This window comes from Streptomyces sp. SX-6 (assembly GCF_059089585.1).
The window spans coordinates 39203-151802 of record NZ_JBTHHU010000001.1 but is presented as its reverse complement, the minus strand read 5'-3'; the positions used below and the strand labels follow the sequence as shown (position 1 = coordinate 151802).

At 71.3% G+C, this 112600-nt stretch carries 110 protein-coding genes and 1 riboswitch (1 of these 111 only partly in view); of the genes, 72 read left to right on the top strand and 38 right to left on the bottom strand.

Going from position 1 to position 112600, the window contains the following annotated elements; translation table 11 throughout:
- The 6 genes from aroB to nusB all read left to right on the top strand — a co-directional run.
- Positions 1 to 358, top strand: partial view of a 3-dehydroquinate synthase gene (aroB, locus tag ACV530_RS00710; RefSeq protein ID WP_494330188.1) — the 3' end only. The gene continues 734 nt to the left of window position 1, outside the view; the window shows 358 of its 1092 coding nt (coding positions 735–1092); its start codon lies off the left edge, out of view; it ends in the stop codon at positions 356 to 358.
- Entirely contained in the window at positions 355 to 819 is a 465-nt protein-coding gene (aroQ, locus tag ACV530_RS00705) for a type II 3-dehydroquinate dehydratase (protein ID WP_494330187.1), read from the top strand. The genes aroB and aroQ overlap by 4 nt, the downstream gene beginning before the upstream one ends.
- 108 nt (positions 820 to 927) lie before the next feature.
- Positions 928 to 1677, top strand: coding sequence for an AAA family ATPase (locus ACV530_RS00700; RefSeq protein WP_494330186.1), 750 nt, complete (start codon positions 928 to 930; stop codon positions 1675 to 1677).
- Positions 1678 to 1750: 73 nt separating this feature from the next.
- The gene (locus tag ACV530_RS00695) at positions 1751 to 2863 is read left to right on the top strand and encodes a M24 family metallopeptidase (RefSeq protein ID WP_494330185.1); all 1113 of its coding nucleotides are present in this window, start codon (positions 1751 to 1753) and stop codon (positions 2861 to 2863) included.
- Between the two features lie 46 nt (positions 2864 to 2909).
- Positions 2910 to 3476, top strand: coding sequence for an elongation factor P (efp, locus tag ACV530_RS00690; protein WP_494330184.1), 567 nt, complete (start codon positions 2910 to 2912; stop codon positions 3474 to 3476).
- Between the two features lie 2 nt (positions 3477 to 3478).
- Positions 3479 to 3904, top strand: coding sequence for a transcription antitermination factor NusB (nusB, locus tag ACV530_RS00685; protein ID WP_494330183.1), 426 nt, complete (start codon positions 3479 to 3481; stop codon positions 3902 to 3904).
- A 91-nt stretch (positions 3905 to 3995) separates the two neighbouring features.
- Here the strand turns inward: nusB and bldD are convergent, their stop codons facing one another.
- Positions 3996 to 4496, bottom strand: a complete 501-nt coding sequence (gene bldD / locus ACV530_RS00680) for a transcriptional regulator BldD (protein ID WP_004948690.1) — start codon at positions 4494 to 4496, stop codon at positions 3996 to 3998.
- Between the two features lie 219 nt (positions 4497 to 4715).
- On the opposite strand from bldD, the gene pyrR reads away from it, so the two are divergent.
- The 14 genes from pyrR to ACV530_RS00610 all read left to right on the top strand — a co-directional run bounded on the left by pyrR (position 4716) and on the right by ACV530_RS00610 (position 21204).
- The gene (pyrR, locus tag ACV530_RS00675) at positions 4716 to 5279 is read left to right on the top strand and encodes a bifunctional pyr operon transcriptional regulator/uracil phosphoribosyltransferase PyrR (RefSeq protein ID WP_494330182.1); all 564 of its coding nucleotides are present in this window, start codon (positions 4716 to 4718) and stop codon (positions 5277 to 5279) included.
- A gap of 90 nt (positions 5280 to 5369) precedes the next feature.
- A complete protein-coding gene (locus ACV530_RS00670) occupies positions 5370 to 6356 on the top strand; it encodes an aspartate carbamoyltransferase catalytic subunit (protein WP_494330181.1) in 987 nt (328 codons plus the stop codon).
- Between the two features lie 2 nt (positions 6357 to 6358).
- Positions 6359 to 7645, top strand: a complete 1287-nt coding sequence (locus ACV530_RS00665) for a dihydroorotase (protein WP_494330180.1) — start codon at positions 6359 to 6361, stop codon at positions 7643 to 7645.
- Entirely contained in the window at positions 7642 to 8205 is a 564-nt protein-coding gene (locus ACV530_RS00660) for a PH-like domain-containing protein (RefSeq protein WP_494330179.1), read from the top strand. The genes ACV530_RS00665 and ACV530_RS00660 overlap by 4 nt, the downstream gene beginning before the upstream one ends.
- Complete coding sequence (gene carA / locus ACV530_RS00655; protein WP_494330178.1) at positions 8202 to 9347, top strand: glutamine-hydrolyzing carbamoyl-phosphate synthase small subunit; 1146 nt, start codon at positions 8202 to 8204, stop codon at positions 9345 to 9347. Before ACV530_RS00660 ends, carA begins: the two co-directional genes overlap by 4 nt.
- Positions 9340 to 12651 carry a carbamoyl-phosphate synthase large subunit gene (carB, locus tag ACV530_RS00650; RefSeq protein WP_494330177.1) on the top strand — a complete coding sequence of 1104 codons (3312 nt, stop codon included), beginning with the start codon at positions 9340 to 9342 and terminating at the stop codon, positions 12649 to 12651. The genes carA and carB overlap by 8 nt, the downstream gene beginning before the upstream one ends.
- An 88-nt stretch (positions 12652 to 12739) precedes the next feature.
- Positions 12740 to 13855 carry a quinone-dependent dihydroorotate dehydrogenase gene (locus ACV530_RS00645; RefSeq protein ID WP_494330176.1) on the top strand — a complete coding sequence of 372 codons (1116 nt, stop codon included), beginning with the start codon at positions 12740 to 12742 and terminating at the stop codon, positions 13853 to 13855.
- On the top strand, positions 13852 to 14709 hold the full coding sequence (pyrF, locus tag ACV530_RS00640) for an orotidine-5'-phosphate decarboxylase (RefSeq protein WP_494330175.1): 858 nt from the start codon (positions 13852 to 13854) through the stop codon (positions 14707 to 14709). Before ACV530_RS00645 ends, pyrF begins: the two co-directional genes overlap by 4 nt.
- Positions 14710 to 14957: 248 nt before the next feature.
- On the top strand, positions 14958 to 15281 hold the full coding sequence (locus ACV530_RS00635; RefSeq protein ID WP_494330174.1) for an integration host factor: 324 nt from the start codon (positions 14958 to 14960) through the stop codon (positions 15279 to 15281).
- A gap of 37 nt (positions 15282 to 15318) precedes the next feature.
- A complete protein-coding gene (gene gmk, locus ACV530_RS00630) occupies positions 15319 to 15909 on the top strand; it encodes a guanylate kinase (RefSeq protein ID WP_494330173.1) in 591 nt (196 codons plus the stop codon).
- A 93-nt stretch (positions 15910 to 16002) separates the two neighbouring features.
- Positions 16003 to 16284, top strand: coding sequence for a DNA-directed RNA polymerase subunit omega (rpoZ, locus tag ACV530_RS00625; RefSeq protein WP_494330172.1), 282 nt, complete (start codon positions 16003 to 16005; stop codon positions 16282 to 16284).
- 98 nt (positions 16285 to 16382) lie between these two features.
- The gene (coaBC, locus tag ACV530_RS00620; RefSeq protein WP_494330171.1) at positions 16383 to 17585 is read left to right on the top strand and encodes a bifunctional phosphopantothenoylcysteine decarboxylase/phosphopantothenate--cysteine ligase CoaBC; all 1203 of its coding nucleotides are present in this window, start codon (positions 16383 to 16385) and stop codon (positions 17583 to 17585) included.
- A gap of 161 nt (positions 17586 to 17746) precedes the next feature.
- Positions 17747 to 18955: a methionine adenosyltransferase gene (gene metK, locus ACV530_RS00615; RefSeq protein ID WP_494330170.1), complete on the top strand. Its 1209-nt coding sequence runs from the start codon at positions 17747 to 17749 to the stop codon at positions 18953 to 18955.
- Positions 18956 to 19047: 92 nt separating this feature from the next.
- The gene (locus tag ACV530_RS00610) at positions 19048 to 21204 is read left to right on the top strand and encodes a primosomal protein N' (RefSeq protein WP_494330169.1); all 2157 of its coding nucleotides are present in this window, start codon (positions 19048 to 19050) and stop codon (positions 21202 to 21204) included.
- A gap of 100 nt (positions 21205 to 21304) precedes the next feature.
- On the opposite strand, the gene ACV530_RS00605 is transcribed toward ACV530_RS00610, so the two are convergent.
- On the bottom strand, positions 21305 to 21817 hold the full coding sequence (locus tag ACV530_RS00605) for a hypothetical protein (protein WP_494330168.1): 513 nt from the start codon (positions 21815 to 21817) through the stop codon (positions 21305 to 21307).
- 255 nt (positions 21818 to 22072) lie between these two features.
- Here ACV530_RS00605 and fmt point away from each other — a divergent pair, with 255 nt between their 5' ends.
- From fmt to ACV530_RS00560, 9 genes are all read left to right on the top strand, one after another.
- Complete coding sequence (gene fmt, locus ACV530_RS00600) at positions 22073 to 23008, top strand: methionyl-tRNA formyltransferase (protein ID WP_494330167.1); 936 nt, start codon at positions 22073 to 22075, stop codon at positions 23006 to 23008.
- 39 nt (positions 23009 to 23047) lie between these two features.
- Positions 23048 to 24460 carry an RsmB/NOP family class I SAM-dependent RNA methyltransferase gene (locus ACV530_RS00595; protein WP_494330166.1) on the top strand — a complete coding sequence of 471 codons (1413 nt, stop codon included), beginning with the start codon at positions 23048 to 23050 and terminating at the stop codon, positions 24458 to 24460.
- A 50-nt stretch (positions 24461 to 24510) separates the two neighbouring features.
- The gene (rpe, locus tag ACV530_RS00590; RefSeq protein ID WP_494330165.1) at positions 24511 to 25197 is read left to right on the top strand and encodes a ribulose-phosphate 3-epimerase; all 687 of its coding nucleotides are present in this window, start codon (positions 24511 to 24513) and stop codon (positions 25195 to 25197) included.
- 146 nt (positions 25198 to 25343) lie between these two features.
- Positions 25344 to 26330: a sugar-binding transcriptional regulator gene (locus tag ACV530_RS00585; protein WP_494330525.1), complete on the top strand. Its 987-nt coding sequence runs from the start codon at positions 25344 to 25346 to the stop codon at positions 26328 to 26330.
- A 159-nt stretch (positions 26331 to 26489) separates the two neighbouring features.
- The gene (gene efeU / locus ACV530_RS00580; RefSeq protein ID WP_494330164.1) at positions 26490 to 28523 is read left to right on the top strand and encodes an iron uptake transporter permease EfeU; all 2034 of its coding nucleotides are present in this window, start codon (positions 26490 to 26492) and stop codon (positions 28521 to 28523) included.
- 43 nt (positions 28524 to 28566) lie between these two features.
- A complete protein-coding gene (gene efeB, locus ACV530_RS00575) occupies positions 28567 to 29841 on the top strand; it encodes an iron uptake transporter deferrochelatase/peroxidase subunit (protein ID WP_494330163.1) in 1275 nt (424 codons plus the stop codon).
- 189 nt (positions 29842 to 30030) lie between these two features.
- Positions 30031 to 31473 (top strand): GuaB1 family IMP dehydrogenase-related protein, encoded by a 1443-nt coding sequence (locus ACV530_RS00570; protein WP_494330162.1) that lies wholly within the window; start codon positions 30031 to 30033, stop codon positions 31471 to 31473.
- A 325-nt stretch (positions 31474 to 31798) separates the two neighbouring features.
- On the top strand, positions 31799 to 33313 hold the full coding sequence (locus ACV530_RS00565; RefSeq protein ID WP_494330161.1) for an amino acid permease: 1515 nt from the start codon (positions 31799 to 31801) through the stop codon (positions 33311 to 33313).
- 66 nt (positions 33314 to 33379) lie between these two features.
- Positions 33380 to 33835 (top strand): Lrp/AsnC family transcriptional regulator, encoded by a 456-nt coding sequence (locus ACV530_RS00560; protein WP_494330160.1) that lies wholly within the window; start codon positions 33380 to 33382, stop codon positions 33833 to 33835.
- A 4-nt stretch (positions 33836 to 33839) separates the two neighbouring features.
- Here ACV530_RS00560 and ACV530_RS00555 read toward each other — a convergent pair whose 3' ends face one another.
- Positions 33840 to 34673 (bottom strand): alpha/beta fold hydrolase, encoded by an 834-nt coding sequence (locus ACV530_RS00555; protein WP_494330159.1) that lies wholly within the window; start codon positions 34671 to 34673, stop codon positions 33840 to 33842.
- A gap of 17 nt (positions 34674 to 34690) precedes the next feature.
- The gene (locus ACV530_RS00550) at positions 34691 to 35170 is read right to left on the bottom strand and encodes a DUF2269 family protein (RefSeq protein WP_494330158.1); all 480 of its coding nucleotides are present in this window, start codon (positions 35168 to 35170) and stop codon (positions 34691 to 34693) included.
- Between the two features lie 126 nt (positions 35171 to 35296).
- Between ACV530_RS00550 and ACV530_RS00545 the strand changes: the two genes are divergently transcribed.
- Positions 35297 to 35752, top strand: coding sequence for a MarR family winged helix-turn-helix transcriptional regulator (locus tag ACV530_RS00545; protein WP_494330157.1), 456 nt, complete (start codon positions 35297 to 35299; stop codon positions 35750 to 35752).
- Here ACV530_RS00545 and ACV530_RS00540 read toward each other — a convergent pair.
- Entirely contained in the window at positions 35712 to 36263 is a 552-nt protein-coding gene (locus tag ACV530_RS00540; RefSeq protein ID WP_494330156.1) for a hypothetical protein, read from the bottom strand. The genes ACV530_RS00545 and ACV530_RS00540 overlap by 41 nt on opposite strands.
- Positions 36264 to 36555: 292 nt before the next feature.
- Here ACV530_RS00540 and ACV530_RS00535 point away from each other — a divergent pair, with 292 nt between their 5' ends.
- Both ACV530_RS00535 and ACV530_RS00530 read left to right on the top strand, forming a co-directional pair.
- Positions 36556 to 37356 carry a carbon-nitrogen hydrolase family protein gene (locus tag ACV530_RS00535; protein ID WP_494330155.1) on the top strand — a complete coding sequence of 267 codons (801 nt, stop codon included), beginning with the start codon at positions 36556 to 36558 and terminating at the stop codon, positions 37354 to 37356.
- 57 nt (positions 37357 to 37413) lie between these two features.
- Positions 37414 to 39114, top strand: a complete 1701-nt coding sequence (locus tag ACV530_RS00530) for a flavin monoamine oxidase family protein (protein WP_494330154.1) — start codon at positions 37414 to 37416, stop codon at positions 39112 to 39114.
- A 16-nt stretch (positions 39115 to 39130) separates the two neighbouring features.
- On the opposite strand, the gene ACV530_RS00525 is transcribed toward ACV530_RS00530, so the two are convergent.
- Positions 39131 to 39823, bottom strand: a complete 693-nt coding sequence (locus ACV530_RS00525) for a DUF5995 family protein (protein ID WP_494330153.1) — start codon at positions 39821 to 39823, stop codon at positions 39131 to 39133.
- A 99-nt stretch (positions 39824 to 39922) separates the two neighbouring features.
- Positions 39923 to 41326: a uracil-xanthine permease family protein gene (locus ACV530_RS00520; RefSeq protein WP_494330152.1), complete on the bottom strand. Its 1404-nt coding sequence runs from the start codon at positions 41324 to 41326 to the stop codon at positions 39923 to 39925.
- A gap of 218 nt (positions 41327 to 41544) precedes the next feature.
- Here ACV530_RS00520 and ACV530_RS00515 point away from each other — a divergent pair, with 218 nt between their 5' ends.
- Positions 41545 to 42297 carry a hypothetical protein gene (locus tag ACV530_RS00515; RefSeq protein ID WP_494330151.1) on the top strand — a complete coding sequence of 251 codons (753 nt, stop codon included), beginning with the start codon at positions 41545 to 41547 and terminating at the stop codon, positions 42295 to 42297.
- A gap of 60 nt (positions 42298 to 42357) precedes the next feature.
- Here the strand turns inward: ACV530_RS00515 and ACV530_RS00510 are convergent, their stop codons facing one another.
- A complete protein-coding gene (locus ACV530_RS00510; protein ID WP_494330150.1) occupies positions 42358 to 43530 on the bottom strand; it encodes an MFS transporter in 1173 nt (390 codons plus the stop codon).
- Positions 43531 to 43630: 100 nt separating this feature from the next.
- Positions 43631 to 43761: riboswitch (FMN riboswitch) on the top strand.
- Positions 43762 to 43918: 157 nt separating this feature from the next.
- Here ACV530_RS00510 and ribD point away from each other — a divergent pair.
- The 10 genes from ribD to ACV530_RS00460 all read left to right on the top strand — a co-directional run bounded on the left by ribD (position 43919) and on the right by ACV530_RS00460 (position 52457).
- Positions 43919 to 45019: a bifunctional diaminohydroxyphosphoribosylaminopyrimidine deaminase/5-amino-6-(5-phosphoribosylamino)uracil reductase RibD gene (ribD, locus tag ACV530_RS00505; RefSeq protein WP_494330149.1), complete on the top strand. Its 1101-nt coding sequence runs from the start codon at positions 43919 to 43921 to the stop codon at positions 45017 to 45019.
- 3 nt (positions 45020 to 45022) lie between these two features.
- A complete protein-coding gene (locus ACV530_RS00500; RefSeq protein WP_494330148.1) occupies positions 45023 to 45619 on the top strand; it encodes a riboflavin synthase in 597 nt (198 codons plus the stop codon).
- Complete coding sequence (locus tag ACV530_RS00495; RefSeq protein ID WP_494330147.1) at positions 45616 to 46275, top strand: nicotinamide mononucleotide transporter family protein; 660 nt, start codon at positions 45616 to 45618, stop codon at positions 46273 to 46275. Before ACV530_RS00500 ends, ACV530_RS00495 begins: the two co-directional genes overlap by 4 nt.
- 41 nt (positions 46276 to 46316) lie before the next feature.
- Entirely contained in the window at positions 46317 to 47597 is a 1281-nt protein-coding gene (locus ACV530_RS00490; protein ID WP_494330146.1) for a bifunctional 3,4-dihydroxy-2-butanone-4-phosphate synthase/GTP cyclohydrolase II, read from the top strand.
- 46 nt (positions 47598 to 47643) lie between these two features.
- Positions 47644 to 48129, top strand: coding sequence for a 6,7-dimethyl-8-ribityllumazine synthase (gene ribH / locus ACV530_RS00485; protein ID WP_494330145.1), 486 nt, complete (start codon positions 47644 to 47646; stop codon positions 48127 to 48129).
- A 33-nt stretch (positions 48130 to 48162) separates the two neighbouring features.
- The gene (locus ACV530_RS00480) at positions 48163 to 48432 is read left to right on the top strand and encodes a phosphoribosyl-ATP diphosphatase (protein WP_494330144.1); all 270 of its coding nucleotides are present in this window, start codon (positions 48163 to 48165) and stop codon (positions 48430 to 48432) included.
- A gap of 67 nt (positions 48433 to 48499) precedes the next feature.
- Positions 48500 to 49348 (top strand): ATP phosphoribosyltransferase, encoded by an 849-nt coding sequence (hisG, locus tag ACV530_RS00475; RefSeq protein WP_494330143.1) that lies wholly within the window; start codon positions 48500 to 48502, stop codon positions 49346 to 49348.
- Between the two features lie 34 nt (positions 49349 to 49382).
- On the top strand, positions 49383 to 49820 hold the full coding sequence (locus tag ACV530_RS00470) for a PH domain-containing protein (protein ID WP_494330142.1): 438 nt from the start codon (positions 49383 to 49385) through the stop codon (positions 49818 to 49820).
- Between the two features lie 199 nt (positions 49821 to 50019).
- Positions 50020 to 51369, top strand: a complete 1350-nt coding sequence (locus ACV530_RS00465; protein ID WP_494330524.1) for a hemolysin family protein — start codon at positions 50020 to 50022, stop codon at positions 51367 to 51369.
- On the top strand, positions 51366 to 52457 hold the full coding sequence (locus tag ACV530_RS00460; RefSeq protein ID WP_494330141.1) for a hemolysin family protein: 1092 nt from the start codon (positions 51366 to 51368) through the stop codon (positions 52455 to 52457). The genes ACV530_RS00465 and ACV530_RS00460 overlap by 4 nt, the downstream gene beginning before the upstream one ends.
- A gap of 244 nt (positions 52458 to 52701) precedes the next feature.
- Here ACV530_RS00460 and ACV530_RS00455 read toward each other — a convergent pair whose 3' ends face one another.
- Positions 52702 to 54567 (bottom strand): AAA family ATPase, encoded by a 1866-nt coding sequence (locus tag ACV530_RS00455; protein WP_494330140.1) that lies wholly within the window; start codon positions 54565 to 54567, stop codon positions 52702 to 52704.
- Positions 54568 to 55026: 459 nt separating this feature from the next.
- The gene (locus ACV530_RS00450) at positions 55027 to 55626 is read right to left on the bottom strand and encodes a uridine kinase family protein (protein ID WP_494330139.1); all 600 of its coding nucleotides are present in this window, start codon (positions 55624 to 55626) and stop codon (positions 55027 to 55029) included.
- Positions 55627 to 55767: 141 nt separating this feature from the next.
- On the opposite strand from ACV530_RS00450, the gene ACV530_RS00445 reads away from it, so the two are divergent.
- On the top strand, positions 55768 to 57135 hold the full coding sequence (locus ACV530_RS00445) for a C39 family peptidase (protein ID WP_494330138.1): 1368 nt from the start codon (positions 55768 to 55770) through the stop codon (positions 57133 to 57135).
- A gap of 68 nt (positions 57136 to 57203) precedes the next feature.
- Here the strand turns inward: ACV530_RS00445 and ACV530_RS00440 are convergent, their stop codons facing one another.
- Positions 57204 to 57602: a hypothetical protein gene (locus tag ACV530_RS00440; protein WP_494330137.1), complete on the bottom strand. Its 399-nt coding sequence runs from the start codon at positions 57600 to 57602 to the stop codon at positions 57204 to 57206.
- A 381-nt stretch (positions 57603 to 57983) separates the two neighbouring features.
- Between ACV530_RS00440 and ACV530_RS00435 the strand changes: the two genes are divergently transcribed.
- From ACV530_RS00435 to ACV530_RS00420, 4 genes are all read left to right on the top strand, one after another.
- A complete protein-coding gene (locus ACV530_RS00435; protein ID WP_494330136.1) occupies positions 57984 to 58958 on the top strand; it encodes a hypothetical protein in 975 nt (324 codons plus the stop codon).
- Positions 58959 to 59062: 104 nt separating this feature from the next.
- Positions 59063 to 60592 (top strand): amino acid permease, encoded by a 1530-nt coding sequence (locus tag ACV530_RS00430; protein ID WP_494330135.1) that lies wholly within the window; start codon positions 59063 to 59065, stop codon positions 60590 to 60592.
- 357 nt (positions 60593 to 60949) lie between these two features.
- The gene (locus ACV530_RS00425) at positions 60950 to 61762 is read left to right on the top strand and encodes an SAM-dependent methyltransferase (RefSeq protein ID WP_494330134.1); all 813 of its coding nucleotides are present in this window, start codon (positions 60950 to 60952) and stop codon (positions 61760 to 61762) included.
- Between the two features lie 116 nt (positions 61763 to 61878).
- On the top strand, positions 61879 to 63990 hold the full coding sequence (locus ACV530_RS00420) for a putative bifunctional diguanylate cyclase/phosphodiesterase (protein ID WP_494330523.1): 2112 nt from the start codon (positions 61879 to 61881) through the stop codon (positions 63988 to 63990).
- A gap of 8 nt (positions 63991 to 63998) precedes the next feature.
- Here ACV530_RS00420 and ACV530_RS00415 read toward each other — a convergent pair whose 3' ends face one another.
- The 7 genes from ACV530_RS00415 to ACV530_RS00385 form a co-directional block, all read right to left on the bottom strand.
- Positions 63999 to 64382 (bottom strand): DUF779 domain-containing protein, encoded by a 384-nt coding sequence (locus tag ACV530_RS00415; protein ID WP_494330133.1) that lies wholly within the window; start codon positions 64380 to 64382, stop codon positions 63999 to 64001.
- A gap of 113 nt (positions 64383 to 64495) precedes the next feature.
- Positions 64496 to 64924 (bottom strand): hypothetical protein, encoded by a 429-nt coding sequence (locus tag ACV530_RS00410; protein WP_494330132.1) that lies wholly within the window; start codon positions 64922 to 64924, stop codon positions 64496 to 64498.
- A 102-nt stretch (positions 64925 to 65026) separates the two neighbouring features.
- On the bottom strand, positions 65027 to 65716 hold the full coding sequence (locus ACV530_RS00405) for a class F sortase (RefSeq protein WP_494330131.1): 690 nt from the start codon (positions 65714 to 65716) through the stop codon (positions 65027 to 65029).
- 19 nt (positions 65717 to 65735) lie between these two features.
- The gene (locus ACV530_RS00400; RefSeq protein ID WP_494330130.1) at positions 65736 to 66359 is read right to left on the bottom strand and encodes a hypothetical protein; all 624 of its coding nucleotides are present in this window, start codon (positions 66357 to 66359) and stop codon (positions 65736 to 65738) included.
- A gap of 201 nt (positions 66360 to 66560) precedes the next feature.
- Entirely contained in the window at positions 66561 to 67244 is a 684-nt protein-coding gene (locus ACV530_RS00395; RefSeq protein WP_494330129.1) for a hypothetical protein, read from the bottom strand.
- A complete protein-coding gene (locus ACV530_RS00390) occupies positions 67241 to 67813 on the bottom strand; it encodes an RNA polymerase sigma factor (protein WP_494330128.1) in 573 nt (190 codons plus the stop codon). Before ACV530_RS00390 ends, ACV530_RS00395 begins: the two co-directional genes overlap by 4 nt.
- A gap of 530 nt (positions 67814 to 68343) precedes the next feature.
- Complete coding sequence (locus ACV530_RS00385) at positions 68344 to 69087, bottom strand: hypothetical protein (RefSeq protein WP_494330127.1); 744 nt, start codon at positions 69085 to 69087, stop codon at positions 68344 to 68346.
- Between the two features lie 271 nt (positions 69088 to 69358).
- Between ACV530_RS00385 and ACV530_RS00380 the strand changes: the two genes are divergently transcribed.
- A complete protein-coding gene (locus tag ACV530_RS00380; protein ID WP_494330126.1) occupies positions 69359 to 70474 on the top strand; it encodes a polyprenyl synthetase family protein in 1116 nt (371 codons plus the stop codon).
- A 554-nt stretch (positions 70475 to 71028) separates the two neighbouring features.
- Here the strand turns inward: ACV530_RS00380 and ACV530_RS00375 are convergent.
- Complete coding sequence (locus ACV530_RS00375; protein ID WP_494330125.1) at positions 71029 to 72117, bottom strand: terpene synthase family protein; 1089 nt, start codon at positions 72115 to 72117, stop codon at positions 71029 to 71031.
- An 837-nt stretch (positions 72118 to 72954) separates the two neighbouring features.
- Here ACV530_RS00375 and ACV530_RS00370 point away from each other — a divergent pair.
- Together ACV530_RS00370 and ACV530_RS00365 are read left to right on the top strand one after the other, a co-directional pair.
- Entirely contained in the window at positions 72955 to 73305 is a 351-nt protein-coding gene (locus ACV530_RS00370; protein ID WP_494330124.1) for a hypothetical protein, read from the top strand.
- Entirely contained in the window at positions 73265 to 74053 is a 789-nt protein-coding gene (locus ACV530_RS00365) for a 3-hydroxybutyrate dehydrogenase (protein ID WP_494330123.1), read from the top strand. The genes ACV530_RS00370 and ACV530_RS00365 overlap by 41 nt, the downstream gene beginning before the upstream one ends.
- Before the next feature lie 7 nt (positions 74054 to 74060).
- Here the strand turns inward: ACV530_RS00365 and ACV530_RS00360 are convergent, their stop codons facing one another.
- Together ACV530_RS00360 and ACV530_RS00355 are read right to left on the bottom strand one after the other, a co-directional pair.
- Complete coding sequence (locus ACV530_RS00360; RefSeq protein WP_494330122.1) at positions 74061 to 74603, bottom strand: RNA 2'-phosphotransferase; 543 nt, start codon at positions 74601 to 74603, stop codon at positions 74061 to 74063.
- 100 nt (positions 74604 to 74703) lie between these two features.
- Positions 74704 to 74859: a Scr1 family TA system antitoxin-like transcriptional regulator gene (locus tag ACV530_RS00355; RefSeq protein ID WP_494330121.1), complete on the bottom strand. Its 156-nt coding sequence runs from the start codon at positions 74857 to 74859 to the stop codon at positions 74704 to 74706.
- Between the two features lie 430 nt (positions 74860 to 75289).
- On the opposite strand from ACV530_RS00355, the gene ACV530_RS00350 reads away from it, so the two are divergent.
- Entirely contained in the window at positions 75290 to 76471 is a 1182-nt protein-coding gene (locus tag ACV530_RS00350) for a serine hydrolase domain-containing protein (RefSeq protein WP_494330120.1), read from the top strand.
- 96 nt (positions 76472 to 76567) lie between these two features.
- Positions 76568 to 77143: an NUDIX hydrolase gene (locus ACV530_RS00345; RefSeq protein WP_494330119.1), complete on the top strand. Its 576-nt coding sequence runs from the start codon at positions 76568 to 76570 to the stop codon at positions 77141 to 77143.
- 115 nt (positions 77144 to 77258) lie between these two features.
- Here the strand turns inward: ACV530_RS00345 and ACV530_RS00340 are convergent, their stop codons facing one another.
- Entirely contained in the window at positions 77259 to 77456 is a 198-nt protein-coding gene (locus ACV530_RS00340; RefSeq protein WP_494330118.1) for a hypothetical protein, read from the bottom strand.
- A gap of 650 nt (positions 77457 to 78106) precedes the next feature.
- Between ACV530_RS00340 and ACV530_RS00335 the strand changes: the two genes are divergently transcribed.
- Complete coding sequence (locus tag ACV530_RS00335) at positions 78107 to 78415, top strand: putative quinol monooxygenase (protein WP_494330117.1); 309 nt, start codon at positions 78107 to 78109, stop codon at positions 78413 to 78415.
- An 8-nt stretch (positions 78416 to 78423) separates the two neighbouring features.
- On the top strand, positions 78424 to 79659 hold the full coding sequence (locus ACV530_RS00330) for a helix-turn-helix domain-containing protein (protein ID WP_494330116.1): 1236 nt from the start codon (positions 78424 to 78426) through the stop codon (positions 79657 to 79659).
- A gap of 58 nt (positions 79660 to 79717) precedes the next feature.
- Here the strand turns inward: ACV530_RS00330 and adh are convergent, their stop codons facing one another.
- Complete coding sequence (gene adh, locus ACV530_RS00325; protein WP_494330115.1) at positions 79718 to 81241, bottom strand: aldehyde dehydrogenase; 1524 nt, start codon at positions 81239 to 81241, stop codon at positions 79718 to 79720.
- Positions 81242 to 81392: 151 nt separating this feature from the next.
- Here adh and ACV530_RS00320 point away from each other — a divergent pair, with 151 nt between their 5' ends.
- A complete protein-coding gene (locus ACV530_RS00320) occupies positions 81393 to 81647 on the top strand; it encodes a holin (RefSeq protein ID WP_494330114.1) in 255 nt (84 codons plus the stop codon).
- Here the strand turns inward: ACV530_RS00320 and aceE are convergent.
- Positions 81629 to 84343 (bottom strand): pyruvate dehydrogenase (acetyl-transferring), homodimeric type, encoded by a 2715-nt coding sequence (gene aceE, locus ACV530_RS00315; protein WP_494330113.1) that lies wholly within the window; start codon positions 84341 to 84343, stop codon positions 81629 to 81631. The genes ACV530_RS00320 and aceE overlap by 19 nt on opposite strands.
- A 305-nt stretch (positions 84344 to 84648) precedes the next feature.
- On the opposite strand from aceE, the gene ACV530_RS00310 reads away from it, so the two are divergent.
- Entirely contained in the window at positions 84649 to 85389 is a 741-nt protein-coding gene (locus tag ACV530_RS00310; RefSeq protein ID WP_494330112.1) for a hypothetical protein, read from the top strand.
- 207 nt (positions 85390 to 85596) lie between these two features.
- Here the strand turns inward: ACV530_RS00310 and ACV530_RS00305 are convergent, their stop codons facing one another.
- The gene (locus ACV530_RS00305) at positions 85597 to 85773 is read right to left on the bottom strand and encodes a zf-HC2 domain-containing protein (RefSeq protein WP_494330111.1); all 177 of its coding nucleotides are present in this window, start codon (positions 85771 to 85773) and stop codon (positions 85597 to 85599) included.
- A 49-nt stretch (positions 85774 to 85822) separates the two neighbouring features.
- Between ACV530_RS00305 and ACV530_RS00300 the strand changes: the two genes are divergently transcribed.
- Positions 85823 to 86413, top strand: a complete 591-nt coding sequence (locus ACV530_RS00300) for a sigma-70 family RNA polymerase sigma factor (RefSeq protein ID WP_494330110.1) — start codon at positions 85823 to 85825, stop codon at positions 86411 to 86413.
- An 81-nt stretch (positions 86414 to 86494) separates the two neighbouring features.
- Here the strand turns inward: ACV530_RS00300 and ACV530_RS00295 are convergent, their stop codons facing one another.
- The gene (locus ACV530_RS00295; RefSeq protein ID WP_494330109.1) at positions 86495 to 86809 is read right to left on the bottom strand and encodes a hypothetical protein; all 315 of its coding nucleotides are present in this window, start codon (positions 86807 to 86809) and stop codon (positions 86495 to 86497) included.
- A 120-nt stretch (positions 86810 to 86929) separates the two neighbouring features.
- Between ACV530_RS00295 and ACV530_RS00290 the strand changes: the two genes are divergently transcribed.
- Entirely contained in the window at positions 86930 to 88006 is a 1077-nt protein-coding gene (locus ACV530_RS00290) for a methyltransferase (protein ID WP_494330108.1), read from the top strand.
- 15 nt (positions 88007 to 88021) lie between these two features.
- Here the strand turns inward: ACV530_RS00290 and ACV530_RS00285 are convergent, their stop codons facing one another.
- Genes ACV530_RS00285 through ACV530_RS00275 form a run of 3 tightly spaced genes read right to left on the bottom strand, consistent with a single transcriptional unit; the run spans position 88022 to position 90992 of the window.
- On the bottom strand, positions 88022 to 88504 hold the full coding sequence (locus tag ACV530_RS00285) for a copper chaperone PCu(A)C (RefSeq protein WP_494330107.1): 483 nt from the start codon (positions 88502 to 88504) through the stop codon (positions 88022 to 88024).
- Positions 88501 to 90789, bottom strand: coding sequence for a heavy metal translocating P-type ATPase (locus ACV530_RS00280; RefSeq protein ID WP_494330106.1), 2289 nt, complete (start codon positions 90787 to 90789; stop codon positions 88501 to 88503). Before ACV530_RS00280 ends, ACV530_RS00285 begins: the two co-directional genes overlap by 4 nt.
- A complete protein-coding gene (locus tag ACV530_RS00275) occupies positions 90789 to 90992 on the bottom strand; it encodes a hypothetical protein (protein ID WP_494330105.1) in 204 nt (67 codons plus the stop codon). The genes ACV530_RS00280 and ACV530_RS00275 overlap by 1 nt, the downstream gene beginning before the upstream one ends.
- A 221-nt stretch (positions 90993 to 91213) precedes the next feature.
- On the opposite strand from ACV530_RS00275, the gene ACV530_RS00270 reads away from it, so the two are divergent.
- The 3 genes from ACV530_RS00270 (at position 91214) to ACV530_RS00260 (ending at position 93881) form a co-directional block, all read left to right on the top strand.
- Positions 91214 to 92449: a cytochrome P450 family protein gene (locus ACV530_RS00270; RefSeq protein ID WP_494330104.1), complete on the top strand. Its 1236-nt coding sequence runs from the start codon at positions 91214 to 91216 to the stop codon at positions 92447 to 92449.
- A gap of 7 nt (positions 92450 to 92456) precedes the next feature.
- On the top strand, positions 92457 to 93380 hold the full coding sequence (locus tag ACV530_RS00265) for an L-tyrosine/L-tryptophan isonitrile synthase family protein (protein ID WP_494330103.1): 924 nt from the start codon (positions 92457 to 92459) through the stop codon (positions 93378 to 93380).
- A gap of 201 nt (positions 93381 to 93581) precedes the next feature.
- Positions 93582 to 93881: a hypothetical protein gene (locus ACV530_RS00260; RefSeq protein ID WP_494330102.1), complete on the top strand. Its 300-nt coding sequence runs from the start codon at positions 93582 to 93584 to the stop codon at positions 93879 to 93881.
- A 10-nt stretch (positions 93882 to 93891) separates the two neighbouring features.
- On the opposite strand, the gene ACV530_RS00255 is transcribed toward ACV530_RS00260, so the two are convergent.
- A complete protein-coding gene (locus tag ACV530_RS00255) occupies positions 93892 to 94404 on the bottom strand; it encodes an SRPBCC family protein (RefSeq protein ID WP_494330101.1) in 513 nt (170 codons plus the stop codon).
- Between the two features lie 223 nt (positions 94405 to 94627).
- Here ACV530_RS00255 and ACV530_RS00250 point away from each other — a divergent pair, with 223 nt between their 5' ends.
- Complete coding sequence (locus ACV530_RS00250) at positions 94628 to 95482, top strand: hypothetical protein (RefSeq protein ID WP_494330100.1); 855 nt, start codon at positions 94628 to 94630, stop codon at positions 95480 to 95482.
- Here ACV530_RS00250 and ACV530_RS00245 read toward each other — a convergent pair.
- The 3 genes from ACV530_RS00245 to ACV530_RS00235 are packed head-to-tail and all read right to left on the bottom strand — an operon-like array spanning position 95440 to position 98375.
- A complete protein-coding gene (locus ACV530_RS00245; protein ID WP_494330099.1) occupies positions 95440 to 96267 on the bottom strand; it encodes an ABC transporter ATP-binding protein in 828 nt (275 codons plus the stop codon). The genes ACV530_RS00250 and ACV530_RS00245 overlap by 43 nt on opposite strands.
- Positions 96264 to 97313: a FecCD family ABC transporter permease gene (locus ACV530_RS00240; RefSeq protein WP_494330098.1), complete on the bottom strand. Its 1050-nt coding sequence runs from the start codon at positions 97311 to 97313 to the stop codon at positions 96264 to 96266. The genes ACV530_RS00245 and ACV530_RS00240 overlap by 4 nt, the downstream gene beginning before the upstream one ends.
- The gene (locus ACV530_RS00235; protein WP_494330097.1) at positions 97314 to 98375 is read right to left on the bottom strand and encodes an ABC transporter substrate-binding protein; all 1062 of its coding nucleotides are present in this window, start codon (positions 98373 to 98375) and stop codon (positions 97314 to 97316) included.
- A 107-nt stretch (positions 98376 to 98482) separates the two neighbouring features.
- Between ACV530_RS00235 and ACV530_RS00230 the strand changes: the two genes are divergently transcribed.
- Positions 98483 to 99214, top strand: a complete 732-nt coding sequence (locus ACV530_RS00230; protein ID WP_494330096.1) for a PIG-L deacetylase family protein — start codon at positions 98483 to 98485, stop codon at positions 99212 to 99214.
- A gap of 15 nt (positions 99215 to 99229) precedes the next feature.
- On the opposite strand, the gene dhaL is transcribed toward ACV530_RS00230, so the two are convergent.
- The 3 genes from dhaL to ACV530_RS00215 are packed head-to-tail and all read right to left on the bottom strand — an operon-like array spanning position 99230 to position 101893.
- Entirely contained in the window at positions 99230 to 100327 is a 1098-nt protein-coding gene (gene dhaL / locus ACV530_RS00225) for a dihydroxyacetone kinase subunit DhaL (RefSeq protein WP_494330095.1), read from the bottom strand.
- 37 nt (positions 100328 to 100364) lie between these two features.
- Positions 100365 to 101258, bottom strand: coding sequence for a DUF6114 domain-containing protein (locus ACV530_RS00220; protein WP_494330094.1), 894 nt, complete (start codon positions 101256 to 101258; stop codon positions 100365 to 100367).
- Between the two features lie 14 nt (positions 101259 to 101272).
- Complete coding sequence (locus ACV530_RS00215) at positions 101273 to 101893, bottom strand: DUF6230 family protein (RefSeq protein ID WP_494330093.1); 621 nt, start codon at positions 101891 to 101893, stop codon at positions 101273 to 101275.
- Between the two features lie 86 nt (positions 101894 to 101979).
- Between ACV530_RS00215 and ACV530_RS00210 the strand changes: the two genes are divergently transcribed.
- The 3 genes from ACV530_RS00210 to ACV530_RS00200 all read left to right on the top strand — a co-directional run bounded on the left by ACV530_RS00210 (position 101980) and on the right by ACV530_RS00200 (position 105045).
- The gene (locus ACV530_RS00210; RefSeq protein ID WP_494330092.1) at positions 101980 to 102609 is read left to right on the top strand and encodes a TetR/AcrR family transcriptional regulator; all 630 of its coding nucleotides are present in this window, start codon (positions 101980 to 101982) and stop codon (positions 102607 to 102609) included.
- A gap of 299 nt (positions 102610 to 102908) precedes the next feature.
- Complete coding sequence (locus ACV530_RS00205) at positions 102909 to 103595, top strand: transglycosylase SLT domain-containing protein (protein WP_494330091.1); 687 nt, start codon at positions 102909 to 102911, stop codon at positions 103593 to 103595.
- 277 nt (positions 103596 to 103872) lie between these two features.
- Positions 103873 to 105045: an acyl-CoA dehydrogenase family protein gene (locus tag ACV530_RS00200; protein ID WP_494330090.1), complete on the top strand. Its 1173-nt coding sequence runs from the start codon at positions 103873 to 103875 to the stop codon at positions 105043 to 105045.
- 5 nt (positions 105046 to 105050) lie between these two features.
- Here the strand turns inward: ACV530_RS00200 and ACV530_RS00195 are convergent, their stop codons facing one another.
- Positions 105051 to 106238 carry a threonine synthase gene (locus ACV530_RS00195; protein WP_494330089.1) on the bottom strand — a complete coding sequence of 396 codons (1188 nt, stop codon included), beginning with the start codon at positions 106236 to 106238 and terminating at the stop codon, positions 105051 to 105053.
- A gap of 103 nt (positions 106239 to 106341) precedes the next feature.
- On the bottom strand, positions 106342 to 106707 hold the full coding sequence (locus tag ACV530_RS00190) for a hypothetical protein (protein ID WP_494330088.1): 366 nt from the start codon (positions 106705 to 106707) through the stop codon (positions 106342 to 106344).
- Between the two features lie 199 nt (positions 106708 to 106906).
- On the opposite strand from ACV530_RS00190, the gene ACV530_RS00185 reads away from it, so the two are divergent.
- The 5 genes from ACV530_RS00185 to fxsA all read left to right on the top strand — a co-directional run bounded on the left by ACV530_RS00185 (position 106907) and on the right by fxsA (position 112524).
- On the top strand, positions 106907 to 107350 hold the full coding sequence (locus ACV530_RS00185) for an Lrp/AsnC family transcriptional regulator (protein WP_030365423.1): 444 nt from the start codon (positions 106907 to 106909) through the stop codon (positions 107348 to 107350).
- Positions 107351 to 107407: 57 nt separating this feature from the next.
- Positions 107408 to 109030 carry an amidohydrolase gene (locus ACV530_RS00180; protein ID WP_494330087.1) on the top strand — a complete coding sequence of 541 codons (1623 nt, stop codon included), beginning with the start codon at positions 107408 to 107410 and terminating at the stop codon, positions 109028 to 109030.
- 457 nt (positions 109031 to 109487) lie between these two features.
- A complete protein-coding gene (lnt, locus tag ACV530_RS00175) occupies positions 109488 to 111164 on the top strand; it encodes an apolipoprotein N-acyltransferase (RefSeq protein ID WP_494330086.1) in 1677 nt (558 codons plus the stop codon).
- Positions 111161 to 111937, top strand: a complete 777-nt coding sequence (locus ACV530_RS00170) for a polyprenol monophosphomannose synthase (RefSeq protein WP_494330085.1) — start codon at positions 111161 to 111163, stop codon at positions 111935 to 111937. Before lnt ends, ACV530_RS00170 begins: the two co-directional genes overlap by 4 nt.
- A gap of 32 nt (positions 111938 to 111969) precedes the next feature.
- On the top strand, positions 111970 to 112524 hold the full coding sequence (gene fxsA, locus ACV530_RS00165; RefSeq protein WP_494330084.1) for an FxsA family membrane protein: 555 nt from the start codon (positions 111970 to 111972) through the stop codon (positions 112522 to 112524).
- Positions 112525 to 112600 lie beyond the last annotated feature (76 nt).

The window sequence follows — 112600 nt, the reverse complement described above, 5'->3', positions numbered from 1 at the left end:
GATCCTCAACTACGGCCACACGCTCGCCCACGCCATCGAGAAGAACGAGCGCTACAACTGGCGCCACGGCGCGGCCGTCTCCGTCGGCATGGTCTTCGCGGCCGAACTCGGCCGGATCGCCGGGCGGTTGGACGACGCCACCGCCGACCGCCACCGCGCGGTGCTGACCTCGGTGGGCCTGCCGGTGACCTACCGCGGGGACCAGTGGCCCAAGCTGCTGGAGACCATGAAGGTCGACAAGAAGACCCGCGGCGACCGGCTGCGCTTCATCGTCCTGGACGGCCTGGCCAAGCCGGTGGTGCTGGAATCCCCGGACCCGGCCATGCTGCTGGCGGCCCATGCGGAGATCGCGTCATGACGCGGAAGGCGACGCGGCGGGTTCTGGTGCTCAACGGGCCCAACCTCGGGCGCCTCGGCTCGCGCGAGCCCGATGTGTACGGGGCCACCTCGTACGCCGGGCTCGTCGAGGAGTGCACCGCGCTGGGCGCGGAACTCGGCTTCGCCGTCGAGGTCCGTGAGACGAACGACGAGGGCGAACTCGTCCGCTGGCTGCACGAGGCGGCCGACGGCGCCGTGCCCGTCGTCATCAACCCCGGCGCGTTCACGCACTACTCGTACGCGATGCGCGACGCGGCCGCCCAGCGCACCGCGCCGATGATCGAGGTGCACATCTCCAACCCGTACGCGCGCGAGGAGTTCCGGCACACCTCCGTCATCGCGCCCGTCGCGACCGGCACGGTCGCCGGGTTCGGCATCGGCTCGTACCGGCTCGCGCTGCGCGCGCTCGCCGACGAGCTCGGCGGTGAACTCGCGGGCTGACACGGGGCGTCGGGCACTTTCGGGGGCCGCCGGCCGTTCACCGTAGCCGGAGGGCCCTCGGGTACTCTCTACGCGCCAAGCCGCCAGTACGAGACGGAGTGCCACCGGATGCAGCACGCAGTGGGAGGACCGCTGCCCCCGCCCCACGGCGCGGGTCAGGGGGCGGGCGGCGGCCACTGCCCCGTACCGCCCGCTCCGGGGTGGGCGGCGCCCGTCCCGCATCCGGCCGCGCCTCCGCCGATACCGGGCCCGGCCGGGCACCTCGCGCCCGCGCCGGCCCCGCACCGGGCCACGGCGGTGGCCGACGCCGCGCACGCCGCCGTCGCGGTGCTCCTCATCGGCCCGGCGGGCGCCGGTAAGACGACGGTCGCCCGGTACTGGGCCGGGACCCGGCCGGTGCCCACCGCCCACATCAGCCTGGACGACGTCCGCGAATGGGTGCGCTCCGGTTTCGCGGACCCCCAGTCCGGGTGGAACGACCACTCCGAGGCCCAGTACCGCCTCGCCCGCCGCACCTGCGGCTTCGCCGCCCGCAACTTCCTCGCCAACGGCATCTCCTGCATCCTCGACGACGCCGTCTTCCCCGACTGGCCCGCCGTCGGCCTCGGCGGCTGGCAGCGGCACGTGGGCCCGGGCCTGCTGCCCGTCGTCCTGCTGCCCGGCCTGGACGTGGTGCTCGAGCGCAACGCGAAGCGCACCGGCAACCGCCGCCTCGGCGACGAGGAGGTCGCCGGCATCCACGGCCGCATGGCCGGCTGGTACGGCTCGGGCCTGCCGATCATCGACAACTCCCGGCACGACGTCGAGACCACGGCCCGCCTCATCGACGAGGCCGTCGCCCGCTCCCTCTGGGGCTGAGCGGCCTCGGGGACGTGCCCGGTCGGGGGTACTGGAACAGACGGCTGGGGCCGCTGTACGTAGGCTCGGAAGCATGTCCGACGTGTACGCGGCACGGCGCTCGAGGCTCCTCGAACGGTGCGTGACGGGCGGCAGCGAGGCCGCCCTGGTCACCGGCGGTGCCAACGTCCGCTATCTGGCGGGCGGCGCTCCGGCCGGTTCCGCCCTGCTCGTCGGGCCGGGACACGACGTGCTGCTGTGCGCCTCCGACCCCTTCGCCGACGCCGCCGGCTGGTCCGGCCGGCCCGTGGACGGCCTGCGCGTCCAGCTGCTCCCCACCGCCGAGGGCGACCCCGCCGTGGCGGGCGCCGAGCGGGCCGCCGCCGCGGGGGCGGGCTCGCTGGCCGTCGAGGAGCACCACCTCACCGTGATCCGGCACCGCGCCCTGCGCTCGGTCGCGCCGCGCATGCGCCTGGACGACCTGGGCCCGGCCGTGGAGCAGCAGCGGGTCGTCAAGGACAACGACGAGATCTCCGCCCTGCGCATCGCCGCCGAGATCGCCGACCAGGCCCTCGGCGAGCTGCTCGAGTCGATCCTCGTCGGACGCACCGAGCGCCATCTGGCGCTGGAGCTCGAGCGGCGCCTGATCGACCACGGCGCCTACGGCCCCGCCTTCGCCACCTCGGTGGGCACCGGCCCGAACTCCGGGCTCGCCGGCCATGTGCCGACCGACCGCCGGGTCGAGGAGGGCGATTTCCTGAGCGTCTGCCTGGGCGCCGACTACCGCGGCTACCGCAGCGAGATCGCCCGGACGTTCGTCATCGGCACCTCGCCCGCGGAGTGGCAGATCGAGCTGTACGACCAGGTCTTCGCGGCCCAGCGGGCCGGGCGGGAGGCACTCGCGCCGGGGACGCCGTACCGTGAAGTGGACAGGGCGGCGCGCCGCGTGCTCGAGGCCGCGGGCCATGGTGAGAGGGTCGGGCCGGGGATCGGCCACGGTGTGGGACTCGAAAACGGCGAGGACCCTCGGCTCACGCCTTCGGCCATGGGTAAACTGGACGCTTGCGTGCCGGTCACCGTAGATCCGGGGGTTCACCTCCCGGGGCGGGGCGGCGTCCGGATCGATGACACGCTCGTCGTCCGCCCCGAGGCGGACGGCGGACCCGAGCTACTCACCATTACGACCAAGGAGCTGCTCGCGCTCTAGCGCGCGCCTTCGGGGTCCCAGCTTCAGTCCAGGAGATTCCGCAACCGTGGCTTCCACGAACGACCTCAAGAACGGCATGGTGCTCAAGCTCGACGGAGGCCAGCTCTGGTCCGTCGTCGAGTTCCAGCACGTCAAGCCTGGCAAGGGCCCCGCCTTCGTCCGCACGAAGCTCAAGAACGTGCTCTCCGGCAAGGTCGTCGACAAGACCTTCAACGCCGGTGTGAAGGTCGAGACGGCCACCGTCGACAAGCGCGGTATGCAGTTCTCGTACATGGACGGCGAGTACTTCGTCTTCATGGACATGGACACGTACGACCAGCTGCACATCGACCGCAAGTCCGTCGGTGACGCCGCCAACTTCCTGATCGAGGGCTTCGAGGCCGTCGTCGCGCAGCACGAGGGCAGCGTCCTCTACGTCGAGCTGCCGGCCGCCGTCGAGCTGGTCATCGAGCACACCGACCCGGGCGTCCAGGGCGACCGCTCCACCGGCGGCACCAAGCCCGCCAAGCTGGAGACCGGCTACGAGATCCAGGTCCCGCTCTTCATCACGACCGGCGAGAAGATCAAGGTCGACACCCGCTCCGGCGAGTACCTCGGCCGGGTGAACAGCTAACCGTGGCTGCCCGTAGCAAGGCCCGTCAGCGCGCCTTCCAGATCCTCTTCGAGGCCGACCAGCGCGGCACGTCCGTGCAGAACGTCCTCGCCGACTGGGTCCGGCACTCGCGGTCCGACGACCGGCAGCCGCCGGTCAGTGAGTACACGATGCAGCTGGTCGAGGGGTACGCGCAGCACGTGGCCCGTATCGACGAGCTGATCTCGACCTACGCGGTCGACTGGGACCTGGACCGGATGCCGGTCGCGGACCGGAACATCGTCCGGCTCGGAGCCTATGAGCTGATCTGGGAGGACGAGACCCCGGACGCGGTCGCGATCGACGAGGCCGTGCAGTTGGCCAAGCAGTTCTCGACCGACGATTCGCCCGCCTTCGTCAACGGTCTGCTCGGCCGCTTCAAGGAGCTCAAGCCGAAGATCCGGCGGTAACGACAGAACAAGCGCCGTGGGGCGGGAAACCGGAAAGGTTTCCCGCCCCACGGCGCTTTGTGACAAAGGTTGTTGCAGCTGTCGCTGAGGATCAGGCGTCTTCGTGCTGCACCGCACGGCGCGCGTCGGCGTCGAGCACGCCCCAGCTGATCAGCTGCTCGGTGAGCACCGAGGGCGACTGGTCGTAGATGACGGCGAGGGTGCGCAGATCGTCCTGGCGGATCGAGAGCACCTTGCCGTTGTAGTCGCCGCGCTGGCTCTGGATGGTCGCCGCATAACGCTGGAGCGGGCCCGCCTTCTCGGCCGGGACATGGGCGAGACGCTCCAGGTCCAGCACCAGCTTCGGCGGCGGCTCGGCGGCACCGCCCGGCGTCGTGCCGGGCAGCAGTTCCTGCACGGGCACACCGTAGAAGTCGGCCAGCTCGGCCAGTCGCTGCACGGTCACGGCACGGTCGCCGCGCTCGTACGAGCCCACGACAACGGCCTTCCAACGACCCTGGGACTTCTCCTCGACACCATGGAGTGAGAGTCCCTGCTGGGTGCGGATGGCACGGAGCTTGGCCCCGAGCTGTTTGGCGTATTCGCTGGACATAAAGCTCCCCGGACACGTATAGACCTGCGGCACCGCCGCGTTGGTAACTCACTGTGAGGTTACGCAGCGTAATCTGGCTTCGTCAAGCCGAAAGGTCCCCGGCATCCGCCGTCAGGGGGTGCGGTGGGGAGCCGTACGCAGTGCTGGTACGGTGGACCAGGCAATTCCGACGTCCTTTAATGTCCGTCCCGTGAGGCGGAGAAGGAGGTCCGTTTAAACATGGACACAAACGCATCCGCGCGTCCCGTGCTCGAGGCACCGGACATCGCGCGGGTTCTCACTCGCATCGCCCACGAAATCGTCGAGCGCGCCAAGGGCGCGGACGATGTGGTGCTTCTCGGCATTCCCACCCGCGGCGTCTTCCTCGCCCACCGGCTGGCCGCCAAGCTCGAGGAGATCACCGGCGCGGCAACGCCCGTCGGCTCCCTCGACATCACCATGTACCGCGACGACCTGCGACTGCGCCCGGCCCGTGCGCTCGCCCGCACCGACATTCCCGGTGAGGGCCTCGACGGCCGCCTGGTGGTCCTCGTCGACGACGTGCTCTTCTCCGGCCGGACGATCCGTGCCGCACTCGACGCGCTGAACGACATCGGGCGCCCGCGCGCTGTCCAGCTCGCGGTCCTCGTCGACCGCGGCCACCGCGAACTTCCCATCCGTGCCGACTACGTCGGCAAGAACCTCCCCACGTCGCTGCGGGAGACGGTCAAGGTCCAGCTCACCGAGGAGGACGGGCGCGACAGCGTGCTCCTCGGCGTGCGCCCGGCTCCCCACGGGCAGTAGCCGACCCCTCAGGGCCCCGGTGACCCGGGCCCGCGGGCCGGTGTATCCGCCCGTATCCCCGCACCACTTCTCAACCACGGAGCACTCCGGATGAAGCGTCATCTCATCTCGGCCGCCGACCTCTCCCGCGACGACGCCGTCCTGATCCTCGACACCGCCGAGGAGATGGCCCGCGTCGCCGACCGGCCGATCAAGAAGCTGCCGACCCTGCGCGGCCGCACCGTCGTCAACCTCTTCTTCGAGGACTCGACGCGGACCCGTATCTCCTTCGAGGCCGCCGCCAAGCGGCTCTCCGCCGACGTCATCAACTTCTCCGCCAAGGGCTCGTCGGTCTCCAAGGGCGAGTCGCTCAAGGACACCGCCCTGACGCTGGAGGCGATGGGCGCGGACGCCGTCGTCATCCGCCACCACGCCTCCGGTGCCCCCTACCGGCTCGCCAACTCCGGCTGGATCGAGGGCGCCGTCGTCAACGCCGGTGACGGCACGCACGAGCACCCCACCCAGGCCCTGCTGGACGCCTTCACCATGCGCCGCCGCCTGGTCGGCCCCGACGCCGGGCTCGGCAAGGACCTGGACGGGCGCCGGATCACGATCGTCGGCGACGTGCTGCACAGCCGGGTCGCCCGTTCCAACGTCCACCTGCTCACCACGCTGGGCGCCCAGGTCACCCTGGTCGCACCGCCCACGCTGGTGCCCGTCGGCGTCGAGGCCTGGCCCTGCGAGGTCTCGTACGACCTGGACGCGGTGCTGCCGAAGTCCGACGCCGTGATGATGCTGCGGGTGCAGCGCGAGCGCATGAACGCCGCGTTCTTCCCGACCGAGCGCGAGTACGCGCGGCGCTACGGCCTGGACGCCGACCGCATGGCGAAGATGCCCGAGCACGCCATCGTGATGCACCCCGGCCCGATGAACCGCGGCATGGAGATCACCGCCGAGGTCGCCGACTCCGGCCGCTGCACGGCTGTCGAGCAGGTCGCGAACGGCGTATCGACCCGGATGGCCGTCCTCTACCTGCTGCTCGGCGGCTCCGAGCCCGCCGTCAGCACGAACACCGCCCGCACCGAGGAGAGCAAGTAACCATGTCGAAGACCCTGATCCGCGGTGCGAAGGTCCTGGGCGGCGAGCCGCAGGACGTCCTCATCGACGGCGAGACGATCGCAGAGGTGGGCACCGGTCTGAGCGCCGAGGGCGCCCAGGTCGTCGAGGCCGACGGCAGGATCCTGCTGCCCGGCCTGGTCGACCTGCACACCCACCTGCGCGAGCCCGGCCGCGAGGACTCCGAGACCGTCCTGACCGGCACCCGCGCCGCCGCGAGCGGCGGTTACACCGCCGTCTTCGCCATGGCCAACACCTTCCCCGTCGCCGACACCGCCGGCGTCGTCGAGCAGGTCTGGCGGCTCGGCCGGGAGCACGGCTACTGCGACGTCCAGCCCATCGGCGCCGTCACCATCGGCCTGGAGGGCAAGCAGCTCTCCGAGCTGGGCGCCATGCACGACTCCGCCGCCGGGGTCACCGTCTTCTCCGACGACGGCAAGTGCGTCGACGACGCCGTGATCATGCGCCGCGCGCTGGAGTACGTGAAGGCCTTCGGCGGCGTCATCGCCCAGCACGCCCAGGAGCCGCGGCTCACGGAGGGCGCCCAGATGAACGAGGGCGTCGTCTCCGCCGAGCTGGGCCTGGGCGGCTGGCCGGCCGTCGCCGAGGAGTCGGTCATCGCCCGCGACGTCCTGCTCGCCGAGCACGTCGGCTCCCGGGTGCACATCTGCCACCTCTCCACGGCCGGCTCGGTCGAGATCGTCCGCTGGGCCAAGTCCCGCGGCATCGACGTCACCGCCGAGGTCACCCCGCACCACCTGCTCCTGACCGACGAGCTCGTCCGCTCGTACAACCCGGTCTACAAGGTGAACCCGCCGTTGCGCACCGAGCGCGACGTGATGGCCCTGCGCGAGGCGCTGGCCGACGGCACCATCGACATCGTGGCCACCGACCACGCCCCGCACCCGCACGAGGACAAGGACTGCGAGTGGGCCGCCGCGGCGATGGGCATGGTGGGCCTGGAGACGGCCCTCTCCGTCGTCCAGCACACGATGGTCGACACCGGGATGCTGGACTGGGCCGGGGTCGCCGAGCGCATGTCCTTCAAGCCCGCCCGCATCGGCAGCCTCTCCGGCCACGGCCGCCCCATCGCTCCCGGGGAGCCCGCCAACCTCACGCTGGTCGATTCCGCTTACCGTGGTGTCGTGGACCCCGCGGGCTTCGCCTCCCGCAGCCGCAACACCCCCTACGAGGGCCGTGAGCTGCCGGGTCGCGTCACCCACACCTTCCTGCGGGGCCGGACGACGGTCGTGGACGGGAAGCTCGCGTGACACCTGCACTGATCAATCTGGCGGCCGAGGAGAAGTCTCAGGCCGTGACCGACTGGGCCGCACGGATCGGCTGGGTCGTGGGACTCCTGCTCTTCATCGCGCTCCTGTACTGGCTGATGCGCGAGGGCTGGAAGTGGCGCGGCACGCTCCAGGGCGACCTGCCCGAGCTGCCCGTCGCGCCGGACGAGCCGGGGGAGCCCCTGCTCGGGATGACCGGCCGCTACCACGGCTCGACGACCGCGGGGGAGTGGCTCGACCGCATCGTCGCGCGCGGCCTCGGCACCCGCAGCCGGGCCGAGCTCACCCTGACGGAGCAAGGCGTCCGGGTCGTCCGCCCCGGCGCCCAGGACTTCTTCATCCCCGCCGCCGCCCTGCGCGGTGCCCGGCTCGACAAGGGCATCGCGGGCAAGGTCCTCACCGAGGGCGGCCTGCTCGTGCTCACCTGGCAGCACGGCGACAAGACCATCGACTCCGGATTCCGCTCCGACCACGCGGCCGAGCACCCGGCCTGGGTCGAGGCAGTGAACCACCTCAACACCACGACGGAAGGCGCACGATGACGACCTCCAGCAGGGGAACCTCCTCCAGGGTTCCCGCCGTACTCGTCCTGGAGGACGGCCGTACGTTCCGCGGCCGTGCGTACGGGGCCTCGGGGGTCACCTTCGGCGAGGCGGTCTTCTCCACCGGCATGACCGGTTACCAGGAGACGCTCACCGACCCCTCCTACCACCGCCAGGTGGTGGTGATGACCGCTCCGCACGTCGGCAACACCGGCGTCAACGACGAGGACCCCGAGTCCGCGCGGATCTGGGTGGCGGGCTACGTCGTGCGCGACCCCGCCCGCGTCCCCTCCAACTGGCGCGCCAAGCGCTCGCTGGAGGAGGAGCTGCGCCACCAGGGCATCGTCGGCATCAGCGGCATCGACACCCGCGCCCTGACCCGTCACCTGCGCGAGCGCGGCGCCATGCGCGTCGGCATCTTCTCCGGCAACGTCCTGCCGGACGAGGGCACGATGCTCGCCGAGGTGCGCCAGGCGCCGGAGATGAAGGGCGCCGACCTCTCCGCCGAGGTCGCCACCAAGGAGACGTACGTCGTCCCGGCGATCGGTGAGAAGAAGTTCACCGTCGCCGCGATCGACCTGGGCATCAAGGGCATGACCCCGCACCGGATGGCCGAACGCGGCATCGAGGTGCACGTCCTGCCCGCCACGGCGACCCTCGAGGACATCTGCGCGGTCAGCCCCGACGGCGTGTTCTTCTCCAACGGCCCGGGCGACCCGGCCACCGCCGACCACGCCGTCTCCGTGATGCGCGGCGTGCTGGAGCGCAGGACCCCGCTCTTCGGCATCTGCTTCGGCAACCAGATCCTGGGCCGTGCGCTGGGCTTCGGCACGTACAAGCTGAAGTACGGGCACCGCGGCATCAACCAGCCGGTGCAGGACCGTACGACCGGCAAGGTCGAGGTCACCGCGCACAACCACGGTTTCGCCGTCGACGCCCCGCTCGACAGGGCGACCGACACCCCCTACGGCCGCGTCGAGGTCTCCCACGTGTGCCTCAACGACAACGTCGTCGAGGGCCTGCAGCTGCTCGACCAGCCGGCCTTCAGTGTCCAGTACCACCCCGAGGCAGCAGCGGGTCCGCACGACGCCGCGTACCTGTTCGACCGCTTCGTGTCCCTGATGGAGGGCCAGCGTGCCTAAGCGCACCGACATCCAGTCCGTTCTGGTCATCGGCTCCGGCCCGATCGTCATCGGCCAGGCCGCGGAGTTCGACTACTCCGGAACCCAGGCCTGCCGGGTGCTCAAGGCCGAGGGCCTGCGGGTGATCCTGGTCAACTCCAACCCGGCCACGATCATGACCGACCCCGAGATCGCCGACGCCACCTACGTCGAGCCGATCACCCCGGAATTCGTCGAGAAGATCATCGCCAAGGAGCGCCCCGACGCCCTCCTGCCCACCCTCGGCGGCCAGACCGCGCTCAACACCGCGATCTCCCTGCACGAGGCCGGCACGCTGGAGAAGTACGGCGTCGAGCTGATCGGCGCCAACGTCGAGGCCATCCACAAGGGCGAGGACCGCGACCTGTTCAAGGGCGTCGTCGAGGCCGTCAACGCCAAGATCGGCTACGGCGAGTCCGCCCGCTCGGTCATCTGCCACACCATGGACGAGGTCATCGCCGGCGTCGAGACGCTCGGCGGATACCCGGTCGTGGTCCGCCCGTCCTTCACCATGGGCGGCGCCGGTTCCGGCTTCGCGCACGACGAGGACGAACTGCGCCGCATCGCCGGCCAGGGCCTGACGCTCTCCCCGACCACCGAGGTGCTCCTGGAGGAGTCGATCCTGGGGTGGAAGGAGTACGAGCTGGAGCTGATGCGCGACAAGAACGACAACGTCGTGGTCGTGTGCTCCATCGAGAACTTCGACCCGATGGGTGTGCACACCGGTGACTCGATCACCGTCGCGCCCGCGATGACGCTGACCGACCGCGAGTACCAGATCCTGCGCGACATCGGCATCGCCGTCATCCGCGAGGTCGGGGTGGACACGGGCGGCTGCAACATCCAGTTCGCGGTCAACCCCGATGACGGCCGGGTCATCGTCATCGAGATGAACCCCCGTGTCTCGCGCTCCTCCGCGCTGGCCTCGAAGGCGACGGGCTTCCCGATCGCGAAGATCGCCGCGCGCCTGGCGGTGGGCTACACGCTCGACGAGATCCCCAACGACATCACCGAGCAGACCCCGGCCTCCTTCGAACCCACCCTCGACTATGTCGTGGTCAAGGCACCCCGCTTCGCCTTCGAGAAGTTCCCGGCCGCCGACGCATCGCTCACCACCACGATGAAGTCGGTGGGCGAGGCCATGGCGATCGGCCGCAACTTCACCGAGGCTCTGCAAAAGGCGCTGCGCTCGCTGGAGAAGAAGGGTTCGCAGTTCGACTTCGTCGCCGAACCCGGCGAGAAGAGCGCTCTGTTGGAGAAGTCCGCCGTCCCGACGGACGGCCGGATCAACACCGTCATGGCCGCGATCCGCGCCGGGGCCACCCCGGAGGAGGTCTTCGAGGCGACGAAGATCGACCCGTGGTTCGTCGACCAGCTCTTCCTCCTCAACGAGACCGCCGAAGAGCTGCGCACCGCCGAGAAGCTGGATGCGGACCTGCTGGCCGAGGCCAAGCGCCACGGCTTCTCCGACACCCAGATCGCCGGGATCCGGGGCCTGGGCGAGGACGTCGTCCGCGAGGTCCGCCACGCCCTCGGCATCCGCCCGGTGTACAAGACGGTCGACACGTGTGCGGCTGAGTTCGCGGCGCGGACCCCGTACTTCTACTCCTCGTACGACGAGGAGTCGGAGGTCGCCGCGCGGACCAAGCCCGCGGTGATCATCCTGGGTTCGGGTCCGAACCGTATCGGTCAGGGCATCGAGTTCGACTACTCCTGTGTCCATGCCTCGTTCGCGCTGAGCGATGCGGGCTTCGAGACGGTGATGGTCAACTGCAACCCGGAGACGGTCTCCACGGACTACGACACCTCGGACCGGCTGTACTTCGAGCCGCTCACGCTCGAGGACGTGCTGGAGATCGTGCACGCGGAGCAGCAGGCGGGTCCGGTGGCGGGCGTGGTGGTCCAGCTCGGCGGCCAGACCCCCCTCGGCCTGGCCCAGGCCCTCAAGGACAACGGCGTTCCGGTCGTGGGTACGTCGCCCGAGGCCATCCACGCCGCCGAGGACCGCGGCGCGTTCGGCCGCGTCCTGACCGAGGCCGGACTCCCGGCTCCCAAGCACGGCACCGCCACCACGTTCGCGGGTGCCAAGGCGATCGCCGACGAGATCGGCTACCCCGTCCTGGTCCGCCCGTCCTATGTGCTGGGCGGGCGCGGCATGGAGATCGTCTACGACGAGGCGCGCCTGGAGGCGTACATCGCCGAGTCGACGGAGATCTCCCCGACCCGCCCGGTCCTGGTCGACCGGTTCCTGGACGATGCGATCGAGATCGATGTCGATGCGCTCTACGACGGCCAGGAGCTCTACCTCGGTGGTGTGATGGAGCACATCGAGGAGGCCGGTATCCACTCCGGTGACTCCGCTTGCGCGCTGCCGCCGATCACTCTCGGCGGGTTCGACATCAAGCGGCTGCGGGCCTCGACCGAGGCCATCGCCAAGGGCGTCGGCGTGCGCGGGCTGATCAACATCCAGTTCGCGATGGCCGGGGACATCCTCTACGTCCTGGAGGCCAACCCCCGCGCCTCGCGCACCGTCCCCTTCACCTCCAAGGCCACCGCCGTCCCCCTGGCCAAGGCCGCGGCCCGCATCTCCCTGGGCGCCACCATCGCCGAACTGCGCGCGGAGGGCATGCTGCCGGCGGAGGGCGACGGCGGCACGCTGCCGCTGGACGCGCCGATCTCCGTCAAGGAAGCCGTCCTGCCCTGGTCCCGCTTCCGCGACATCCACGGCCGCGGCGTCGACACCGTCCTGGGCCCGGAGATGCGCTCGACCGGCGAGGTCATGGGCATCGACAGCGTCTTCGGCACCGCCTACGCCAAGTCCCAGGCCGGCGCCTACGGCGCCCTGCCCACCAAGGGGCGCGCGTTCGTGTCGGTGGCCAACCGGGACAAGCGCTCGATGATCTTCCCGGCCCGCGAGCTGGTCGCCCACGGCTTCGAGCTGCTGGCCACCTCCGGCACCGCCGAGGTCCTGCGCCGCAACGGCATCAACGCCACCGTGGTGCGCAAGCAGTCCGAGGGCGAGGGCCCGGACGGCGAGAAGACGATCGTGCAGCTGATCCATGACGGGCAGGTCGACCTGATCGTCAACACCCCCTACGGCACCGGCGGCCGCCTGGACGGCTACGAGATCCGTACCGCCGCCGTGGCGCGGGGCGTGCCGTGCCTGACCACGGTCCAGGCCCTCGCGGCCGCCGTACAGGGCATCGAGGCCCTCACCCGAGGCGACATCAGCGTCCGCTCCCTCCAGGAACACGCGGAACACCTCACCGCCGCCCGCGAGGCATAAGGCGACAGAGGGGGGGACACCCGAGGGTGTCCCCCCCTCTTGCGAGCCCCCTCACCCGCCCCTTGCCCTGCTGCCGGGAAGGCCTGACATGTACCGTCTCTTCTTCGACCTGATCTTCAAGCGCATGGACCCGGAGAAGGCCCACCACCTGGCCTTCGCCTGGATCCGGGCCGTCGCCCGCATCCCCGTCCTGCGCACCTTCGTGGCCGCCGTCCTCGCACCGCGTCACAAGGAGCTGCGCACGGAGGCGTTCGGCCTGCGCATGCACAGCCCCTTCGGCCTCGCCGCCGGCTTCGACAAGAACGCCGCCGCCATCGACGGCATGGCCATGCTCGGCTTCGACCACGTCGAGGTCGGCACCGTCACCGCCCAGCCCCAGCCGGGCAACCCCAGGAAGCGGCTGTTCCGCCTGGTCGCCGACCGTGCGCTGATCAACCGGATGGGCTTCAACAACGACGGGTCCGCCGTCGTCGCGGAGCGGCTCGCGTCGCGCAACCCCGTCTTTCGGACCACCGTCGGCGTCAACATCGGCAAGACGAAGATCGTCCCCGAGGCGGAGGCCGTCGCCGACTACGTGACCTCCACCGAGCGCCTCGCCGAGCACGCCGACTACCTGGTCGTGAACGTCTCCTCCCCGAACACCCCCGGCCTGCGCAACCTCCAGGCCACCGAGCAGCTGCGCCCGCTGCTCACGGCCGTCCGCGAGGCCGCCGACCGCACGGTCACCACCCGGCGGGTCCCGCTGCTGGTGAAGATCGCCCCCGACCTCGCGGACGAGGACGTGGACGCCGTCGCCGACCTCGCCGTCGAACTCGGCCTGGACGGCATCATCGCCACCAACACCACCATCGCCCGCGACGGCCTCGGCCTCGTCACCCCGAAGCGGACCGTCGAGGCCATCGGCGCGGGCGGGCTCTCCGGCGCCCCCCTCAAGACCCGCTCGCTGGAGGTCCTGCGCCGTCTGTACGCCCGCGTGGGGGACCGGATCACCCTCGTCGGCGTCGGCGGCGTGGAGAGCGCCGACGACGTCTGGGACCGCGTCCTCGCGGGCGCCACCCTCGTCCAGGGCTACAGCGCCTTCATCTACGAGGGCCCCTTCTGGTGCCGCGGCATCCACCAGGGCCTGGCCGCGAAGCTGGCCGCCAGCCCGTACGCCACCCTCGCCGAGGCCGTCGGCGCCGAGCACCGGAAGGTGACCGTATGACCCCCGAACCGTTCGGCGCCCGCCTGCGCCGCGCCATGGACGAGCGCGGGCCGCTGTGCGTCGGCATCGACCCGCACGCCTCGCTGCTCGCCGACTGGGGGCTCGGCGACGACATCGCGGGCCTGGAGCGCTTCGCGTTCACCGTCGTGGAGGCGCTGGCCGACCGCGTCGCCGTGCTCAAGCCGCAGTCCGCCTTCTTCGAGCGGTTCGGCTCGCGCGGCGTCGCCGTCCTCGAGCGGGCCGTCGCCGACGCCCGCGCCGCCGGGGCGCTGGTGCTGATGGACGCCAAGCGCGGCGACATCGGCTCGACCATGGCCGCGTACGCCGCGACCTACCTCGACCCCGCCTCGCCGCTGTTCTCGGACGCCGTGACCGTGAGCCCGTACCTCGGCTACGGCTCGCTGCGCCCCGCGCTCGACCTGGCCCGCGAGAGCGGCACCGGCGTCTTCGTCCTCGCGCTCACCTCCAACCCCGAGGGCGCCGAGGTCCAGCACGCCGTACGGGCGGACGGCGCGAGCGTCGCGGCGACCATGCTCGGCCACCTGCGGGCGGAGAACGCCGGCGCGGAGCCCATGGGCTCCTACGGCGCCGTCGTCGGGGCGACGCTCGGCGGCACCCTCGGCGCGGCGCGCGCCGATCTGGCCATCAACGGCCCCCTGCTCGCCCCCGGCATCGGCGCCCAGGGCGCGACCGCCGCCGACCTGCCGAAGGTCTTCGGCGCGGCCGTCCGCGACGTCGTCCCCAACGTCAGCCGGGGCGTCCTCCGCAATGGCCCGGACGTGGCCGCGCTGCGCGAGAGCGCCACCCGGTTCGCCGACGAGGTACGGGCCGCGGTGGACTCCGCGGAGGGGTGATCCGGGCGTGATCCGGGCTCCCGGAGGGGGCCGACGGAAAAATTGATGGTTGGTATGTCCGGAAAAGTCCTGGTCGAGCAAGGCTGACCAGGACTTTTCATCTGTTCTCGCTGACTGGAGCGGGATCGGCCGCTAGTCTCCGACAAGAGCGAACGTGCAAGCGCGTTGCTCGTTGCTCCCCAGGTGTGGGCCGACTAGGTTCCTCACCGGTCCGTATCCGACAGTTCGACATCCGAGGTGACGTAGGCGTGGCTCTTCCGCCCCTTACCCCTGAACAGCGCGCAGCCGCGCTCGAAAAGGCCGCCGCGGCTCGCCGGGAGCGCGCCGAGGTCAAGAATCGGCTCAAGCACTCCGGCGCCTCGCTGCACGAGGTCATCCAGCAAGGCCAGAAGAACGACGTCATCGGCAAGATGAAGGTCAGTGCCCTTCTGGAGAGCCTGCCCGGTGTGGGCAAGGTCCGTGCCAAGCAGATCATGGAACGGCTCGGAATTTCCGAGAGCCGTCGTGTGCGAGGACTGGGCACGAACCAGATCGCTTCTCTGGAGCGGGAGTTCGGCAGCAACGCCGCCTGAGTTCTCAGGCACTCCCGGGAACCGGGATAATCGCTGCATGAGTACTGCTGTCTCCCGGGGGACGTCCCCCGTCCCCCCGGCCAGACGTCCGCGGCTGACCGTGCTCTCCGGCCCCTCCGGGGTCGGCAAGAGCACGGTCGTCGCCCATATGCGCAAGGCCCACCCCGAGGTATGGCTCTCGGTTTCCTGCACCACCCGCAAGCCGCGCCCCGGCGAGCGGGAGGGTGTCCAGTACTTCTTCGTGGACGACGAGCAATTCGACAAGCTCGTCGCCAACGGTGAGCTGCTGGAGTGGGCCGAATTCGCCGGCAACCGCTACGGCACGCCGCGCCGGGCGGTCCTCGACCGCCTGGAGGCGGGCGAGCCCGTGCTGCTGGAGATCGACCTCCAGGGCGCCCGCCTGGTCCGCGAGTCCATGCCGGACGCGCAGCTGGTCTTCCTCGCCCCGCCCAGCTGGGAGGAGCTGGTCCGCCGGCTCACCGGCCGGGGGACCGAGTCGCCCGAGGTCATCGAGCGCAGGCTCGGGGCCGCACGGGTCGAGCTGGCGGCCGAGTCCGAGTTCGACACCACGCTCGTGAACACCTCCGTCGAGGACGTCGCGCGCGAGCTGCTAGCCTTGCTGCGTTGAACTGGGAATTTCCTGAGAATCCCGAATTCAGTTCAGCCGGATCGCAATAATTCAGCCGGATCGCAACAGCTGGATCACAACGGAAGGCAGAGAGTGTCCTCTTCCATCACCGCGCCCGAGGGCATCATCAACCCGCCGATTGATGAGCTGCTCGAGGCCACCGACTCGAAGTACAGCCTCGTGATCTACGCGGCCAAGCGCGCGCGCCAGATCAACGCGTACTACTCGCAGCTCGGCGAGGGTCTGCTGGAGTACGTCGGTCCGCTGGTGGACACCCACGTCCACGAGAAGCCGCTCTCCATCGCGCTGCGCGAGATCAACGCGGGTCTGCTGACCTCCGAGGCCGTCGAGTCGGCCCCGACGCACTCGCACTGAGCAGAAACCGTCTTCACCAAGGGCCCGGCAGCACCGCTGCCGGGCCCTTGGTGTGTCATAGAGGCGTACGCACGCGAAGCGCGGGGAGAAGCGAAACGATGGACAAGCCGAAGGTCGTCCTGGGGGTCAGCGGCGGGATCGCCGCCTACAAGGCGTGCGAGCTGCTGCGCCGCCTCACCGAGTCGGGGCACGACGTACGGGTCGTGCCGACCGCGTCCGCGCTGCACTTCGTCGGCGAGGCGACCTGGTCCGCGCTGTCCGGCCACCCGGCCGCGACCGAGGTGTGGGAGAGCGTCCACGAGGTGCCCCACGTACGGATCGGCCAGGAGGCCGCCCTCGTCGTGGTGGCCCCGGCGACCGCCGACATGCTCGCGAAGGCCGCGCACGGCCTCGCCGACGACCTGCTGACCAACACGCTGCTCACCGCCCGCTGCCCGGTGGTCTTCGCCCCCGCGATGCACACCGAGATGTGGGAGAACCCGGCCACCCAGGAGAACGTCGCGACGCTCCGCCGCCGGGGCGCCGTGGTCATCGAGCCCGCCGTCGGCCGGCTCACCGGCGTCGACACCGGCAAGGGGCGGCTGCCCGACCCCGAGGAGATCTTCGAGGTCTGCCGCCGGGTGCTGGCCCGTGGCCCGCAGGCCCCGGACCTCGCGGGCCGGCACGTGGTGATCAGCGCGGGCGGCACCCGCGAGCCGCTCGACCCGGTGCGCTACCTGGGCAACCGCTCCTCGGGCCGCCAGGGGTACGCCCTGGCCCGTACCGCCGTCGCGCGCGGGGCGCGCGTCACGCTCGTCGCGGCCAACAGCGACCTGCCGGACCCGGCCGGCGCGGACGTGGTGCGGGTCGGCACGGCCGTGCAGCTGCGGGAGGCGGTGCTGAAGGCCGCCGCGGACGCCGATGCCGTGGTGATGGCCGCCGCCGTCGCCGACTTCCGGCCCGCCCACTACGCCACCGGCAAGATCAAGAAGCGGGACGGGCAGGAGCCCGCCCCCGTCGAGCTGGTACGCAACCCCGACGTCCTCGCCGAGCTCTCGGCGGACCGGGCGCGGCCCGGCCAGGTCGTCGTGGGCTTCGCGGCCGAGACGGACGACGTCCTCGTCAACGGCCGCGCCAAGCTCGCCCGTAAGGGCTGTGACCTGCTCGTCGTCAACGAGGTGGGGGAGAGCAGGACCTTCGGGTCCACGGAGAACGAGGCCGTCGTGCTGGCCGCCGACGGGGGCGAGACCCCGGTGCCGCACGGCCCGAAGGAGGCCCTGGCGGACGTCGTGTGGGACCTCGTCGCCCGCCGGCTGGCCTGACGCGCTGGTCCGGCGCGGGGTGGCGAGCGTCACACGGTCACAGCCGGATGTTCGAAGCGCACCGGGGCCGGATAAACTGACCCTGGATCCGAGCCGAGCGCAGCTCTCGGACGGTATCCGTCAATGCTCAGCCAGCAGCCGCTGCAACCCCAGGGAGCGATGTGTCCCGCCGCCTGTTCACCTCGGAATCAGTGACCGAGGGTCACCCCGACAAGATCGCTGACCAGATCAGCGACGCCATTCTCGACGCCCTCCTCAAGGAGGACCCGACGTCCCGGGTCGCCGTCGAGACCCTGATCACCACCGGCCTGGTCCACGTGGCCGGCGAGGTGACGACCAAGGCCTACGCGCCCATCGCCACGCTGGTGCGCAACAAGATCCTCGAGATCGGTTACGACTCGTCCAAGAAGGGCTTCGACGGCGCCTCCTGCGGCGTCTCGGTGTCCATCGGCTCCCAGTCCCCCGACATCGCTCAGGGTGTGGACACGGCCTACGAGACCCGTGTCGAGGGCGATGAGGACGAGCTCGACAAGCAGGGCGCCGGCGACCAGGGCCTGATGTTCGGCTACGCCTGCGACGAGACGCCCGAGCTGATGCCGCTGCCGATCAACCTGGCGCACCGGCTCTCCCGCCGCCTGACCGAGGTCCGCAAGAACGGGACCATCCCGTACCTGCGCCCGGACGGCAAGACCCAGGTCACCATCGAGTACGACGGCAACAAGGCCGTCCGCCTCGACACCGTGGTCGTCTCCTCGCAGCACGCGTCCGACATCGACCTGGACTCGCTGCTCGCGCCCGACGTCCGTGAGTTCGTCGTCGAGCACGTGCTCAAGGAGCTCGTCGAGGACGGCATCAAGCTGGACACCGAGGGCTACCGCCTGCTGGTGAACCCGACCGGCCGCTTCGAGATCGGCGGCCCGATGGGCGACGCCGGCCTGACCGGCCGCAAGATCATCATCGACACCTACGGCGGCATGTCCCGCCACGGCGGCGGTGCCTTCTCCGGCAAGGACCCGTCCAAGGTCGACCGCTCCGCCGCGTACGCGATGCGCTGGGTCGCGAAGAACGTGGTCGCCGCCGGTCTGGCCGCGCGCTGCGAGGTGCAGGTCGCGTACGCGATCGGCAAGGCCGAGCCGGTCGGTCTGTTCGTGGAGACCTTCGGCACCAACACGGTCGACACCGAGAAGATCGAGCACGCCATCGGCGAGGTCTTCGACCTCCGCCCGGCCGCGATCATCCGCGACCTGGACCTGCTGCGCCCGATCTACTCCCAGACCGCCGCCTACGGCCACTTCGGCCGCGAGCTGCCCGACTTCACCTGGGAGCGCACGGACCGGGTGGACGCGCTGCGCAAGGCCGTCGGTCTGTAGACACCACTGGCAGCTTTACAGCTGACAGCGAAGGGCCCCCGCCGACCGGCGGGGGCCCTTCGCTGTCAGTGCCGTCTGGTAGGACTGGGAACGTGAGCAGCGAGAACGGCCGGCCCCGGCCCGAGACGGAGCCCCCCACCGAGCAGGGGGAACAGCTCGCGCTCATCCGCGACATCGTCCGCAAGGCCGACGTGCCGCGTGCCAAGCCGCGCACCTGGCGGGGGGCGCCGCTGGCGGCGGAGCTGCCGGTCGCGCGGGTGCTCGTGGACAAGGGCGCCGTGCACCTCGACCGGCTGTGGGACTACGCGGTGCCCGCCGAGCTCGACGCCGACGCCCGCCCGGGCACCCGGGTGCGGGTGCGCTTCGGGGCGGGCACCCGCCAGGTGCGCGGCGGGCGCCGCGAGGGCGGCGGGCTGCTCGACGGTTTCATCGTCGAGCGGGTGGCCGAGTCCGACTACCAGGGGCCGCTGGCCGCCATCGCCCAGGTGCTGTCCCCGGAGCCCGTGCTCGGCCCGCAGCTGCTGAAACTCTGCCGCGCCGTCGCCGACCGGTACGCGGGCTCGCTCGCGGACGTGCTGCAACTGGCCGTGCCCCCCCGGCACGCCCGCATCGAGGCCGAGCCCTCGCCCGAGCCGCTGCCCCCGCCGGGCGCCCCGGAGCCGGGCAGCTGGTCCCGGTACCCGACGGGCCCCGCCTATCTGGAGGCCATGGCCCGGGGCGGTTCCCCCCGCGCGGTGTGGACGGCCCTGCCCGGGGCGCACTGGGCGCGGGAGCTGGCGCTGGCCGCCGCCGCCGCGCTCGCCTCGCGGCGGGGTGCGCTGATCGTCGTGCCGGACGGCCGGTCCGCCGCGCGCGTCGACGCGGCCCTGACCGCACTGCTCGGCGAGGGGCGGCATGTGCTGCTGACCGCCGACACCGGGCCGGAGGAGCGCTACCGCCGCTGGCTGGCGGTCAGCCGCGGTTCCGTGCGGGCGGTCGTGGGCACGCGCGCCGCGATGTTCGCGCCGGTGCGCGACCTGGGTTTCGCGGCGATCTGGGACGACGGCGACTCCAGCCACAGCGAGCAGCACGCCCCCCAGCCGCATGCGCGCGAGGTGCTGCTGATGCGCGCGGCGCACGAGCAGGCGGCGTTCCTGCTCGGCGGCTTCTCCTGCACGGTCGAGGCGGCGCAGCTGGTGCAGACGGGCTGGGCACGTCCCCTGACGGCCCCCCGCGATGTGCTGCGCGCCCAGGCCCCCCTCATACGCACCGTGGGCGACGGTGACCTCGCGCGGGACGAGGCCGCGCGCGCCGCCCGGCTGCCGACGCTCGCCTGGCGGGCCGTGCGCGACGGCCTCCAGCACGGCCCCGTGCTGGTCCAGGTGCCGCGCCGGGGTTACGTACCCCGCCTCGCCTGCGAGCGCTGCCGCGAAGCGGCGCGCTGCGCCCACTGCGCCGGGCCCCTGGAGGCGCGCGGCGCCGACGGCGAGGTGCACTGCGGCTGGTGCGGGCGGGGAGTGCGCGACTGGCACTGCGAGGAGTGCGGCGGGGCGCGGCTGCGTGCCAGCGTCGTGGGGGCGCGGCGTACGGCCGAGGAGCTGGGCCGGGTCTTCCCGGCCGTACCGGTGCGGACCTCGGGGCGCGACCATGTGCTGGACACGGTGCCGGGCACTCCCGCGCTGGTCGTCTCCACGCCGGGTGCCGAGCCGGTCGCCGAGGGCGGCTATGCGGCGGCGCTGCTGCTGGACGGCTGGGCGCTGCTCGGCCTGCCCGACCTGCGGGCCGGCGAGGAGGCGCTGCGCCGCTGGCTGGGCGCCGCGGCTCTGGTGCGGGGCCAGGAGGAGGGCGGCACGGTGGTCGTGGTGGCCGAGCCGACGCTCCGGCCGGTGCAGGCGCTGGTCCGCTGGGACCCGGCCGGGCATGCGCTGCGCGAGCTGTCCGAGCGTGCCGAGCTGGGCTTCCCGCCGGTGTCCCGGATGGCTTCGGTCAGCGGCCCGCCGGAGGCCGTCGCCGATCTGCTCGCCCTCGCGGAGCTGCCCGAGGACGCGGAGGTGCTCGGGCCCGTGGCGCTGCCGGTGGCGGAACCCGGACGGCCGCGGCGGCCCGGCGACCCCCCGCCGGGGGAGCACTGGGAGCGCGCGCTCGTGCGGGTGCGGCCGGGCAGGGGAGCGGCCCTGGCGGCGTCGCTCAAGACGGCGGTGGCGGTGCGGTTGGCTCGCCGGGAAGGGCAGCCGGTGCGGCTGCGGATGGATCCGCTGGACATCGGCTGAACGCCAGTGGAGGTGTCCTGTCGGGGTCCTCTCGGGGCGTCCTCCCGCACCGCGCGCACCCCTCAACGGACGGACCGCCGACGGCGGTTCACCCGTGGGGTCAGCCGTTGCGCGGGCCCGGGAAGGCCGACGGGCGGGGCTCCTCGCGGAGCACGGCCGAGGGCTGGCCCGGCACCGAACGGGCGGCGGGCACGATCGGCACGGTCTGCGCCGCGAGCGGCGCGGGCGTCTCCGGGGGCTGACTCTCCGTCGTGCTCTGCCCGTTGGCCCTGCGCGCGCCGTAACGCCGGTGCACCGCCTGCTTGGTGACCCCCAGAGCCGAACCGACCGCGTCCCACGAGAAGCCCAGCGAACGGTCGAAGTCCACTGCCGCCGTGACCAGCGTCTCCACGCTGTCCCGCAGTTCCTGCGCCAGCCTCACGGTCGGCGCGGGCGCGCGCCCGTAGACGACGAAGCCCGCGGACGGACCGGTACGGCGCGGGCGGTAGACGTTGCCCAGCTGGGCGGTCAGGGTACGCAGCGCGTCCACCTGCCGGCGGACCCGCTCGATGTCCCGGACCAGAAGATGCAGGCTGGCTCTCGCCTGGGCGTCGTGGGTTGCGTGGTCGGGCATGAACAAGCCTCTCGGACCGACGTGAACGGGGCGTGTACGGAAGAGAGTTGACGCGCAATGCAAGCGGGCCGCGGTTGCGGCCCGATTCGGTCAATCTCTCTTGACCCAACGCGCCACGGCCCGGCGGGTCACGGTATGGGGGCGCACATCCGCCGGAATGAGGCGCACGGTGCCCCGCACGCCCCTTGACCGCAGGGCCGCATCTAGACTGGTGCGCCGTCCCGCTCGGCGCTTGAGAGGTAGTGTCCGCCACCCATGAGGCTCGTCTTCGCCGGTACCCCCGAGGTCGCCGTTCCCGCCCTCGACGCCCTGATCGCCTCCGACCGCCACGAGGTCGTCGCGGTCGTCACCCGGCCCGACGCCCCGGCGGGGCGCGGCCGCCGGCTGGTCGCCAGCCCGGTGGCCCAGCGCGCCGAGGAGGCGGGCATCGAGGTGCTCAAGCCCGCCCGCCCGCGCGACGAGGACTTCCTCGCCCGGCTGCGCGAGATCGCCCCCGACTGCTGCCCGGTCGTGGCCTACGGCGCGCTGCTGCCGAAGGCGGCGCTGGACATCCCCGCGCACGGCTGGGTCAACCTGCACTTCTCGCTGCTGCCCGCCTGGCGCGGTGCCGCCCCGGTGCAGCACGCGGTGCTCGCGGGCGACGAGATCACCGGTGCCGCCACCTTCCGTATCGAGGAGGGGCTCGATTCCGGACCCGTCTACGGCGTGCTCACCGAGCACGTCCGTCCCACCGACACCAGCGGCGACCTGCTGACCAGGCTCGCCTTCGCCGGTTCCGGGCTGCTCGCCGCGACGATGGACGGCATCGAGGACGGCAGCCTCAAGGCCGTGCCCCAGCCCGCCGAGGGCGTCACGCTCGCCCCGAAGATCACGGTCGAGGACGCCCGGCTGGACTGGTCCGCCCCCGCGCTGCGCGTCGACCGCGTCGTCCGCGGCTGCGCCCCCGCGCCCGGCGCCTGGACGGTCTTCCGCGGCGAGCGGCTGAAGGTGATGTCGGTGGCACTGTGCCCCGACCGCACCGATCTCGCGCCCGGCGGGGTCGCCGCGGGCAAGAACAGCGTCCACGTCGGCACCGGCTCGCACGCGGTGGAGCTCCTGTGGGTCCAGCCGCAGGGCAAGAAGCCGATGAAGGCCGCCGACTGGGCCCGCGGCGTGCGCATCGCCGCAGGCGAGGAGCTCGGGGGAGCGTAGGCTGAAGCCCTTCGCACCCCAGCTTCCGGAGCACCTTTCGTGAACGACCAGGCCCGCCGCCGTCCCGCAAAGCCCCACCGCCGGCCGAAGAAGGACCCGGTGCGGATCCTCGCCTTCGAGGCGCTGCGGGCCGTCGACGAGCGGGACGCCTACGCGAACCTCGTCCTGCCGCCCCTGCTGCGCAAGGCCCGCGAGAAGGGCGGCTTCGACGACCGCGACGCCGCCCTCGCCACCGAGCTGGTCTACGGGACCCTGCGCCGCCAGGGCACGTACGACGCGGTCATCGCGTCCTGCGTCGACCGGCCGCTGCGCGAGGTGGACCCGCCCGTGCTGGACGTGCTGAGCCTCGGCGCGCACCAACTGCTCGGCACCCGGATCCCCAGCCACGCGGCGGTCTCCGCCAGCGTCGAGCTGGCCCGGTGCGTGCTCGGGGACGGGCGGGCGAAGTTCGTCAACGCCGTCCTGCGCAAGATCGCCGCGCACGATCTCGACACCTGGCTGGAACGAGTCGCTCCGCCGTACGAGGACGACCCCGAGGAGCACCTCGCCGTCGTGCACTCGCACCCGCGCTGGATCGTCTCCGCCCTGTGGGACGCCCTCGGCGGCCCCCGCGCCGGGATCGAGGACCTGCTGGAGGCGGACAACGAACGCCCCGAGGTCACCCTCGTCGCCCGCCCCGGCCGGGCCACCGTCGACGAGCTGCTGGACGAGCGCGCGCTGCCCGGCCGCTGGTCGCCGTACGCGGTCCGGCTCGCCGAGGGCGGCGAGCCCGGGGCGCTGGACGCCGTGCGCGAGGGCCGGGCGGGCGTCCAGGACGAGGGCAGCCAGCTGGTCGCCCTCGCACTCGCCGCGGCACCCCTCGAGGGGCCCGACCGCCGCTGGCTCGACGGCTGCGCGGGACCGGGCGGCAAGGCCGCCCTGCTCGGCGCCCTCGCCGCCCGCCGCGGCGCCGCGCTGCTGGCCTCCGAGCGGCAGCCGCACCGCGCCCGCCTGGTCGAGCGCGCCCTGGCCGGCAACCCCGGCCCGTACCAGGTCATCGCCGCCGACGGCACCCGCCCGGCATGGCGGGAGGGCACCTTCGACCGCGCCCTGGTCGACGTGCCCTGCTCCGGGCTGGGCGCGCTGCGCCGCCGCCCCGAGGCCCGCTGGCGGCGCAGCCCGGAGGACCTGGCCTCCTTCGCCCCGCTCCAGCGCGGCCTGCTGCGCGAGGCGCTGCGTGCCGTCCGGGTCGGCGGGGTCGTCGGCTACGCGACCTGCTCGCCGCACCCGGCGGAGACCAGGGCCGTCGTGGAGGACGTCCTCAAGGAGCAGGGCGTCGCGGCCGAGTGGATCGACGCCCGGCCTCTGATGCCCGGGGTCCCCGCGCTCGGGGACGGCCCCGATGTCCAGCTCTGGCCGCATATGCACGGCACCGACGCGATGTACCTGGCGCTGCTGCGCCGCACCGGGTGACGGCAAACCCGATGCGTGCGCGGCGTCCGCGGCATGGCAGGCTGGGGGACATGAGTGCCCAGATCAACCCCAGCATCCTCAGCGCGGACTTCGCCCGCCTGGCCGACGAGGCACAGGCCGTGAAGGGCGCCGACTGGCTCCACGTCGACGTGATGGACAACCACTTCGTGCCCAACCTCACGCTCGGCCTGCCGGTCGTCGAGTCGCTGAGCCGGGCCACGGAGACCCCGCTGGACTGCCATCTGATGATCGCGGACCCGGACCGCTGGGCCCCGCAGTACGTCGAGGCGGGCGCCGGGTCGGTGACCTTCCACGCGGAGGCCGCCGCCGCGCCGGTGCGCCTCGCGCGCGAGATCCGGGCCAAGGGCGCGCGGGCGTCGATGGCGCTCAAGCCCGCGACGCCGATCGAGCCCTACGCCGATCTGCTGCCCGAGCTGGACATGCTGCTCATCATGACCGTCGAGCCCGGCTTCGGCGGCCAGGAGTTCCTCGAGATCACGCTGCCCAAGATCCGCCGCACCCGTGAGCTGATCTCGCGGCACGGCCTGCAGCTGTGGCTCCAGGTCGACGGCGGCGTCTCGGCCGCCACGATCGAGCGCTGCGCCGAGGCGGGCGCCGATGTGTTCGTCGCCGGATCCGCCGTTTACGGTACGGACGACCCGGCGGCCGCCGTACGCTCGCTGCGCGAGCGGGCCGAGGCCGCGACGGCCACCGCGCCCTGGGCCTGCGGGCACTGAGCCGACCCGGCCCTCGCCCGAATTGCTGAGCAAGAAGGTCAAGGGCTGATCAAGGACCGCCGTTTCTGACAGGATGACGGTCGAGTCCGCAACGTGAAGCATGAAGTGAGGAGACCGTGGTGTCGACGGGCCGTTCAGCCGCGCCGATGGGGCCCGCCGAGCTGGTGCAGGCGGCAGCCATGGCTCGCCGCTTCTACCTCGAGGGCAAGTCGAAGATCCAGATCGCCGAGGAATTCGGGGTGAGCCGCTTCAAGGTCGCCCGGGTCCTGGAGACGGCGCTGGAGCGCGACCTGGTGCGTATCGAGATCCGGGTGCCCGCCGAGCTGGACGCGGAGCGCTCCGACGCGCTGCGCGCCCGCTACGGTCTGCGGCACGCGGTCGTCGTCGAGTCCCCGGCCGACGCGGCCGAGGACGCGCCCGATCCCGAGAACCTCGGCGAGGTGGCCGCCGACCTGCTCGGCGAGCTGGTGCACGAAGGAGACGTCCTCGGTCTCGCCTGGGGCCGCTCGACCATCCACATGGCCGCGGCCCTGCACCGGCTGCCGCCCTGCACGGTGGTCCAGCTCACCGGTGTGTACGACGCGGGCACCGCCGAGCGCGGCTCGGTGGAGGCCGTCCGCCGGGCGGCGCAGGTCTCCGGCGGCGAGGCGCACCCGATCTACGCGCCGATGCTGCTGCCCGACCCGGCCACCGCGGCGGCGCTGCGCGGCCAGACGGGCATCGCGCGGGCCTTCGACTACTTCGACAAGGTCACCGTCGCGGCCGTCTCCATCGGCTCCTGGGAGCCGGGCATCTCCACCGTCTACGACATGCTCTCCGAGGACGAGCGCGCCCACTACGCCTCGCTCGGCGCGGTCGCCGAGATGTCGGCGCACCTGTTCGCCGCCGACGGCCGCCGCGTCGGGCGCGACCTGGGCGAGCGCTGCATCACCGTGGAGGCCGACCGGTTGCGGCGCATACCGGAGGTCGTCGCGATCGCGGGCGGCAAGCGCAAGGCGGAGGCGATCGGCGCGGTGCTGCGTTCCGGGCTCGTCACCAGCCTGGTCACGGACACCGCCGCCGCGGAGTACCTGCTGCGGGAGACGGGCCCGGGCCCGCGCCCGGCGCTGGAGCGTTCCGACCCCGACGCGTAGGGCACACGTCCCGCTGACGTCCCGTCAACACCGATGAGCGACCTTTGACTACACCTTTGTAGACAGGTAAGGCTTACCTGATTAAGGTATGGCTTCGCTTATCAGTGCGGCCGACGGTCGCGTCGGCAGCCGTGCCGTCGTGCCCGCGGGGAGGACAATATGTGGGACGACGCGTTTCCGAGTTTTCTGATCGGCCTCAGGGAAGGACTTGAGGCCGGCCTCATCGTCTCCATCCTCGTCGCCACCCTCGTCCGTGCGGAGGCCAAGTCCCGGCTGCCGCAGGTGTGGACGGGCGTCCTGGCCGCCATCGCCCTGGCCATGAGCTTCGGCGCGGTGCTCACCTTCACCGCCGCGACGCTCTCCACCACGGCCCAGGAGGCCTTCGGCGGTGCGCTCAGCGTCGTCGCCGTCGCCTTCGTCACCGCCATGGTCTTCTGGATGCGGCGCTCCGCCCGCAACCTCTCCGGAGAGATCCGGGAGAAGGTCACCAGCGCCCTCGCCATGGGCGCGGGCATGCTGATCCTCACCTCCTTCCTGGCGGTGGGCCGCGAAGGCCTCGAGACGGCGCTGTTCCTGTGGACCACCGCACGCGCGGCCGGGGAGTCGGCCGGGCCGATGACCGGCGCGGGGATCGGCCTCGTCGTCGCGACGGCGCTGTGCTGGGGCCTCTACCGCCGCGTACTGAAGATCAACCTCACCCGGTTCTTCACCGCGACCGGCGCCGTGCTCATCGTCATCGCCGCGGGCGTCCTCGGCTACGGCCTGCGCGACCTCCAGGAAGGCGGCGTCCTGCCGGGCAAGACGGCGTTCGCCTTCGACCTCGGCGGGCACATCGACGCCGGGGCCTGGTACAGCACCCTGGTCCAGGGCGTGTTCAACCTGACGCCCGCCATGACCTGGCTGCAGGTCGTCGCCTACGCCGCCTACCTCGCTGTGGTGATGACGCTGTTCGTACGGGGCGTACGCACCCCCAAGGCGAAGCCCGAGCCGCAGCCCGCCGAGCGGCAGGAGGCCGCGGCCGAGAGCGCTTCGCGCCGCCGCCCGGCGTGGCTGATACCCGCGGCCGTGGTCGCCGTGCCCGCCGTGACGGCCGGTGTCGTGGTCGCCTTCAGCGGTTCCAAGCCCGCCGGCGCCCAGACCGTCGCCGTGTCGGAGAAGGAGTGCGGCAAGGGCTTCACCGCGCCCGAGCCCGGGCGGCAGACCTTCCAGATGCACAACACCGGCGACAAGGCGTCCGAGGTCTACCTCGTCGACCCGTCGACCAACGCCGTTTACGGCGAGATCGAGGGCCTGGCCCCCGGCACCACGCGCGACCTCGTCGCCACCGTCGGCAGCGGCCAGTACGCCTGGCGCTGCGTGCCCACCGGAGGCAAGGCCGTCACCTCGACCCCGGTCCGGGTCAGCGGCGGCGGCAACGTCAGAGCCGTCGCCCCCGTCTCCGAGGACGACCTGGCCAAGCCGCTGGGCGCGTACAAGGACTACGTCGGCAAGGGCCTGGCCACGCTCGTCACGCAGACGCACAAGCTCGGCGACGACATCAAGGACGGCGACCTCGACGCCGCCCGCACCGACTGGCTCACCGCACACCGCACCTACTCCTCCCTCGGCGCCGCCTACGGCACGTTCCAGGACTTCGACAAGAAGATCAACGGGCGTGCCGACGGCCTGCCCGACAAGGAGCGCGACAAGGACTTCAGCGGCTTCCACCGCGTCGAGTACGGGCTGTGGCACGGTGCCTCGGCCGATGACCTGCGCGCCCCCGCGGAGCAGCTCGCCAAGGACGTCGAGGGTCTCCAAAGCGCTTTCCCGAAGCAGGACTTCGACGTCAAGGACCTGCCGCTGCGCACCCACGAGATCCTGGAGAACACCCTCCAGTTCGAGCTCACCGGCGACACGGACCAGGGCAGCGGCACCACGCTGGCCACCGCCGACGCCAACCTCGCCGGCACCCGGGAACTCCTCGACGTGCTCCGCCCGCTGATCGCGGCGCGGGACCCGAAGCTGCTCGGCACCGTCAACGACGACATCGCCCGCGTCCAGGGACTGCTGGACGCCGCCCACCGCGACGGGACGTGGACTCCCGTCGACAAGCTCGACGCCATGGGACGGGCCAGGCTCAACGGGGCGACGGGCAAGCTCCTCGAGGACCTCGCCCCGATCCCCGATCTCCTCGAGATCCGCAAGTCCGCCTGACCGCACCACCGTTGCACCGCTGTACCGCGAAGGGAACCACTCCATGACCGCCGACCAGGACCGTCCGCAGGGCGTCCTCCGCACCGACCGCCGGAGCTTCACCAAGACGGTGCTGGGCGCGGGCGCCGCCGGGGCCGCCCTGGCCGGCGGCGGCTTCGCGCTCGGCCAGGTACGCACCGCCGAGGCCGCGGCCGCCGACGACGAGAAGGGCGGCGAGAAGGTCGCCTTCCATGGCGGGAACCAGGCGGGCATCCTCACCCCGCAGCCCGCCGCGGCCTCCTTCGTCTCGCTCAACGTCATCGCTGACAACCGCAAGGAACTCGCCGATCTCTTCAGGACGATCACCGAGCGGGCCCGCCTCCTGACCTCGGGCGGGGACCCCGTGGACCTGGGCGTCGGGGCCCCGCCGTCGGACAACGGCATCCTCGGGCCGACGGTGCCCGCCGACGAGCTCACCGTCACGCTCGGCGTCGGCTCCTCGCTCTTCGACGACCGCTTCGGCCTCGCCAAGGCCAGACCGCGCCTGCTCACCCCGATGCGGACCTTCCCCAACGACAACCTCCAGGCCGCCGAGTGCCACGGCGACCTGTCGCTGCAGATCTGCGGCGCACAGCCGGACGTCGTCCTGCACGCCCTGCGCGACATCGCCCGCCACACCCGGGGCGCGATGCAGATCAAGTGGCGCATCGACGGCTTCCAGAACAAGCCCCGCCCCGCCGGGGCCCAGCGCAACCTGCTCGGGTTCAAGGACGGCATCGTCAACCCGGACACCGCCTCCGGCCGCGAGATGGACCGCCTGGTCTGGGTCACCGACAAGCTCGGCGAGCCCTCCTGGGCGGTCGGCGGCAGCTACCAGGTGATCCGGATCATCCGCATGCTCGTCGAGTTCTGGGACCGGGTCTCGCTCACCGAGCAGGAGAAGATGTTCGGCCGGCGCAAGGACACCGGGGCACCGCTGGACGGGGCCAAGGAGACCGACTCCCCGAACTACGCCAAGGACCCCAAGGGCGAGGCCATCCCGCTCAACGCGCACATACGGATGGCCAATCCGCGCACCGCCAAGACGGACGACTCCCGCATCCTGCGCCGCGGCTACAACTACGACCGAGGCGTCGACAACGTCGGCAACCTCGACATGGGCCTGGTCTTCTGCAGCTACCAGCAGGACGTCAAGCGCCAGTTCGAGGCCACCCAGGAGCGGCTGATCGACGAGCCGCTGGTGGACTACATCTCGCCGACCGGCGGCGGCTACTTCTTCGCGCTCCCGGGCGTCAGGGACTCCTCCGACTGGCTCGGCAGGGGCCTGCTGGCGGGCTGAGCCGGGCCCGGGGAGGGTTTGGCCGAAGCCACACACCGGCTTGGCCGAAACCACAGAATGCGACACAGGTTCGCCAGGACCCGTCCTCATCGTGGATGATGGGTCCAGGAACCTCAGCCCGATCCGGTGCTGGTTCGAGCTGACTCCCCACCCGCTCCGTTACGCAAAATCGCAGGTGAGAGAGCCAGTATGCGTTTCCTTAACGATCAGAAGCCGCCGTACGACCTGACGTACGACGATGTGTTCATGGTGCCGAGCCGCTCCGCCGTCGGCTCCCGTCAGGGCGTGGACCTCTCCTCGCCGGACGGTACGGGCACCACCATTCCGCTCGTGGTCGCCAACATGACGGCGATCGCCGGGCGCCGCATGGCCGAGACGGTCGCCCGCCGCGGCGGCCTCGTGGTCATCCCCCAGGACATCCCGATCGAGGTCATCACCGACGTCATCTCCTGGGTCAAGGGCCGTCACCACGTGCTCGACACCCCGATCGTGCTCACCCCGGCCCAGACCGTCGCCGACGCGCTGTCGCTGCTGCCCAAGCGCGCCCACGGCGCCGGCGTCGTCGTCGACGAGGACCAGCGCCCCGTCGGCGTCGTCACCGAGCACGACCTGACCGGCGTGGACCGCTTCACCCAGCTGTCCGAGGTCATGTCCAAGGAGCTGCTGCTCCTCGACGCGGACATCGACCCGCGCGAGGCCTTCAACCAGCTCGACGCCGCGCACCGCAAGCTCGCCCCCGCCGTCGACAAGGACGGCAGGCTGGTCGGCATCCTGACCCGCAAGGGCGCCCTGCGCGCGACCCTCTACACCCCGGCCGTCGACAAGGACGGCAAGCTGCGCGTCGCCGCCGCCGTCGGCATCAACGGCGACGTGGCCGGCAAGGCCAAGGCGCTGCTGGCCGCCGGTGCCGACACGATCGTCGTGGACACCGCGCACGGTCACCAGGAGGGCATGATCGCCGCGGTCAAGGCCGTCCGGTCCCTCGACCCGCAGGTCCCGATCGTCGCGGGCAACATCGTTGCCGCCGAGGGCGTGCGCGACCTCATCGAGGCCGGCGCGGACATCATCAAGGTCGGTGTGGGCCCGGGCGCCATGTGCACCACCCGCATGATGACCGGCGTGGGCCGCCCGCAGTTCTCCGCGGTGCTCGAGTGCGCCGCCGAGGCGGCGAAGTACGGCAAGCACGTCTGGGCCGACGGTGGCGTCCGTCACCCGCGCGACGTCGCCATGGCGCTCGCCGCCGGTGCCTCCAACGTCATGATCGGCTCCTGGTTCGCCGGTACGTACGAGTCCCCGGGCGACCTCCAGCAGACCGCCGACGGGCGTCTGTACAAGGAGAGCTTCGGCATGGCCTCGGCCCGTGCCGTGCGCAACCGCACCTCCGAGGAGTCGGCCTACGACCGTGCCCGCAAGGGCCTGTTCGAGGAGGGCATCTCCACCTCCCGCATGTTCCTCGACCCGGCCCGTCCGGGCGTCGAGGACCTGATCGACTCGATCATCGCGGGCGTCCGCTCGTCCTGCACCTACGCGGGCGCGGGCTCGCTGGCGGAGTTCCACGAGCGTGCCGTCGTCGGCATCCAGAGCGCCGCCGGCTACGCCGAGGGCAAGCCGCTGCACGCCAGCTGGCAGTAGTCCTCACCTGCCCACAAGGGGCGCGGTCCGATTCCGGACCGCGCCCCTTTTTGCTGCCGCTTTATCTGCCGCTTTGCTGTCCGTGTACCGATTCATGACACGACCGTGCAACGATCACGCGTTCCGGGCGTCTCGACGCAACGTTCGCACGTGCATACGCAATAATGGTGCATTACGAGCGCAAGCACCCAGCTCATAGGGTCTGCGCTGTACGTGGAGTGGCGGGTACCGCTTGCTCGGCGGTTCCCCCTTCCCCTTCCCCGGGTTAGCTCCGCCCTGCCGTCGGTCACCGCGCTCGACTTCGCACCGATCAAGGAGCCGCCCCGTGTTGGACCAAGGCACAGCGCCCCCCGCCCCCTCTCAGGCATCCGCCGGTTTCGGCGCCCGCCTGATGCGGCGCAAGCCGGTCGAACAGCTGGTCGCCGAGGGCGGCCAGGGCGAGGGCGGCACCCTGCGCCGTTCGCTCGGCATGTGGCAGCTGACGATGATCAGCATCGGGGCCACGCTCGGCACCGGCATCTTCGTCGTGCTCGGCACGGCCGTGCCCAAGGCCGGCCCGGCCGTGATCATCTCGTTCGTCATCGCCGGCCTGACCGCGCTGTTCTCCGCGCTGTCCTACGCCGAGCTGGCGGGCACGATCCCCGTCTCCGGCTCGTCCTACTCCTACTCCTACGCGACCCTGGGCGAGCTCGTCGCCTGGATCTGCGGCTGGTGCCTGATCCTCGAGTACGGCGTCTCGGTCGCCGCCGTCGCCGTCGGCTGGGGCCAGTACCTCAACGAGCTGCTCGACGGCACGATCGGCGTCACCATCCCCGCCTCGATCGCCAACCCGCCCGGCGAGGGCGGCGTCTTCAACCTGCCCGCCCTGCTCGTCGTGCTGCTGTGCATGGCCTTCCTGCTGGGCGGCGCCAAGGAGAGCGCCCGCGCCAACGCGATCATGGTCGGCGTGAAGATCGCGGCCCTGCTGCTCTTCTGCGCCGTCGCCTTCACCGGCATCCGGGCCGGCAACTACAAGCCGTTCATGCCGCTGGGCCTGGGCGGCGTCAGCGCCGCCGGAGCCAGCCTGTTCTTCTCGTACATCGGGTTCGACGCCGCCTCGACGGCGGGCGAGGAGGCCAAGAACCCCAAGAAGGACCTGCCGCGCGCGATCATGCTCTCGCTGCTGATCGTCACCGCGCTGTACGTCCTGGTCGCCGCCGTCGCCGTCGGTGCGATGCCCTGGGGCAAGTTCGAGGGCTCCGAGGCCGCGCTCGCCGGGATCATGAAGGACGTCACCGGCCAGAACTTCTGGGCCGTGCTGCTGGCCGCCGGTGCCGTCATCGCCATCGCGAGCGTCGTCCTGACCGTGCTCTACGGCCAGACCCGCATCCTGTTCGCGATGTCCCGCGACGGCCTGGTGCCGAAGACGTTCGCCAAGGTGCGCCCGAACGGTGTCCCGGTCGCCAACACGGTGATCGTCTCCCTCTTCTGCGGCATCCTCGCCGCCGCCGTGCCGCTCGGCCAGCTCGCCGATGCCACCAGCATCGGCACGCTCTTCGCGTTCGCCCTTGTGAACGTTGCGGTGATCGTCCTGCGCTTCAAGCGCCCCGACATGCCCCGCAACTTCCAGGTGCCGCTGTCCACGGTCCGGGTGCCGCTGGGCAGGGGGATCAGGATCCCCCTCTTCCCCATCTTCCCGGCCGTCGGCTTCGGGTTCTGCGCCTACAACATGTTCAACCTCGACCTCGCCACCTGGGAGTACTTCCTCGGCTGGATGGCCGTCGGGCTCGTGGTCTACTTCGCCTACGGCATGCGCCGCTCGCGGCTGGCCCGCGAGGAGCAGCCGGTCGCGGAGGGATGACCGCCGGGTACGTGATCTACTTCTCGTAGGAACAGCAGACACCCGCAGAGAAGTGATCCACCCGCAGTGCGACTCAACGAGCTCGACGAACGCATCGTCCACGCCCTGGCCGAAGACGCCCGGCGCTCCTACGCCGACATCGGTGCCGAGGTCGGCCTGTCCGCCCCGGCGGTCAAGCGCCGGGTGGACCGGCTCCGCGCCGAAGGCGCCATCACCGGCTTCACCGTACGGGTGGACCCGGGGGCACTGGGGTGGGAGACCGAGGGCTACATCGAGCTCTACTGCCGCCGCAACACCTCGCCCGAGGCGATCCACCGCGGACTGTCGCGCTACCCGGAGGTGGCGTCGGCCTCCACCGTCACCGGTGAGGCCGACGCCATGGTCCAGATCTTCGCCTCCGACATGCGGCACTTCGAGCGCGTGCTGGAACGGATCGCGGGCGAGCCGTTCGTCGAGCGCACGAAGTCGGTGCTGGTGCTGTCGCCGCTGCTGAGGCGGTTCAGCTCAGGGGCGCCGTCCTGACGTTTCAGGCGACGCCCCGCAGGAACGCCGCCAGTGCGGCGGTGAGTTCCGCGGGAGCGTCCTCCTGCACCAAGTGCCCCGCCCCGGCGAGCGGTTCGAACGACGCTCCCGGTATCAGCGAGGCGAGTTCGCGCCCGCGCTCCACCGGGATCCAGACGTCCTCCGTGCCCCAGCACACCCGCACCGGCAGGGCGAGTTCGCCGTAGCGCCCCTGGATCTCGTCCGTGTACCGCTGGTCCGCCTGGGCGATCTGCCGGTAGAACGCGGGCTGCCCGTGCTCGCCGAGCCACGGCTCGACGAGCCGGTCCAGCACGGCGGGGCGCAGCCCCGGGTGGCTGGCGGAACCGATGTACTCGCGGACGAGCGCCGCGTGCAGCGCGGGCGGCAACTGCTCGAAGACCGGGGCGTGTTCGCCCACGAGCCGGAAGAAGGGCGACCCCCACGGCGCCAGCGCCACGGGGTCGACCAGGGCGAGCGCCCGGTACCGGGCGCCGTGCAGCAGATGCGCGCGCAGCGCCACCGCACCGCCGAAGTCGTGGGCGACGACCAGGGGTTCGGCGAGCCGCCAGTGCGCGAGGAGCTCGGTGAACACGCGCCCCTGGGCGGCCAGGGAGACGTCCTGGCCGTCGTGCTTCTCCGACGTGCCGTAGCCCGGCATGTCCCAGACGTACACCTGGTGGTCCCGCGCGAGCGACCGCGCGACCGCCCGCCAGACGTACGACGAGAAGGGCGTGCCGTGCAGCAGCACGACCGGCGGCCGGCTGGCGTCCCCGAGGCGGTCCCAGCGGACCTCGCCCGAGGTGCTCGCGAACGTTCTGGTCAGCTGCCAGTCGGGCACGGTGCGACTCCTCTCGCCTAGGCCCCCGTGGTCGATCCGGGCCTGATGATCATCAGCACCGTAACAACCGCCCAGGTCAGCGAGAACAGCCCGGTGATCATCGCCAGTCGCGGCAGCCGGGCCGCGACCGCCGCGAGCCCGGCGGGCTCGTCGTCGCGCTTCTCCAGCGCGTCCATGACGGCGTCCTGCGTGAACACGGCGAACGCCAGCAGCACCGCCGCGAGGGCGGTCAGCACCATCGACGCGATCAGCCAGGCGTCGCCCATGACGCCCATCTGCTGGGCGGTCACCATGCCGAACACGGGAACGGCCAGGGAGGCGGCGGCGTAGACGCGGGTCACGCGATGGAGCAGCTGGAGCGGCGCTGCGTCCTTGCCGTCCGCCTGGGGGGCCAGGGCCTGCCGCGCGTACCGGGGGAAGAGGCTCGCGGCAACCGTGGCGGGGCCTATCAGGATGATCGCCGCCAGGACGTGGATGCTGAGCATGAGCTTGGTCATGGGCGCGTACGCTTCCGTAGGTTTCAGTCCGGCTTAAACAGGCGGGACGCTAGCATCCGTGTGCGACGGGCCCGGCAGCGGGTCCGCGCATACCGACGGACGGAACACGGGAGCGGGTGGCACGGCGTGGCCGGGGAGGAACGCGGACCGCTGCCGTTCGCGCTGATGCTGATCGGTGCGGGCAGAGTGGTCCAGGACGAGGCCAACCGGGCCTTCGCCCCCCAGGGGCACTCGCTCCGGCTGATGGGCGCCCTCGGCCACCTCGCGCACGAACCGGGCCTGTCCTACAGCGAGTTGGCGCGCAGGGCCGGGGTCACGGCGCAGAGCATGCAGGCCACGGTCCTGCAGCTGGAGGAGGCCGGCGCCGTCGCCCGTTCCTCCCCCGCGGGGCGGGGGAGGACGGCGGTGCTGCACGTCACCGAGCACGGGCGGCGGATGCTGGACGAGATGCGGCAGACCCTCGCCGCGCTCGACGGGGAGCTGCTGGCGGGCCTGTCGGGGGAGGAGCGCGCCGTCCTCGTCAGGGCGCTCGGGCGCCTGATCAGTGCTTCGGGTACGGCGGCTCCCACGGCGCGACCTTGAAGCCGCCGCTCTCCACGTGCTCGTACGGTGCCGAGCTCACGCACTTCGGCAGGTTCCTGGTGTTGACGATGTCCTCCGCGGAGCGCCAGCTGTAGCCCAGGCGGTCACGGTGCGGGCCCAGGGCGTCGACGGTGAACCCGACCCGCCGGCCCGTGGCCCCTTTCACGTCGGTCTTCTCGATGATGCCGGTGGCCACGGCGACCGTGCCCCCGCTGACCAGACAGTCGATTCTGCCCTGCGCGTAGCCGTGATGGCCGTTCGGGAAGGCGTGGCTGAAGCGGAACGTGCCCTTGGCGTCGTCGAGGAGGCCGTGGGCGTCGAAGGTGAAGTAGATCTTGTCGCCGGCGGGGCGGTAGAGCTTGCCGGAGCCGGTGAGGCTCGGTTCCTTCGCGGGCCCGGGTGCGCTCTTGGCGGAGTCGGAGGCAACGGCGGAGCCGGCCGCCGAAGCGGCCAGCAATAGGGCGGCGCCGAGGGCGGCGAGACGGACGTGGGTGCGCGACGGACGGTTCACAGCAGGCCCTTTCGGGAGGCGGGGTGGATGACCTGGCATCACGATCCCCTCCGGCATCACCGGTGAGCGTCCGCCTGCGCTCCGATCACGGTCCGCCTCATGGCTGATCGGTCATGAGACCTCGGCAGGGCCGGTAGGGCCGGACTCCGCACAACGAATCGTCGCGAAGGTGTCGAAAGGCGCAACGTTTCGTTCAATATCGCGCAACATCCGTGGCTTGTCGCGCCTGGATCCGGAGCCGTACCGTCGTGGCGTTTAACGGAATTCTGACGACAAGGCGAGAAGAGGACCGATGACGCCGCTGCGTATCGCGCTGTACCAAGGCCCCAGTGGCGTGCCGTCCTCCACCGCCGACAGCCTGGCCTCGCTCGAGTCCGCCGCGCGGCGTGCCGCGTCCGCGGGAGCACGACTGTTGCTCGCCAACGAGCTGTTCCTGACCGGGTATGCACTCGGCGAGTCCGTACGTGATCTCGCCGAGCCCGCGGACGGTCCCGGCGCCGAGGCCGTCGCCCGGATCGCCGCCGAGCACGGCCTGGCCGTCGGCTACGGCTACCCCGAGCGGGACGGCGACACGCTCTTCAACTCGACCCAGCTCATCGGCCCGGACGGCGAGCGTCTCGCGCACTACCGCAAGACGCACCTCTTCGGCGCGTACGAGACCACCTACTTCACGCCCGGTCAGGAGCCCGTTGTCCAGGCCGAGTTCGACGGCATCACGCTCGGTCTGCTGACCTGCTACGACGTCGAGTTCCCCGAGCCCGTCCGGGCACATGCCCTGGCCGGCACCGAGGTGCTGCTCGTGCCGACCGCGCTGATGCGGCCGTACGAGATCGTGCCTCAGACGATCGTCCCGGCCCGGGCGTGGGAGAGCCAGCTCTACATCGCGTACGTCAACCGGTGCGGCGACGAAGGGGAGTTCACCTTCGCCGGGCTGTCCTGCCTCGCCGCGCCCGACGGCACCGTACGAGCGCGCGCGGGCAACGGCGAGGACCTCGTCGTGGGCGACGCCGACCCCGCGCTGCTCAAGGCCTCCCGCGCCGAGAACACCTATCTGAGCGACCGCCGTCCCGAGCTGTACACCTCGCTCGTCTGAGACGCGCTCGCGCTCGCACCGCCCTCAACACCCCCCGCCAGTAGGAGAGTCCAGCCGATGACGTCCACGGTGCCCACTGCCGTCCACGACGAGCAGGTCCAGCAGACCGAGCCGCCGATCACCATGTTCGGTCCGGACTTCCCGTTCGCCTACGACGACTATCTCGCCCACCCGGCGGGGCTCGGCCAGATCCCGGCCACCGAGCACGGCAACGAGGTCGCCGTCATCGGCGGCGGGCTGTCCGGCATCGTGGCCGCGTACGAGCTGATGAAGATGGGCCTCAAGCCCGTTGTCTACGAGGCCGACCAGATCGGCGGACGGCTGCGCACCGTCGGATTCGAGGGCTGCGGCGACGAACTGACCGCCGAGATGGGCGCCATGCGCTTCCCTCCGTCCTCGACCGCCTTCCAGCACTACATCGACCTGGTGGACCTGCGGACCGAGCCGTTCCCCAACCCGCTCGCGCCCGCCACGCCCTCCACGGTCGTCGACCTCAAGGGCGAGAGCCACTATGCCGAGAGCGTCGACGACCTGCCGCAGGTCTACCGCGATGTGGCGGCGGCATGGAACGCCTGCCTCGAGGAGGGCGCGGACTTCGCGGCGATGAACCGGGCCATGCGCGAGCGCGACGTGCCGCGCATCCGCGAGATCTGGTCCCGGCTCGTGGAGAAGCTGGACAACCAGACCTTCTACGGCTTCCTGTGCGACTCTCCCGCCTTCGCGTCCTTCCGGCACCGGGAGATCTTCGGCCAGGTCGGCTTCGGCACCGGCGGCTGGGACACCGACTTCCCCAACTCCATCCTGGAGATCCTGCGCGTCGTCTACACCGAGGCGGACGACCACCACCGCGGCATCGTGGGCGGCAGCCAGCAGTTGCCGCTGCGCCTGTGGGAGCGGGAGCCCGCGAAGATCGTCCACTGGCCCCACGGCACCTCGCTGTCCTCGCTGCACGGCGGCGCACCGCGCCCGGCCGTGACCCGGCTGCACCGCACGGCGGGCAACCACATCACGGTCACCGACGCCTCCGGCGACATCCGCACCTACCGGGCGGCCGTGTTCACGGCGCAGTCCTGGATGCTGCTGTCGAAGATCCAGTGCGATGACGAACTGCTGCCGATCGACCACTGGACGGCGGTCGAGCGCACGCACTACATGGAGTCCTCCAAGCTGTTTGTGCCGGTGGACCGGCCGTTCTGGCTGGACAAGGACGAGGACACGGGCCGGGACGTGATGAGCATGACGCTCACCGACCGGATGACCCGCGGCACCTACCTGCTCGACAACGGGCCGGACAAGCCCGCCGTCATCTGCCTCTCCTACACCTGGTGCGACGACAGCCTCAAGTGGCTGCCGCTCTCGGCGAACGAGCGCATGGAGGTCATGCTCAAGTCGCTCGGCGAGATCTACCCGAAGGTCGACATCCGGAAGCACATCATCGGCAACCCGGTGACGGTCTCCTGGGAGAACGAGCCCTACTTCATGGGCGCGTTCAAGGCGAACCTGCCCGGCCACTACCGCTACCAGCGCCGCCTGTTCACCCACTTCATGCAGGACCGCCTCCCCGAGGACAAGCGCGGCCTCTTCCTCGCGGGCGACGACATCTCCTGGACCGCGGGCTGGGCCGAGGGCGCCGTGCAGACCGCGCTCAACGCCGTCTGGGGCGTGATGCGCCACTTCGGCGGCGCGACCGACGCCACGAACCCCGGCCCGGGGGACGTCTACGACGAGGTCGCCCCCGTCGAACTCCCCGAGGACTGACGGCACTTCGCTCTGCTCACCCCAGCGGGGTGAGCAGACAGCGGCCCACCATGCCGGTGCCCGCGTCGATGCGGTCCGCGAACTCCTGGGCCAGCTCCGGGAGTTCGCGTATCGCCCACAGGGTCCGGAAGGCGGCCCACGCGGCACCCCTGGCCGCCTCGAGGGTCCACGACCCCAGCAGATGGGTCAGGGGATCGGCCACGTCCAGCAGATCCGGGCCCGGTATCAGCTCCTCGCGGATCCGCTCCTCCATGCGGACGAGCACCTCGCCGATCCGGTCGAAGTCGCCCTCCAGCTCCGGCGGCGCGGCCCCGAGGGCCCGGCAGGTGTCGGCGAGGGCGAGCGGAAGGTCGTGGCCGATGTGCGCGTTGATGCCCGCCAGCGCGAACTGCACGGGGCGCACGGCCGGATGGCCGCGCAGCTGGAACAGGGGCCGCCAGCACGCGGGCGCCCGCTGCCCCGTGGCCGCCAGGTCGACGGCCCCCAGATAGCGCTCGGCGAACAGGACGTCCAGCTCGGTGGTGGCGAGCCGGTCGCGGAAGCCCCCGGCCGCCACCCGCCGGCCCACCTCCTCGGTGACCGCCAGATAGACCCGGTTGAAGACCGCCACCCCGTCACGCGGCGGCAGGCCCGCTTCCAGCCCCCGCATCCGTGCCATCACCCAGTCGATGCCGGCGGGCGCCGCCGGTCGTGCCCGCGCCATCGTCATATACACAGAGTGACATTCGGGCACGGAGCGTGGGAGGGCTCGGGAGGGGATTAACCGGAACGGGTGACGATCCGGCGACGAACCCGTCAGGAGACTCCGTCAGGAGCGAGGAGGCTCGGGGACATCCTCCGAGAGCTTGTCGTACCCGCTCGTCCCCTCGTCCAGCAGCGGTTCCTGCTCCTTGAGGTGCGCCGGGGCCAGGGCGCGCAGCACGTGATAGCCGGTCAGGACCACGATCGTGCCGAGGGCGATACCGCTCAGCTCGAAGTGCTTGCCGAACTTGAGGCTGACACCGCCGATGCCGATGATGATGCCCGCCGCGACCGGCACCAGGTTCAGCGGATTGCGCAGGTCCACCTTGTTGTGCACCCAGATCTGCGCGCCGAGCAGCCCGATCATGCCGTACAGGATCACGGTGATCCCGCCCAGCACACCGCCCGGGATGGCGGCGACGATCGCGCCGAACTTGGGGCAGACGCCGAAGAGCAGGGCGAAGCAGGCCGCCGCCCAGTAGGCGGCCGTCGAGTAGACCCGGGTGGCCGCCATGACCCCGATGTTCTCGGAGTAGGTGGTGTTGGCCGGGCCGCCGACCGCGGTGGAGAGCATCGTCGCCGCGCCGTCGGCGGAGATCGCGGTGCCGAGCTGGTCGTCCAGCGAGTCGCCGGTCATCTCGCCGACCGCCTTGACGTGACCCGCGTTCTCGGCGATCAGCGCGATGACGACCGGCAGCGCGACGAGCGCCGCCGACCAGCCGAAGCTCGGGGCGTGCAGCGAGGGCAGGCCGATCCAGTCGGCCTTGGCGACCCCGGAGAGGTCGAGCCGCCAGTGGTCGACGGCCTGTCCGCCGCCGTGCACCGAGTGGATCCTGCCGAAGACCCGGTCGAAGACCCACGAGATCGCATACCCGAACAGCAGCCCGAGGAAGATCGCCACCCGGGACCAGAAGCCCCGCAGACACACCACGGCGAGCCCCGTGAAGAGCATGGTGAGCAGCGCCGTCCACTGGTCCTGCGGCCAGTACGTCGTCGCCGTCACCGGCGCCAGGTTGAAGCCGATCAGCATGACCACCGCACCGGTCACCACGGGAGGCATCGCCGCATGGATGACCCGTGCGCCGAACTTCCGTACCGCCAGACCGCTCAGGAGCAGCGCACCGCCGACCACGAAGATCGCGCCGGTGACGGCCGCACTGTCACCGCCCTGCGCCCGGATGATGGCCGCGACGCCGACGAAGGAGAGGCTGCACCCCAGATAACTGGGGATCCGCCCGCGCGTGGCGAGCAGGAAGAGCATCGTCGCGACGCCGGACATCATGATGGCGAGGTTCGGGTCCAGGCCCATGAGCACCGGGGCCACGAAGGAGGCGCCGAACATGGCCACCACGTGCTGGGCGCCCAGGCCCGCCGTCCTCGGCCACGAGAGCCGTTCGCCCGGTCCGACGACTGCCCCGGGGGCGGGGGTGCGCCCGTCGCCGTGCAGGGTCCAGCGCACGCCGAGGCCCATGACTGCTCCCGAATGTTCGTGTTGTGGTGATCCGGACCATGTTAAGCGGCGGTGCGGAGTGTCTTTGACGCCGTGTCCGGCGGCCCGGGACCGGTTCGCTGCTGCGATCGGACCAATTAATACCCCGTAAGGCTGTACAGCCGTGAACATCGGCTGATCATCCGTCAGTGCGCGGTATGGGTCACGATGTCCGATTTCCTGCAAACCAGGAGACATACATGCGTAAGCTCGTCGGCCGCACTGCGGCTGCCGCGATCGTTGCTACGGGCGTCATCGTTCCGGCCGCCGGGGTGGCTCAGGCCGCGCCGCAGTCGCCGTCTGTCGGTCAGACGGTGAGCTGGGACGGAGACCACGACCGTGACGGTGGGAAGGACAAGGGCCGTGACCGCGACTGCGACCGTGGCCGTAGCCGCGGCTGTGAATGGGGCCACGAATGGGGCCACGAATGGACCCGTGGCGGCTGGGACTGGGGTCGCGGTGATGACTGCGACCGCGGCCGCGAAGGCGGCTGGGGCTGGAACAACAACGGCTGGATCGTAGGCCTGCTCAGGCACCACCACAACAACTTCTGGGGTGGCGAGGACTGCGACCACGGCCGTGAGTGGAGCCGCGAGTGGGGCCGTGGCCACGACTGCGACCACGGTCGCGAGGGTGGCGGCCGCGAGGGCGGCAGCTGGGGCCGTGACCGTGACTGTGACCGTGGCCGCGACAGTGGCTGGGGTCGTGACCGCGACTGCGACCGTGGCCGTGACTGGGGCCGTGACCGCGATCGTGGCCGTGACTGCGACCACGGCCGTGACTGGGGTCGTGACCGTGACCGTGGCCGCGGTGACGACTGCGACCGTGGCCGTGAGGGCGGCTGGAAGGAGCGCGGCCGCGACTGCGACCGTGGTGGCTGGAACGAGCGGGGCTGGGGCGGTCACAACCACTGCCACAACCGTGGGATCAACCTGTTCGGCATCGTTCTCTGAGCCGACGGTTCGCCTGAAAGCCCCTTCCACCGCGGGCCGCGTGTCCGGGCACATCGCCCGTCACGCGGCCCGCGGTGGCGTGCGTGGACCGGTCCCGAGGACGCCCGCGGCCGCCACCGGGCCCGCCGCCAGCACAGTGACCAGGCCGAACGCGGTGCCGAGCGACGTCGCGTCCGAGATCTGCCCGATGACGGACGGGGCGATCAGGGACGAGGTGTAGGTGACCGTGGCGACCCCGGCGATGGCCGCGCCCGGGTCCCGGCCGCTGCGGGCCGCCGCGGCGAAGGCGAGCGGGACGACCACGGCGACCCCCAGCCCGACGAGGCCGAACCCGGCGACGGCCTGCGCCGGTCCGTGCGCGGTGACCACCAGCAGGCCCCCGCAGGTGGCCAGCACACCGCCGGCCCGTACGGTGCGGACCGGGCCCAGGCGCCGGACCAGGGCGTCGCCCGCGAACCGGGCCACGGCCATTGCGCAGGCGAACGCCGTCGGGCACACCGCCGCCAGGCCGGCCCCGGAGCCCATGCCCTCGCGCAGATAGACCGCCGACCAGTCCAGGCTCGCCCCCTCCGCGAACACAGCGCAGAAGCCGACGGCCCCGATCGCCAGAACGGACCGCGACGGCAGGGTGAAACGCGGCGGCGGACGCTCCCCGGCCGCCGCGCGCAGATCGAGCGCCCAGCGGCAGGAGGCGGCACCGAGCACGGCGAGCACCGCGGCGGCGACGGCCAGATGGACCCGGGCGTCGGTGCCGGCGTGCGCGGCGACCGTGCCCGCACCCGCCCCGGCGAGCGCTCCCGTGCTCCACATCCCGTGCAGACCGGACATGACCGAGCGGCCGAGGCGCTCCTCGGTCGCCACGCCCAGCGCGTTCATCGCGACGTCGGCCATCCCGGCCGTGGCCCCGTACACCGCGAGCGCGGCACACAGGGCGACCGGGCCGGGGGAGAGGGCGGGCAGCGCGAGGGACGCGCACCACAGCGCGATCAGCACCCGCAGCGCGGCCCTGGAGCCGAGGCGGTGGGTGACCCGGACCGCGAGCGGCATCGCGCACGCGGTGCCGAGCGCCGGGAAGGCCAGCGCGAGGCCCAACTCGCCCGTACCGATGCCCAGATGCTCCTGGATCCAGGGCACACGGGTGGCGAAGTTGCCGCTCACCGCGCCGTGGACGGCGAAGACGGCGGCCACGGCGTACCGCCCCCGGCGCACCTGCCGCTCCCGTGAAACCCCCACCTCCCGCAACCAACGTGACCTGGCCCACCTTGTCAAGTCCCCGTGGACACCGCGCCGCCCGGCGGCGTACGCTCCACAGCAGCAAACGTTCAACTCAACGCAGCGCACTCCGGGGTCGGTGAAAGTCCGAACCGGCGGTTACAGTCCGCGACCCGTCCGCAGCCAGCGGCCGGTTGACCAGGTGAAATTCCTGGACCGACGGTTAAAGTCCGGATGGGAGGCAGTGCGCGGCGGGCACGCATCGGCTCATCGCCGCAGGCGGCACGGGTCCCCCTTCCCGGGGTGGCTCGAGCGCTGCGTCGTCGGCTCTCCCGGTGCGGTGCACCCGCTTTCTCGTCGTCCCGTACGACGGCCCCGGAGTCCATGCCCGACGAGGCAGGAGGACCCGGTGGCCACCGCAACCGAAGCGGACGCGATGCGACGCGCCATGGCGCTCGCCGCCCGCGCACTCGGCGCGACCAGCCCCAACCCCGTCGTCGGCTGCGTCCTCCTCGACACACACGGCCGCACCGCCGGCCAGGGCTGGCACCGGCGCGCCGGAGGGCCGCACGCCGAGGTCGAGGCCCTGCGGGCGGCAGCCGCGGCCGGGCACGACGTACGGGGCGGCACCGCAGTCGTCACTCTCGAACCCTGCAACCACACGGGTCGCACCGGCCCCTGCGCTCAAGCGCTCATCGACGCGGGCGTCACCCGCGTCGTCTACGCCGTCGCCGACCCGAACCCCACCGCGACCGGCGGCGCCGCCACCCTCGCGGCGGCGGGCGTCGACACCGAGGGCGGGCTCCTCGCCGCCGAGGCGGCGGCCGGCAACGCGGCCTGGCTCACCTCCGTGGTGCGCGGACGCCCGTACGTGGTGTGGAAGTACGCCGCCACCCTCGACGGCCGCAGCGCCGCCGCCGACGGCAGCAGCCGCTGGATCACCTCCGCCGAGTCCCGCGCGGACGTGCACCGGCTGCGTGCCGAGGCCGACGCCGTGGTGGTCGGCTCCGGCACCCTGCACGCCGACGACCCGCACCTCGCCGTACGCGGCATCGCGGACGTCACCCAGCCCCTGCGCGTCGTGGTGGACACCACCGCCTCGATCCGGCCGTCCGCCCGGGTCCTGGACGACGCGGCACCGACCCTGATCGCCGCCGGAGCGGACGCCGACACCCGGCACCTGCCGGGCGCCGACGTGGTGCGCCTGCCCCTCGACGGGGAGCGCGTCGACCTCGGGGCCCTGCTCGCCGAGCTGTACGCGCGGGGCGTCCGCTCCGTGCTGCTGGAGGGCGGGCCCGCGCTCGCCGGCGCCTTCCTGGCGGCCGGGGCCGTCGACCGCGTCGTCGGCTATCTCGCCCCCGCGCTGCTCGGCGCCGGCCCCGCCGCCCTCGGCGACGCCGGCATAGGAACCATCGCCGGGGCCCTGCGCCTGGACGTCACCGACGTGACCCGGCTCGGCCCCGACCTGCGGATCACCGCCACCCCCGTACCCGCTCCCAAGGAGGACTGACACGTGTTCACCGGAATCGTCGAGGAACTCGGTGAGGTCGTCGCCGTCGAGGACCTCGGTGACGCCTGCCGGTTCCGGCTGCGCGGCCCCGTCGTCACCGACGGGGCGGGGCACGGCGACTCGATCGCGGTCAACGGCGTCTGCCTGACCGTCGTCACCACCGGGGACGGCGAGTTCACCGCCGACGTCATGGCCGAGACCCTGAAGCGCTCCAGCCTGGGCGCGCTCGCCCCCGGCTCCCGCGTCAACCTCGAGCGCCCCATGACGCTCGGCGGCCGGCTCGGCGGCCACCTGGTGCAGGGCCATGTGGACGGCACCGGCGTCATCACCGGCCGGGAGCCCGGCGAGCACTGGGAGGTCGTGACCGTCTCGCTCCCCGCCGGGCTCAGCCGGTACGTGGTCGAGAAGGGCTCCATCACTGTCGACGGCGTGAGCCTGACCGTCGTCGAGGCGGGCGACGAGCACTTCACGGTCAGCCTCATTCCCACCACCCTCGCCCTGACCACGCTGGGCATCAAGCAGACCGGCGATCCCGTCAACCTCGAGGTGGACGTGCTCGCCAAGTACACGGAGCGGCTTCTCGCGAAGGGGGAGGCATGAGTGCCCTGGACTGGCTCGGCAGTGAGGCCTTCACGGCCTTCGGCCAGCATGTGATCTGGTCCGACGCCATCGGCAACACCTGCGGCCTGCTGGCCCTGGCTCTCGGCTGGCGCCGTTCCATCTGGACCTGGCCCACGCAGTTCCTGTCCGGCCTCATCCTCGTCGTCGCCTACGCCTCCGCCCACCTCAGCGGCGGAGTGGGCAAGCAACTCCTCGTCATCGGCGTGTCGTTGTGGGGCTGGCGGCTGTGGCAGCGCGGCGGACGGAAGACCGAGGGCGGCCATGTGGCCGTACGCTTCGCCACCGGGCGCGAGCGCCTCGTGCTGCTCGCCGGCACCGCCGCCGGCACGCTGGCCGTCGGCGCCCTGTTCACCGCCCTGCCCGACCTGTCCTGGAACCCCTGGCCGGACGCGTACATCTTCGTCGGCACGCTCGCCGCGATGGTCGCCCAGGCCCGCGGGCTCGTCGAGTTCTGGTTCGCCTGGCTGCTCGTCGACGTGGTCGGCGTCCCGCTCGCCTTCTCCAGCGGCCTCGCCTTCTCCGGCATCGTCTACGTCGTCTATCTCGGCCTCGTCCTGTGGGGCATGCGCGACTGGTGGCTGCGCTCCCGCACGGCCGGCCGGCCCGCACCGGTCCTGGAATCGGCGCTCTCGTGAAGTAGGTGAGCACCGTGACCGAGCAACTAAGGAGACACAGCATGACCGCCACGCTCCGCCGGCCCCCGGCCGAGGACACCCGCCTCGACCCGGTGCAGCGCGCCATCGCCGACATCGCGGCCGGCCGGCCCGTCGTCGTCGTGGACGACGAGAACCGGGAGAACGAGGGCGACCTCGTCGTCGCCGCCGAGGCGGTCACCCCCGAGATCGTCGCCTTCATGATGAGCGAGTGCCGCGGACTGATCTGCGTGCCGATGGAGGCGGAGGACATCGACCGGCTCGACCTGCCGCAGATGGTCGAGCGGAACACCGAGACGATGCGCACCGCCTTCACCGTCTCCGTGGACGCCACCGCCGCGCACGGCGTGGGCACCGGCATCTCCGCCGCGGACCGGGCCACCACCATCCGGCTGCTGGCCGACCCGGACAGCGTGCCGGGCGACTTCATGCGGCCCGGGCACGTCTTCCCGCTGCGGGCCCGGCCCGGCGGCGTCCTGGTCCGCCCCGGCCACACCGAGGCCGGCTGCGAGCTCGCCCGCCTCGCCGGATTCCGGCCCGCCGCCGCGATCGTGGAGATCGCGGGCGAGGACGGCCGCATGCTGCGGCTGCCCGACCTGATCCCCTTCGCACGCCGTCACGGCCTTTCGATCATCTCCATCGAGGACCTGGCCGCCTACCTCGGTTCGCCCGAACCCACCGTCCGGCGGGAAGCCAGCACCCGGCTGCCCACCGCCTTCGGCGACTTCCGCGCCTACGGCTACCGCTCCACCCGGGACGGCGTCGAGCACATCGCCCTGGTCGCCGGCGACCTCGGCGACGGCGAGGACGTCCTGGTGCGCGTCCACTCCGAGTGCCTGACCGGCGACGTCTTCGGCTCCCTGCGCTGCGACTGCGGCCCGCAGCTGAGGGCGTCCCTGGAACGCGTCTCCGCCGAGCGGCGCGGCGTCGTCCTCTACCTGCGCGGCCACGAGGGCCGCGGCATCGGCCTGCTGTCCAAGCTGCGGGCGTACGAACTGCAGGAGAACGGCCACGACACCCTGGACGCCAACCTCGAGCTCGGCCTGCCCGCCGACGCCCGCGACTACGGTGCCGGTGCCCGGATCCTGGCCGACCTCGGGGTGCGGTCCCTGCGGCTGATGACCAACAACCCCGACAAGACCACGGCCCTCGAGCGGCACGGCCTGCGGATCAACGGCCGCGAGCCCATGCCCGTCGCGGCCGGGGAACACAATCTGCGGTACCTGCGCACCAAGCGGGACCGGATGGGGCACGACCTGCCCTGGCTGGACGCCGACAAGGTGTCCGCCTGCGAGAACCAGTGACCCGAGAACCAGTGACCAGCGAACAGCAAGCATCCCGAGGAGACTCATGAGCGGCGAGGGCGCGCCCCGGCTGACCACGAAGAACTGCAAGGACCTCCGCGTGGCCGTCATCGCCGCGCAGTGGCACGAGAAGGTGATGGACGGCCTGGTCGACGGCGCCCTGCGCGCGCTGCACGAACTCGGCATCGACGAGCCGACGCTGCTGCGTGTGCCGGGCAGCTTCGAACTCCCCGTCGCCGCCAAGGTGCTCGCCGGCCGCGGCTACGACGCGATCGTCGCCCTCGGCGTCGTCATCCGTGGCGGCACCCCGCACTTCGAGTACGTGTGCCAGGGCGTGACCGAGGGGCTGACCCGGGTCTCCGTCGACACCGGCGTCCCCGTCGGCTTCGGCGTCCTCACCTGCGACACCGAGGAGCAGGCCCTGGACCGGGCCGGGCTCGAGGGGTCCGCCGAGGACAAGGGACACGAGGCGGTGTCCGCGGCCGTCGCCACGGCGGCGGTCCTGCGCTCGGTCTCGGAACCCTGGCACTGAGCTCCCCCGCCGCGGGCGTAGGGTAGGACCACCATGTCCAAGAAGACGTTCGAGGAGCTGTTCAGCGAGCTCCAGCAGAAGGCACAGGGCGATCCCGCCACCTCCCGTACCGCGGAACTGGTCGGCAAGGGTGTCCATGCCATCGGCAAGAAGGTCGTCGAGGAGGCGGCCGAGGTGTGGATGGCCGCCGAGTACGAGGGCAACGAGGCCACCGCCGAGGAGATCTCCCAGCTCCTCTACCACCTTCAGGTGATGATGGTCGCCAAGGGCATCTCGCTCGACGACGTCTACGCCCACCTCTGACAACCGGCCCGCTCCGAACCGCTCTCTCCCCACCTCGCACAAAACTTCGCACGAAGGAAACCGCCTCATGCTGCGCATCGCCGTTCCCAACAAGGGTTCTCTCTCCGAGCCTGCGTCGGAGATGCTCCATGAGGCCGGTTACCGCCAGCGCAAGGACCGCAGGGAACTGGTGCTCGTCGACTCCGTCAACGAGGTCGAGTTCTTCTTCCTGCGCCCCCGCGACATCGCGGTCTACGTGGGCTCCGGCAAGCTCGACATCGGCATCACCGGCCGCGACCTGCTGCTCGACTCCGGCTCCCAGGCCGAGGAGATCATGCAGCTCGGCTTCGCCGGGTCCACGTTCCGCTACGCCACCCGCCCGGGCACGGCCACGGGCGTCGCCGACTTCGGCGGCATGACGATCGCCACCTCCTTCTCCGGCCTGGTCACCAAGCACCTGGCCGACAACGGCGTCGACGCCGAGGTCGTCCACCTGGACGGCGCCGTCGAGACCGCCATCCAGCTCGGCGTCGCCGAGATCATCGCCGACGTCGTCGAGACCGGCACCACCCTGCGCAACGCCGGCCTCGAGGTCATCGGCGAGCCGATCCTGGAGTCCGAGGCCGTCGTCATCCGCCGCTCCGGCGCCCCGGCCGACGACCCGAAGGTCCGTCAGTTCCTCCGCCGCATGCAGGGCGTTCTCGTCGCCCGGCGCTACGTGATGATGGACTACGACATCCGCGTCGAGCACGTGGAGCGCGCCGTCGCGCTCACGCCCGGCCTGGAGTCGCCGACCGTCTCCCCGCTGCACCACGAGGGCTGGGTCGCGGTCCGCTCGATGGTCCCCGCCAAGGACGCCCAGCGCATCATGGACGAGCTGTACGAGCTCGGCGCCCGCGCGATCCTCACCACGGGCATCCACGCCTGCCGCCTCTGACCCCTCGTCTCGTCCGTACGCAAGAAGAGAACCCATGCCCGAGCTGCCCGTCACCTTCCGTCCGACTCGTACCCGGGTGGTGCTGCTGGGCATCGGCTTCGCCCTGCCCGCCGTGCTCGCGGTGATGTCCTTCCTGCAGGAGTCCTTCACCGCGGGCGACCGGGCCTCCTTCATCGGCACCGGCCTGCTGGGCCTCGCCGTCCTCGCGATGCTCAGCAGGCCGAAGGTGGTCGCCACGCCGGACGGTGTCACCGTGACCAATCTGACGACGGTGCGCCGCCTGGAGTGGGCCCAGATCGTCCGGGTCAACCTGCGTCCCGGTGACTCCTGGGTCCACCTCGACCTCTCCGACGGCACGTCGCTGCCCGCCATGGGGATCCAGACCGGCATCGACAAGAAGCGGGCCATCGCCGACGCCCGCACGCTGAACGAGCTCGTCGCGCAGTACGGCACCGGACGATCCGCGACGTGACGTGCGGCTGCCCGTCCCCATTTCACATTCCTTGATTACTCTGGTCCCCACGGGCACACCGTGCCCGGCCCCGTATCCACCGGCCGCGTGTTCGCGCGGCCCGCGGGGCACCTGCGAACCGAGGAGTGAATCCCTCCGGGATGGACGGATCGTCCTGTAGTACCGGCGCCGCCCCGCATAGTGAGGCGGCGCGATGAGCATCACCGTTTCCCTCCTGCTGCTCGCCGCAGCACTGCTCCTGATCCTCGCGAACGGCTTCTTCGTCGCCGCCGAGTTCGGCCTGGTGACCGTCGAGAGGCCGGAGGCCGAGCGGGCCGCGGCCGACGGCGACCACCGCGCCCGGACCGTGGTCGAGTCCCTGCGCGAGCTCTCCTTCCAGCTCTCCGGCACCCAACTGGGCATCACCATCACCTCCTTGGTGGTCGGCATGCTCGCCGAGCCGGCCCTCGGACGGCTGCTCACCGGAGTCTTCGACGTGGCCGGGCTGCCGGCCGGTGCCGCCCCCGGCGCCGCCGTCGTGACCGGCATGCTGCTGGCCTCGGCCGTGCAGATGGTCATCGGCGAACTGGTGCCCAAGAACTGGGCGGTCTCCCGGCCCCTGCAGGTGGCGCGCTTCGTCGCCCGCCCGCAGAGCCTGTTCGCCCACCTCTTCCGCCCCGTGATCACCCTCCTCGACACGGTCGCCAACCGGCTCGTCCGCGCCCTGGGCGTGGAGCCCGCCGAGGAGCTGGCGTCGGCCCGTACCCCCGGCGAACTCGTCTCGCTCGCCCGGCACTCGGCGCGGGCCGGTGCCCTCGAGCAGGACACCGCCGACCTGTTCGTACGGACCCTGTCACTGGGTGACCTGACGGCCCAGCATGTGATGACCCCTCGGGTGAGGGTCAGCGCCCTGCAGACGGACGCGACCGCCGAGGACGTCCTCAACCTCACCCGTGCCACGGGTCTGTCGCGCTTCCCGGTCTACCGCGAGCGCCTGGACGAGGTCGTCGGCATGGTCCACCTCAAGGACGCCCTCGCGGTGCCCCGCGACGAGCGGCTGCGCACGCCCGTCGGGCGGATCGCGGTGCCGCCGATGCTCGTCCCCGAGACCCTGCCCGTGCAGCCGCTGCTGGAGCAGCTGCGCAGGGAGCAGCCGATAGCCGTCGTCGTCGACGAGTACGGCGGCACGGCCGGCGTGGTGACCCTGGAGGACATCATCGAGGAGCTCGTCGGCGAGGTCCGCGACGAGCACGACCACGCGGACGCCGCGCGCCCGGACCTGGTCCCGGTCGCCTGCGAGGACGGGCGCCTCGCCTGGGACGCGGACGGCGGCTGCCGTGTCGACCTGCTGCACCGCATCGGGCTGGCCGCCCCGGACGGGCCGTACGAGACCGTGGCCGGTCTCGTCGCCGACCTGCTCGGCCGCATCCCCGTGCCCGGTGACCGGGCCGAACTGCCCGGCTGGCGGCTGTCCGTGCGGCAGGTCGGGCATCACCGTGCCGAGCGGGTCCGCCTGATGCGGACCACCGGCGCCCCGGTGCAGGGTCCGGTACAGGGGGACGCCCGATGAGCGTGCTGCAACTTCTGTTCGCCGCCCTGCTGGTGCTGGCCAACGGCTTCTTCGTGGGGGCCGAGTTCGCGCTCGTGTCCGTACGGCGCAGCCAGATCGAGCCGCTCGCCGCGGAAGGGTCGAGCCGGGCCTGTACGGTCCTGAGCGGGCTGGAGAGCCTGCCGCAGATGATGGCGGCCGCTCAATTCGGCATCACCGTCTGCTCGTTGACGCTCGGCGCGGTTGCCGAGCCGACGGTCGCGCAGCTGCTGGAGCCCCTGTTCGACGCCGTCGGGCTGCCCGCTGGGCTCGTGCATCCGCTGGGCTATGTCATCGCCCTGGCCCTGGTGATCTTCCTGCACCTGGTCATCGGGGAGATGGTCCCGAAGAACCTGGCCATGTCCGCCCCGGACCGGGCGGCGCTGTGGCTGGGGCCCGGCCTCGTCGCCTTCGCGCGGCTGTGCCGTCCGGTGACCCGGCTGCTGGGCGCCTGCGCCCACGGTGTGCTCCGGCTCTTCAGCGTCGAGCCCAAGGACGAGATCGAGGCGGTGTTCACCAGCGAGCAGCTCACGCACCTGGTCGAGGACTCCCGGCAGGCCGGGCTGCTGGACCCGGTCGAGCAGGAACGCCTCGAGGACGCGCTGGAACTGGGCAGCCGCCCGGTCACGGACGTCCTGCTGGACCCGGCCGCCCTGGTGACCGTCGAACCGTCGGTCACCCCGCGGCAGGTCGAGGAGCTGACCGTACGGACGGGCTTCTCCCGCTTCCCGGTGTGCGCGCCGGGCGGCGCCGTGATGGGGTACCTGCACGTGAAGGACGTCCTGGACCTCGAGGACCGGGACCGTGCCGTGCCGCAGCGCATATGGCGGCGGGTGGAGACCCTGCGGGCCGAGCTGCCGCTCGACGACGCGCTGACGGTGATGCGGCGGGCTGCCGCGCATCTGGCGGCGGTCGCCGATGCGTCGGGGAGGGTGCTGGGGCTGGTGGCGCTCGAGGACGTGCTGGAGATGCTGGTGGGTGAGGTGAGGGATCCCTCGCACCGTGAGGTGGGGCCGGTGGCGGCGCCGCGGTCCGGTGCGCGGGAGGAGGAGGTCGTGCTGGCGGGGTGAGGTTTGCCCCGGACCCGCCCTTTCACCGTTTCCTCCGGGGCTCCGCCCCGGGCCCCGGAACCGCGCTTCGCGCGGTTGTCCTCAATCGCCGGACGGGCTGGATAGTGTCGGGCCGGGCGCGAAATTTCAGCCCGTCCGGCGTTTGAGGACGAGCGGCGGAGCCGCGACAAGCGGGGTCTGGGGCGGAGCCCCAGGAGACGGGGAGAGGGCGGGACCGGGGCATCCATCCGGGCCGGTGGACAGGCTACGGCGGGTCCTGGGGATCGCGTAGCTTCGGGGCGCGGCCCGAGAGGACCTCGCCGTAGGCCTGCATGAGGTCCGGCAGGCGCAGGGTGGCGAGGTCGTCGCGGCCGGGCGTTCCGGCGTAGCCGGACAGCCGCAGGTCGCGGTAGGCGCAGCTCTTCTCGTACAGCGTGCGCAGAAAGCGGCCGTTGCCCAGCTCGTCGATCCAGCCCTGGCCGACCACGTGCTCGCTGATGCTGCGCAGCTCCTCGAGCGCCTCCTCGTCCCAGGCGTCGCCGTTCTCGTCGGCCAGGACCTCGCCGATGGCGGTGAGTTCGGGCGGCCGGTAGCTGGGGAAGTCCACGCGGCTCGTGAAGCGGGAACCGAGGCCGGGGTTGGCGGCGAGGAGGCGGTCCATGCCCTCGGGGTAGCCCGCCAGGATCACCACCAGCCGGTCGCGGTTGTCCTCGGCGCGCTTGAGCAGGACCTGCAGTGCCTCGTCGCCGTAGGCGTCGCCCTTGCTGTAGGCCGAGTTGGACAGGCTGTACGCCTCGTCGACGAAGAGCACCCCGCCGAGCGCCGAGTCGATCAGCTCGTTCGCCTTGACCGCGGTCTGGCCGAGGAACTCGCCGACCAGGTCCGCCCGTTGGGCCTCGACCAGGTGGTCGCCGCCGAGCAGGCCGAGGGCGTAGAAGACCCGGCCGAGGATCCGGGCGACCGTGGTCTTGCCCGTGCCCGAGGGGCCGGAGAAGACGAAGTGTCGCTTGGGCGGCTGGACCGGCAGGCCCTGCCCGGCCCGCAGCCGCGCCATGTGCAGCTGCGCCGAGAGCGCCCGCACCTGCCGCTTGACCGGTTCCAGGCCGACCATGCGCTCCAGTTCGGCCAGCGCCTTCGCCAGCAGCACCGGGTCGGAGAGGCCGGGCAACGGCCGGTCGGAGGGCCGGTCCGGGACGCGGATCTTCTCGCGGAACCCCCCGGCGAACGCCGGGGCGGGGCCGGAGGGCCCCGGGACCATGCCGGTCAGGACGTCGGAGGCCAGGACCTCCGGGCCGCCCGCCGGTTCCGCGGCCTCCTGGCCCGCCCCGGTCAGGGGCACCGGGGCCAGGTCGGTGTGGTCCTCCAGGCCGTCGCCGTCCGCGATGGCGGTCAGCCGCGCGGAGGTGTCCATGAAGGCGGGGTCGACGCGGTGCACGGCGCGGTAGAGGGGGAGGGCGGCGGCGCTGCGCCCGGTGCCCTCGTGGGCGCGGGCCAGCCAGTAGCGCAGCTCCTTGCGCTGCGGCTGTTCGCTGCGGCAGCGCATCAGCGCGGTGGCGAGCAGCAGTTCGGCCTGTCCGTACATCTCCAGCCGGACCCGGGCCATGCCGCCGAACAGCCCGGCCTCGATGCCGAGCAGGGAGTCGTCCAGTAACGGATCGGTCTGCCGGACGAGTTGTTCCCAGTCCTTGACCAGATAGGCGCGGCACCCGTGCAGGAAGCGCACCTGGGGGTCGGTGTCGGCGGGCGGGCAGGCGGCGAGCGCCCGGTCGAGCTCGGGCACATGGCGGCCGTCGAGCCAGTGCGAGGCATGGGCGAGCCGGAGGTCCCGGCCGCTCTCCAGCACCGGCTGCACCCACCACCCCAGCCAGTACCAGGAGTTCAGCGCCCGCCGGTGCCGGGCACGCTGCTGGCCGAAGCGTTCGCGGTGCCGGTACATGCGCAGCAGAGCGGTGGAGGTCTCCGCGCGCAGCGCGTGCAGGCCGAGCCAGGCGTCGGCCATGCCCGGGTCGATGCGCACCGCCGTGCGGAACTCCTCCTCGGCCTGCGGGTACGCGCCCATCGTGTAGGCGTCCACGCCGCGCAGCCAGGCGAGATCGGCCGGGGCGGGAGGGCCCTGAGTGCCGAAGTCCATCACATCCCCCACGAACCTGCCCCCGTAGCGCGAACCGCTCCTCTGTGGACGGGAGTTGATCAGAGCACGGTCGGCGCTCCCGCGCGGGTGCGCCGTCTCGCATCGTACCTGCGCAATCGCCGTCGGCCGTAGGGTGCCGTACCGCTGTTCGCGGCTCGCGGGCGATCCCGGGCGCCCGGGAAAGCGCCCCGCAGAACGGTCACCCTGGGTAATGCGAAACGCCCGGACGGTGGGACGAAATACGCAGAACGCCGGTCCCCGGGCAGTACGAAACCCCCGGTCACGGGGGAACAACCGGGGGCTTCGCGTCCGCAAGCGGCCTGCGTCGGCCGCACATTCAGAACGTAAGTCCTGTAAGCCCCCCGGGTCAAGCCGAGTTGGGACGCGCGACAGGGATCGTTCGGGTGCCGGACAGGGGCACGTCGGAAAGTGACTACGGAGCGTAGGGGTGACGGGGGTTCAGGCCGTCCCATGAGGCCCTGACAGCAACTCATATCCCTCTGAACACTGATGCACCAGGATCTCGGCATACGGACGAGAAGGATCCGTTGCAAAATGCTTGCGTTCCGCTCTCTTCCAGTCATCCCAGAAATCGTTCAGGGTCGGACCGTCGCGGAGTTGACCTCTCTCCCAGGAGTGTTCGTGAGGCAACTCCATCCACAACAGGCACGCCAGATAAGGGCGTACCGCCTGCCGGCCCGCGCCCACCCCCTCGAGCAGGACCACGGGAGCCGCGGGCAGCTCGTGCTCGCCGGTGAACCGGCGCGCCACCCAGTCGTACGCCCGGTAGTGCGCGGCCGAGCCCCGGGCGAACGGGGCGAGGACCCACTCGCGCAGCCGCCCGGTCCACTCGAACAGCTCCTCGTGCGTGGCCAGATCGTCGAGGTGCAGCACGGGGGCGCCGCCCAGCGCCGCGGCCAGCACGCCGGCGAACGTGGTCTTGCCGGATCCCGCGTGCCCGTCGACGGCGACGAGCCGTACGGGCCCCACGGACGGCGGAAGCGCCTGCAGCCGCCGGGCCAGCGTGTTGAGCGAGGGGAGGGGGGAGTTACCTGACACCGGACCACCCTAAGGGGCACGGTACGGACCTAAGGGGCACGGTACGGACGCGCCGGTTGCCGCATCACTGGCCAGGCGCGGGCCGGACCGAGGATAGTGGTCCGCCCGGACCACCGCGCTGCCGACCGAGGGATCGACGCCATGTCCAGCAGACGGACCCCCCGCCGTACCGTGCTCGCCTCCGTTCTCGCCGTGACCGCCGCGGCTTCCCCGCTCTCCCGGGCCACCGCCGCCTTCGCGGCCCCGCCCGGCGGTGGCCGCGGCGGGGGCACCGGCACCATCGACCACCACTCCTGGACCACCCTGCCCGACTGGCGCAGCGGCACCGCGAACGGGGTCCGGGCGGTCGACGGGCACCGTCCCGGGCTCGTCATCGGCCGTCCCGCCGGCACCTTCGCCTACACCGACCCGCACACCGGCACCACGTCCTCGTGGGAGTACGCCACCTGGGTGTCACCGGTGCGCACCCTGCCGCCCGCGACCGAGCTCATCGCCTCCTGGAACGCCCACACCCCCGAGGGCACCTGGCTCCAGGTCGAGGCGCGCGGCACCTATACCGACCACACCCGCACCCCGTGGTACGTGCTCGGCCGCTGGACGTCCGGCGACGCGGACGGCGACATCCGGCGCACCTCCGTCGACGGGCAGGGCGACAAGAAGAGCAGCGTCTCCACCGACACCCTCGTCGTCGACGCCTCGAGCGGGCTGCGCCTGGCCTCGTACGCCCTGCGGCTCACCCTCTTCCGCAGGCCCGGCACCCGGCTCACCCCGACGGTCCGGCGGCTGGGTGCCATGGGGTCCGACATCCCCGACCGCTTCACCGTGCCCGCCTCGCGGCCGTGGGAGGGGGACGGGCACCGGCTGTCGGTGCCCCGCTACTCGCAGGAGATCCACAAGGGCCAGTACCCGGAGTACGACAACGGCGGCGAGGCGTGGTGCAGCCCCACCTCCTCGGAGATGGCCATCGAGTACTGGGGACGCCGGCCCACGCCCGAGGACCTCGCCTGGGTCGATCCCTCCTACGCCGATCCCCAGGTCTGCCACGCGGCCCGGTTCACCTACGACCACCAGTACAAGGGCTGCGGCAACTGGCCCTTCAACGCCGCGTACGCCGCCACATATCACGACATGCAGAGCGTGGTGACCCGGCTGCGCTCGCTGAACGACGCCGAGCGGCTCGTCCGGGCGGGGATCCCCGTCATCACCTCGCAGTCCTTCCTGGCCTCCGAGCTCGACGGCGCGGGCTACGGCACCGCGGGCCACCTCATGTGCGTCGTGGGCTTCACCGGTGACGGCGACGTCGTCGCCAACGACCCGGCGAGCAAATCCGACCGGGCCGTGCAACGTATTTACAAACGGCGGCAGTTCGAGAACATCTGGCTGCGCACCAAGCGGCACGACGCGCAGGGCCGTGTCAAGAGCGGCTCGGGCGGTGTGTGTTACCTCTATTTCCCGCTGCAGCTGACGCCCGCTCAGCGGCGCGTACTGCGCTCGGTCGGAATCCGCTGAGAGATCCGCTGAGAGAATGGAAAGGGCGACCACGGAATCCGTGGTCGCCCTTTCCATTTCGAGCCGCCTTATGCGGCGCCCGCCTTGGCGCGGCGCTTACGGCCCTGCTGGGGGACGGTCTGTGCCTCGCGCGAGACCGCGATGAACGGCTTGAGGGCCTCCTGGAGCTTTTCCAGGGATGCCTTGCCGAGATCCATCTCGCGCCGCTCGTGGGTCACACACGGACGAGAGGCGATCTTCCGGCTGCCGTCCTCGTTCATCTCGTCGGTCTCGTACTCCTCGGTACCCATGACCGGTACGAGAATTTCGACGGTGAACACTTCCTCGGTCACCTCGGGATCGAGGTCGTCGTGGAGCATCCTCCGCCAATAGGTCGTGATTTCCTGCCCGCCGAGCGGAACGGCTACCGGTTCGACTCCCGGTGCGTTCTTTTCGGATTCGTCAACCTGCTCAAATTTGACGGCCATGACCCAATTTCCCTTCGCGCTGTCGGTCCAAACGATATAAGAGACAGACCTGTTGAGCCAAACTGCAAAGAGGCCCGGCGGGCCTTTGGGGTGAATACGACAAGGGGTGCGGAGCCGCCGGGTCCGGGGCCGGGGGAATCGTGTGCGCCCGAACGGCCCCCATCGCTCCGATGTGTGTATAAGCTGTGTGGCCCGCACCGGAGTTGACGGGTCCTCGTCACCCGGTGGCGGCGGCTTGCCCGGCAACCCTGCCCGGAACCACGCTGGTTGAGCGTGCGCCGACGCCACCTGCTGGTCCGCCCTGGTGAACCTCCGTGCGCGGACGCGTACTTGCACCGCCGTACCGCCTGGCAGCCGATGACAGCAGGAGGGGAAGCGCGCATGGAACGCCGACTGTTCCGTCGCACGGCGCGGCGCACCCGGTCCCGCGACCCCGCGACCGAGGCCCTCGACCGGCATCCGGCGCGCGACGACCTCCCGCTGCGCGCCGCCATGGAGGACGCCGCGATGGGCCGCTGGGAGGGGCTGCGGGACCTGCTCGCCCTCACCGGGCGCGACTGGGACCGGCGCGTCTTCCGGCTGCAGGTGCTCGCGCGGGCCGGGGTGAACCTGCGGTTCGCCGAGACCTGGGTCCGGGCCGAGCCGGCGTCCGCCGACGGACTGGCGCTGCTGGCGCACGTCCAGGCGCTGCGGTCCGTGATCGCCGGCCGCGCCGACGGGCGGCAGCTGATGGAGGAGGCGTGGCGCACCTGCGTGGCCGCGGCCGAGGCGGAGCCGGCGGACCCCTCGCCCTGGGTCGTCCTGCTCGCGCTGCTGCGCGTCCACGCCCCCAACAGACAGCTGCTGCAGCAGGTCTGGGGCGAGGCCACCGCCCGCGACCCGTACAACCGCGAAGCGCACCACGAGGTGCTCACCTACCTCTTCGACAGCAATCACGGCACCGGCGGGGAGATGTTCCACTGGGCGCTGGAGCGCGCCGAGGCCGTGCCGCGGGGCCTGCCGCTCGCGGTGCTGCCGCTGGTGGCGCTCGCCGAGTCGTACCGGCACCGGCTGGAGACCGGCGGGCCGGGGCCGGTCGTCCACCCCTGGCACGACTGCCCCCACATCGACAGGGTGCTCGAGGGCTGGTGGCGGCACCGCTCCCCGCGGCCGCACGCGCAGTTCGCGGACGATGCCAACTTCCTCGCCCATGCGCTGAGTTTCGCCGGCCGGGACGCCGAGGCGCACGAGGTGTTCACGGCGATCGGCCCGTACGCCGCCGACGTCCCCTGGGCCTGCTGCGGGGACGCGCGCTCCCTGTTCCTGCGGCACCGCGCCCGGGCCGCGCGTGCCGCGGGGGCCGCCCCGCCCCGTTGACGCCCCCTGTTCCGCCTGTGCCGCCTGTTCCGCATTCCGCACGAGTTCGACCACGACCGAGGAAGCCCCGACCGAGGAAGCCCAAGACCGAGGAAGAGGATCACGTGCCGCTCGATGCCCCCGGCGTCTCCGACGAGGAACGTCTCGCCCAGCTCGGCTACCGGCAGACCCTGGCCCGCAGCATGAGCGGGTTCGCCAACTTCGCCGTCTCGTTCACCATCATCTCCGTCCTGTCCGGCTGCATGACCATGTACAAGTACGGGATGATCACCGGCGGCCCTGCCATGATCACCTGGGGGTGGGTCGGGGTCGGCCTGATGACCCTGTTCGTGGGGCTGTCCATGGCCGAGGTCTGCTCCTCGTACCCGACCAGCGCCGGACTGTACTTCTGGGCCCACCGCATGGCCCCGGAGCGCAGCCGGGCCGCGTGGGCCTGGTTCACCGGCTGGTTCAACGTCCTCGGCCAGATCGCGGTGACCGCGGGCGTCGACTTCGGCGCGGCCTCGTTCCTCAACGCCTATCTCGACCTGCAGTGGGACGTCGCGGCCACTCCCGGCCACACCATCGCCCTGTTCGGCGTCATCCTGCTGCTGCACGCCTTCCTCAACACCTTCGGGGTGCGGATCGTCGCCGTGCTCAACAGCGTCAGCGTCTGGTGGCACGTCCTCGGCGTGGCCGCCATCGTGGTGGCCCTGGTGGCCGTGCCCGGGCACCACCAGTCGGCGTCCTTCGTCTTCACCGAGTTCACCAACCGGACCGGCTGGGGCTCGGGGCTCTACGTCGGCCTGCTGTCGCTGCTGATGGCGCAGTACACCTTCACCGGCTACGACGCCTCCGCCCATATGACCGAGGAGACCAACGATGCCTCCGTCGCCGGGCCCCGGGGCATCGTCCGCTCCATCTGGACGTCCTGGATCGCCGGGTTCGCCCTGCTGGTCGGCATGACCTTCGCCATCCAGAGCTACAACGGGTCGGTCGATTCCGCCACCGGCGTGCCGCCGGCCCAGATCCTGCTCGACGCGCTCGGCGCGAGCGCGGGCAAGGCGCTGCTCCTGGTCGTCATCGGCGCCCAGCTGTTCTGCGGCATGGCCTCCGTCACCGCCAACTCCCGCATGATCTACGCCTTTTCGCGGGACGGCGCCCTGCCCTTCTCCCGTGTCTGGCACCGGATCAACCCCGCCACGCGCACTCCCACCAACGCGGTGTGGCTCGCCGCGGGCGGGGCGTTCGTCCTCGGCCTGCCCTACCTGATCAATGACACCGCCTACGCGGCCGTCACCAGCATCGCCACCATCGGCCTCTACATCGCCTACGTCATCCCCACCTTCCTGCGGCTGCGTCTGGGGGAGCGGTTCGAGCGCGGCCCCTGGCACCTGGGCCGCTGGTCCCGGCCGGTCGGCATCGTCGCCGTGGGCTGGGTGGCGCTCATCACGGTGCTGTTCATGCTGCCGCAGCTCTCCCCGGTCACCATGGAGAACTTCAACTACGCACCCATCGCGGTGGCGGTGGTGCTCGGCTTCGCCGGCGTGTGGTGGCTGGTCTCCGCCCGCCGGTGGTTCCTGCGGCCCGGCCACCCCAGGAACGCGCCCGCGCACCCGGAACCGTCCGACCTGCCGGGCACCGTCCACCCTTAGGGGGGTGGGGTAACACCCCGGGCGCCTGACGCCACGACAGGGACCGCACTCCCGCCGTGCGGTCCCTGTCGTGCGTCCGCGCGCCGGGACGAACCGGGACGCGCCCCTTGCGCGGGCGGCTGACCTCCATGATCATTTCCTGTAGTCGCCAACGATCTGATCGGCAAGGGTGGAAGAGACGCATCTCACGCGTATACGCGGTTTCGAACTTCCTTGCACGGCACACCTGCTGGAGGCGGGGGTGAGCGACGGCCCCATGCGGACGGCCGATGTCCACTTCTTCTACCATTCGAACGAACGATCAGTAGCCTCTGCTCAAACCCCTCAACACCCCCTGAGATGAGCTGGAGAGACAGAGTGACGCAGCGTCCCGGCCGGGCCTTGGCGGGCATCGATCTGTCCGCGCCTGGCGTGTCCCGCATCTACGACTACTACCTGGGCGGCTCGCACCACGCCGCGGCCGACCGGGAGGCCGCCCGACGGGCGGCCGAGGCCTATCCCGGCATGCCCGGGATCATGCGGGCCAACCGCGCCTTCCTGCGCCGCGCGGTCCGGTTCGCCGTGGCGGCCGGGGTGAACCGGTTCCTCGACATCGGTTCGGGCATCCCCGCAGCCGGCGGCGTCCACGAGGTGGCCCTGGCGGCCGACCCCGGCGCGCGCGTCCTCCACATCGACCGCGACCCCGTCGCCGTGGGGCACGGCCGGACCGTCCTCGCGGGCCAGGAGCGCGCGGCCATGGTCACCGGCGACCTGCGTCATCCGCGGGACATCCTGCGGCTCCGCGAGACCGAGGAGCTCCTCGGCGAGGGCGAGCCCGTCGCGCTGCTGCTCGTCGCCGTCCTGCACTTCCTCGAGGACCGTGACGATCCCTGGCGCGCCGTGGCCGAGTTGCGCGACGCCCTCCCCTCCGGGAGCCTGCTCGTCCTCAGCCACGCCTCGGCCGGGGAGGGGCCGATGCGGCCCGAGGAGAACGCACGGGTGCAGAGTGTCTACCGGAGCATCGGCAGCCCCCTGTGCCCCCGCCGGCGGGCGGACGTGGCGCGGTTCCTCGACGGCTTCGCCCCGGTCGAGCCGGGCCTGGTGCCCCTGCCCGACTGGCGGCCCGACGCGGGGGAGCCGGACGAGGCGGCCGGTGCCGCGGGGCTCGCCGGAGTGGGGCGCAAGTCGTGACGGGCCGCACCAACGGCCGGATCCTGTACGGCACCGCCGCGCCGCTCGAGCACCCCGGCCCGCACGGCACCGGCCCGCACGGCACGGGCCGGCGGACGGCCCGTGACGACGAGCGGATCCGGCGGTTCGCCGCGCTGTGGAGCCGGGCCATCCACCCCGCGGCCACGACGCCGCTGACCCGCGCCGAGTTCGAGCGGCACCTCGTCCCCCTCGCGGGTCGGCTGCGCGACGCGCTGCATTCCCAGCCCTTCGACCCGGAGCCCGGTGCCGAGGTCGGCGCCGCCCTGGTCCGCGGGCACTGCACCGACCCCGACGCCCTGCCCCTGATCCTCGGCGCGGTCGACGCCTACCTCGTGCTGTACTGCCCCGCCGAGGGCGCCGTGCCGAAGGACGAGAGCCGCACCCGCTGCGTCCGCCTCCAGCACGCCATCGCCGCCGGCTTCGCCCGCGCCCTGCGCGAGCGTACCCTCGCCGAGCAGGAGGCCGTCTCCCGGGCCGCGCTGGTCGCACAGGCCCGTACCGAACAGGCCCTGCACACCAGCGAGGCCCGCTTCCGCGCCGTCTTCGAGGGCGCCTCCATCGGGGTCGGCATCGCCAGCGTCGACGGCCACATCCTCGACGTCAACGACGCGCTGCTGCGGATGTTCAACACCATGGGGCAGCCGGTGACGGGCCGCAACGTCGGCGAACTGGTGCACCCCGACGACTCGCCCGACGTCTGGGGCCTGTACGCCGAGCTCGTCCGGGGCGACCGCGACCACTACCGCGTCGAGAAGCCCTACTACCGCGGCGACGGCACCGTCCTGTGGACCGACCTCACCGTCTCCCTGCTGCGGGACTCCGCCGGCTGCCCCCAGTACCAGATCGCCCTCATGCAGGACATCACCGAACGCCGGCTGCTGCACGAGCGGCTGCGCCACCAGGCCACCCACGACGACCTGACCGGGCTCCCCAACCGCGCCCTGTTCTTCGAGCGCCTCGACGCCGCGCTGGAACACACGGGCGACGACGGCCAGTTCGGGCTGTGCTATCTCGACATCGACGGCTTCAAGGCCGTCAACGACAGCCTCGGCCACGCCGTCGGCGACCAGCTCCTCGTCGCCGTCGCCGGTCGGCTGAACTCCTGCGTCACCGGCCCCCACGAGCTCGTGGCACGCCTGGGCGGCGACGAGTTCGTCGCCCTCATCACCGGCCCCGCCGCCCAGCGCGACGTCACCGCCCTCGCCCGCCGGATGCTCGCCGCGCTCGCCGAGCCCGTCCTCCTCGACGGCCGGCACCTGTCCGTACGGGCCAGCATCGGGATCGTCGGCGGCCACGGCGGCGAACTCGGCGCGGCGGAGGTGCTGCGCAGCGCCGACATCACCATGTACCGCGCCAAGGCCGCGGGCGGCAACCGCTACGAGCTGGCCGACGCCGACTCCGACGCCCGCGCTATCGCCCGCCACGACCTCACCAACTGCCTGCCCGGCGCGCTGCAGAACGGCGAGTTCTTCATCGAGTACCAGCCGCTCGTCCGCCTCGCCGACGGCACCGTCCGCGGGGCCGAGGCGCTGGTGCGCTGGCTGCATCCCGTCCACGGGGTCCTCGGCCCGGACCGGTTCATCCCGCTCGCCGAGAGCACGGGCCTGATCGTGCCGCTCGGCCGCTGGGTCCTGGAGGAAGCCGCCCGGCAGGCCCGCGCCTGGCGCAGTGAGGGCACCTGCGGCGCGCCCCTGCGCGTCAACGTCAACCTCTCGCCCTCACAGCTGCGATGCCCCTCCCTCGTCGCCGACACGGTCGCCGTCCTGAACAACGCCGGCCTCGACCCCTCCGCCCTGTGCCTGGAGGTCACCGAGAACGCCCTCATCGGCGCCGACGAGGAGGAGCTGCGCCCGCTGCGCCAACTCGCCGACCTGGGCGTGGACATCGCCCTCGACGACTTCGGCACCGGCTACTCCAACCTGTCCTATCTGCGCCGGCTGCCCGTCAGCACGCTCAAGCTCGACCGCTCCTTCACCCGCGGCATGCAGTGCACGCCCGCCGACCCCGTCGACGTGAAGATCGTCGAGGGCATCGTCTCCCTCGCCCACACCCTCGACCTGTCGGTCACGGTCGAGGGCGTGGAAACCGGCGTCCAGGCCGACCACTTGCGGTTACTCGGGTGCGAGACCGCACAGGGCTGGTACTACGCGCGCCCCGGACCGCCCGAGCGCCTGCACACGCTGTCGCTGGCCGACGCGCCCTCCTGATGCCCGGTCTAGCCCAGCCGCCGCGCCTCCTCATCGGTCAGCAGCCGGGAACGGATCAGGAAGCGCACCCCTTCCGGGGCCTCGAGCGAGAACCCGCTGCCGCGCCCCGGGACGACATCGACCGTGAGATGGGTGTGCCGCCAGCGCTCGAACTGCTCGGCCGACATCCAGAATCCGACCCGCTCGTCCACCCCGTCCACCGCCAGCTCGGCCAGCAGGACGTCGGAGCCGCCCACGCGGAACTCGCCCCGCTGGTAGCACATGGGCGAACTACCGTCGCAGCAGCCGCCGGACTGATGGAACATCAACGGACCGTGCTTGTCGCACAGTTCACGGATCAGCCCGGCCGCCTCGGCGGTGAGGGCGATGCGGGACACTGCTGCTCCGCTCATGGCCGGCTCCCGGGATCGGTTGCGTACGGCTCTCGTGCGCGTACGGCTCTCGGAATGTTCAGGATGAACATGACGGCCCGGCTCGGCAAGTGCCTGTCAGGGCATTCGGGACATCAGTAGTGCCAGCGGCGGCCGTTCTCGCCGCCACAGGTGATGAGCCGCCCCTCGGCATCATGCGTGCTCGAGCCGACGTCGGCCTTCCGGCAGAACTGGCCCGCGCGGTAGCAGTGGCCCGCGTTGGAGACGATCTCGCAGGCGGTGCCGCCGGTGCGCGCGGCCCGGGTGTGCTCGGCCACGGTCGGTTCGGCGGTGGCCGGTTCCGGCGCGGCTTCCGTCGTGGCCGGCGGCGCGATGGCCTCCTGTGTCGGCGTCGGCTTCGGGGACTTGGAGACGGAAGCCGAAGGGGACGCCGGCGACGAGGCCTTGGCACCGGCGGCCGACGACGACGTGTCGTCGCTTCCGCCACAGCCGGTCAGGGCGAGCACTCCGGCGAGGAGGAGCCCGCAAACGGCGGTCCGGCGACGGGTGTTGTGAGTGGTCATGCGCAGCACGAAGAACGAACTCCACGGTCGGAACGGGCAGGAAAGCCGCGTCCGGCGATGCCGACACGTGGGGGGATGGCTTCGTCATACACTAACCGGTCGTCAGGCCGCTCCGGAACCGGGAGGAGGAGCGGTGCGCCCCGCCCCGGTGAGATAGGCGGACACCACCACATTGGCGGTGTACTGGTGCTGGTCGCGGTTGTAGTCGCCGCCACAGGTGATCAGGCGCAGTTCGGCGCGCTTCGTGTCCTGCGGCCCGTAGACCTTGTCGACGTCGAAGTGGTCGTTCGCCACGACGGAGACGTCCTCGACCGTGAACTCGGCGGTGGAGCCGTCCGCGCGCGAGACGTCGATCTTCTCGCCGCGCTTGACGTTGCTGAGTTCGTAGAAGACGGCCGGTCCGGTGAGCGTGTCCACATGGCCGACGAGGACGGCGGAGCCCGCACTGCCGGGCTCCACGCCGTCCTTGTACCAGGACACGGAGCCCGCCCGCTCGTACGGCGGCGCCTCGACGCCGCCCTCGGCGTCGAGGCCGTGACCCTCGACCGGGGCGTTCAGCCCCATGGCCTTGATGGCCAGTGTCTGGGGGCCGGCCCCCGGCAACGGTTCGTGTGCCGGGGGCAGGCCGAGCGCATGGGAGTGGTCCCGGGCCGCGACGTCGCCGCTCTTCGGCGCCCTTGCTATGGGCTCGTCGGCGATGTCATGGCCCCGTAGCCACAGGGCCAGCAGCAAGGCCGCCCAGGCCACTCCTGTCAGCAGGCGGCCGTAACCACCTGTGCGCGTTTCTGACATGATGCCGGTTCGCTTCCTGTCAGCGCTTGGCCGCGTTGGCGCGGCGGCGGGTCCAGATCAGACCACCGGCGATGCCCGCCGTGGCGCCTGCGAGCAGGATCGCCGCGGTGTCGGGGGACGAGGAGTCCGACGCGGCGAGCTGCGCGGTGGCGCCGCCGCCCGCGTGGGCGTGACCGTGAGGTCTGCCGTGGTCGTGGCGGCCCTCGTCGCGGCCGTGGTCACGGCCGTGGTCCTCGTGGTCGCGTCCGTGCTCACGGCCCTCGTCGTGGTCACGGTGCTCGCGGCCCTCGTCGCGGCCGTGGTCTTCACGGCCCTCGTCACGACCGTGGTCCTCGCGGCCCTCGTCGTGCTCGCGACCGTGTTCACGGCCCTCGTCGCGGTCCTCGCGACCGTCCTCGCGGCCGTGGTCACGGCCTTCGCGGTCGCAGTCGTCGCGTCCGTGGTCCTCACGACCGTGGTCCTCGCGGCCCTCGTCGTGGTCGCGACCGTGGTCGCAGTCCTCGTGATCGCCGTGTTTGGCGACGACGCGGCTCTCGGCCTTGACGGTGGCGGCCGGAGTCGAGGACAGGGCGTACGCGGCAGGAGCCGCGCAGACGGCCACGGCCGTCAGTGTGCCGCAGACAGCGGTACGGATTGACTTCATTGGTGTACCTCCTTGATCCGAGGTTCACCCGGGAATCCGGAAGGAGCATCCGGAGGGTAGTTGTATTGCTCCATTCGGTAACCAGGCTGAGCCGGACGGATGGGGTCCGGGTCAACTTCCGGCCGTGAACGGCCGGGTCGGGTTGACCGTGGCGCGCCCGGTGACGTATTGACGCAGCCCCGCCCCGCCCGCCGGCGGTGGTCATGCCGGCCGGACGCCGTGGGCGAGATCGTGCAGCCGCTCGGCGAGGCGCCGGTCGGGGCAGCTGACGATGCCGTGGGCACCGCTCGTCGCCGCGGCCAGGCGGTGGACCTCGTCCTCGAGGTCCTCCGCGGCGAGCCGGCCGGTGGTGCCGTGCCGGCGGAGGTAGCAGGCGGCGGCGGCCAGGACGTCGAAGTAGTCGGAGCCGGTGAGCGGTGCCGCGGAGAGAGCGGAGAGAGGGGAGAACCGGTCGAGCCAGAGCAGGGCCGTGCTCTCCTCGCCGAGCTGCAGATGGTGCAGGTGCAGGCAGTACGACGAGGTGCGGTTGCCCGCACCGGCCGCCACCTGCCACCAGAACTGGGCGCTGTCGGGATATCCGGTCAGCCGGAGCAGGCAGGCGAAGACGAGGATGCCCTCGACGTCGACGCTCCGGTCCCCGGCGAGCTGTTCGAGCTGCCCGGGCGCCTCGGGGAGGTTGACCACCCAGCGGGAGACCACGTCCAGCGTCCAGCGGGCCTGCCGGGCCCGCTGCGGCAGGCCCGGGCCGTGGCCGTGGCCCCGGCACCGGCACGAGGCCTGAGCCGCCAGGCGGCGCAGCGCGGCGGGGACGTCGAAGTCGGTGGCGGGAACGGTGGGCACGGCGGCGTCGGCGAGGAGGTCGTCGATGCCGGATCCGCGGGTCACTTGGTGGCCTCCACAGTGTTCGCGGGGATGTTGAGCCGACGGCCCAGGTGCTCCTTGCCCTTGCGGCCGTGGTAGTCGACGGTGCGCCGGTCCAGGCCGAGGAACCAGGCGATCGTGCGGGTCTCGTAGCCGAGGACGTAGCGCAGGACGATGACGTCGAACTGCCGGGGCGGGAGCTGGGCTATGGCGGAGTAGAGCCCGATGCCCTCCTCCAGGGCCATCAGCTGGTCGCGGGTCGCGTCCAAGGCCTGGGCGAAGGCACCCTTGGCGACGAAGGCGGGCCGCCGGTGCTCGCGGCGCAGCCGCTGCTCGGCGGCCAGGCGGAGGACGGCCCAGGTGTCCTCCTCGAAGTTGCCGCTGCCGAGCAGGTCGCTCCAGGTCGCCAGGATCTGGCCGAAGACCTCGTGCACGAGCTCCTCCGCCTCGCGCCGGTCGCCGAGGAGCCCGGTGGCGTAGTCGTGGTAGAGCTCCTGTCGGCAGACGTAGAACGCCTGGAAGTCCAGGGGGAGTTCGAAGTCCTCCTCGTCGCCGAGCGGGTCCTCGTCCCGGAGGGGCGCGTCGTCGTTCACGGGCAGCCCCGTTGCTTGGTGTACATGAATTCCCTTCGAGAAGCCGCTCGCCCGGCTCAACTCGCCGGTGGCGGACGGGCGTTGACGCCCCACACTTCCCAGTGAAGCGATTTCGGTTCGCGAAGACTCATGACAGAAAGGAGCAGAAACCCACAGGGCGGCGGGGCGGGGACACAGCGTGATCACGGCGGGCGGGCAGGCTCCGGTGCGCCGGAACGCATGCCGACATTCCACTTGTTTTCGAGCGCGCGCGACGCTGCGAAGGGTGACGCCGGCGTGCGCGAACGTGACGACCGTCACGCGGGCGCAGGGGCTTGGTCGGATGGCCGGGGGGCGAGGAGCCGTACATCCGGCGCCACTTCACGCAAGAGTTCTTTCGCAGGTGATCAGGTGATCAAGCGATGAGGGCGTCGGCGACGACCCGGGAGCGCACCGAGCAGCAGATCCTGGACCGACACTTCCGCAGGAGCGCGGAAACCCGGATCAGCGGCAGACGCGTGACGGTCTACGAACGGACCTGATCAGCCTGATCAGAGGGGCCCCAGCTCCGGAAGCGGACGAGGCCCCGGCTCCTGCCGCGCGAACCACACCGCGTACCAGGTGACGAACGGGGCCAGAGCCGCCCACGCCCCCAGGATGAGCCAGAGCGGTGCCGCGAGCAGCCAGGCCGCAAGGCTGGTGAGACACGCGGCGCTCGCCAGCCCCAGCGCAAGCCGCAGGAGGGACCTCATCGACAGGCTCGGTTCCGGCTCCCGGATCCGCCGCAGTCGCCAGACACAGGCGACGACGATCAGCAGCCCGGAAGGACCGAGCCCGAGCCCGAGCCCCAGCGATGCCTCCGCGAGGTCGGCCGGACTGTCCTCCGTGTCCTGCACAGCGCCCTTCGCGGCGACCTTCACCACTCTCCCGCGCCACACGGTGCCCACCACCCGGTCCCCGTCCCTCAACTTCTCCAGAACCGGCCCGTCGTTGCGGAACCCGGTCGGCCACACTCCGATCCGGGTGCTGGTGAGGGTGGCCCTGATGTGGCTGCCCTTGCCGCTCCAGAGATGAATGCCCGAGACGGTGAACTCCTCGGACCACACACACTCCGCCGACGCCGTGCGCGGCGGGGCAGGACAGGACGCCGCGGACGTGAACGCCCGGTCGTTGCGCGCCCGTTCCGGCGTATCGACGGCGATCAGCCATACGGAAGCGGCCACCGCCGCGATCCCCATCAGCAACCAGACGATCGCCGTTGCTCTGTTGTACAGAGGGTGTCTGAAGTCGTACACCGCTTGATCCTTACGCCCCGGGGCCTTGCTGATGATGCCGGAGTGATTCTGACAGGGGGCCACTCCACCCGTACGACCAGCGCACCACCCATGGGGTGCTGTACACACATGCGCTCCCTGTCCAGGGTGGACTCCGTCCATACGGCGGTGTCCAATCAAACATGCAGGTGGTAGCGGGTCCGGCGAACTTTGTGGGGACTTGGGGGTGGTGCGACGAGGAGCACGGCTACCCGGGGCAACTCTGGCTGTAATTCCCAGCGTCGAGCGGATCGTGGAGCCGGAAGAGATGGAATATGCGGGCGCTGTCGGCACCACTGCGGATTCACTGATAGACCTTGTCAACACGAAGAAGGGCATCGATGCCGTCCTGGCCGAATTTCTCGAGGAGAGGGCCCGGGTTGCGGTGTTGCACCAGTGGCCTTCGGAAATCACGGATGTTCTGCGCAGCTTCACCTTCGTCGGCGGAAAACGCCTGCGTCCTCTGATGTGTGTGGTCGGCTGGCATGTTGTGGTGGGGAGCTGTACCACCCCCGTGTCCGTTCTGAAGGCAGCGGCCTCGCTCGAAATGTTTCACGTTTTCGCCCTCATCCATGACGACATCGTGGACAACAGCGATATCCGGCGCGGATCCGCCACGGTGCACCGTGTTCTGGCCGCACACCATGCTGTCGGCCGCACCGGTGAGGCGGCCGACCGGCTCGGAGTCAACCTGGCTCTCCTCATCGGGGACGTCGCCCTGGCCTGGGCGGACCGACTCCTGCACTCCGCCGGTCTCAGCCATGCCCAGCTCGGCGCGGCGCTGGTGCATGTCGACGCCATGCGGAGCGAAGTGATGTACGGCCAGTACCTGGACGTCATGTCCGCTGGGCGCCCTGCGCCGGACGTCTTCACGGCACTGCGGATCGCCCGCTACAAGACCGCCGCCTATACCGTCGACCGGCCACTGCGTATCGGTGCCTCCCTGGCAGGGGCAACCGAAGCAGTTCACCGGGCGCTTTCCGCGTACGCCTTGCCGTTGGGCGAAGCCTTCCAGATGCGCGACGACTTCCTTGGAGTCTTCGGCGACCCCCGGGAGACCGGCAAGTCCGCCGTGGACGATCTACGCGAGGGCAAGCGCACGGTGCTCATGGCCTTGGCGCTCGAACGCGCCGACCCGCGACAGCGCGCGATCCTCTACGAGTTGATCGGCGACAGGAGTCTGAGCGAGGGCGACACGTCCCGCATCAAGGGCATCGTCGCCGCCACGGGCGCGTGCGACATCGTCGAGCGGATGATCAACGACCGTTATGAACAGGCCCTCCAGGCGCTGGGCAGCGTACCGTTCGCACCTCCCGCGGCGCGGGCACTGAGGGCGCTGGCCGAGGCTGCCACTACGAGGACATCCTGATGGCTACATCCCATCGCCGTCGCGGCTAGTGCATGATCGGCCACAGGCCGGCCATGCGGCAGGGTCGGCTGATCTCCCGTATCCGAACGGGTGGTTCTGCAAGTGGGCTCCGGGATCGGCGCAGACTCGGCCGTTCATGGACGGTGGCATCGTGATCTACCAGACACGGTGGCACCCTGCGCGCACCTCACCCTTATTGCCCGCGCTTGGGTGCGGGTGCAACCCCCCGATGGGGAGAATCTGGTGTGCCACTTCAACCACTTCGCCTTCGCGGTGGATGGCGCATGCGTTCACTCACCCTGCGGGAAGCCGTCCAAAGCAGCGCTGCACCTGCTCCCCATTCACGAGGTCGGGGGACTGTATAGGCCTGGCGTCACCATGCGGGAGAGTATCCGGCCTGGGACCTGTCCTCGATCGGTGCCTATCGTAAGTGGGCGCGCCAGTTCTATCCCCTGAGTCGGCCACACCTCCCGCGAGGAGGGAGACATGACTGACGCGATGCCGGATGGCAACAGGCGGTGTTTCGCTTCCTCAACTGACGATCCGTACCTACTTCATTGACTATGCCTCGCGAAAACTGTGACCGGGTGGCGGGTCAACTTACGGATGTGATAGCGGGGGCAAGCTCGCGCCCAAGCGTAGTGCGCGTCCGTCCAGGCCCCGATTGCTTGTGCGTAGCGGCGAGATTCTGGCGATTCGTGTGGGTCCCGACAGATGTCTCGCAGAAGCTGGTCATGTTGGGCCTTCACCGTGGTGGCTATCGCGACCATGACAGGGAAGGCGCAATCGACCGGAATCTCGTACTGGCTGGTGACCACTTTGAGCAAGGTGGGTTCTGTTCCACACTTGAGTTCCTTGTAGGAACTCCAGATATCGTTTTCCAGGCCAACTAGCAGCGACATCAGTTTGACCAGGCGCTGCGCATTATCAGAGGCGAACTTATCCGGCGATGTCATACCCATGGACAGGCGGACGAAAAATGCCCCCGGGCTCATGTGGATTGTCATGCCACGGGCGTTGAGGTAGTCCGTCAGCGACAGGTCTGTACCGGTGGAGGCACGGTTCGCCTCTTCGACCACCCAGTGGGTGAGTGTTTCATCCATTTCGTCGGCAAGCTGGTCGATGACGGGATCTCCTCCCTGTTCGACGATGAGCTCCCGCACGTCCAGGCACATCTGATGCAGGGCGTCTGGATTATGGGGGAGAGTGCCGGTGCGGAGGATTTCTCCAAATGTCGTCACGTAGGCGTCCAGTGGCCGTCCTGCCTCTGCCACGCAATCATCCAGGAGGGTGGTCAAGCACATGTAGGCGTTGCTCAGGAGCACGATTTCGGGAGATGCTCCCGGGTAGAGCAACGTGGAAAAACAGTTGATGCGGGCATCCTTGAGTACGGTGGTGAACTTCGGGTTACCGAATCCGCGTTCGTTGAGCCAGGCGACGCACTTTGGATGGGGCTCCGGGGCGGCAGGTTCGTCGGGTGCGTTCGGGTGGAGCCGATCAATTTGGGAAACTGCCCAGGAGATAAGTGAGGACAGCTCTTGAAAGGAGACCTGGGGAATCTTGGCGCCCGCTGGCGTCTTCGAGTCTTCGCTATATACGGATTCTGTGAGGATGTCAAAGGCAGGGCTGGCGTGCTGTGACATCGTGGCTGCCTTTCATGTGGTTGGAGACCGTGGATGAAGCAGGCATTGCCGAGTTACAGGGGGGCTTGTTGGCTGTTGGTCGGCCAGTGACCTCGTTCGAGGTGCCGAAACGGGCTGCCGTCTCGACGCATTAGGAGGCCTTTGCTGCGGTCTTGCCGGGCGACGGGGGTGCCTCAGGTCAGGGTTTCCGTGCTGTCTCCCGTGGCGTGTGGGGCGGCCTGGTGCCGGGGCTTCTTTATAGGGTGCAGGGCGTCCGTCGTGGCGGGAGCCCATTGCGGTGCGCGAAGGGCTTGGTGGTACCGATCGGCGATCAGGAGCTCGACTGATCCCCGGGTGTCCGTGGCGATGCCGCTATTCTCCTGCGAGTGGAGCTTCTGGCCAAGGCCAGCCAGAAATCTGTGCGGGCACGGCAACCGCCCTGTGAAGGGCTGTGTGATGCTGCCATAGGGATACCTGCCCACTCCGTGGTGAAGCGTCAGGTGCATCTCATCCCGGGGCTGCCCAATCGGCGTGAACCAGCAAACACAAACGGCTCATGTAAATGGAGCGCCGGGGATGGTGTTCCATGTGATGGCGTAGCCGATCATCCGCCGGTGGTGTTCCGGGTGTTGGGGAGTGCGCGGGGGTGTGGTCGATGTATTCGTCGGCGTGGGTGGCAGTCATGCTGGCCTCGGGGGATAGATGCGGGGAAAGCGATCCACCTGTTGCGTATCTCGCTGATTACTGTGGTGATAAGGAATTCGAGGGCGACAGTTTTTCGGCAGATGCTGCGGGGGCTACTGTGGTAGCCAGGCTGGGCAGTGAGTTTGGGTACCAGCTGGTCTGATGATCTGGGACATGCCGATTTCGCTTTTGACGACACCCGCTGGGTCGGGACATATCCGACTGTTCCTTGCTGTCGACACAGAGCTGTTAAAGGAGTCGGCCGGACCGCTGCACAAGTTCGTCTTCGGCCCGGTGTCCCGAGCTGTTAACCGTTTGCTGGTCCGCCAAACGGTGCGTGACATCGCGAAAGGTGCCCTGATCTGGCATCACCAGCATTACCAGCCGTATCCCAGGCTCAGCCAGGACGACGGCCCGATCGGCGCCTACCGCAAGTGGGCACGCCAGTTCTATCCACCGGAGTTCACCGCTTACCATGCCAGGCATGATCGCATCGATAACTCCCAGTCAGCCGACCGGACTTGACGGGCGAACTGCGTTGGTCACCGGTGCGGCCAGCGGCATCGGCGCCGCTTGCGCCCTGCGCCTGGCCGCTGCCGGGGCATGCGTGCGAGCACTGGACCGTGACACGGACGGCCTGGCCGAACTCCTGGGGCGAGCCGGGGAGCTGCCGGGCACCGTCGATCCGGTGGTGCTCGACCTCGCGGATCTCGACGCTGCCGAACGGGCCGCGACCGGTGCCGACATCCTGGTCAACAACGCGGGAATCCAACGGGTGTGCCCCATCGAGGACTTCCCGCCGGATGCCTTCCACGCCGTGCTCACGGTGATGCTGGAGGCGCCGTTCCGGCTGATCCGGGGCGCCCTGCCCGGGATGTACGAGCGGGGCTGGGGCCGGATCGTCAACATCTCCTCCGTGCACGGCCTGCGCGCCTCCGCCTACAAGTCCGCCTATGTCGCGGCCAAACACGGGCTGGAGGGCCTGTCCAAGGTCACCGCCCTGGAGGGTGCGAACCGCGGCGTCACCTCCAACTGCGTCAGCCCCGGCTACGTACGCACCCCACTCGTGGAGGCACAGCTCGCCGACCAGGCCAAGGCCCACGGCATCCCCGCCGAGCGCGTGCTCGCCGAGGTCCTGCTGGCGGACTCCGCGGTCAAACGGCTGATCGAGCCGGAGGAGGTCGCCGAGGCGGTGGCCTACCTCTGCGGTCCGTACGCCTCCGCCGTCACCGGCACCACCCTGGTCATGGACGGTGGTTGGACGGCCCACTGAGCACCGCTCAGCCGGGGAGGCGGAGGAAGCGCGGCGGGACTTCGTCCACTAGCCACACCCCGTTGGCGCTGCGCCGGAACACATGCCCGGCCGCCCGCATCGCCCCGGCGTCCACCACCAGCACCACCGGCTTGCCGCGCCGTGCCCCCACCCGGACCGCGGTCTCGCGGTCCGCGGACAGGTGGACATGGTGTCGGTCCATGGGCCGCAGCCCCTCGGCGCGGATGGCGGCCACGTTGCGGACCACGGTGCCGTGGTAGAGGAAAGCGGGCGGGTCCACAGCCGGCAGACCCAGGTCGACCGGCACGGTGTAGCCCTGGCTGGCCCGGATCCTGCTGCCCTCGATGGCGAATCGCTGCTTGTCGTTGGCGGCCACGACCTGTTCCAGTTCCCGCCGCCCGATCGGGAAGCCGTGGGCGGCGGCCGCCGCGAGCAGAGTGTCGATCCCGACCCAGCCCTGGGGGTCGAGCTCGATGCCGATACGGGCGGGCTGGTGCCGCAGATGTCGGCTGAGGTACTTCGACACCCGGACGGTTCGTGCGTGATCCATGCTTCCAGGGTGCCTCGGGGCGCTCCGTCGGCGCAGCCGGATTTGTTGCGGCGTGTGTCATCCGGGGGTGCTTATGGCTTGCGCCCATCAGCGGCGGCTCTTACGAAGCTGTGCCATGTGACGGAAGGGAAATGGACGGGTGCGCGCCGCTGGAGAAGGGCATTGCCTGAATGGCCAAGTGAGGCTGTTTGCCTGCTTCGAGGAGACGCCGGAGTTGAGCGCGCATGATGGCTGGGCTGCCGCAAAGACGCCTCACGTAGGCCGCAAATGACCCGTTGCGTCAGGACAAGGCCCGGCTCGTGACTGATGCGCTCAACGCGTACAGGCCGCCGCACGACCACCAGTTGAGTGATGAGCTGGCGGCCGTCAACGCACGGAGCCGAAAGGGGGGGCTGCGGTGACCGGTCAGCCGCAGGGGAAGTCGGCGCTGTCCAGGCGTTGTTCGGAGTGTGCGCGGATCCAAGGAGCGCTACTGGCGAGTCGGGTACCGGTTTCCCCACGAGAACTGCCCTCGGCCGTGGGGAAACCGGTACCCGACTCGCCACCCAGCCGAAGGGTGGAAGTGCCTCACCGCGCCCGGCAGGTCGACGTCGGACTGGTGACGGCCCGGGCTGGGGGATATCCCCCTGTCCGATCCTGGGGTGCGCCGGATCGTGGCCCGTTGGGGGCGAAACTAGCGTTCAGCCATGACGCCGACTCTGCGACAGCACCTCGCCATGGCGCTCGCGGTCACTGCACTGCTCGCCGCTGACGTGGCCACCGCCCTCGCCCAGCCCGCCTGTCCCTCCCCTGCGGAGCAGTTACGCCGGGACACCGAGGCGATACACGCCCTCGGCGTCAGCGGTGTGCAGGCCCGCGTCATCGCGCATGACGGCCGGCAGTCGGTCGCCACCAGCGGCACCGCCGACCTGAACACCGGCCGCCCGGTCTCGTCCGACGGCTACTTCCGCATGGCCAGCACGTCCAAGACGCTGGTCGCCACCGTGGTCCTCCAACTCCAGGCCGAGGGCAGGCTGTCCCCGGACGGCACCGTCGACCACTGGCTGCCAGGAGTGGTGCAGGGCAACGGCAACGACGGCAGCCAGATCACCGTCCGCCAACTGCTCCAGCACACCAGCGGCATCCACGACGACCTGCCCGGCTACACCACGCCCCAGGAGTACTACCAGCAGCGCCACGACATCTACGGTCCCGAGCAGTTGGTCGCCCGCGCCATGACCCACGCGCCGGACTTCCCGCCCGGCAAGGGCTGGGAGTACTCCAACACCGGCTACGTCCTGCTCGGCATGATCATCCAGAAGGCCACCGGCCACCCTGCCCACCAGGAGATCGAAGACCGCATCCTGCGCCCGCTCGGCCTCGACCGGACCCGGTGGCTCGGTACCTCGCACACCCTGCCCCGGCCACACGCCCAGGCCTACCAGCTCTTCGGCCCCGGTTCCCGGGTGGACGTCACCGACCAGATACCGGTGGACCACGAAATCCTCTCGTTCGTCACGACCACGCGGGACGAGAACCGATTCCTTCGCGCGCTGCTCTCCGGTCGTCTGCTGTCGACACGGCAGTTGGCCGAGATGAAGCAGACCGTCCCCGTGAGCGCGGAGGTCCAACAGCTCTGGCCCGGCGGCCGGTACGGGCTCGGCCTGGTCGAACGCCCCCTGAGCTGCGGAGGAACCTACTGGAGCCACGAGGGCGGGGACGGCGGCTACATCACCCTCAACGGCGTCACCGACAACGGCAGACGAAGCGCCGCGGTCTCCATGTCCGAAGCACGCGGCGATGCCCCGAAGCACATCCGGGACCAAGAGAACGCTGCCAGCGCCCTGATCGACCACGCACTGTGCGCCGGGAGCCCCAGCACCCCGTGAGCGGAGGGGTTGTCGCGGTGGCCGGTGGGTGGGTGGACTGCGGGGTCACATTTGGCTCTTTGGACAGGCGCTGACGGAAGGGTGTAAAGATCCGTCGTGACGAAGACGCAGGACTACGGTGACGACGGCGATCGGTCCACGGCGTGGATCGTGCATGACGAAGCGCTCCTCTACGAGAACCGTTGGGTGACACTGGCGAAGGCCGATGTGCAAACGCCGGACGGCGAACGCTTCGATCACCACAAGGTCTACCTGCCGGCGGCGGCCATGACCGCCATGCTTGACGACCGTGATCGCGTCTACATGGTGTGGCGGCACCGGTTCGTCTCCGACACCTGGAACTGGGAACTCCCCGGTGGCGTCGTCGACGAGGGCGAAGACCCCAAAGACGCGGCAGCGCGGGAACTCCTCGAGGAGACCGGCTACCGGCCACGGGGAGAGCTCGAGCACATCGTTTCCTTCGAGCCGATGATTGGCACGGTGACGAGCCCCCACCATGTCTACGTGGCTCGAGGTGTCGAGTACGTTGCCCCTCCCAGCGAGCACAATGAGGGAACGCGATCCGAGTGGATCCCGCTCACCCGGATCCCCGAGCTCATCGCCCGGGGGCTGATCTCCAATTCCGGGAGCCTTGTTGCACTGCTGTACCTACGTTCCGCAGGCGCCGACTGACGCGCGTACCCTTCTCGCTCAGGAGCCTGCCTCCTGGAGTTGCCGACGGCCGGGGAACAAGACCCGGCCTGTGCATCTCGAAGGCGTGGGCACAGACCGGGGCGTGGCATGGCTCTTACGACTGATCCCGGCTGCTCTCCCGTACGCAGTCGAGGCAGACCCACCCCTTGCGGATGAGTAGTTGCGTCCGCTCCTTCGGGTGCTTGCCACACCACTCGGAGGCACCCGCCCTGTCGGGAAGGTCGCGTTTGATCATCATGCCGATCAGGGCACGGCGGCTGGGCGGTTCGTCCGGGAAGGGAGTGTCAGTCATCGTCGCCTTCACCTTCCTGTTCCGGCTCAGCCGGGATCACGACCTCGTTCTCATAGACGTCGTACCCATTGATCTCCTGCTCGCCACCCATGGGACACCTCCTTCCTTCGATCAGCCAACTCAGGTCTCGCTGAATGCACTTCGTGCGCACGTGGCCAAGGGCCGTAGGGCAACCCGGACCTGGCGCCCGCGCTGTTGACCCGACAGCGACACGCTTTGTCACGCGTGTGCAAACCGATGGTGCCGCCCCATGGCAATGATCATCGCCTCCACCATCCGGGAATTTCCCTCCCGGACGGCTTCGTTGTGCTTTCTTTTGATCTCTCGACACTGCGCGCAACGCGCCGAAGCGACCGAGCCGCTAACCTGGACATGCATCGAACCTCCTGCTCAGATCAGGGGTGAGATGACGGCCTCGGCGGCGCCTCACGGTGATAACGGCACCAGTGAGCCCATACCGCCGGGGCTTCTTTCATGTCGCAGCGCTCAGAACCGCGGCGCCGCGAGGCTGCCTTCGAGCGTCTCGATCACGCCGAGTAGCAGCTCAACTACGAAGCTAGTCACAGTTTTTCTGCGAGTCAAGAATATCTGCGGCTACCACCGTTATCCCCGCTCTGAGAGTCTTGGTGTGACTCGAGAGGAGAGTGAACATGACCGCAGGCTTCGGTCTGGTCGTACGCTTCACGCTGCATGACGCGGTCGCGGCAGACGCGTTCGATGAGCTGGTCTCCAGGACACTGGAGGGCATCCGGCGGCATGAGCAGGGCACCGTCGTGTACGTGAACCACCGTGTACCGGACGAGCCGAACGTACGGATCTTCTACGAACTGTACGAAAACCGTGCAGCCTTCGAAGCGCACGAACGGCAGCCACACACTCAGCACTTCCTTGAAGCTCGCGAGAAGTTCGTCGCCTCGACCGACGTGACCTTCCTGGAACGCATCGACGGCAAGGCGTGAAGAGAGCAGTGAAGCCTCAGTTGCCGCCTTCGTTCGGCGCGCGGGTCGCACGACTGCGTATTGAGTGCGGGCTGACTCAGAAGGAACTGGCAGCCGAGGTCGGTCGCACGACGAGCTGGCTCTCGCAGGTGGAACGGGGCGTCCAGCCGGTCAATCGGCTGGACGTCCTTCGCCTGCTGGCCGACGGACTCGGGGTGACGCTTCAGGAGCTACGGCCCGACGCACCGCCGGAGGAGGACGCGGCCGAAACGGCGCCCGAGCCGAACGACCTCGACCAAGCCCGTCTCCTCATCACCGGGCATCCGGCGCTGGACGCCGTCCTCGCCCCAGAGCTCATCGCAGCACAGTCGTCGCTCTTCGAACTGGAAGCAGCCGTGGAGCGCGCCTGGTTCCTCGTCCATCGCGGCAAGTTCGCAGAGCTCAGCGCACTGCTGAGTTCACTCGTCCCAGAGCTGGAACGAGCAACGCGGACAGCAGATACGGACGGGCGGCCCAAGGCTCATGGCCTCCTCGCGCGCACCTACCAAGCGTTGTCGGCAGCCTTCGTCCGCCAGAACGAAGCCGACGCGGCGTGGGTGGCAGCCGACCGCTCGATCTCCGCTGCCGAGAGATCCGGCAACGCCTTGGATGTGTTCGCGGGCATCTTCCGGCTCGCGCATGCCTTCGTCCGGCTCAGGCGCTACGACCAAGCAGAACACGCAGCCCAGTCCGCGGTGAATGCGCTCAGTCAGCACGCCGGCCGTGAGCGTCCAACTCCTGAGTTCCTCTCGCTGCTGGGATCCATGCACCTGGCGCTCGCGCTGACCCATGCACGTTGCGCGAACCGTGCAGGCGCGCGATGCGAAACGGAACTCGCCCGCAGGGTGGCACAGCAACTCGGGGAAGATCGCGACGACTTCGACCTGGAGTTCGGTCCGACGAATGTCGAGATCCAAGCTGTCTCCGTTGCCGTCGATCTCGGCGATGCGGGCGAGGCCGTTGAGATTGGTGAGCGACTGGACGCAACCCACCTGTCCGTTGAGCGCCAGGCGCGGCTCGCTCTCGACATGGGGCGGGCACATGCTCAGCTTCGCAACGAGCATGCGGCCGTCCGGTGCTTTCTCCAAGCGGAAGAGCTTGCTCCCGAAGCGATCCGGTCACACGTCACCGCGCGCTCAGCGATCAGGGACTTGCTGCTCGTCTCCGGCCGTTCCGCTTCCTCCGAGCTGCGGGCTCTCGCTCATCGGACGGATGCCATGTCATGAACCCGGGTACCGGGCCGCCGAGCGCCGTACGCGCAGCTCAGCGGCCCTCCCAACTCCCCTAGAACAGCCCCAGCTTCTGCGCCGAGTAGCTCACCAGCAGGTTCTTGGTCTGCTGGTAGTGGTCCAGCATCATCTTGTGCGTCTCCCGCCCGATCCCCGACTGCTTGTAGCCGCCGAAGGCGGCGTGGGCCGGGTAGGCGTGGTAGCAGTTGGTCCAGACGCGGCCGGCCTGGATGGCGCGGCTGGCGCGGTAGGCCGTGGTGCCGTTGCGGGTCCAGACGCCGGCGCCGAGGCCGTAGAGGGTGTCGTTGGCGATGGAGACGGCGTCGTCGAAGTCGGTGAAGGGGGTGACGGCCACGACCGGGCCGAAGATCTCCTCCTGGAAGATCCGCATGCGGTTGTCGCCCTCGAAGATGGTGGGCTCGATGTAGTAACCGCCCGAGAGTTCGCCGCCGAGGTGGGCGCGGGTGCCGCCGGTGAGGATGCGGGCGCCCTCCTGCTTGCCGATGTCGAAGTAGGAGAGGATCTTCTCCAGTTGGTCGTTGGAGGCCTGGGCGCCGATCATCGTGGCGGTGTCGAGGGGGTGGCCCGGGACGATGGCCTCGGTGCGGGCGAGGGCGCGTTCCAGGAAGGCGGCGTAGTGGCCGCGCTGGATGAGGGCGCGTGAGGGGCAGGTGCAGACCTCGCCCTGGTTGAGGGCGAACATGGTGAAGCCCTCGAGGGCCTTGTCGAGGAAGTCGTCGTCCGCGTCGGAGACGTCGTCGAAGAAGATGTTGGGGCTCTTGCCGCCGAGTTCGAGGGTGACGGGCTTGAGGTTCTCGGAGGCGTACTGCATGATCAGGCGGCCGGTTGTCGTCTCGCCGGTGAAGGCGATTTTGGCGACGCGGGGGCTGGAGGCGAGAGGTTTGCCCGCTTCTGCGCCGAAGCCGTTGACGATGTTCACCACGCCCGGCGGGAGCAGGTCGGCTACCAGGTCGAGCCAGACGTGGATGGACGCCGGGGTCTGCTCGGCCGGCTTGAGGACGACCGTGTTGCCCGCGGCGAGGGCCGGGGCGAGCTTCCAAGTGGCCATCAGGATCGGGAAGTTCCACGGGATGATCTGGGCGACCACGCCCAGCGGCTCGTGGAAGTGGTACGCGACGGTGTCCTCGTCGATTTCCGAGAGGCCGCCCTCCTGGGCGCGGATCGCCCCCGCGAAGTAGCGGAAGTGGTCGATGGCGAGCGGGAGATCGGCGGCCAGGGTCTCGCGGACGGGCTTGCCGTTCTCCCAGGACTCGGCGACGGCGAGGGACTCTAAGTTCTGCTCCATGCGGTCGGCGATCCGGTTGAGCATGGTCGCGCGCTCGGCGGGGGACGTACGGGACCAGGCGGGGAAGGCCGCGTGGGCGGCGTCCAGGGCGCGCTCGACGTCCTCCGCCGTGCCGCGGGCGATCTCGGTGAAGGGCTGTCCGGTGACGGGAGTCGGGTTCTCGAAGTAGCCGCCCCGCGCCGGCGGTACATAGGCGCCGCCGATCCAGTGGTCGTAGCGCGGGCGGAAGTCGACGACCGCGTCGGGGGAGCCGGGGGCGGCGTACCGGGTCATGATGAGGGCCTCCTCGGACACTGCCACCCGCTCCATCGCGGGCGGCGACGGACAAGTAGTTACCCAAGGACCGGTTTCCGAAGCGTCGTTGGTGTGGTGTACACATCAGGCGAGTGATATGTGTCCACACCGCCGAGGAACGGAAGAACCCATGAACAAGAAGGTGCTCATCGACATAGCCGAGCGCACCATCGCCGCGTACGTGACCACCTTTCTCGGCCTGATCCTGGCCGACGGGTTCGACCTGACCAGCATCTCCGCGCTCAAGGCCGCGGCCATCGCCGCCCTGCCGGCCGCCCTCTCGGTCATCAAGGGGGCGATCGGCAGGTACGTCGGCAACAAGGAGAGTGCGGCCTGGCTGCCGGACGACGGTCCGGCGAAGGAGCCTCAGGCGTCCAGGCCGTAGCGCCGCGCGGCCTCGGCGACCGTGTCCGCCTTGACCTCGCCGCGGCGTGCCAGGGCGGCGAGTGCCGTGACGGCGACGGACCGCGGGTCGACGCCGAAGTGACGGCGGGCCGCCTCGCGGGTGTCGGAGAGGCCGAAGCCGTCCGTGCCGATGGACGTCCAGTCCTGCTCGACCCAGGGCGCGATCTGGTCCGGTACCGCCCGCATCCAGTCGCTGACGGCCACGACCGGGCCCTGTGCGCCGCGCAGCGCCCGGGTGACGTACGGGATCCGGTCCTCGCCCTTCAGGCGTGCCGCGTCACAGGCCAGGGCGTCGCGGCGCAGCTCGGTCCAGGAGGGGGCGGACCAGACGTCGGCGGCCACACCCCAGTCCTGCGCCAGCAACTCCTGTGCGTCCAGCGCCCAGTGGATGGCCGTGCCGGAGGCGAGGAGTTGGAGGCGAGGGGCGTCGGACGGCAGGGCGGTGGTGGACTGCCGGTAGCGGTAGAGGCCCTTGAGGATGCCCTCCTCCACGCCGGGCGGCATGGGCGGCTGGGCCTTGGGCTCGTTGTAGACCGTGAGGTAGTAGAAGATGTCCTCGGCGTCCCGCCCGTACATGCGGCGCAGGCCCTCGCGGACGATCACCGCGATCTCGTAGGCGAAGGCCGGGTCGTAGCTCACCGCCGCGGGGTTGGTGGAGGCGATCAGGTGGGAGTGGCCGTCGGCGTGCTGGAGGCCCTCGCCGGTCATGGTGGTACGGCCGGCGGTGGCCCCGATGACGAAGCCGCGTCCCAACTGGTCGGCAAGTGCCCAGAACTGATCGGCCGTCCGCTGCCAGCCGAACATCGAGTAGAAGATGTAGAACGGGATCATCGGTTCGCCGTGGGTGGCGTACGACGTCGCCGCCGCGGTGAAGTCCGCCAGTGAACCGGCTTCCGTGATGCCCTCGTTGAGGATCTGGCCGTCCCGGGCTTCCTTGTAGTAGAGGAGCTGGTCGCGGTCGACCGGGTCGTAGGTCTGGCCGACGGGCGAGTACAGGCCGGCCGACGGGAAGAGCGACTCCATGCCGAACGTCCGTGCCTCGTCCGGTACGACGGGCACCCAGCGCCTGCCGGTCTCCTTGTCCCGCATCAGGTCCTTGACGAGGCGGACGAACGCCATGGTCGTGGCGATCTCCTGCTGCCCCGAGCCCTTCGCGAGCGCCTCGAAGGGCTTCGCGGACGGTTCCGGCAGCGGCTTGGCGACCACCTTGCGCACGGGTGCCGGGCCGCCGAGCGCCGCCCGGCGCTCGCGCAGGTAGCGCACCTCGGGGGAGTCGGGGCCGGGGTGGGCGTACGGCACCAGCTCGCCGTCGAGCGCCCGGTCCGGGATGGGGAGCTCCAGCAGGTCCCGCATGGCGCGGAACTCCTTGCCGGTCAGCTTCTTCATCTGGTGGTTCGCGTTGCGGGACTCGAAACCCGGGCCGAGGGTGTGGCCCTTGACCGTCTGCACGAGGATCACGGTGGGCGCGCCCCGGTGCTCCACGGCGGCCCGGTACGCGGCGTACACCTTGCGCGGCTCGTGGCCCGCGCGGGAGGTGTGGAAGAGCTCGAGGAGTTCGGCGTCGCTGAGGCCGGTGCCGATGGTGCGCAGGCGCTCGCTGGTGAAGAAGTGGCCGCGGAGGTAGGCGGCGTCCCGGGTGGCGTACGTCTGGAACTGGGCGTCCGGCACCTCGCGCAGCCTGCGGACCAGCGCGCCGTCGGTGTCCCGGGCGAAGACCTTGTCCCAGGCCGTTCCCCACAGCGACTTGACCACGTTCCAGCCGGCGGCGCGGAACTGCGCCTCGAGCTCCTGCACGATCTTGGCGTTGGGGCGGACCGGGCCGTCCAGGCGCTGCAGGTTGCAGTTGATGACGAAGGTGAGGTTGTCCAGGTGCTCGCGCCCCGCCAGGGCGAGGGCGGCGGTGGACTCCGGCTCGTCCATCTCGCCGTCGCCGAGGAACGCCCAGACCCTCGAGCGCGAGGTGTCCTTGATCCCGCGGTGCTCCAGATAGCGGTTGAAGCGCGCCTGGTAGATCGCGGAGAGCGGGCCGAGCCCCATCGAGACGGTGGGGAACTCCCACAGCCAGGGCAGCCGGCGCGGGTGCGGGTAGGACGGCAGGCCGTCGCCGCCGGCCTCCTGCCGGAAGCGGTCCAGCTGCGCCTCGGTCAGGCGGCCCTCGAGGAAGGCCCGGGCGTAGATGCCGGGGGAGGCGTGGCCCTGGATGTAGAGCTGGTCGCCGGAGTCGCCCGACTCCTTGCCGCGGAAGAAGTGCTGGAAGCCGGTCTCGTAGAGCCAGGCGGCCGAGGCGAAGGTCGCGATGTGGCCGCCGAGCCCCGCCCGCTGGTTGCCACGGGAGACCATCGCGGCGGCGTTCCAGCGGTTCCAGGCCGTGATCCGCCGCTCCGTCTCCTCGTCGCCGGGGAAGGCCGGCTCGTCGGCGGTCGGGATCGTGTTGAGGTACGGGGTCTCGAGGAGCGGGGGCACGTCCAGCCCGGTCCGCTCGGCGTGTTCGGCCGTCCTGCGCAGCAGGTGTGCCGCCCGGTGCGGGCCGCCGAAGCGGGCGGCGGCATCCAGGGATTCCCGCCACTCGGCGACTTCCGACGGGTCCGTCTCGGGCAGTTGATCGAGCTGGGACACGGGCGGGACCCCTTTCGTCCAGTGGAACCGTACTTCCGTGATCGATGATCGATCATCCATGAGATCAGGTCAAGGCCGGACTCCGGAGGGCCACCTTCCACACGGGGTGTGTGCTGTGCACCCGAGCGCGTCCCGTGCACACGCTCCCGTGCGGTACCGCCGGACGGAACACTGGCTTCTGCGAGTCCCACTTGGCGCGACGGGACCGGACTGCCGGTCTTTCCCCCCGAGCCGGCGGCCCGCCGCCCCGTACCGCCGGGCGGACGGTACGGGGCGGAGCCGTGCGCCCGGGCGAGGGGAGTGCGGGGCGGTCAGGCGCCCCCCGCTGCCGCGCCGCGGGGGGCGGGTGCAACGATGTCCCCGTCATGAGAACAGGGCAGCGGGCGGGGCACGGACCCAGGACGCTGCGAGCCGCGGTGTTCGCAGCGGTCTGCGTGCTGCTCGCGGCTCTGGGGCACGCGGTGATGTCCGGGACGCACGTTCCCTGGTGGGCCGTTGCTGTCGCGCTGTCCGGTACGGGCAGCTGCGCATGGTTCCTGGCGGGGCGCGAACGCGGACCGCTGCTGATCACGCTCGCCACGGTGGGCGCGCAGGCGGGGCTGCACTCCTTCTTCTCGGTCGCCCAGGCCGTCACTCAGAACGCGGCGCATGCGGCGTCCGGTGTGTCCGGTGTGTCCGGCGCGGGTGGTTCGGGTGGGCACGGCATGCCGCCCATGGACCTGGGCCGGATGCTGTGCGGGCCCGCCGCGATGGCCATGGGGCACTCCGCGCCCGGCGCGTCCGGTGCGGGCGGGGGCATGGACGCCATGTCGTCCATGCACGGGGGCCACGGCGCTCTCGGCATGTGGTCGGCGCACGTCGTCGTGGCCCTGATCTGCGGCATCTGGCTGTCGGGCGGCGAACAGGCCGCCTTCCGGCTCGGCCGGGCCGTGGCCGCCCGGCTCTTCGCCCCGCTGCTCGTCCTCTTCCACGACGCGGTGCCGGTCTCCGCACCGCGCATCCGTGCCGACCGCTCGCGCGCGGCGCAGCGGCTGCGACAGCTGCTCTACGCGCACGTTCTCGCCACGCGTGGTCCTCCGCCGGCCGGCTGCGTCGCCGTCTGCTGATCCTGCTTCTGGGGTTGTTCCGACGGCGACCGGTGTCAGGCCGTATCCCGTCACCGGGTGCCCGCGCGCGTGTCGTGCGACGGAGCGCCCGGACTCCAGGAAGGACCCAGGGTGATGACCCCTGCCTTTACCCGGGACGTGCCGCGATGGCATCTCCCGCAGGTCACGGATTCAGCTCCAGTTTCTTCGGCCTCGGTTTCCGCGGCCTCAGCCGGTGTCCAGAACCGCCGCCAAGGCCTTGAGCCGGCGCGCTCGTTCGCCCCAGTGGCAGCACTCGGCGCAGTCCCGCAGATGTGTGTCCAGCACCGCGCCGGTCATGCCCGGCGGCAGCTCCTCGCCGTCGACGCGGGCGGATATGGCGGTACGTACCTCACAGCAGTGCACCCCGCCATGGTCCCCGCCGCCGCCGTGGTGCACCGCACCGGGGGCCGCCGTGCGTGACGACGAGACGGTGACCGCCTGGGCGCTGACCGCGCGCAGCGGGGACGCCGACGCGGTGGAGCGCTTCATCCGCGCCACGCAGAGCGATGTCCGCCGGTACGTGGCGCGGCTGAGCAACGACCCGCAGGGTGCGGACGACCTCCTGCAGGAGACATACCTGCGGGCGCTTCGGGCGCTGCCGCGCTTCGAGGGGCGCTCGTCCGCCCGTACCTGGCTGCTGTCGATCGCCCGCCGTACGGTCGTGGACCGGCTGCGCTTCAACGCGGCCCGGCCCCGGCTGTCCGACACGGACGACTGGCAGTCGGCGGCGGAGCGGACCCAGTCCGCGGAGCTGCCGGGCTTCGACGAAGGGGTGGCGCTGTCGCAGCTGCTCGACCGGCTGCCGTACGAGCGCCGCGAGGCGTTCGTGCTGACGCAGATGCTCGGGCTGCCGTATGCGGAGGCCGCGGTCGTCGCGGGGTGCCCCGTCGGCACGGTGCGGTCGCGGGTCGCGCGGGCGCGGGAGGCGCTGATCGGGCAGTTGGAGACGGCGGAGCGGGACGCGTGCGCGCGGGTGCCGGTTCTGGCCGGCGCGTCGGCGTGACCGGGTGACCGCGTGATCGAGTGACCTCGTGACCTCGTGATCGGGGGCCGTTGGACTTCGGGTCCGGCGGCCCCCTTTGCGTTATGGCCTGGTCATCGGGCCGTCGATGCGGAAGAGGCTGCCGTTGGGGGCGCCGAGGCGAGCGCGAAGGTGCACGTGGTGCGGGGTGTCCGGTACGGATATGTCTTTGGCGGACTCGGCCAGGCGCGTGGTGTGTTGGCCGCGGTAGCGGAAGTAGACGCTGATGTGGTGGCGGCCGGCGGGTACGGCGATTGTCTGGCTGCCCCACTTCGCGGGGTGTTCGGTTCCGTCGATCTCGACGTGGGGGTGGGTGAGGAGGTGGTGGAAGGCCGCGGCGATGGGGGCGGGGCGGATGGAGAGGTGGACTGTGGGCATACGGAGAGTTGATCACGGCGAAGTGGGCGCGCGCCAGGGGGAGTTGTTGGCTCGAGCGGCTGAAGGCAGAATCTCGAGCAGCTGGAGTCAGAGTGTTCTCATCGGAAACGGGAGGGCGCGATGTCGAATTCGAATGATCCTGTCGAGTTACGCGACGAATGGCTTGTGCTGTACCCCCTTATCTGGGGGCATATGTCATCGGCGCTGATCACCACGGTTATTCACTACAAGCTCGCCGACCACCTGGGCGACGGCGCGCGAACCGGTGAGGAACTGGCGGCGGAGACCGGCACGCACGCGCTGTCGGTGACCAGGCTGCTGCGTGCGCTGTGCAGTGTCGGGATCACCCATGAGCCCGCGCCCGGCCGTTTCGCGCTGACCTCGGCCGGGACGCTGCTGCGGTCCGATGTCCCCGGCTCGGTGTATCCGTCCGCGAGCATGTTCCTCGGCGAGGAGATGCGGCGGGCGTGGGGCGAACTGCCCTATAGCATCCGCACCGGCGAACCCGCCTTCGACCGGGCATTCGGCATGGGCTATTTCGAGTACGTGGCGCAGAGGCCGGAGCTGTCCCGGCACGTCAACGAGACCATGAGCAAGAACACCCGGATCATCGCCCCCGAAATCCTGCGGACGTACGACTTCTCCCGGTTCCGGACGATCGTCGACCTCGGTGGGGGCGAAGGCACCCTGCTGGCCGCGATCCTGAGCGCGGCGCCGCGGTCGAAGGGGATCGTGTACGACAGCCCGACCGGGGCGGCGGCCGCACCGCAGACGCTCAAGGAGGCGGGCGTCGCGAACCGCTGCGAGGTGCGCACCGGCGACTTCTTCGTCTCGGTCCCGGAAGGCGGGGATCTCTATGTCCTCAAGAACGTCATCCATGACTGGGACGACGAGCGCAGCCGCACCGTCCTCGACAACTGCCGTCGGACCATGCCCCCGAGCGGCCGGCTGCTGCTCATCGATCTCGTGCAGCCGGAACGGGCCGAACGGCCCACGCCGTCCGCCGACTTGTCGAGCGATACGTTCGCCACGTTCGCCTGCCTGATGGACCTCCACGTACTGGTCACTCTCGGCGGCCGGGAACGCACCGTGGACGACTTCCGGGCACTGCTGTCCGCGTCCGGATTCCGGGTCACCGAAGTGACGCCCGTGCCCGGACCGATCGGGATGTCCCTGATCGAGGCCGTTCCCGTCTGATGGCGCGTGCCCCGGCTAGGAGGTGTTGCCGGGTCGTACGACCCTCGCCTCCGTACGGATCGTGCCGCTCTTGCGGAACGTGAGGGTGAGCGGAAGACGGTCGCCGAGGCGGAGGCGGGGCGGGCCGGAGATCATGATGTCGAGGTCGTGGGGGGACATCGACAGCGAGCCGTGGGCCGGGACCGGCGCGGAGGACGCCATTTCCATGTGGCCCACGCCGTTCCTGGTCACCGTGCGGCTGAGCATGGAGTGTTCCGCCGCCGGCACGGCCACGTCGACGAGTTCGTCGTCCTCGTCGCCGTCGTTGTCCAGCCGGACGAACGCCGCGGTGTCGTCGGTGCCGAAGGGGAGCAGCACCCGGGCGTCCGAGACCGTCACCGCCGCCGGGCGGCCCGCCGCGCCGGAGGCCGTCCAGGCGCCGAGGGCGCCCAGCGTCACGGCGCAGGCGGCGACCGGCACGAGCGCCGCCCGTGCGGTGCGCAGCAGGGAGTCCTTCATCGGCCGTTCTTCCTTCCAGATGTGGTCTTCCGGCCGCGGGCCGGCACCGGCTGCCAGCCGCGCAGCCGCAGGCTGTTGCCCACGACCAGGAGCGAGCTGGCGGACATCGCCGCCGCGGCGAGCATGGGGTTCAGCAGGCCGACGGCGGCGAGCGGCACGGTGACCAGGTTGTAGCCGAAGGCCCAGGCGAGGTTGGACCGTACGGTCACCGCGGTGCGCCGGGCGAGGCGCACCGCGTCCGCGAGGGCGCTCATGTCCTCGCGGACCAGCGTGACGTCCGCCGCGCCGATGGCCGCGTCGGTGCCGCTGCCCATGGCGATGCCCAGGTCCGCGCCCGCCAGCGCGGCGGTGTCGTTGACGCCGTCGCCGATGACGGCGACGCGGTGGCCCTCCGCACGCAGGCCGCTCACGAGCGCGGCCTTGTCCTCGGGCGTGGCCCGGGCGTGCACCTCGGTGATGCCGAGCTCGGCGGCGACGGCGTTGGCCGCTGCCTCGCCGTCGCCCGTGGCGAGCACGGGGCGCAGGCCGAGCCGCTTGAGGTGGTCGACGGCGCGGTAGCTTCCGGCCCGTACGGTGTCGCCGAGGGCGATCACGGCCTTGGCCGTGCCGTCCACGCGGACGACGACGACCGTCCGCCCCTCCTCGCCGGCCCGCCGGGCCGCCTGCTCCAGCGCCTCGGGCAGGGTGCCGTCGGGGCGTACGACCTCGACGGTCCGTCCCGATACGACGGCCTTGACGCCCACACCCGGGGTGGCCGTGAACTCCTCGGCGGGCGGCAGCGGTTCGGCGTCCGTCCGCTCCAGCGCGTGGGCGTGGATCGCGCGGCCCACGGGGTGCTCCGAGGCCGCCTCGGCCGCTGCCGCCAGGCGCAGGGCCACGTCGCGGCCGATGCCGTCGTCGGGGAGGGCGGTCACGTCCGTGACCGTCATCGAACCGGTGGTCAGCGTGCCCGTCTTGTCCAGGACGACCGTGTCCACGCGGCGCAGTCCCTCGAGCGCTTGCGGCCCGCGCACCAGGATCCCGAGGCCCGCGCCCCGGCCCGTGGCGGCCAGCAGGGCCGTGGGGGTCGCGAGGCCCAGCGCGCAGGGGCAGGCGACGACGAGCACCGCGACCGCCGCCGTGACCGCGGCCTGCGGCGTCGCGCCCGCGCCCAGCCAGAAGCCGAGCACGGTGACCGCGACCGTGAGGACCGCCGGGACGAAGACGCCCGCGACGGCGTCGGCGATGCGCTGCACGCGCGCCTTGCCGGTCTGCGCGTCCTCCACCAGCTTTGCGATCCGGGCGAGTTGGGTGTCCGCGCCGACCGCCTCGGCCCGTACCTCCAGTACGCCGCCGGAGTTGACGGCGCCGCCGATCACGGCCGTGCCGGGCTCGGCCTCCACGGGTGCGCTCTCGCCCGTCACCAGGGACAGGTCCAGCGCCGAGCTGCCCGACATCACCACGCCGTCGGTCGCGACGCGCTCGCCGGGCCGTACGACGAAGTGGTCGCCGACCCGCAACTGCTCGATGGGGATGCGGCGTTCGGACCCGTCCGTCGCCCGCACGACGACGTCCTTGGCGGCGAGCGAGGCGAGCGCCCGCAGGGCCGAGCCCGTACCCTGCCGCGCCCTGGCCTCCAGCTTCCGGCCGACCAGGACGAACAGCGGTACGCCGACCACCGCCTCCAGGTACACGTCCGCCGTGCCGCCCATCGCCGAGGGCGTCAGCGAGAACGGCATCCGCATGCCCGGTTCCCCCGCGTCACCGAAGAACAGCGCGTACACCGACCAGGAGTACGAAGCCAGGACGCCGAGGGAGACCAGCGTGTCCATGGTGGCCGTCGAGTGCCGCAGCCCACGCAGGGCCCGCTCGTGGAAGGGCCACGCGCACCACACCGCGACCTGGCTGGCGAGGACGAAGCACAGCCACTGCCAGTTGCGGAACTGCAGGGCGGGGACCATGGACAGGACCAGCACCGGCACCGACAGCACGGCCGTGACCAGCAGCCGCGGCGTGGCCTGCGCCGTCTGCGGCGCGTCCGGCTCCTCGGCCCGCTCGGGCTCCGGCAGCGCGGCGGTGAAGCCCGCGCCCACGACGACGGCCATCAGCTCGTCGGCGGTCACCTCCGGCGGGTGGCTGATGCGTGCCCGGCCGGTGGCGAGGTTGACGCTCGCGGTCACGCCCTCCAGCCGCCCGAGCTTCTTCTCGATGCGGGCGACGCATGCCGCGCAGGTCATGCCGCCGACGATCAGCTCGGTCTCGGCGGTGGACGTGGATGTGGACGGTGCCGTGGCGGTGGTGGTCATCAGTGGTCCATCCCCGGCATGTCGTCCATGCCGCCGCCGGAGCCGCCCGATCCGCCGCCGGAGCCACCGCCGGTGCGGTGCATGCCGGGGGCGACGGGGCCCGCGGCGGACCCGGCGGCGTACGCGACGCCGAAGAGCGCGGCCAGCAGCAGGACGAAGCCGATCAGTGCTGCGTACGGACTGAGAGGGTGACGTGCGGTCATCGACGCATCGTGGCACGGCGGCGCGCGCGATCCACAACCCGCGCCGCCCGTACGGCGCGTGAGGATTGTCCCTTTCGCCCTCGGGAACCAGCGGGCCCTCCCGGCCGACTACCTGAGGATTACGGGGAAGGTGCCGGGCAACCGGAACAAATGTCCGGGAACTCGTTCCCCGCACCGTACGACTTCCTCAGGGTCCATGACATCGCGAGGAGACCGTCACCATGCCGCTGCCCGACCCCGTACCCCTGAGCGGTTCCGCGTACAAGCGCGATCCGTACCCGCTCTACGCGCGGATGCGCGAGGCCGGGCCCATCCACCGGGTGCTGTTCCCCAGCGGGGTCACCGCCTGGCTGGTGACCGGCCACGCCGCGGCCCAGCGCACCCTCGCCGACCCCCGCCTCGGCAAGAACCACTCCCTCGGCAACGACCGCTGGCGCGAGCGCGCCTCGATCATGCCCGAGCCGCAGCACTCCCAGCTCCAGGTGCACCTCCTGCACCAGGACGCGCCGAAGCACACGGCGATGCGCCGCCTGATCACCGACGCGTTCGCCCCGCGCCGCGTCGAGGAACTGCGGCCGCGCTTCCAGGAGATGGCCGACGCGCTCGTGGACGCCATGCCCGAGGAGGCGGACACCGCCGACCTGGTGCGCTGCTTCGCCGCCCGCTTCCCCTTCCAGGTGCTCGCCGAGGTCATCGGCCTGCCCCCGCACCTCGCCGCCCGCTTCCGGCGCGAGTGGGGCGGCGTCGTGGCGCCCGTCGGCCCCACCGACCCCCGGCGGCCCGCCTACGAGGCGCTGCTGCGCGGGCTCCAGGGCTACATCGCGGACGTGGTGGCCGAACCGGGCGACGGACTCCTGGGCCGTCTGGTCGCCGCCCGTGACGAGGGCGAACTGACCGCGGAAGAGCTGGACTCCATCATCTTCCAGCTGCTCGTGGCCGGGCAGGAGCCCGTCACCAACCAGATCACCACCGCCCTGGTGTCCCTGTTCCGCCACCCGGAGGCCTTGTCGCGGCTGCGGGCCGAACCGGAGCTGATGCCTGCCGCCGTCGAGGAACTACTCCGCCTCGACAGCGCCTTCGAGCTCACCACGTGGCGCTTCCTCGCCGAGGACGCCGACCTGCACGGCACCCGTGTCCCGGCCGGCGACTCCGTGATCGTCTCCCTGTGCGCCGCCAACCGCGACCCCGAGCGGTTCCCCGACCCCGACACCCTCGACCTCGACCGGGCGCAGGGCCCCCACCTCGCCTTCGGGCACGGCGTCCACTTCTGCCCCGGCGCGGCCCTCGCCCGCATCGAACTCCAGGTCGCGCTCGGCACCTTGCTCGGCCGCCTCCCGGGCCTGCGCCTCGCCGTCCCCGACGAGGAACTCTCCTGGATCCCCGCCGTCCTCGGCCGCGGCACGGCCGAGCTGCCCGTCGCCTTCGACCGACCCGTGTGCCCTCGCTCCCGTGGATGACCCCAGCATGTCTTCAACAACCGCCGTCGCAGCCCCCGTCGAGACCCGCATCCTGGGCCTCCTGCTGCCCCACCACCGCACCACCGGCCCGGCATCCCCGGACCCCGCCGACCACCCCGAACAGCTCGACCAGATACGACAGTTCACGGACGCGGGCGAGCCGGTCGTGTTCACCCTGCCGGGCTTCCCCTGCAAGTCCCCGAACCCCGCGAAGGTCCTGGGCCACCTCCCCGACGAGGGCGAGCGTCTCTCCCTCGCCTTCCTCGACCGCCTCTGCGCCCGCATCGGCGAGATATACGAGCCCGGGGCGCGCATGGTCATCTGCTCGGACGGCCACATCTTCGGCGACCTCATCAACGTCCCCGACGACCACATCGACGCGTACGGGGACGCACTGCGCGCCCTGATCGACGGCGAAGGCCTGCGTCACCTCGACCTCTTCGACCTCCGCGACGTCCATGGCGACCTGCCGTACGACACCAAGCGCGCCCTGGTCACCGACGCCTTCGCCCCGCCGCTCGCGGAACTGCGGGAGCAGACCCGCGCGGACGAGGAGACGGCCCGCCTCTACCGGGGCATCACACGCTTCCTCGTCGAGGACACCGCCGACTTCGCAGGGTCGCGCTCGGCACTGCAACGGGCGTGCCGGGAGCGGGCGTACGGGGTCATCGCCCGCAGCCGTGCGTGGGGCGACCTGATCGCCGCGTGGCATCCGCAGTCCGTGCGGCTGTCGATCCATCCGCAGGCGCTGGGGGCGGCGAAGTTCGGCATCCGGCTGCTGGAGTCCGGCGACGCGTGGGCCACGCCGTGGCACACGGCGGTGCTGCGCACGGCGGAGGGGGAGGCGCGGCTGATGCGGCGTGCGGATGCGGAACGGGTGGGGCGGCTCGTCCTGCGGGACGGGCGGCCGAGCCACTACGTGGCGGGGTAGGGGCTGCCCCGGACTGCCTCTCGGCAGCGCCCTGTTCACACGGATCGAGCACGTTGTACTGGCACCGCGCCCGCCAGGTGCGGGTCCGCTCCTGATGCTCCCGACGAGCCGCCCCGTACGTATTACCGCCGGCGTTGCCGCGGCGAGACCGTGGGGCGGCATTCGCCGAGCCCGGCGGACAACGAACAGGAGCACCCGGCCATGGCCATCATCGTCACCTTCGACCTCCAGGACGCAGCCGCAGGACAGAAGTTGTACGACACCTGTACCCGTCGGCTCACCGGCGGCCGCGACTTCACCTCACCCGGAGACCTGCCCGTGCCCGGGCTGCTCGCCCACATCGCCGGTCCCGTCGGGGGCGGTTGGCGGGTCACCGATGTGTGGGAGTCCCCGGAGGCGTTCGGGGCCTTCGCCGAGATCCTGGGCCCGGTCATCTCCGACCTGGGTTACGGGCACCTCCGGCCGGACGTCACGCCAGCCCACAACGTCGTCCTTCACTGAGCGTCTCCGATCAGCTATGCGGTCTTGACAGACCCGCCCGCCGGCCTGCCGCTGCGGTCTGCGCGATGCGTGCGAGAGTGGTTCGCATGCCGGCCCGGTTGAGTGCGACCCGGCGGGCGGGGTTCGTCCCGGCGAAGACAGTCCCGAGCAGGTCAGCTCCCCTGGCCCGCCACCCGTCGATCCGCAGGTCCTGCCAGAACTCGGTGATCCGGGTCGCCGTGCCCTCCGGCTCGAACCTGTAGCCCCAACGGGCAATCGGCAGTCCGAAGACGCTGACGTCAAAGGCGAACTCGCTGTCCTGACGCGCCTGGGTCACGCACCCTAGGGTGAACCAGACGAACGGCCCGCGCCGGTTCAACCCGATGAACCGCGTTCCCGTTCTCACCGGAGTCCGCAGCACCCACACGGACCGGCACTCCGAGCTCCAACGCCCCATGTTCCGCAGGTCCGACACCAGCCGGTAGACGACTGCCGGCGGCGCGTCGACGACCGTGCTCTCCTCCAGTCTCCACTGCCGCTCCATGCCCTCTCCCCTCGCACCGTGCAGGACGGCCGTCCCGGCTCCTACTCACCGGTACGGTAGCGGGTGCGTATGCACCGCGCGGGCGACTGACGCATCCAGACGTCACCCGCGTTCTACGGGCTGGGGTTGCCGACAGCCTGAGCCGCCGAGTTGGCGGGATTTCGGGCGCCGGAAGCCGCCCGTCCCTTCCACGATGGGAGCCCCCCTCAACCGGAGGTGTCCCATGGAACCCCAACCGATATCCCGCCGCACGGCCCTCAGGAGAGCCACGGGCGCCGCCCTCGCCGCAGGCACGGCGCTCGCGGTGGGCGGGTCCGCCACGGAGGCCGCCGCAGCCGGCACGTTCCAGGACGTCTGGGCCTTCCACGGCACGTGGAACGGAGCGTACGACGGCCGCCGGGCCGGCTTGCAGATCGTCGTCCGACCGCAGCCGCGCAGCAGCGACTACACGCTCTTCCTGACCTTCGTCGAGGAGGAGCGTGGCGAGACGTACAGTGGCGTCGTCCGGGACGTTCCCCAGGATGCCCACGAGATCCGCAACATCACCCTCACCGGGCCCAGCACTCTCAGCTGGCCCAGCCTCCTCGTCCACACCTGGAACACCGACTACCTCTCCGGCACGAGCGTCTGGGGCAACGACAGTTACTCCTTCGCCTTCTGCCGTTCCACCGTCGCCCCGCCCTTCGCCGCAGGCCGCGGCTTCCGCGACTTCAACGACTGGTTCGGTCAGCCCAATGACGAGGCGTACTACAACGGGAACATAGACGGCCGGAACGCCCAACTGCGGGTCAGGCGCTACCGCAACAGCGAAGGCACGCAGATTGAGTTCACCCTGCGCGACCTCGACCGCAACGCGACGTTCGGCGCCAACTTCCCGAACGCCGACTTCGGCCGATGGTCGCTGTCCCGGCAGCGCGACCCGCTCAGCGGAATCCTTATGGGAGGCAGCTCCGGGACCAAGTTCATCGCGTACCTGCGTTGGCACTCCTGGAACGCCATGTACGTCAGCGGCGCGGACATCTGGCAAGGCAACTACTACGGCATGTCCTTCATCCGCACGACCCCATTGCCCCCGTGAGCCTCCGGCGCCCCCACCGCCTCCCGATGGTCGAAAGCGATCAACGGGTCGCCCGTGAGCGGGTGTTCCACCACCGCGGCCCGTACCCCGAACACCTCCGCCAGCAGCTCCGGTGTCAGCACCTCGCGCGGCGTGCCGGAGGCCACCACTGTGCCGTCGTGCAGGACGTGCAGCCGGTCGCAGACCGAGGCGGCCGCGTTGAGGTCGTGCAGGGAGAGCAGGGTCGTGCGGCGCTGGGCGCGGAGGAGGGTGAGGAGTTCGACCTGGTGGCGTACGTCGAGGTGGTTCGTGGGCTCGTCCAGGACGAGGACCTTCGGGTTCTGGGCGAGCGCGCGGGCCAGCAGTACGCGCTGGCGTTCGCCGCCGGACAGGGCGGAGAAGCGGCGGCGAGCCGAGCCGGTCATGCCGACCTGGGCCAGGGCCGCCGCCACCGTGTCGCGGTCCGTGTCGTCCTCGCCGGCGAACGCCCGCTTGTAGGGCGTCCGTCCCATCGCGACGACCTCGTGGACCGACAGCTCGAAGTCCGTGCCCCGCTCCTGCGGCAGCGCCGCCACCCGGCGGGCGGACTGCGCGGCCGTGAGCGTGCGGACGTCCGTATCGCCTACCAGGACGCGCCCGGCATGCGGGCGCAGATGGCGGTAGACGGTGCGCAGGACCGTCGACTTGCCGCTGCCGTTGGGGCCGACGATGCCGGTGATCTCCCCTTCCTCGGCGACGATCCGGACGCCGTCGACGACGGTGCGTCCGGACAGGACGACTTGCAGATCCTCGACGGAGGTCCTCATGACCGCTCCAGACGTCGGTCCAGCAGATACAGCAGCGTCGGCGCGCCGATCAGCGCGGTGACCACACCTACCGGAAGCTCCTGGTCGGGCAGCGCGGTACGGGCGACCAGGTCGACGACGACCAGGAGGACGGCGCCGAACAGCGCCGACATCGGCAGGAGTCGGCGGTGGTCGCCGCCCACCACCATGCGGCATGCGTGGGGCACCATCAGGCCCACGAAGCCGATGGCACCGGAGACCGACACCAGGACGCCCGTCAACACGCTGGTGACGACGAACAGTTCGCGCCGCAGCCGGGCCACCTCGACGCCGAGGCCGGCTGCCGTCTCGTCGCCCATCAGCAGCGCGTTGAGCGCACGGGCTCGGGCCAACAGTGCGATGAAACCCAGCAGGACTGCTGCGGCGGGGACGCCGAGTGTCTGCCACTGCGCTCCGCCGAGGGAGCCCATCAGCCAGAACAGCACGCCGTGCGTCTGCTGGTCGTCACCGGCCTGGAGCACCAGGTAGTGGGTGAAGCCGGACAGGAACTGCCCGATCCCCACCCCCGCCAGCACCAGCCGCAGCGGCGAGAACCCTCCGCCGCGCCGGGCCACGGCCCACACCAGGGCGAAGGAGGCGAGCGCACCGGCGAACGCGGCCGAGGACAGGCCCAGTCCGAGCACCCCGCCCGCCCCCGCGCCCAGCACGATCGCCGAGACCGCGCCGAGCGATGCCCCGCTCGAGATGCCCAACAGGTACGGATCCGCCAGCGGGTTGCGGACCAGAGCCTGGACGGCCGTGCCGACCAGGCCCAGGCCCGCGCCCACCACGGCCGCCAGCAGTGCGCGCGGCACCCGCAGGCGCCACACGATCAGGTCGTGTGTGCCCGGCGCCGGGGACTCGCCGGTCACCCCGCGCGTCACCGCCGACCACACGTCCCCCAGCGGCACCCGGGTCGAGCCCAGGCACACCGAGGCGATCAGTGCCAGCAGCAGGGCGATGCCCAGTACGGCCGCGAACAGGACTGTGCGCGGCTGTCGTTCCCTGTCCGCGGCGACCGCGGCCATTTACTTGACCCGGTCCGGGTACAGCGTGTGCGCGATCTCGCGGACCGTGTCCGCGCTGCGGACCCCGCCGATCGTGGTGCGCTCGGAGCCGATGCGCAGGAAGTGCCCCTCCTTGACCGCCTTGAGGTCCTTGGTCGCGGGGAAGGACTTGAGGAAGTCCGCCGCCTCGTCGAAGGCCTTGCGGTTGGCCTCCTCGCTGCCGCGGTTGCGCACGGCGAGCTGGATCCAGTCCGGGTTCTTCGCCACGACGTCCTCCCAGCCGACGGGCTTGAAGTCGCCGTCGCAGTCCGCGAACACGTTGCGCGCGCCGGCCTCGGTCATGACCCCGTTGGCGACCTGCCGGTTGCACACGGCCATCGGCTGCTTGGTGCCCGCGTCGTAGTCGAAGAGGAAGTACGTGGGCCGCTTGTCCTGCGGCACGGACTTGAGCGCGTCGCGCACCTCGCCCGTCTTCTTCCGCATCCCCTCGACCAGTTCGGCGGCCCGCTTCGAGGTGCCGGTCACCTTGCCGAGCTCCTCGATGTCGGACTCCACGCCGGACAGGTCCGTGCGCGGGGACTTGTTCATCGCCGCGCACGCCGTCGACTTGAGGAAGACGTGCTTGATGCCGGCGGCCTTGAACTCCTCGGGCGTCGGGGCGTCGCCCATCTTGCCCATGTTCTTCATGGAGGAGAAGGAGTCGACGTACAGGTCGGCGCCCGAAGCCAGCAGCTTCTCCTTCGGTATCACCGTCTTGCCCAGCACCGGCACCTTCGCCGTCTGCCCGGCGAACTGCTGCGGCACCGCGCCCTTGCCGGGCGGGAAGCCCGTACCCGCCACCCGGTCGCCGGCGCCCAGCCACATCAGCAGCTCGAGGCCCGAGGCATTGCTGGTGACGATCTTCTTCGGCGCCGAATCGAACGTCGTCTTCGCCCCCATGCAGTCGCTGACCGTCACCGGGAAGCCGCCGCCCGCGGCCTGCGTGTCGGCGGAGCTCTTCTCCTCGCCGCCGCCACCTCCGCCACAGGCCGTCGCCGACAGGGCCACCGCGGCCAGCACGCCGCACCACGCACGAGGGCGCATCAGAAACACTCCAGGAACTCGTTGTGCACGGGACCGCAGACGCGGGCCCGGAACAGTAGTCGGGCCGAACACCCGCCGAGTTCCCGGGCAGTGCGATGATTTCGCCCATGACCGATCAGCTCCGCGAGATGCCCACCGACTGGCGCCGCGCGCTCGCGATCGTCGCCCACCCCGACGACCTCGAGTACGGTGCCGCGGCCGCCATCGCCACCTGGCTCGACGACGGGCGCGAGTGCGCGTACGTCCTGGCCACGGTCGGCGAGGCGGGCATCGACCACCTCGACCCCGTCGAGGCCGGACCGCTGCGGGAACGCGAACAGCGGGAGAGCGCCGCCGCCGTCGGCGTGGACACCGTCGAGTTCCTCGGCCACCGCGACGGTGTCATCGAGTACGGCACCGCGCTGCGCCGCGACTTCGCCGCCGCCATCCGCCGCCACCGGCCCGAGCTCGTCATCACCCTCAACCACCACGACACCTGGCACGGCGTCGCCTGGAACACCCCCGACCACCGGGCCGTCGGCCGCGCAGCCCTCGACGCCGTCGCCGACGCGGGCAACCGCTGGATCTTCCCCGAGCTCACCCAGGAGGGCCTGACACCCTGGGACGGCGTGCGCTACGTCGCCGTCGCGGGCTCCCCGCAGCCCACCCACGCCGTCGACGCCCGCGCGGGCCTCGACCGGGCCGTACGGTCACTGCTGTGCCACCGCACCTACATCGAGGCGCTCACAGAGGAGGAGCCGGAGCGCTACTGCCGCTCCTTCCTCGAGGGCAACATGGCCGGTGTCGCGGAGCGGTTCGGCGGGCGGCCGGGCGTCGCCTTCGAGCTGTTCGCCCGCTGACGGTCAAAAGACAGATCAGAGCTTCCGGTACGAACGGGCCTCGTCGGCCGCGGCCATCACCGCGGCCAGGTCCCCGCCGGCCGACGCCGTGACGACGGCCGCGACGGCGCCCTCGACGAAGGGGGCGTCCGCGATGCGCGCGTTCTTCAGCTCGTGCGCGGCCAGCAGCTCCTTGACCGTGAGGACGGCGCTGCCCATGTCGCACACGACCACCACGCCCGCACCCTCGTCGGCGGCCTCGACCGCCTTGCGGATCAGCGTGGCGCTGGTGCCGACGGAGCCGTCCGGCAGACCGCCGGCCGTGGTGACGGGGGAGGGGGAGCCGGTGCCGGACAGGGCCCCGGCGAGTTCGGCCGTCGCGGCGGCCAGCTCACGGCTGTGCGAGACCAGGACGATGCCGACGCGCGCCGCCTTGGGCTGCTGCTCCTCTTCCTCCTGCGCCGCCGCCCCCTCGGGCTCCACGGCGCACAGCGAGGGGTCGGTGGCCTCGTACAGTGCGGTGACCAGCATCGCCGAGGAGGTGGCCCCCGGGTCCTGGTGGCCGATGCTGCGCTCGCCGAGGTAGCTGGCCCGGCCCCGCCGGGCCTGGAGCGGAATCGTCGCCTCCGCGCCGTTGCGAGCCGCCTGTGCCGCCGCGTCGAGCGCCGCCGTCGCATCGCCGCCCGACGCGAGGGCGGCGGCGTACGCGTCGGCGGCCGGCTGGAGCGCGTCCACCATCGTCTTGTCGCCGGGCCCCGCGTCGCCGAGCCTGCGTACGCTCGCCACGGCTGCGGACAGCGCCTCGCCGAGTGCCTCGGCCGTGACGGTCTCGCTGTCGCCCAGCACCTTGCCCATTCGGCGCAGCACCGTGCCGTACAGCGGTCCCGACGCACCGCCCACGGTGTTGGTCAGGTGCACGCCCACGGTGGTCAGCAGCGCCCCCGGGCTCGCCGGGTGCTCGGCGGCCACGGACTCGGCGACGGAGGCGAAGCCGCGCTTGAGGTTCGCGCCGTGGTCGGCGTCGCCGATGGCGGCGTCGAGGTCGGTCAGATACGCCGCCTGGGCGATGATGACGCGCGTGGCACGGTCCACGAAGCGCTGGAAGAAGGCCAGGTCGAGCGGGGCGGCGGTCATGGCGGCGGACTCCTTCGCTGGGTACGGCTGCGCGGCCTCAGCGTAGTGCCGTCCCGGTGCCGGTGGCCCTGAGGACGAGCCCTTCGGCGCCGATGAGATCGGAGGTGACGAGGGCCTGCTCGGCGTGGACATCGGTCATGTAGACGAACGGCGGGATCACGGGTGGCGCGGGCAGGCCGTCGGGGGAGAAGGTGACGCAGAGGAGCCCCTCGATGCAGCCGCGGAACTCCTTGAGATAGAGCGTCACGTCGCCCGTGAGGTCCAACTTGCGTGCGCCCAGGTCGAGTTCGTTCCCGCCGTCGTGTGTCCTCAGCCGGTAGTCGCTGAGCGAGGCCGCGCTCATCCTCAGGACGAGCACCTTCAGCGGGCCCCTGGCCGTGGGGATCCGGCCGATGCCGGCCAGCGAGAAGCCGTGGGGTGCGAAGCGCGACGCCGTGACGGTGGGCGGTACGGCCGCGGCGTGCACGTCACCGGCGCGTCCGGCCGCCTCCGCACGGCCCGCTGTCGGTCCGTTCACCGCGGCGAGCAGGGCGAGCGGCAGCACGACGGAGAGCGTCCGGTCGCCCCTGGGCGTCCAGCCGAACCCCATCGCGCTGCCCGCGATCCCGAGCGCCATGCCGATGAGGAACCCGCCCAGGTTCGTCGCCGCGAAGGAAAGCACCGACAGGATCAGCGCGTTGACGCTGACGTAGTGCCGCGCCGACGGTACGAACCACAGGAACAGCCCCGCGACGACGAGCGCCAGCCCGATCCCGATCGCCGCCAGCCCGCCCAGCCCCAGGCTGACCAGCACCGTCAGCGGTGCCAGCGGGACCGTCACCAGCTCGGTCCCGCCGAGCACGAGCAGCAGCCCGGCCCAGAAGGGCCGGGTCCGCCGCCAGGTACGGAACCGGCGGCGGCCGTCCTTCCTCAGAAGCGCTGCCTTCCTCACAAGCACTGCCTCCCTCAGAAGCACTGCTTGCCGCCCAGGTGCACGTTCAACTTCAGCCCCTTGAGGTGGAAGTTGCCCCCGGTCGCCGACCAGGCGTGCGAGCGCACCCCCGCCACCGTGACGTCCCCGGCCTGGAGGCCGAACCGGCCCGCCTCGCCCTTGGTGCCCGGCACCTGGTCGAGCGTCGAGGCGTCCCGGCCGATCTGTGCGCTGCCGAAGTCGGCGTCCCCGACCAGGTCCTCGCCGTCGATGACGAGACGGCTCGCCGTCACCTCGCCGGCGTCCCCGCCCGCCGTGAGCTTGAACGTCACGTCGCCGAGCGGCGTGGGGACGACCGCCGCCTGGCAGATGTCGCTGAGCCTCGCGTCCCCGATGCCCAGCAGGGCGACCGAGTGCCCCTTGCCGTCCACCGAGTGGTCCGTCTGTACGAACGACGCCAGTCCCTTGCTCGTCAGCCGCCCCGACGACACCTGGAAGTGGGCCCCCGACACCGCGAACGACGCGGCGAGCACCCCCTCCGCCATGGCCGTCGCCATGCCGCCCACCGCGAGCACGGCCGGTAGTGCGACCAGAGCCGTTCTTCTCCAGGCGGTTCTGCCTTCGGGCAGGCTGCTTCCGTTGGACTTTCCGCTCACGGCTTCCTCCCGCAAGAGAGTGCGTGGTCTGCAGTTGCTGCGCGATACTGCTGCGGATATCCGGCAGTTGGAGACTAGGGCCGAATTTGAACAAGAGTCAACAGAGCGGCAGCACGGAGCGAGCACAGGCCCGCCGGGCCGAACTCATCGCGATCGGGCGGAAGTTGTTCGCCGACACCTCCTACGACGCCCTGTCGATGGACGACATAGCCCGCCAGGCGGGAGTCGCGAAGGGGCTCGTCTACTACTACTTCACGAACAAGCGCGGCTACTACCTCGCGGTCATCGAGGACGCGGTGACCGAGCTGATCGCCCGCGCCGTCTCCACGCACGACCTGCCGCCCGTCGAACGCGTCCAGCGCACCGTCGACGGCTACCTGCGCTACGCGCAGCACCACCAGGCGGCGTACCGCACCATCGTCACCGGCGGTGTCGGCTTCGACACGGAGGTGCTCGCGATCCGCGACCGGGCGCGCGAGCAGCTGCTCGCCGCCATCGCCCAGGGGGCATGGGGACGCTCGGACATCCCGCCGATCGCGCGCACGGCACTGATCGGCTGGCTGTCGAGCGTGGAGGGCGTCGCGCTCGACTGGCTGGGCCGCCGGGAACCGGACCGGGAGGCGGTGTGCGCACTGCTGGTACGGGGGCTGGGCGACGCGCTGCGGGCCGTCGAGGAGTACGCGCCGGAGTACCCGGCACCGGTGCGTCAGCCGTAGTCGTGTGCTCACGTCGGGTGAGCTGGAGGGCTTCCCGGCGTGAGGCCGCTCATGAGACGCGCGTCACTTACGATGTCGTGTCGTGGCCCCATTGCGGGGTAAATCGGACATTTTTTGGGGTTGTGGGGGTGGGTTCCACGAGGCGGGGTCGTAGGTCACACCCTTTGTCAGGGGGTTTTCGGGCCGCTAACAATGGCTGAGTCGCAGGGCGCCGTCGGATCGAGACGCGGCGCTTCTTTGGTGCCGGAGTTACTTCCGGCCGCTGCGGCACAAGCGACTGGAAGGTTTCGTTTCCGCTCATGCGTTCCACTCACTCTGGCTATACCCGTCTGACCAAGGTCCACAAGTTCTCCGCTGCCGGTATGGCCGCGGCCGGTGCCGCCGCGGTGGCGTTCGCGGTGGTGGGCGGTGCGGGCTCGGCCCAGGCCGCCACTGTCAAGCCGGTCGCCTGGAACACCAAGACCTTCGCCACGCAGGACCAGGGCGAGCTGTCCCGCCAGGCTGACGCGGATGCCGCCAAGGCCAAGGCCGACGCGCGGGCCGTCAAGGCCGGCAAGGCCGCGGAGAAGGACCGTGCCGCGCAGGCCGCGAGCCGTTCCGAGGCCCGCAAGCCCGTCAAGGCCGCCCCCGTGGCCGCCCCGGCCGCTGCTGCGCCGAAGGCGTACGGCGACAACCTGGACGGCTGGATCAGCCAGGCGCTGGACATCATGAAGGCTAAGGGCATCCCGGGTTCGTACGAGGGTCTGAAGCGCAACATCATGCGTGAGTCGACCGGTAACCCGCAGGCGGTCAACGGCTGGGACGTCAATGCCCAGGCCGGTATCCCGTCGAAGGGTCTGCTGCAGATCATCGACCCGACGTTCAAGGCGTTCCATGTCGAGGGCACGTCCTGGGACATCTACGACCCGGTCGCCAACATCGTGGCCTCCTGCAACTACGCGGCCAAGACCTACGGCTCGATGGACAACGTCAACTCCGCCTACTGACCCGCACCGACCCGCGGACGGACAGTACAAAGGGCGGCACATCCGGAACACCGGATGTGCCGCCCTTTCGCGTACTTGCCCCCTACGGCCCCCTCAAGATCGCTGTCAACCAGTGACGTCCGCCCGCCGATCGGGCATACTCCAACCCGCCACAGCCGCAGGTCACACCATTCCGCGACCCGGCACGTGACCATCGACTGGGCAGTTCCGGTGACGGCGCCGACACCCCTTTGGCCGCCGCCATCCCAGCGCCCGACACGGGAGGAGAGCCGCCGACATGACCGAGCACGGCCCGCAGCCGGTGGAGCGTCAGTTGCCCACCGAGGAAGCCCGCGATCTGATCGCGCTGGTACGCGATCTCGTGGTGAGGGAGATCAGGCCGAAGGCCGCCGAGGAGGAGGCCGAGGGGCACTTCCCGCGGCAACTGTTCACCCTGCTGTCGGAGTCGGGGCTGCTGGCGCTGCCGTACGCCGAGGAGTTCGGGGGCGGCGGCCAGCCGTACGAGGTCTACCTCCAGGTGCTGGAGGAACTGGCCGCCGCGCGGCTGACGGTGGGGCTCGGCGTGAGCGTCCACACCCTCGCCTGCCACGCGCTCGCGGGCTACGGCACCAAGACCCAGCAGGCGGAGCACCTGCCCGCGATGCTCGGCGGCGGACTGCTGGGCGCGTACTGCCTGTCTGAGCCGTCGTCGGGGTCGGACGCGGCGTCGCTGCGCACCCGGGCGACGCGCGAGGGCGACACATGGACCCTCGAGGGCACCAAGGCATGGATCACCCACGGCGGGATCGCCGACTTCTACACCGTGCTGGCGCGTACGGGCGGTGAAGGGCCGCACGGCATCACGGCGTTCCTCGTCCCCGGCGACGCGCCCGGGCTGTCCGCCGCGGCGCCCGAGCGGAAGATGGGGATGAAGGGCTCGCCCACCGCGCAGGTGCACTTCGACGGAGTGCGGGTGCCGAACGCCCGCCTGATCGGCGAGGAGGGGCAGGGCTTCTCGATCGCGCTGTCCGCACTCGACTCCGGGCGGCTCGGCATCGCCGCCTGCGCGATCGGAGTGGCACAGGCGGCCCTGGACGAGGCGCTCGCATTCGTGCGGCAGCGGCGGCAGTTCGGCCATCCGCTCGCCGACTTCCAGGGCCTGCGCTTCATGATCGCGGACATGGGGACACAGATCGAGGCCGGCCGCGCGCTGTACCTGGCGGCGGCCCGACTGCGCGACCAGGGGCTGCCGTTCTCGAAGCAGGCGGCCATGGCCAAGCTGTTCTGCACGGACGCCGGGATGCGGGTGACCACGGACGCCGTGCAGCTCATGGGCGGTTACGGCTACACGGCGGACTTCCCGGCGGAGCGCTATATGCGCGAGGCCAAGGTGCTGCAGATCGTGGAGGGGACGAACCAGATCCAGCGCATGGTCGTCGCCCGGCACCTCGCGGGACCCGAGTCCCGCTGACGCGATCAGCGCGTCAGCTCGGCCAGTTCGGGGATGCGGTCGGCCGCGTCCCCGGCGGGGGCCGCGCTCGCGATGTCCTTGAGCCCGGTCGCCGTGCCGATCGTGACGACCCGGCCGCCGTGTGCGCGAAGCCACCGGCGCGCGGCGGCGACGCCCACCGCCGAGGACGGCTCGAGGAAGACGCCCTGCGCGCCCAGCGCGCGATGCTCCGCCATGAACTCCTCGGCGGGGACGGCGATCGCGGTGCCGTCCGACTGCCACAGGGCGTCCAGGCCCTGCCAGCTGGGGGCTTCCTCGCCGAGCGAGAAGGCGGGGGACGCCCCCTGGACCACGGTCGTCCGCTCCTGCGCCGCCCGGTCCGTGTGCGCGAGGGCGGCGGTGAACGGCGCCGCGGCGGCGGGCTCGGCGACGACCAGCCGGGGCGTACGGGCCAGCAGCCCCGCCGTGCGCAGTTCGCGGAAGCCGCGGGCGATGCCGGAGAGCAGGTCGGCGCGGCTGGTCGGCACGACCACCGCGTCGACGGTGTCGCCGAAGTCGCGGGCGATCTCGTAAGCGACCGACTTGTAGCCCTCGTTGGCGTAGGCGTTGCCGCCCGGGCGCGGGGAGGTGAAGGCGGTCAGCGGGTACCAGCCGAGCCGCTCGACGGCCTCCCGCATCGCCGCGTTCCGCGCGTCGAAGCCGTCCCGTACGACCCGTACCGCGCCCAGCGCGTCGATCTGCGCGCGCAGCGGAGCGGGCACCTTGTCCGTGGTGAACACGACGCAGCGCAGCCCGGCCCGGGCGGCGTAAGCGGCAGCGGCCGCGGCGGCGTTGCCGGACGAGGCGGCGGCCACCGTGTCCGCACCGGAGGCCAGCGCCGCCGCGGCGCCGACGGACATGGCGCGGTCCTTGTGGGAGCCGGTCGGGTTGGCGCCCTCGTACTTCACGAACAGCTCGCCGCAATCCGCCTGCGGCAGCGGGATGTTGGGGGTGGCGCTCTCGCCCAGGGCCACCGGCGGGCCGGGGACGGGGAGGGCGGAGGGCCAGCCCCAGGGGCCGCCCGGGTAGCCGTCGAGCGTGAGCCCGGTCAGGTCGGCGAGCGGCGGCACCGGGTTGGCGCCGATGCCCTCCGCGCGGCAGACGGCACAGCCGGAGAGGTCCTCGGCCACGGTGGTGCAGCGCGGACAGTGCAGAGGCGGCAGGGAAACCGGCATGTCAACTCCTCGGGGCAGCACGGCAGAAGCCCCGAATGTAACAGCCGATAAGGCGTAGGGCCCCGTACGTTAACGGGGCCCGGGTGTCAGGACGAGGAGCGCGTCACTGCACGCGCAGCGGGCGCGAGCCGGGGCCGCCGATGTGCGAGAACGGCTGGGTGCGCCAGTCCAGGCTCTCGGGCAGGGTCAGCAGCAGCGCCGTGTCCAACTCGTGGGCGTCGAGCGACTCGTCGACCGGCTCGGTGAGCTCGACGGAGCAGCCCGAGCCCGGGCAGACCGTGAGGCCGAACGGGTTCCACGGGGACGGGCACAGTGCGTGCTCGGGGAGCGCCTCCTCGTCCGCGAGGAGCGCGATGGGACGCGCGCAGTCCGGGCAGGTGACCCGGAACATCGCGGTGATCTCAGCCATCTCGTCGGTCCCGTACTGGCTGCTGTCGCCCTCGTGGTCGAGGCGTTCCAGGCTGGGCATCGTGTTTCTCCCCCTCGGATGGACCGGCCAGGCGTGCATGTCGGCCTTGGCCACAGCAAGCACTTCCCTCGCGTGCGGCCGGGTAATCGCCCTGCCCGGGGGGACACAGGTGCACACGTGTGGCATTCGTCACGCGTCCCGTGCGCCCGCGGGGGCGCCGACTGTGCCGGGCACGCGCGGACCCAGTAGGTTGATCCGTGTGGAGGAGTTGGACAGAGAGATCGTGGAACTGCTCGTCAAGGACGGGCGGATGAGCTACACCGACCTGGGCAAGGCCACCGGCCTGTCCACATCGGCGGTGCACCAGCGGGTGCGCCGGCTCGAGCAGCGCGGCGTCATCCGCGGCTATGCGGCGGTGGTCGACCCCGAGGCCGTCGGGCTGCCGCTGACCGCGTTCATCTCGGTGAAGCCGTTCGACCCCAGCGCTCCCGACGACATCGCCGACCGGCTGGCGGAGATCCCCGAGATCGAGGCCTGCCACAGTGTGGCGGGTGACGAGAACTACATCCTGAAGGTGCGGGTCGCCACACCTCTGGAGCTGGAGCACCTGCTCGCCCGGATCCGTTCGCTGGCGGGCGTCTCCACCCGGACCACGATCGTGCTCTCCACCCCGTACGAGGCGCGCCCGCCGCGCGTGGGCTAGGGGGTGTCCGATGGGGGCGGCCGCCGGGGCTCCGCGGCCACGGGGGAGACTGACCCCATGAGCGAACCCCGCACCGTGCTGTTGCGCAACGGCACCGTCCACAGCCCGGCCGACCCCTTCGCCACCGCCATGGTCGTCGAGCGCGGCGCCGTCGCCTGGGTCGGCTCCGAGGGCGCGGCCGACTCCTTCGCGGACGGGGTGGACGAGATCGTCGACCTCGGGGGCCGCCTCGTCACCCCCGCGTTCACCGATGCGCATGTGCACACCACCGCCACCGGGCTCGCGCTCACCGGCCTCAGCCTCGCCGGCGCCCGCGACCTCGCCGAGGCGCTCGGCCGCGTGCGGGCGTACGCCGCGGCCCGGCCCGGCGACCGGGTGCTGATCGGCCACGGCTGGGACGCCTCCGCCTGGCCCGAGCAGCGCCCGCCGTCCCGGGCGGAGCTCGACGAGGCCGCCGGCGGCCGCCCGCTCTACCTCACCCGCGTCGACGTCCACTCCGCCGTCGTCACCACCGCCCTGCTCGACCTCGTCCCGGGCGTCACCGGCCTGCGCGGGCACACCCCGGACGGGCCGCTCACCGCCGACGCCCACCACGCCGTGCGCGCCGTCGCGCACGCGGGCATCACCCCCGCGCAGCGCGCCGAGGCGCAGCGCGCCGCGCTCGCTCGCGCGGCCTCGCTCGGCATCGGCTCCGTCCACGAGTGCGCCGGGCCGGTGGTCTCCGGCGCCGACGACCTCACCGCGCTGCTGCGCCTCGCGGCCGAGGAGCCCGGCCCCCGGGTCGTCGGCTACTGGGGCGAGGCGTTCACGTCCGCGAACGAGGCGCAGAAGGTGCGCGAGCTCGGTGCGCACGGCGCGGCGGGCGACCTCTTCGTGGACGGCTCGCTGGGCTCGCACACCGCGTGCCTCCACGAGCCGTACGCCGACGCCGCGCACGGCACCGGCACGGAGTACCTCGACGCGGCTGCCGTCGCCGCGCACGTCGCCGCGTGCACCGAGGCGGGCGTCCAGGCGGGCTTCCACGCCATCGGCGACGCCGCGGTCACCTCGGTCGTCGAGGGCGTGCGCGCCGCCGCGGACCGGCTCGGCCTCGCCCGGGTGCGCGCTGCCCGGCACCGGGTCGAGCACGCCGAGATGCTGACCCCCGAACACGTCGCCGCCTTCGCCGAGTTCGCCCTGACCGCCTCCGTCCAGCCCGCCTTCGACGCGGCGTGGGGCGGCGAGGACGGGATGTACGCCCGGCGGCTGGGCCGCGAGCGGGCCCGCACCCTCAACCCGTACGCCGCCCTGCTGCGCGCGGGCGTACCGCTGGCGCTCGGCTCCGACAGCCCCGTGACCCCGCTCGACCCCTGGGGGACCGTCCGGGCCGCCGCCTTCCACCGCACGCCCGAGCACCGGATCTCGGCGCGCGCCGCCTTCACCGCGCACACGCGCGGCGGCTGGCGGGCGATCGGCCGGGACGACGCCGGTGTCCTGGTGCCGGGAGCACCCGCGGACTACGCCGTGTGGGAGGCCGGGGACCTGGTGGTGCAGGTGCCGGACAACCGGGTCGCCAACTGGTCCACCGACCCGCGCTCGGGGACACCGGGCCTGCCGGACCTCACGCCGGGAGCCCAACTGCCCGTCTGCGTCCGCACGGTGGTGGCGGGGCGCACGATCCACGCCGGGCCGAACGAGTGACGGGGCGGCGGCGCGTACCGCCGATCGGCGTCCCCTCGGCCTGTCGCCCCGTGGCGCCCTCTCCGTACTGACCTGCTGATTTGGCATAACGACGCAGGTCAAGCGGCTGTTGACAGGGTGCGGGCGGCGGCGGGTAGGTTCGGCGAGTCCACCACAGGACGTCCGACCGGGGAACCTCCACGCAGTCGTCGCACGCCGCTGGGCCATGGGGCGGTGCACCGGGAACCGGGCACCGCCACTGGGAGCCAGGTCCAGCGCACGGGGGCGAGGGAAGTTCCGCCGCCGGCAGGTGAGACCCGGGTGGGGCCCGGACGTTCAGTAGACAACGGCTTGGGTAACCGCAGCCAGCGGTTCCGGGGTCGGCCCGAAGGACACCGCGCCCCACCCGCAGTCCTGTCCTGGTGCACCCCGGCAGCGCCCCACGCCGCCCTCGGGGTACGGTCGCCTCTACCACTGCATGACCAGGAAGGCCCCGACCGTGCCCTCGGGTTCCCACACCGCCGCCGAGCCGTCGGCGTCCTCCCCGGCCACCGAGCCCGCGCCGTCCGCGGCCCGGCCCGGCCGTCTGACGCGCCTGGCCGCCCTCGCCCGCCGGGAAGCGCTGCGCACCGGCGTCGCCGCCGTGAGCGGCGTGGTGCTGTCGTTCGCCTTCCCGCCGTACGACCTGTGGCCCCTGTCCCTGGCCGCCGTCGCCGTGCTCAGCCTGCTGACCTACGGCCGCAGCGCCCGCCAGGGCGCCTGGAGCGGTTTCGTCCTCGGGCTGCCGTTCTTCTTCCTGCTGCTGCGCTGGCTGAACGTCGTCGGCTATGACGCGGTGTTCGGGCTCTCCGTGGCGGAGTCGCTGTTCCTCGCCGCGCTCGGCGCCGGGCTCGCCCGCACCTCGCGGCTGCGTGTCTGGCCGTTGTGGGCGGCCTGCCTGTGGGTGACCGAGGAGTGGGCCAGGGACCGGCTGCCGTTCGGCGGCTTCCCCTGGGGGCGGCTCGCCTTCGCGAACACCGCCTCGCCGTTCACGCCGCTGGCCGCGCTCGGCGGCGCCCCGCTGGTCACCTTCGCCGTGGCCCTCGCGGGGGCGCTGCTCGCCTTCGCCGCCGTGGGCCTCGCGCGGCTGCGCGCCGCGGGCGGCGGCAGGAGCCCCCGGGCCGTGCTGCCCGTGCTCGAGACGGCGGCGCTGGCCGTGGCCGTCACCTTCGCCGGGTACGCGGTGCCCGTGCCCACCAAGGCCGACGACACCGTGAACATCGCGGTCGTCCAGGGCGACGTCCAGAAGCCCGGCATGGACTTCCTCGGCCGCCCCATGATGATCCTCAACAACCACGTCAACGCGACCCTCCAGCTGGCCCGGGACATCAAGGCCGGCCGCGCACCCCGGCCCGACCTCGTGATCTGGCCGGAGAACTCCTCCGACCTCGACCCGTTCAAGGACGCCGAGGCGTACGCCCGCATAGACGAGGCCGTCAAGGCGGTCGGGGTCCCCGTCCTCGTCGGCGCGCTCGTCGACCACCCCTCGAAGCCGGGCTACGTCTTCAACGAGGGCATCGTCTGGGACCCGCGGACCGGCCCCGGCGCCTCGTACACCAAGCAGCACCCCGTGCCGTTCGGCGAGTACGTGCCCTTCCGCGACGAGCTGAGCAAGGTCATCTCGCGGCTCCAGCGGGTGCCCCGCGACTTCTACCCCGGCGACCACACCGGCGTGATGCAGGTCGGCCCGGCCCGGCTCGGCGATGTCATCTGCTTCGAGATCGCCTACGACGAGATCGTGCACGAGACGGTGCGGGCCGGGGCCCGGGCGCTCGTCGTGCAGACGAACAACGCGACTTTCGGCCGAAGCGACCAGCCCGAGCAGCAGCTCGCGATGTCCCGGCTGCGTGCCGTCGAGCACGGCCGTGCCGTGGTCACCGCTGCCACCAGCGGCATCAGCGCCGTCGTCGGCCCGGACGGCAAAGTCGAGCAGCGGGCGCCGGAGTTCACCCGCCAGGTCCTCAATGCCCGGATTCCGCTTCGGGACGGCACCACGATGGCCGACCGAGTGGGTGCGGCTCCCGAATGGGTGCTCGCTATCGTGGGGCTTCTGTCCTGCGCGGCCGCGATCCTGCCGGTCCGCCGAGGGCGTCAGGAAACGAAGGGGAACCAGTGAACGACGGTGGTCAGCGGCGATTCGGTCCGCTCGGCACGACCTTGGTGATCATTCCGACCTACAACGAGGCGGAGAACATCGGGCCCATCGTCGCCCGGGTGCGCAAGGCCGTGCCGGAGGCGCACATCCTCGTCGCCGACGACAACAGCCCCGACGGCACCGGCAAGCTCGCGGACGAGCTCGCGGCCGACGACGACCACGTCAAGGTGCTGCACCGCAAGGGCAAGGAAGGCCTGGGCGCCGCCTACCTGGCGGGCTTCCGCTGGGGCCTGGACAACGGCTACGGCGTGCTGGTGGAGATGGACGCCGACGGCTCCCACCAGCCGGAGGAGCTGCCCCGGCTGCTCACCGCGCTCAAGGGCGCCGACCTGGTGCTCGGTTCCCGCTGGGTGCCCGGCGGGCGCGTGGTGAACTGGCCGAAGTCGCGCGAGTTCCTCTCCCGCGGCGGCTCCACCTACTCCCGTCTGATGCTCGACGTGCCCCTGCGCGACGTCACCGGCGGCTACCGGGCCTTCCGCCGGGAGACCCTGGAGGGACTGGGCATGGACGAGGTGGCATCGCAGGGCTACTGCTTCCAGGTCGACCTCGCCTGGCGCGCGGTCAAGGCCGGGTTCCACGTCGTGGAGGTGCCCATCACCTTCGTCGAGCGGGCGCTGGGCGACAGCAAGATGAGCCGCGACATCGTCGCCGAGGCGCTGTGGAGGGTCACCTCCTGGGGCGTCGGCTCCCGGGTGGCCAAGGTGGCCAAGGCCGGCAAGGCGCTGGGCCGGTAAGGGTTCCGGCGCCGTCCAGGCACACTTGAGGCATGACGTTCGGAACGCAGCAGACCGAGAACGCCCGTCCGCCGCAACGGGGCCGTAAGCGCAGGATCATTCCGCTCGCCGTGGCCGTGTGGGCGCTCGTGGAGATCTGGCTGCTGATTCTGGTGGCCGATGCGGCAGGCGGGTTCACCGTGTTCCTGCTGCTGGCCGGCGGGGTGCTGGCCGGCTCGGTCGTGATCAAGCGGGCCGGGCGCCGGGCCTGGCAGAGCCTGGCGCAGTCCCTCCAGTCCGGCGGCGTCGCCCCGGGGAGCACGCCGGACAGCGGCGGCAACGGCCTGACGATGCTCGGCGGGCTGCTGCTGATGCTGCCGGGCCTGCTCTCCGACGCGGCGGGCCTGCTGTGCCTCTTCCCCCCGACGCGGGCGCTGGTGCGCAAGCGCGCGGAGCGCCTGCTGAACCGCCCCGCCGCCGGCCCGCTCGGTGACGCCTTCCGGCAGGCCCGTACGCACACGGCCGACGGCGTGGTGATCCAGGGCGAGGTCGTCCAGGACGACGCGCCGCCCGCGGCACGGCACGACGACCCCCAACTGCCGCGCTGAACCGGGGAGTACGAGCACATAAAGGGCCCGGGGGGGGGGGGGGGGGGGGGGGGGGGGGGGGGGGGGGGGTGGGGGG

What these genes read in the sequence shown, in the direction of transcription:
- dhaL (WP_494330095.1), bottom strand. Translation starts at nt 100,327, where the DNA reads ATGACCGCCGCCCCGCTCGACCTGGCCTTCTTCCAGCGCTTCGTGGAC.
- ACV530_RS00310 (WP_494330112.1), top strand. Translation starts at nt 84,649, where the DNA reads ATGAGAACAGGGCAGCGGGCGGGGCACGGACCCAGGACGCTGCGAGCC.
- ACV530_RS00190 (WP_494330088.1), bottom strand. Translation starts at nt 106,707, where the DNA reads ATGCCCAGCCTGGAACGCCTCGACCACGAGGGCGACAGCAGCCAGTAC.
- ACV530_RS00550 (WP_494330158.1), bottom strand. Translation starts at nt 35,170, where the DNA reads ATGACCAAGCTCATGCTCAGCATCCACGTCCTGGCGGCGATCATCCTG.
- adh (WP_494330115.1), bottom strand. Translation starts at nt 81,241, where the DNA reads ATGACCCGGTACGCCGCCCCCGGCTCCCCCGACGCGGTCGTCGACTTC.
- carA (WP_494330178.1), top strand. Translation starts at nt 8,202, where the DNA reads ATGACGACCTCCAGCAGGGGAACCTCCTCCAGGGTTCCCGCCGTACTC.
- gmk (WP_494330173.1), top strand. Translation starts at nt 15,319, where the DNA reads ATGAGTACTGCTGTCTCCCGGGGGACGTCCCCCGTCCCCCCGGCCAGA.
- ACV530_RS00490 (WP_494330146.1), top strand. Translation starts at nt 46,317, where the DNA reads ATGACCGCCACGCTCCGCCGGCCCCCGGCCGAGGACACCCGCCTCGAC.
- aroQ (WP_494330187.1), top strand. Translation starts at nt 355, where the DNA reads ATGACGCGGAAGGCGACGCGGCGGGTTCTGGTGCTCAACGGGCCCAAC.
- ACV530_RS00365 (WP_494330123.1), top strand. Translation starts at nt 73,265, where the DNA reads ATGATCGCATCGATAACTCCCAGTCAGCCGACCGGACTTGACGGGCGA.
- ACV530_RS00535 (WP_494330155.1), top strand. Translation starts at nt 36,556, where the DNA reads ATGACGCCGCTGCGTATCGCGCTGTACCAAGGCCCCAGTGGCGTGCCG.
- ACV530_RS00410 (WP_494330132.1), bottom strand. Translation starts at nt 64,924, where the DNA reads ATGACCACTCACAACACCCGTCGCCGGACCGCCGTTTGCGGGCTCCTC.
- hisG (WP_494330143.1), top strand. Translation starts at nt 48,500, where the DNA reads ATGCTGCGCATCGCCGTTCCCAACAAGGGTTCTCTCTCCGAGCCTGCG.
- aceE (WP_494330113.1), bottom strand. Translation starts at nt 84,343, where the DNA reads ATGGATGATCGATCATCGATCACGGAAGTACGGTTCCACTGGACGAAA.
- ACV530_RS00335 (WP_494330117.1), top strand. Translation starts at nt 78,107, where the DNA reads ATGACCGCAGGCTTCGGTCTGGTCGTACGCTTCACGCTGCATGACGCG.
- ACV530_RS00460 (WP_494330141.1), top strand. Translation starts at nt 51,366, where the DNA reads ATGAGCGTGCTGCAACTTCTGTTCGCCGCCCTGCTGGTGCTGGCCAAC.
- ACV530_RS00200 (WP_494330090.1), top strand. Translation starts at nt 103,873, where the DNA reads ATGACCGAGCACGGCCCGCAGCCGGTGGAGCGTCAGTTGCCCACCGAG.
- ACV530_RS00245 (WP_494330099.1), bottom strand. Translation starts at nt 96,267, where the DNA reads ATGAGGACCTCCGTCGAGGATCTGCAAGTCGTCCTGTCCGGACGCACC.
- ACV530_RS00265 (WP_494330103.1), top strand. Translation starts at nt 92,457, where the DNA reads ATGTCTTCAACAACCGCCGTCGCAGCCCCCGTCGAGACCCGCATCCTG.
- ACV530_RS00665 (WP_494330180.1), top strand. Translation starts at nt 6,359, where the DNA reads ATGTCGAAGACCCTGATCCGCGGTGCGAAGGTCCTGGGCGGCGAGCCG.
- lnt (WP_494330086.1), top strand. Translation starts at nt 109,488, where the DNA reads ATGACCAGGAAGGCCCCGACCGTGCCCTCGGGTTCCCACACCGCCGCC.
- ACV530_RS00255 (WP_494330101.1), bottom strand. Translation starts at nt 94,404, where the DNA reads ATGGAGCGGCAGTGGAGACTGGAGGAGAGCACGGTCGTCGACGCGCCG.
- ACV530_RS00285 (WP_494330107.1), bottom strand. Translation starts at nt 88,504, where the DNA reads ATGAAGGACTCCCTGCTGCGCACCGCACGGGCGGCGCTCGTGCCGGTC.
- ACV530_RS00480 (WP_494330144.1), top strand. Translation starts at nt 48,163, where the DNA reads ATGTCCAAGAAGACGTTCGAGGAGCTGTTCAGCGAGCTCCAGCAGAAG.
- ACV530_RS00415 (WP_494330133.1), bottom strand. Translation starts at nt 64,382, where the DNA reads ATGAGCGGAGCAGCAGTGTCCCGCATCGCCCTCACCGCCGAGGCGGCC.
- ACV530_RS00700 (WP_494330186.1), top strand. Translation starts at nt 928, where the DNA reads ATGCAGCACGCAGTGGGAGGACCGCTGCCCCCGCCCCACGGCGCGGGT.
- ACV530_RS00250 (WP_494330100.1), top strand. Translation starts at nt 94,628, where the DNA reads ATGGAACCCCAACCGATATCCCGCCGCACGGCCCTCAGGAGAGCCACG.
- ACV530_RS00195 (WP_494330089.1), bottom strand. Translation starts at nt 106,238, where the DNA reads ATGCCGGTTTCCCTGCCGCCTCTGCACTGTCCGCGCTGCACCACCGTG.
- pyrR (WP_494330182.1), top strand. Translation starts at nt 4,716, where the DNA reads ATGGACACAAACGCATCCGCGCGTCCCGTGCTCGAGGCACCGGACATC.
- ACV530_RS00230 (WP_494330096.1), top strand. Translation starts at nt 98,483, where the DNA reads ATGACCGATCAGCTCCGCGAGATGCCCACCGACTGGCGCCGCGCGCTC.
- fxsA (WP_494330084.1), top strand. Translation starts at nt 111,970, where the DNA reads ATGACGTTCGGAACGCAGCAGACCGAGAACGCCCGTCCGCCGCAACGG.
- ACV530_RS00470 (WP_494330142.1), top strand. Translation starts at nt 49,383, where the DNA reads ATGCCCGAGCTGCCCGTCACCTTCCGTCCGACTCGTACCCGGGTGGTG.
- ACV530_RS00275 (WP_494330105.1), bottom strand. Translation starts at nt 90,992, where the DNA reads ATGACCGCACGTCACCCTCTCAGTCCGTACGCAGCACTGATCGGCTTC.
- ACV530_RS00520 (WP_494330152.1), bottom strand. Translation starts at nt 41,326, where the DNA reads ATGGGCCTCGGCGTGCGCTGGACCCTGCACGGCGACGGGCGCACCCCC.
- ACV530_RS00695 (WP_494330185.1), top strand. Translation starts at nt 1,751, where the DNA reads ATGTCCGACGTGTACGCGGCACGGCGCTCGAGGCTCCTCGAACGGTGC.
- ACV530_RS00435 (WP_494330136.1), top strand. Translation starts at nt 57,984, where the DNA reads ATGGAACGCCGACTGTTCCGTCGCACGGCGCGGCGCACCCGGTCCCGC.
- ACV530_RS00585 (WP_494330525.1), top strand. Translation starts at nt 25,344, where the DNA reads ATGGGGCCCGCCGAGCTGGTGCAGGCGGCAGCCATGGCTCGCCGCTTC.
- pyrF (WP_494330175.1), top strand. Translation starts at nt 13,852, where the DNA reads ATGACCCCCGAACCGTTCGGCGCCCGCCTGCGCCGCGCCATGGACGAG.
- bldD (WP_004948690.1), bottom strand. Translation starts at nt 4,496, where the DNA reads ATGTCCAGCGAATACGCCAAACAGCTCGGGGCCAAGCTCCGTGCCATC.
- ACV530_RS00530 (WP_494330154.1), top strand. Translation starts at nt 37,414, where the DNA reads ATGACGTCCACGGTGCCCACTGCCGTCCACGACGAGCAGGTCCAGCAG.
- ACV530_RS00445 (WP_494330138.1), top strand. Translation starts at nt 55,768, where the DNA reads ATGTCCAGCAGACGGACCCCCCGCCGTACCGTGCTCGCCTCCGTTCTC.
- ACV530_RS00375 (WP_494330125.1), bottom strand. Translation starts at nt 72,117, where the DNA reads ATGTCACAGCACGCCAGCCCTGCCTTTGACATCCTCACAGAATCCGTA.
- ACV530_RS00670 (WP_494330181.1), top strand. Translation starts at nt 5,370, where the DNA reads ATGAAGCGTCATCTCATCTCGGCCGCCGACCTCTCCCGCGACGACGCC.
- ACV530_RS00405 (WP_494330131.1), bottom strand. Translation starts at nt 65,716, where the DNA reads ATGTCAGAAACGCGCACAGGTGGTTACGGCCGCCTGCTGACAGGAGTG.
- ACV530_RS00605 (WP_494330168.1), bottom strand. Translation starts at nt 21,817, where the DNA reads ATGCCCGACCACGCAACCCACGACGCCCAGGCGAGAGCCAGCCTGCAT.
- fmt (WP_494330167.1), top strand. Translation starts at nt 22,073, where the DNA reads ATGAGGCTCGTCTTCGCCGGTACCCCCGAGGTCGCCGTTCCCGCCCTC.
- ACV530_RS00455 (WP_494330140.1), bottom strand. Translation starts at nt 54,567, where the DNA reads ATGGACTTCGGCACTCAGGGCCCTCCCGCCCCGGCCGATCTCGCCTGG.
- ACV530_RS00495 (WP_494330147.1), top strand. Translation starts at nt 45,616, where the DNA reads ATGAGTGCCCTGGACTGGCTCGGCAGTGAGGCCTTCACGGCCTTCGGC.
- ACV530_RS00525 (WP_494330153.1), bottom strand. Translation starts at nt 39,823, where the DNA reads ATGACGATGGCGCGGGCACGACCGGCGGCGCCCGCCGGCATCGACTGG.
- ACV530_RS00440 (WP_494330137.1), bottom strand. Translation starts at nt 57,602, where the DNA reads ATGGCCGTCAAATTTGAGCAGGTTGACGAATCCGAAAAGAACGCACCG.
- ACV530_RS00240 (WP_494330098.1), bottom strand. Translation starts at nt 97,313, where the DNA reads ATGGCCGCGGTCGCCGCGGACAGGGAACGACAGCCGCGCACAGTCCTG.
- ACV530_RS00400 (WP_494330130.1), bottom strand. Translation starts at nt 66,359, where the DNA reads ATGAAGTCAATCCGTACCGCTGTCTGCGGCACACTGACGGCCGTGGCC.
- ACV530_RS00370 (WP_494330124.1), top strand. Translation starts at nt 72,955, where the DNA reads ATGCCGATTTCGCTTTTGACGACACCCGCTGGGTCGGGACATATCCGA.
- ACV530_RS00360 (WP_494330122.1), bottom strand. Translation starts at nt 74,603, where the DNA reads ATGGATCACGCACGAACCGTCCGGGTGTCGAAGTACCTCAGCCGACAT.
- ACV530_RS00340 (WP_494330118.1), bottom strand. Translation starts at nt 77,456, where the DNA reads ATGACTGACACTCCCTTCCCGGACGAACCGCCCAGCCGCCGTGCCCTG.
- ACV530_RS00205 (WP_494330091.1), top strand. Translation starts at nt 102,909, where the DNA reads ATGCGTTCCACTCACTCTGGCTATACCCGTCTGACCAAGGTCCACAAG.
- ACV530_RS00260 (WP_494330102.1), top strand. Translation starts at nt 93,582, where the DNA reads ATGGCCATCATCGTCACCTTCGACCTCCAGGACGCAGCCGCAGGACAG.
- ACV530_RS00295 (WP_494330109.1), bottom strand. Translation starts at nt 86,809, where the DNA reads ATGCCCACAGTCCACCTCTCCATCCGCCCCGCCCCCATCGCCGCGGCC.
- ribH (WP_494330145.1), top strand. Translation starts at nt 47,644, where the DNA reads ATGAGCGGCGAGGGCGCGCCCCGGCTGACCACGAAGAACTGCAAGGAC.
- efeU (WP_494330164.1), top strand. Translation starts at nt 26,490, where the DNA reads ATGTGGGACGACGCGTTTCCGAGTTTTCTGATCGGCCTCAGGGAAGGA.
- ACV530_RS00235 (WP_494330097.1), bottom strand. Translation starts at nt 98,375, where the DNA reads ATGCGCCCTCGTGCGTGGTGCGGCGTGCTGGCCGCGGTGGCCCTGTCG.
- ACV530_RS00570 (WP_494330162.1), top strand. Translation starts at nt 30,031, where the DNA reads ATGCGTTTCCTTAACGATCAGAAGCCGCCGTACGACCTGACGTACGAC.
- ACV530_RS00320 (WP_494330114.1), top strand. Translation starts at nt 81,393, where the DNA reads ATGAACAAGAAGGTGCTCATCGACATAGCCGAGCGCACCATCGCCGCG.
- ACV530_RS00270 (WP_494330104.1), top strand. Translation starts at nt 91,214, where the DNA reads ATGCCGCTGCCCGACCCCGTACCCCTGAGCGGTTCCGCGTACAAGCGC.
- efeB (WP_494330163.1), top strand. Translation starts at nt 28,567, where the DNA reads ATGACCGCCGACCAGGACCGTCCGCAGGGCGTCCTCCGCACCGACCGC.
- ACV530_RS00290 (WP_494330108.1), top strand. Translation starts at nt 86,930, where the DNA reads ATGTCGAATTCGAATGATCCTGTCGAGTTACGCGACGAATGGCTTGTG.
- ACV530_RS00350 (WP_494330120.1), top strand. Translation starts at nt 75,290, where the DNA reads ATGACGCCGACTCTGCGACAGCACCTCGCCATGGCGCTCGCGGTCACT.
- ACV530_RS00515 (WP_494330151.1), top strand. Translation starts at nt 41,545, where the DNA reads ATGCGTAAGCTCGTCGGCCGCACTGCGGCTGCCGCGATCGTTGCTACG.
- ACV530_RS00645 (WP_494330176.1), top strand. Translation starts at nt 12,740, where the DNA reads ATGTACCGTCTCTTCTTCGACCTGATCTTCAAGCGCATGGACCCGGAG.
- ACV530_RS00180 (WP_494330087.1), top strand. Translation starts at nt 107,408, where the DNA reads ATGAGCGAACCCCGCACCGTGCTGTTGCGCAACGGCACCGTCCACAGC.
- coaBC (WP_494330171.1), top strand. Translation starts at nt 16,383, where the DNA reads ATGGACAAGCCGAAGGTCGTCCTGGGGGTCAGCGGCGGGATCGCCGCC.
- rpe (WP_494330165.1), top strand. Translation starts at nt 24,511, where the DNA reads ATGAGTGCCCAGATCAACCCCAGCATCCTCAGCGCGGACTTCGCCCGC.
- ACV530_RS00280 (WP_494330106.1), bottom strand. Translation starts at nt 90,789, where the DNA reads ATGACCACCACCGCCACGGCACCGTCCACATCCACGTCCACCGCCGAG.